We start from the raw sequence: 115,343 nt of genomic DNA, 5'->3' as shown, positions 1-115,343 counted from the left end.
GACGCCTGGGTCGCCGCTCCATGGCCCACCATCGACGCCACCACCAGCAGCGCACCGCCCCCGAGGAGCACCGCGGCCCCGGCAGCCGCGGCCCGGGCCGCGACACCGGGGCGCCCGTCCGCGCCGAGGACCAGCGGGCGCACTCCCGCCGGCAGCGGGCCCAGCAGTCGCCGCAGCGGCCGGCCCGGACGGCCGTACGCCGACCACACGCCCGCCCCCGCCGCCACGACGGCGACCAGCGGGACGCACACTCCCGTCCACACCCACGACGGCCGCAGCACACCGCCCGCGGCGTACAGGGCGGCGGGCACGGCGACGGCGAGGTAGCCGACGACGACACCCGTCCACGCGATGCGAGGGGAGACCAGGGGCGGGCTCTCGACCGCCTCGGTGTCCTCCTCGAAGTCGTCGTCCTCCTCTCCTACCCCGCCGTCCGTGGCGTCCCGGGCCGCCCGGTGCAGCAGCCACACCGGCAGCGCGAGGAGCAACAGGGGCGGCAGGCCGAGCGGGGCGGGGACGCCGGAGAGCGTGTCGGTGCGGACCAGTTCGGCGCCGTGCGCCAGCAGCCACAGCGCCGCCGCCACGTGCATGGCGCCACCGGGGCCGCTGTCCGGGTAGGGCGAGCTGATCCACAGCAGCATCACGAGCACGGCGAACGACGCCAGTCCGAGGCCCGCCGCGAGCGCGCCCCCCAGGAGGCCGCCGACCAGCCCGGGCGAACGGTCGCGCATCCGGGTGAGCAGGGGCGCCGGTGAACGTCGGCGAGCGGTCATCTCGATCACGACCGCCATGCTCCCAACGACACGCGCTTTACCGGCGTAACAGGCGAACCTTCGCTGTGTCGCTAAAAATACGTTTATGTTCTTTTCCGGACGGAGGCGTGCCCTGTGACGCAGAGCCCTGCCATCCCGCTCCCGCCGCCCAAGGAGCGCCGACGCCTGCGCGAGGCCGCCGCGTTGACGCGGGCTCAGCTGGCCGCCCGGGTGGGCGTCACCAGCGAGACGGTGCGCGGGTGGGAGACCGGCCGCTCCACACCGCGCGGCCGCAAGGGGGAGAAGTACGCGAAGCTGCTCGAATCACTCACATCGCGCGAATCGCCCGACTCACTCGACTCGCTCGGCGACGAGGCGGGAACGACGCCTGATCGGAACAGCGCCGCCGACTCCGACGACCCGGAACCGGCACCCGGGGCGGTCCTCACGCGCAGAGCCGCGCGCGCCCGGCGCAAGACCGCCACCCCCGACCGGAAACGACCCGCCGCGAAGGACCGGGGCCACGGCCCCGTGACCGTCCCCGACCGAAGCCGCACCCCCGTCCCGCACGGGCACCGCGTCATCCTCACCGAACGCCCGCGGACGACGCCCCCGCGCCGGCCGGACGACGCCATCGCCGCCCTGACCCCCGATCAGGCCTTCGACGCGCTCTACGCCTTCTGCGCCCCCGCCCTCGTCCGGCAGACCTATCTGCTGACCGGCCGCCGTGAACTGGCCCGGGAATCGGTGGAGCGGGCCTTCCAGATCGCCTGGCAGCGCTGGCCCGAGGTGGCCCGGGACCGCGACCCGGCGGGCTGGGTGCGCGCGATGGCGTACGAGTGCGCGCTCTCCCCGTGGCACCGGTTCCGGCCGCGCTACCGGCACCCCGAGCCGCCGCCGCCCGACGCGTTCGACCGCGCGCTGCTGGATTCCCTGCTGAAGCTCCCGCCGTCCTACCGCCGCACCCTGGTGCTCTACGACGGGGTCGGGCTCGGCCTGCCCGAGACGGCGGCGGAGACGGAGGCGAGCACCCGCGCGGCCGTGAACCGGCTGGCGCACGCGCGTGAGGCGGTCGCCGAGCGGCTGCCGGAGCTGGCGGACCCGGAGACACTGCACTGGCGGCTGGTCGAACTGGCCTCCGTCGAACGGCTTCGGGCCGCCAAACCGTCGGTCGTGCGGAAGAGCGGGGAACGCCGGGCCCGCTTCTGGACCCGGGCCGCCATCGCCTTCACGGTCGCCCTGATCGGCACGACGGCCCTCACCGTGCGCACGGCCCCGACGCACTACGAGCCGCCGGTGCCCGAGGGGGAGACGATCCAGGGCGTACCGCCGCGGATGGCGCCCGGGCCGCTGTCGGAGTCGGAGCGGGAGCTGCGGGCGAAGCTGCGCAAGGAGGAGCAGCGAGGGCCGGACCGACTGCTGCCCCAGCCGTGGTGACGCCGACCTCCGGCCTCCGGCCTCCGGGAGAGGGCCGTGGAAACGGGCGGTGGAAACGGGCGGTGGAAACGGGCGGTGGGCCCGCCCCCCGTGCAGGGAGCGGGCCCACCTGTGAGCCGTGCGGCGATGCTCAGCCGGCGAGGATGGCGCGGGCCAGCTTGGCCGTCTCGGTCGGCGTCTTGCCGACCTTGACGCCGGCGGCCTCCAAGGCCTCCTTCTTCGCGGCGGCGGTGCCGGAGGAGCCGGAGACGATGGCGCCGGCGTGGCCCATGGTCTTGCCCTCGGGCGCGGTGAAGCCCGCGACGTAGCCGACGACCGGCTTCTTCACGTTCTCCTTGATGAAGGCCGCGGCCCGCTCCTCGGCGTCGCCGCCGATCTCACCGATCATGACGATCAGGTCGGTGTCGGGGTCGGCCTCGAACGCGGCGAGGGCGTCGATGTGGGTCGTCCCGATGACCGGGTCGCCACCGATGCCGACGGCGGAGGAGAAGCCGATGTCCCGCAGCTCGTACATCATCTGGTACGTCAGCGTGCCGGACTTCGACACCAGGCCGATGCGGCCCGGCTTGGTGATGTCGCCCGGGATGATGCCGGCGTTGGACTGGCCCGGCGTGATGAGGCCGGGGCAGTTCGGGCCGATGATGCGGGTCTTGTTGCCCTTGGACACGGCGTACGCGTAGAACGCGGCCGAGTCGTGGACCGCGATGCCCTCGGTGATGACGACCGCGAGCGGGATCTCGGCGTCGATGGCCTCGACGACGGCGGCCTTGGCGAAGGCCGGCGGGACGAAGAGGACGGACACGTTGGCGCCCGTCTTCTCGATCGCCTCGGCGACCGTGCCGAACACCGGGATGTCGTTGCCGTCGATGTCGACGGACGTGCCCGCCTTGCGGGGGTTCACGCCACCGACGATGTTCGTGCCGTCGGCCAGCATGAGCTTGGTGTGCTTCATGCCCGTGGCACCGGTCATGCCCTGGACGATGACCTTGCTGTCCTTGTTGAGGAAGATAGCCATGGCTGTTTAGTCCCTCGTCCCTTACTTCGCAGCCGCGAGCTCGGCGGCCTTGTCGGCCGCTCCGTCCATGGTGTCCACGCGCTGAACCAGCGGGTGGTTGGCGTCGGAGAGGATCTTGCGCCCGAGCTCCGCGTTGTTGCCGTCCAGACGGACGACCAGGGGCTTGGTGACGTCCTCGCCCTTGTCCTTGAGCAGCTGCAGCGCCTGGACGATGCCGTTGGCGACCTCGTCACAGGCGGTGATGCCACCGAAGACGTTGACGAAGACGGACTTGACGTCCGGGTCGCCGAGGATGATCTCCAGGCCGTTCGCCATGACGGCGGCGGAGGCGCCACCACCGATGTCGAGGAAGTTGGCCGGCTTCACGCCGCCGTGCGCCTCACCGGCGTACGCGACGACGTCCAGGGTGCTCATGACGAGGCCCGCGCCGTTGCCGATGATGCCGACCTCGCCGTCGAGCTTGACGTAGTTGAGGTTCTTCTCCTTGGCGGCGGCCTCGAGCGGGTTGGCCGCGGCCTTGTCCTGGAGGGCCTCGTGCTCCGGCTGACGGAACTCGGCGTTCTCGTCCAGGGAGACCTTGCCGTCCAGGGCGATGACCTCACCGGAGGCGACCTTGGCCAGCGGGTTGACCTCGACCAGGAGGGCGTCCTCCTTGATGAAGGTGTCCCACAGCTTGACCAGGACGTTCACGACCTTGTCGGCGACCTCGGCCGGGAACTTGGCGGCCGCGACGATCTCGCGGGCCTTGGCCTCGGTGACACCCTCGTTGGCGTCGATCGGCGTCTTGGCAACGGCCTCCGGACGGGTGGCCGCCACCTCCTCGATCTCCACGCCGCCCTCGACGGACGCGATGGAGAGGAAGGTGCGGTTGGCACGGTCCAGGAGGAAGGAGACGTAGTACTCCTCCAGGATCTCCGGGGCCGTCTCGGCGATCATCACCTTGTGGACCGTGTGGCCCTTGATGTCCATGCCGAGGATGTTGGTCGCGTGCTCGACCGCCTCGTCGGGGGTGGCGGCGAGCTTGACGCCGCCGGCCTTGCCACGGCCGCCGACCTTCACCTGGGCCTTGACGACGGACTTGCCACCGAGGCGCTCGGTGGCTGCGCGGGCCGCCTCAGGCGTGTCGATGACTTCACCGGCCAGCACCGGTACATCGTGCTTGGCGAAGAGGTCCCTCGCCTGGTACTCGAACAGGTCCACGCGCTTCCGTCCCTATCAGTGATCTCGCGGTTCGTTGTCTGCGTGGGCGTGCCGCGAGGGCAACGTGACGTCCGCTGTCTGTCACAAGGGAGGCGCACACGGTGTCCGAGCGCGCGGCATGTCCGTCTCGCAGGTTATCGCTGCTTGCGGGGGGCCTCTAAATCGAGGGTCACACCTGAGCGGTGATACCTGTCACATGATGCCGCGCTCTCTGGCACGGCGTGCCGGATGTGAGGAGCGGGTGAGGGGCCTCACCGGGATGGGGCTGACCCGGTGAGGCCCGCCGGACACCCCGGAGGGAGCACGAAGGCCCTGTTCAGGGCCTGGCTCTCCGGGGCGCCTGGTCGGGCGGCCCCCACCCCAATGGGGGCCGCCCGACCCATCCACGAGGTTTACGGCCTCGGACCACCGACGGCTTTCGGCCGTCCGGGCGTGACGCCTCGTGAAGCACTGGGAGCGGGAGGGGTGCCGCGGGGCACCCCGGGCGGGGCCGGTCGCGCGAGGAACTCCCGGAGGCTTGTGGCGGGGAGCCCTCGACGGCCGTCCGTGCTAGCCGGGGAAGAGGGCGATGTCCCGATGACCGGACCGGGTACCGGCCCCGGAAGTGCGGGCCCCCGCACCGGACACGAGCGTGAGCGGCGCCCAGGGGCTCGGGGTGACGGCGTGGACCTCGCCGTGCCGCGACGAGCCGCTGTCGGCCAGGGACCGGTTGCCGAGCACGCCGTCGGGACGACCGCCGGGCGAGTGACCGGCGGCCGGGGTACGTCCCGCCTGCGGCGACGATCCGTGGCGGCCGGGGTGGCCGGTGTGGCTCGGACGGCTGGGGCGGCCGAGGCGATCTGCGCGGCTCAGGGTGTGGGCGGATCTGAGGTGGGAGGCGTGGACGCCGTGGGCCCTCGGGTGTGCGGGGGTCGGTCTCCCGGCCTGTCGCGAGGGGGCGGCTTCGTCCGCGGACACCACCGTTCCCGAGGCCGGCGCCGATATCCTGCCCGGCTGGCGGTCGGCCGTGGCGGGGGTGGGGAAGACGGGGGGAGCGAGCGGGGGGGGGAAGGCGGGGGGAGCGAGCGGGGTAGGTAGAGCGGGGGAAGCGGGTGCTCCCGGGAGCTCGACGTCGGGGTCGCCGGGGGGGGGGGGCAGGTCGGGCAGGTCCGAGAGGTCCGGCAGGTCGTGCAGGTCCGGCAGCACGGGTGACTCGGGCAGCCCGGGCAAGGTGGGCAGCGCCGGTGCGTGCGGTAGCTGCGGGGAGGAGGGAAGCACCGGTGCGTCCGGCACTCCCGGCCAGGACGGAAGCGCCCGTGCGCCCGACACCCCCAGCGAGGACGGCAGCACAGGTGCGCCCGACACCCCCAGCGAGGACGGCAGCGCCCGTGCGCCCGACACCTCCGGCCAGGACGGCAACCTAGGTGCGCCCGACACCCCCGGCGAGGACGGCAGCACCGGTGCGCCCGACACCCCCAGCGAGGACGGCAGCACAGGTGCGCCCGACACCCCCGGCGAGTCGGCTGCGGCCGGAAGGTCTGAAACCGCCAGGAGGTCCGAAACGGCCGGGAGATCCGGCACAACCCTGTCCGGCACCCCCCTGTGCGACGTCGGCCCGGGCAGCTCCGGACGCTCCACCTGCGACGCCCGCTCCGGCGACTGCCTCCGCGGGGACGACGATGACGGCGACAGCGACCCCCCCACCTGCGCGTCTACCGGCCCCCGGCGCTCAGATCCCCCCGCCTCACCCGCCGCCCGAACGAACCTCTGGCCGCTGACGACCTCACCGGCCCGGCCCTCCGGCCGCGCCCGCTCCCCCACACCGTCCACACCGGTCTCCGCATGGGCCTGCTCCCCCCACAGCAGTCCGACGACCAGCAACCCACCCACCAGCAGCGCCACTTGAAGCGCACGCCGCCCGGCCGCCGTGCGCAGCGTGCGCAACGCGGCTCCGGGCAGGGCGGCTGAACAGCTCAAGAGGGGAAGCTTCCTCCCGTGCGACGGAAGCGGTACCGCCCGGCCGGCACTCCGCACGGCCGAGCAGGCGCCGATCCTCGCACGGGAGTGCGGAGGTTGCGCAAGCCCTTGCTAATCGATGGGCCGTCATGTCCCTTTTGCTGCCACAAGCCGGACGACGACCCATCGACAAATCGCCATCTGCCCCCTCACGCAGGGCAGATCACGCCGGGCAGATCACGCAGCACCCGTCACGCCGCATCGGGTATCGGCAACGGCCGCTTCTCGATCGCCGCCGCCATCACCTCCGGGAACAGATCGGGCGTGCAGGCGAACGCCGGCGCCCCCAACGCCGCGAGCGCGGCCGCGTGCTCCCGGTCGTACGCCGGTGCCCCTTCGTCCGAGAGCGCCAGCAGTGTCACGAACTGCACGCCCGACGCCTTCATCGCGGACACCCGCTTGAGCATCTCGTTGCGGATGCCGCCCTCGTAGAGGTCGCTGATCAGCACGACCACCGTCTCCGCGGGCCGGGTGATCTGCGACTGGCAGTACGCGAGCGCCCGGTTGATGTCCGTGCCACCACCGAGCTGCGTGCCGAACAGCACGTCGACCGGGTCGTCCAGCTGGTCCGTGAGATCGACGACCGCCGTGTCGAAGACGACGAGTCGCGTGGAGATCGTCCGCATCGAGGCGAGCACCGCCCCGAACACCGATGCGTACACAACCGATGCCGCCATGGATCCCGACTGGTCGATACAGAGGATGACCTCCTTCTTGGTGGACTGGGCAGCCCGCCCGAACCCGATGAGCCGCTCCGGCACGATCGTTCGGTACTCGGGCAGGTAGTGCTTGAGGTTGGCCGCGATGGTGCGGTTCCAGTCGATGTCGTGGTGGCGGGGCCGGTTGATCCGGGCGCTGCGGTCGAGGGCGCCGGTGAGGGTGGCCCGGGTGCGGGTGGCGAGCCGCTTCTCCAGGTCCTCGACGACCTTGCGCACGACGGCCCGGGCCGTCTCCTTCGTCGTCTCCGGCATCGCCTTGTTGAGCGACAGCAGCGTGCCGACGAGGTGCACGTCGGCCTCGACCGCCTCCAGCATCTCCGGTTCCAGCAGCAGCGTGGCGAGACCGAGCCGGTCGATGGCGTCGCGCTGCATGACCTGCACGACGGAGGAGGGGAAGTACGTCCGGATGTCCCCCAGCCAGCGCGCCACGGACGGTGCCGATGCCCCGAGCCCCGCCGCACGCTCCCGGCCCCCCTGTGACCTGCCGTCCTTCCTGCCGTAGAGCGCGGTGAGCGCTCCGTCCATCGCCGCGTCCTGCCCCGACAGCGCGCAGCCGGTGCCGTCCGCCGCGTCGCCCCCGAGGACGAGCCGCCAGCGCCGCAGCCGCTCCTGCGCCGGGTCCGTCGTCCCGGACGTCATGCCCGCCCTCCCCTACGAGGCCGTTCCCACAGCGGGATCACCGGCACGGTCGTCGATGGCCGCCTTTCCGCCCGGGGCCCGCCCGTCACGGTGGCTCCCGTTTCCGGTGCCGTCGTCCGCTCCCTCAGTGCCTCGGTCGTCATCCCGTCACCCCCGCCAGGTTGTCGTCGGTGTTCTCGTCCATGTCGTCCAGCCCGAGCAGCAGCCGCACGACCGGCAGCACCGCGTCGGCACGCTCGATGTCGAAGTCGGCCGCGAAGCCGGGCGTCGCGGTACCGGCGGCTGTCGCGCCGCACCCGGTTCCCGCTCCGCGCCGGACCAGTTCGCCGAGGGTCCGGCGCACTCCGGGCTCGTACGCCGAGAACGTCCGCCGCAGCAGGGGCAGTACGTCCGTGAAGGCCTCGGCCGGAACCCCGGTCAGCCACGCGTCGACCAGTCCGAGCAGCCGCTCGTCGTGCACCAGGAGCATTCCGCCCCCGGAACCGCCTCCGACGAAGCCCTCGACCCACGCGGCCGCGTCCGCCGGCGGTGTGCCCGGTGACAGGACGAGTCCCATCAGCAGTGCCGCCTCGTCCTGGGCCAGTTGCCCGTCGTCGAGCAGCAGCCGGACGGCCCGCCCCCGGACGACCCCCGGCACGGTGTCCCGCCCGGACAGCACCCGCAGCACGGACTGCCAACGGCCTCTCAGCCGGCCGTGCCCCGCCGCGGGGGCGTCGCCCAGCAGGGCCACGGCCCCGTGCACCGCGTCCACGTGGCCCCGCATCTCCTCGGCGGCGTCCGCGTCGAGGGCGGCGCAGGCCGGGGGGAGACCGACGAAGACCCGCTCGGCCAGGCCCGCGGCGACCTCCGCCAGAGCTCCGGTGTCCGTGCCGCGCACGTCTCCGTAGCGCAGGGAGCGGACCAGGGCCGGGAGCGCCTGGGCGAGATGGCCGACGTCCGTGTCGAGGGCCGCGCGGTCGGCGAGGACCCGCATCACCGTGGGGAGCGCGTCGGGCAGTTCGGCCAGCAGGCAGCGCTCGGCGAGCCCGGTGACGCCGGCGAGGCCTTCCGCGCCGACGGCGTCCGCTTCGGCCTTGGCGGTCGCGGCGGACAGGACGGTCGTCCCCCACACGCCGGCCTCGGCGACGCGCACGGACAGTTCGGGCTCCCAGCGCAGCCGCCATGTCTCCCGGAACGTGCCGGTGCTGCCCCGCGATGCGGCCGGTTCGCCCCACGCGATGCCGAGCAGTCGCAGCCGGTGCAGCAGCCTGCTGCGGGCGGCGTCGTTCTCCTTGCGCAGGTCGAGCTCCAGCTCCCGCTCCAGCGCCTCCGGCTTCAGCCGCAGCCGGCGTTGCAGCCGGGTGAGGTCCCGCTGCAACGGCACGGCCGGTGCCGACGGCGGCACTTCCCCCAGCACGTCCCCCACGACCAGTCGGTCCCGGATGAGTGCCAGCGGTACGTCCGAACCCTCGCACATCACCGCCCGCACGGCGTCGGTCGTCTCGCTCAGGCCGGGCAGCGGACGGCCGCGCATCGCGGCGAGCGTCTCGGCCAGCCGCACCGCCTCGATGACGTGCGCGGAGGAGACGATCCGGTCCTCGGCGCGCAGCAGCCCCGCCACCTTGGTCAGCCACCGCTCCACCGGCCGGTCCGGGGCGCCGAACAGGTGTCCGTACCAGCCCGGTGAGTCGATGCCGGCTCCGTACCCGCTGGTCCGGGCGAGCCGGCGGTGGGTCCACGGCACCCAGGTCATGTCCGTCTTGACCTTGGGCAGCCCCTTCAACAGCGCCTTGTCGGCGGCGACGGTGGTCTTCTGCCGCAGTGCGGGCACGTGCCAGGCCCCGCAGACCACCGCCACGCCGTGCTCGAACTCCCGCTGTGCGGCGCGCACCTGAAGCCGCATGTACGCCTCCCGCACCAGGTCCCGGTCGTGGCCCCCGCTGCCGTAGGTCTCCCGCAGCGCACCCATGGCCTCCTCCAGCGCGGTGAACGGCGCGAGCGCGTCGCCCTCCCCCGCGCCCCGGTGCTCCACGACGTCCTCCCACCACCGCTCCGGGTCGTCGTAGCCGGCGGCGTCGGCGAGCACGCCGAGCGGATCGATCCGGAGCTCGGCGGAGCCGGGACCGGTGTCCCCGTCCGGCGCCGTCCCGGCGGGCGGCGGACGTTCGCCCTCTGTTCCCGCTTCGTCCTCCTGTCTCCCCCAGGCCAGCGTGTGCGTGGCCGGCAGGTCGATGAAGCGGGCCGGGACGTGGTGCTCCAGGGCCCAGCGGAGGGCGATCCACTCCGGGGAGAACCCGGCCAGCGGCCAGAACGCCGAGCGGCCGGGCTCGTCCACGGCGTGGGCGAGCAGGGCGACCGGCGGCCGCATCTCCTCGTCGGCGGCGATCGGGATCAGGGCGTCGGCCTCGGGCGGCCCCTCGATCAGCACAACCCGCGGCCGGACCTCCTCCAGCGCCGCCCGCACCGCCCGCGCCGACCCCGGTCCGTGATGCCGCACCCCGAGCAGCACCGGCCCCGCCCCGGCCGCCCGGCCCGCCGTCTGTTCCACACCGGTCACTTCATCCCCCTCCCGTCCCGCACGTCCCCGCCCGATCCCGCGGGCGGCCGCCGTCCCGTCACCCGGGGCCACCGCCCCGCGTCGCTCACACGCTCACCTCGCGGCAGGCCCGGTAGAAGTCCTTCCAGCCGTCACGCTCGCGGACCACCGTCTCCAGGTACTCCTGCCAGATGACCCGGTCCGCCGCCGGGTCGCGGACCACCGCGCCGAGGATGCCCGCGGCTACGTCGCCCGGCCGCAGCACGCCGTCGCCGAAGTGGGCCGCCAGGGCGAGCCCGTTGGTGACGACGGAGATCGCCTCGGCCGTGGACAGCGTGCCGCTGGGCGACTTGAGCTTGGTCCGACCGTCGGCGGTGACCCCGTCGCGCAGCTCGCGGAAGACCGTGACGACCCGGCGGATCTCGTCGAGCCCGTCGGGGGCGGCCGGCAGGTCGAGGGAGCGGCCGATCTGGTCGACGCGCCGCGCGACGATGTCGACCTCGGCCTCGGGGCTCTCCGGCAGCGGCAGCACGACCGTGTTGAAGCGGCGGCGCAGGGCGCTGGACAGGTCGTTGACGCCGCGGTCGCGGTCGTTGGCCGTGGCGATCAGGTTGAATCCGCGGACCGCCTGCACCTCCTGGCCCAGTTCCGGTATCGGCAGCGTCTTCTCCGACAGGATCGTGATCAGCGTGTCCTGCACGTCGGCCGGGATACGCGTCAGTTCCTCGATGCGGGCCGTCATGCCGTCGGCCATGGCCCGCATGACGGGGCTGGGCACGAGGGCGTCGCGGCTCGGGCCGTGGGCGAGCAGCTGCGCGTAGTTCCAGCCGTAGCGGATGGCCTCCTCCGGGGTGCCGGCGGTGCCCTGCACCAGCAGCGTGGAGTCGCCGCTGACGGCTGCGGCCAGGTGCTCGGACACCCAGGTCTTCGCCGTGCCCGGGACGCCGAGCAGGAGCAGGGCGCGGTCGGTGGCGAGCGTGGTGACCGCGACCTCGACGAGGCGGCGCGGGCCGACGTACTTGGGACTGATCACCGTGCCGTCCGGCAGGGTGCCGCCGAGCAGGTACGTCGCGACGGCCCAGGGCGACAGCTTCCAGCGGGCCGGGCGCGGCCGGTCGTCCTGGGCGGCCAGCGCGGCGAGTTCATGGGCGAAGGCGTCCTCGGCGTGCGGTCGCAACGCCTGGGTCGGTGTCGTCTCCCCCGCTTCGACGGACGTCGGCTCCACGGACACGGTCATGGCAAAGTCCCCCTCCAGCTCGGCCGGTTCGGATCTGTCGCCAACGTTGCACCACACCACTGACAATGCGTTCCGACCTGCGGAAACGCCCTGCCCAAGCCGCTGGCGGACCCGATTGTCAGTGGTGGGATCTACCTTCGGTGGCATGACTCAGCAGGGGGTGCGCTGGACCGCGGACCAGGTGCTGGCACTGGCGCCTGACGCCGCATCACGCAAAGCGGGAAGCAAACTCGGCGCGGCGGGGCCGTGGTCCGAGGCGGGGAGTTCCGACGAGGGGACGGTGTGGGGGCTGTGCAAGGGCAGCGGGAGCAAGCCGTATCAAACGGTCGTGGACATCGCGGACGCCGCGGGTCCCGCGTACTCGTGCAGTTGTCCGAGCCGCAAGTTTCCGTGCAAGCACGCGCTGGGGCTGCTGCTGCTCTGGGCCGCCGACGACGCGGCGGTGCCGCCGGGGCAGGCCCCGGAATGGGCCGCGCAGTGGACCGCGGGGCGGCGCGAGCGCGCGGAGGCGAAGAAGGCCGGTGCCGGTTCCGGTGCCCCGTACGGGTCCGCTGATCCCGAGGCGGCGCGACGGCGCGCGGAGCGCCGGGCCGAGCGGGTCTCGGCGGGCGCGGTGGAGCTGGAGCAGCGCCTGGTCGACCTGCTGCGCGGCGGTCTGGCGACCGCGGAGCAGTCGGGGTACGGCCTCTGGGAGGAGACGGCGGCCCGGATGGTCGACGCCCAGGCGCAGGGACTGGCGGGACGGGTGCGGGAGTTGGGGGCGATTCCGTCGACCGGTCCGGGTTGGCCGGTGCGGCTGCTGGAGGAGTGCGCGCTGCTGCATCTCCTGGGGCGGGGCTGGCTGCGCCGCGAGCGGCTCCCGGCCGGCCTCGCCGCCACGGTCCGCTCCCGTATGGGCCTCCCGGCCTCCGCGGACGGCCCGCCGCTGCGCGACCGCTGGCTGGTCCTCGCCCAGTACGACACGACGGACCCGCGCCTGACGACCCGCCGGATCTGGCTGCACGGCGCCGACTCGCACCGCACCGTGCTGCTCCTCTCCTACGGCGCGGCCGGCCGCGCCCCCGATCTGGCGCTGCCGGTGGGCCTGAGTCTGGAGGCCGAGGTGTCCGCGTACCCGGGCGCCGGGCAACCGCGGGTGGCCCTGTGCGAGCAGTTCACTCCACCCGCACCCACGGTGACACGTCCGCCGGGGACGACCACGGCCCGGGCGGCGGCCCGCTACGGCGACGCCCTGCGCGAGGACCCGTGGCTGGAGTCCGTCCCGGTGACGCTGGACCGGGTCGTTCCCACGCCGGACGGCGACTCCTGGCAACTGACGGACGCCGACGAGGACGCGGCGTTGCCGCTCACTCCCGCCGCGCGCTCCCGGCCGGGCCTGTGGCGGCTCGTCGCCCTGTCGGGCGGGGCTCCGGTCAGAGTCTTCGGCGAGTGCGGCCACCAGGGCTTCACGCCGCTGACGGCCTGGCCCGAGGGCCCGGGCGACGCGGTCGTGCTGTGCTGAACCGGCGGCAGCGGCCCCGCCCACGGCACGTCGGCCGGCCCCACCCTTCCCATGGGTCCACTGGGTCCACGCATTTTTCAGGCATCACGGGACAACCGGTAAGGGCGAGCCTTCAACTACCGGGCGCCCCGCGGAAAGGAACCTCATGACCAGGACCTCCGCTCCTGTGGACGCGCCCGGCGCGGACGTCTGGGAGGGGCTCGTCACCACCGCGCTGCTGGGCACCGACCGGCGCACCCCGCCGGGCACCGCGCCGGGCCCGGAAGCACCCCTGGCCCTGCTGGACGCGGCGGCCGTGGAGACCGTACGACGACGGGCCGGTCTGCGCCCGGCGCCCGCGGCCGAGCGTCTTCAGGCAGCTCCGGAGGATGCTCGTCCGGAGCTGCCGCCGGCGGCCGCCCGCAGGCTCGCCATGCTGCTGGCCGACCGCCCCGGCCCGTCCGGCGGCGGCCGGCGGGGGGCCGCGCCGGATCTGACGGAGCTGCTGCCGCAGTGGCTCGCGGTGGCGAACGCCCGTGGTTTCGCACCGCCTCCGCAGGTGCTTCCGGCGTTGCTGGACGCGGCCCGGGGGCGTACCGACCTGCGTCCGGCGGCGCTGGAGTTCGCGGGGCCGCGAGCCCTGTGGCTGGCCCGGCTGAACCCCGACTGGCGGTTCGCGCTGCGCGCGGCCCCGGGTGGCGGAGCGGCCCTGCCGCACCTCCAGGACGAAGGCGGCGTCCGGCAGTTGTGGCAGGAGGGCCTGTTCGCCGAACGTGTCGCCCTGCTGTCCGCGCTGCGTTCTCGCACCCCGGCCGCAGCACGCGACCTGCTCGCGACGACGTGGGGGACGGAACGGGCCGAGGACCGGCTGATGTTCCTCGACTCGCTGCGCGAGGGCCTCGGCCCGGACGACGAGCCGTTCCTGGAACAGGCCCTGGCCGATCGCAGCCGCAATGTCCGGGCGACGGCCGCGGAACTGCTGTCGGCCCTGCCCGGTTCGGCCCTCGCCGCGCGGATGGCGGCCAGGGCGGAGGCGTGCGTCGCCATCGACCACATGCGCTCCGCCCCGCCGCGAGGGACCGGGGCCCGGGACGACATACCCGGGGGGACCCCGCGGACCGCTCCGACGATCGCCGTCGAGGCGCCGCACGAGTGCGATCCGGGCATGGAACGCGACGGCGTCGTGGCGAAGGCCCCCGCGGGGCGCGGCGAACGGTCCTGGTGGCTCGGTCAGCTGGTGGAGGCGGCACCGCTCGGCACGTGGTCGCGGCGGCTCGGTGGGCGCCCGCCCTGGGAGATCGTGGCGCTGCCGGTGGCGGACGGCTGGCAGGGCGAGCTGCACGCGGCGTGGTGCCGGGCGGCGGTGCGCCAGCGGGACGCCGCGTGGTCACGCGCGCTGCTCGGCGATCCGTCGGCACCGGAGGCGGGTGGTCCGGGCGCGGTGTCCCTGTCCGAACGCGCCAAGCTGCTCGGCACGCTGGGCGCCGCCGAACGGGCCGAGTGGGTGGCCGGCTTCATCGCCGCGCACGGCCTGTCCGAGGCCTTCCAACTGCTCGGGGTGTGCGCGGTGCCGTGGGCGGCGCCGCTGGGGCGGGCCGTGGTGGACGCGCTGAACATCGCTCGGGACGCAGGGAGCTATCCATGGAGTTTCAGCGGGGTCATGGGCCTGGCGGAGCGCTGCCTCGACCCGTCCGAGGCCTCCCGGCTCGACGCGCTGCTGGCCGTACCCGACGAACCGGAGAACGCGTCGCCGGGAGCCGGGGGCTACTGGGCGGAGTCCTTCCAGCGCCTGGTGACGACCCTGCGTCTGCGTGCGGCGATGGCCGAGGAGCTGGGAGCGGCCTGACCCGGGCCCGCGCCTGCGGGGACGGACGCCCTGCGGCGAGCGGCGGCCGACGGATGTGCCGACGACCGGGGCGGCCACCGGAGGCAGTCGCGAGCGGCGGCGTGGCGAAGCAGCCCCGCCGCACCGGGGGCGCACCGGCTCCGGCCGGGCCAATGCACCCGGGGCGGTCCGCCGGAGGGCTACGCCTCCGCGGGCTGGCGGGCGTTCGTCCGGACCCAGTCCACGATCGAGGCCGTGGTCGCGCCCGGCGTGAAGATCTCCGCGACGCCCTTCTCCTTCAGCAGGGGGATGTCCGCCTCGGGGATGATCCCGCCGCCGAAGACGAGGATGTCCTCCGCATCGCGCTCCTTCAGCAGGTCGATCACGGCCGCGAAGAGCGTGTTGTGCGCTCCGGAGAGGATGGACAGGCCGATCGCGTCGGCGTCCTCCTGGAGCGCCGTGTCGACGATCTGCTCGGGGGTCTGGTGAAGCCCGGTGTAGATGACTTCCATACCGGCGTCGCGCAGGGCACGCGCGATCACCTTGGCCCCGCGATCGTGGCCGTCGAGCCCCGGCTTGGCCACCACCACGCGGATCGGACCGGCTGCCACACCCATCACTGCCTCCATGAAGCGACTACATCCATCCGTACCGACAAGTACCGCACACATCGGGCAAGCCGTACACGCCGCACCGCACGGACACCCCGCCCCGAACCCTCCGGGCAAGTGAACGAACGTTATCTCCAGCATCCCGCAACCGGCAGTTTCGCGGTGGATACCGAGGGGGAAATCACACGATGGGACAAGCGCAAGGGGAGCCGCACCGAGGCAGCCGTACGACCGCACCGTCCGCCACGGACCGCGGCAGCACGGCACTTCGGCGAAAGAACGCAGGGCAAGCACCGCACGCAAGCACGCAGGGCAGACACGGCGCACCAGCGGGGAGCCTCGTCACCCCACCGATCGGGGACCTCCGTCGCACCACCGGCGTCACACACGCCACACGCCGTGCTCTGTCCCCGCAGCTCACGCGGCTCACGCCGCTCTCGCGGTCATGGCCGGCCGTCTTCGCAGCTGCTTTCCACGAGGGCACCCGGGGGGCGGAGGCGTCCTCCCGCGTGCCGACAGGAGGTCGGCCATGAAGGTCACCAGGGCGGCTCTGCCCTTTCTTCCGTTCTGCGAGCGCCTGCTGCCGGGCAGACTGGCGGGACTCTCCCTGGCTCTCCTGAAGGCCACCGCTCTGGAGATCGCGATCCTGGCCGGGCATCTCCTCCTCTATCCGTCCGGCATCACCCAGGAGCGCCGCGCCTCCGTCCCGGCACTTCCGGTGGACGGCGCCGCCCAACTGCCCACGGAGGCCAAGCCGCCGGTCCTGCTGCTGCACGGATTCATCGACAACCGCTCGGTCTTCGTCCTGCTGCGCCGCAGCCTCGCCCAGCACGGCAGGCAGCAGATCGAGTCGCTCAACTACTCGCCGCTGACCTGTGACATACGGGCCGCCGCCGAACTGCTCGGCCGGCACATCGAGGAGATCTGCGAGCGCACGGGGGCCGACCGGGTCGACGTCGTCGGGCACAGCCTCGGCGGACTGATAGCGCGCTATTACGTGCAGCGGCTCGGCGGCGACACGCGCGTACGGACCCTGGTCACGCTCGGCACGCCGCACTCGGGAACCCGAGTGGCGCCCTTCGCCGACGCGCACCCCATCGTGCGCCAGATGCGCCCCGGCTCACCGGTGCTCGAGGAGCTCGCTCTGCCCGCCCCTGACTGCCGTACGCACTTCGTCAGCTTCTGGAGCGACCTGGACCACGTGATGGACCCGCTGGAGACGGCCTGCATCGACCATCCGGATCTGACGGCGCAGAACGTGCGCGTGACCGGCATCGGCCATCTCGCTCTGCCCGTGCACCCCGCCGTCGCCAACGGCATACGACAGGTTCTGGACACGGCACACGCGGGTGAACCGGCCGCCGAACACAGCGGCGGTCTGACGGTCGCCTGAGAATCGTCATACAGCGATCACTCAGCGCCGAAGCACCGATCAACCTCGAACAAACTTCGAACACAGGGCCAAACCCGTGCCCGTCGTCCGCCAAAACACGGCCGAATGCCCGTTTCCTGCGGGCGCGAAACCTGCCGAAGATTGTCGTGCCCGCGTACCGCCGGGTACAGTCGCCGCACTGCTCTGGCAGCCCCTGTTGTCGAGGCGAAAGAGAAGTTGGTGAACGACCGTCACCCGTCGGGGACCATGACCCCGGCTCCGGCTTCCGACGCCGCCTCCGCGTCCTATGCGTCGTACGGCACCCAGGAAGCCCAGTACGGCGACTTCACCACGTACGGCGACTACGCCGCCACCGGATTTGACCCCGCCGGCACCAACGGCGCCGGTTTCGACGCCACCGGGCACGCCACCGCGAGCTTCGCGACCGACCCCCTCTTCGGCGACATGCCGGGCAGCGGCCAGGACACGGGCAGCTACGACACCGGCCACTGGCCCACCGGTACGCACGAGAACGTGCACTACGACGCCTACGCGGCCCAGCACCACGCCGCCTACGACACCGGTGTCTACGACACGTCCGCCTGGACGTCCGAGCAGCAGCCGATGTCGGCGATCCCGTCCCAGGCCCCCTCCCCCGACGCCACCGGGCAGTGGGAGTCCGGCGCCTGGCTCCAGCCGGACCAGTCCGGCAACCCGGCCGACCTCACCCAGCAGTGGGAGTGGGGCACCCAGACTTTCGACACGGGCGCCTACGACGCCACGCAGTGGAACTCCGACGGCACCGCCGCACCGGACCCGGACGCGTACGAGCACCCCGCCGAAACCTTCGACCAGCACGAGACTGCGACGTTCGAGCAGGTCGCCTACGACGAATCCGCCGAAGCCGGCTTCCATGACGCCGCCGTGGACGGCGATGAACCGGCCGCCACCGGTGAACTGCCCGTCGTCACCCCGCTCCTGGACGGCCAGGAGGACGTCGCCCCCGCCCCGAAGGGGCGTGCGGCCTCGCGCGCCGCTTCCCGTTCCCGCCGCCGCACACCGCCCAAGCGCTCGGCGCTCATGACCATCGCGGTGCCCTCGGCCTGCGTGATGGGTGTCGCCGGGATCGCCGCCGCCTCCGTCGGCACCTTCGCCGACGACAGTGCCGCGGAGGCGCAGACGACCGCGGCGGACGCGCAGCCGGTCAAGCCGGCCGCCGCCAACAACAAGCTGGACACCCAGCTGCAGAGCCTCTCCGCCGGCGCCGACGACTTCGCCGACCGGGCCAGCCGTACGCAGGAGCGCATCGACCTCAAGGCCCAGCAGGCGGCCGAGAAGAAGCGCGCGGCGGAGGAAGCGGCCCGCAAGGAGCGGCTGCGCCCCAAGTTCGCCCTGCCGGTCGCGCGGCACGGACTCAGCGCCTACTACGGCCAGTCCGGCATCAACTGGATGTCCCTGCACACCGGCATCGACTTCCCCGTCTCGTACGGCACGACCGTGATGGCCGCGACGGACGGCACCGTGCGCACCCAGTGGAACAGCGCGTACGGCAACATGATGATCGTGACCGCCAAGGACGGTACGGAGACGTGGTACTGCCACCTCTCCACCTACACGGTCCCCTCGGGTACGACCGTGAAGGCGGGCGATCCGATCGCCCGCTCGGGCAACTCCGGCAACTCCACCGGGCCTCACCTGCACTTCGAGGTGCGCCCGGCCGGCGGTTCGGCGATCGACCCGCTCCCGTGGCTGCGCAGCCACGGCATCGACCCGGCGTAACGTCTCGCCTGCCCCGCCGGTCCGGCCGACGGGGCTCACCTCACGGGGCTACAGCTTCTCCACCGGCGCGTACCGCAGCAGCAGCCGCTTCGGTTTGGTGTCCCCGAAGTCGATCGTGGCCTCGGCGTTGCCGCCCGTGCCCTTGACCGCGACGACGGTCCCGAGCCCGAACTGGTCGTGCGTGACACGGTCACCGACCGCCAGGGACACCACGGGCTTCTCCGAGGTGCGCCGGGTGGCGAAACCGGAGGCGCCCGACGCCGAAGAGCGCGAGCGGGACGAGGACAGCGAGGCCGCCACCGCCGAGACCGGCCCGGAGGACGCGGGCGCGGTCGCACCCGTCCGCTTCCACTCCACGTGGGCCGGCGGGATCTCCTCCAGGAACCGGGAGGGCGGGTTGTACGACGGCTGGCCCCAGGCGCTGCGCAGGGTGGACCGCGTCAGGTACAGCCGCTCCCGCGCGCGGGTGATGCCGACATAGGCCAGGCGCCGCTCCTCCTCCAGCTCCTTGGTCTGCCCGAGGGCGCGCATGTGCGGGAAGACGCCGTCCTCCATACCGGTCAGGAAGACGACCGGGAACTCCAGGCCCTTGGCGGTGTGCAGGGTCATCAGGGTGATGACGCCGTCGCCGTCCTCCTCGTCGGGGATCTGGTCGGAGTCGGCGACCAGCGCGACCTGCTCCAGGAAGTCCGACAGGGTGGTCTGCTCGTCCTCGCCGCGCTCCTGCTCGAACTCCATGGCGACGGCGGCCAGTTCCTGGAGGTTCTCGATCCGGGTCTCGTCCTGCGGGTCGGTGGAGGCCTGCAGCTCGGCGAGGTATCCGGTGCGCTCCAGCACGGCTTCCAGTACCGTGGCCGGCCCGGCGCCGGACTCCACGACGGTGCGGAGGTCCTCCATCAGCGTGTTGAACCGCTTGACGGCGTTGGTGGAGCGCGCGGCCATGCCGTACGCCTCGTCGACGCGCTTGAGCGCCTGCGGGAAGCTGATCTTCTCCCGCTGGGACAGGGCGTCGATCATCGCCTCGGCCCGGTCGCCGATGCCCCGCTTGGGCACGTTGAGGATCCGGCGCAGCGGCACCGAGTCCTCCGGGTTGGCGAGCACGCGCAGGTAGGCCAGGACGTCCCGGACCTCCTTGCGCTCGTAGAAGCGGACGCCGCCGACAACCTTGTAGGGCAGGCCGACCCGGATGAAGACCTCTTCGAAGACACGGGACTGGGCGTTGGTGCGGTAGAAGACGGCGACGTCGCCGGCCTTGGCCTCACCCGCGTCCGTGAGGCGGTCTATCTCGTCGGCGACGAACTGCGCCTCGTCGTGCTCGGTGTCGGCGACGTAGCCGGTGATCCGGGCGCCGGAGCCGGCGTTGGTCCACAGGTTCTTGGGGCGGCGGGACTCGTTGCGCTCGATGACCGCGTTGGCGGCGCTGAGGATCGTCTGCGTGGAGCGGTAGTTCTGCTCCAACAGGATCGTCATGGCGTCCGGGTAGTCCTCCTCGAACTGGAGGATGTTGCGGATCGTAGCGCCGCGGAAGGCGTAGATCGACTGGTCGGCATCGCCCACGACGCACAGCTCGGCGGGCGGGACCTCGGCCTCGGGCGGTACGTCGACGGGGTGCTCGCAGGTGCCGACGAGCTCCCGGACCAGGGCGTACTGGGCGTGGTTGGTGTCCTGGTACTCGTCGACCAGCACGTGCCGGAAGCGGCGGCGGTAGTGCTCGGCGACGTCCGGGAAGGCGCGCAGGAGATTGACCGTCGTCATGATCAGGTCGTCGAAGTCGAGGGCGTTCGCCTCGCGCAGCCGCGACTGGTACATGGCGTAGGCCTGGGCGAGGGTCTTCTCGAAGCCGTCGGTGGCCTGGGCGGCGAAGTCCTCCTCGTCGATCAGCTCGTTCTTCAGGTTGCTGATCTTGGCGCTGAAGGACTTCGGCGGGAAGCGCTTGGGGTCGAGGTCCAGGTCGCGGCAGACCAGGGCCATCAGGCGCTTGGAGTCGGCGGCGTCGTAGATCGAGAAGCTCGACGTGAAGCCGAGCTTCTTGCTCTCGCGGCGGAGGATGCGCACGCACGCGCTGTGGAACGTCATGACCCACATGGCGTTCGCGCGCGGGCCGACGAGCTGCTCGACGCGCTCCTTCATCTCGCCGGCGGCCTTGTTGGTGAAGGTGATCGCGAGGATCTGGCCCGGATGCACGCCGCGCTCGGCGAGCAGGTGGGCGATGCGGTGCGTGAGCACGCGGGTCTTGCCGGAGCCCGCTCCGGCCACGATGAGCAGCGGGGAGCCGGAGTGGACCACGGCGGCGCGCTGGTTGTCGTTCAGCCCCTCCAGGAGCGCGGCGGTGTCCACGACCGGGCGGGGCGCGCCGTCCCGGTAGTAGGCGTCCCGGTCCGGGGGCGCGTCGAACTTCCCGCCGAACAGATCGTCCGGAATCGGCTCCGGTACGTGATCGTCCTCGGGCGGCGGCGGGGGCTCGTCCGCGGGGCCCCGCTGGGCCTGGAGGTTCGCCAGGAAGCTGTCGTCAAAGAGGCTGCTCATCGCTCTCCGAGTCTAGGGCGCCCCACTGACAGCCCGCCGCCGCCCTGAGAACATCGCCGGGCGCCCGGGCCCCGCCGACCGGCCGGCGGCGCATTGTCGCCCTCCATTACCGCATGATCACGGCCTGCTACACCCCCCGCAATCATGGATGAAACGTAACCAAACTCCCCCGATCCTTCACTCTCGGCGACGTTCATGACCGAGGTCACGAAAATGTATCGGGCATATCACCCATCAACCTTCACAGGGGCCACACGAGTTGGCTACCGTGCGACCAGGCCGCATGACCCCCACCGGCGAACGTCGCCGGGCCGCGCGGCCTCCGCCGAGTCCGGTGTGCCGCAGCGGCAGCCGGAGCCGGGGACCCAACCGTGAACCTGGGGTGAATCGGCCCGACTCCCTGTGCGGAGAAGGCCGTAGGGCAAACCTTCCGAACCACCCGCCCGAACCCGACAGCTAACCCGGTAGGCGGAACATGGAAGGAGTCGCCTCCCTTGGCGTCGCACCGCAAGTCGCGTCCTACGGGTACGCGCGTGGCAGGCATACGGACCCCCGCCCTCGCAACGGCGGCCCTGACCTCCGTGACCCTGCTGTCCCAGTCGGCCAACGCCGCCCCCGAGGCCGACGACAAGCCCAGCCTCGAAGAAGTCGAGAAGAAGGTCGACGATCTCTACCGCCAGGCGGGGTCGGCGACCGAGAAGTACAACGCGGCCAAGGAGAAGACGGCGAAGCAGCGCAAGCGCGCCGATGCCCTCATCGACGACGTCGCGCAGCGCACCCAGAAGCTCAACGAGGCGCGCGAGGAGCTGGGGTCCTTCGCCTCCGCCCAGTACCGCACCGGTGCCGCCGCCCCGGACACGGCGACGTTCCTGCTCGCGGACACCCCGCAGGACTACTTCGACCAGACCCAGCTGATGGACCGGATGACGGGACGCCAGAAGGTCGCGGTCGACGACTACATCGCGCAGCAGTCCGAGACGATGAAGAAGCGCCAGGAGGCCACCGAGAGCCTGGAGACGCTCACCGAGTCGCAGGGCGATCTGAAGACCGCCAAGGCGACCGTCCAGCGCAAGCTCGCCGACGCGCGCGAGCTGATGTCGAAGCTGACCGCCGAGGAAAAGGCCCGGCTCGCGGCGATCGAGAAGGAGAAGCGGGAGGAGGCCGCCCGCAAGGCCGACGAGCTGGCCCGGCAGCAGGCCGCGCAGCGGCAGGCGCAGGAGGAGGCCGCTCGGCAGCAGGACAGCGGATCCCCGTCGTCGGGTTCGGCGGCCTCCGGCTCGTCCTCCCCGACGGTCCCGGCCGACTCCTCGTACGCCACCAAGGCCGACAAGGCGCTCGCCTTCGCCCGCGCGCAGATCGGCAAGCCGTACGTGTGGGGCGCCGTAGGCCCCGGCTCCTACGACTGCTCCGGCCTCACCCAGGCCGCCTGGAAGGCCGCGGGCGTCACCCTGCCGCGCACCACCTACGACCAGGTGAACGCCGGCACGACGGTCCCGCTCTCCCAGGCCCAGCCCGGTGACCTGGTCTTCTTCTACGACGACCTCACCCACGTCGGGATCTACATCGGCAACGGCATGATGATCCACGCCCCGAAGCCCGGCACGTACGTGCGCGAGGAGTCGATCTACTACGACGGCGAGTCGGCCATCCACAGCGTGGTACGGCCGGCCTGAAAGGTCTGTAGGGCCGCTTTAGATCTGTCGGATTCTCAGCGATCTGTCGTCAACCTGTCGTCTGCGACAGATCGCTGAGAATCGCTCCGTAGAGTGATTCTCGGCCACTCACAGCATTCTTGCCCTCCCCTGGCGCATGGGACGGCGCGGTCCACGGGCAGCTTCGGCCGGGATCACCTTCTGTGTCCCTTCGGTTACGTATATCGGGGGTGGCAGTGTCGTACGTCTCGGGTCGAGAGCCAACGACTGAGGCCAGAGCTGTAAAGGTCCGCTACCGCCAGGCGGACGGGGTCTTCGCGGAGACCTCGTGGGATCTGCTGGTGAGTGCAGAGGTAGCGGCCGGGCTGCCAGTGCGGGAGTTCCGCTGGTACAAGGGGCGTCGGCACTACTCGGGCTGGTACCACGCGGTCACGGGCGATCGTCTGGTGGCCTACGAGAGCCGTTTGGAGCTCGCCCGGATCTTGCTGGCGGATTTTGCCCGGGATGTGGTCGGGATTGCCGCTCAGCCGTTCCAGGTGTGGGGGGACGACGGAGTCCGCACCCGTCGGCACGTGCCGGATCTGCTGTTGACGCATGCGGACGGGCTGGTCACGGTGGTGGACGTGAAGGCTCCGTACCGTGTGGACGTACCGGAGGTAGTGGCCCAGTTCGACTGGATGCGGAAGCTGTGTTTGCTGCGGGGCTGGGCCTTCGAAGTGTGGACTGGTGCCAGCCCTGCCCTCGTGGAGAATGTCCGGTTCCTGGCCGGCTACCGGCGACCTGAGCGTGTGGCAGTGCATCTGTCTGTGGAGGTGCTGGAAGCCGCCCGAGTGCAGGCGGATGTCGGCGGGATCGAGAGAGCCTTAGCGGCCCGGCATCCTGCGGATCTCGTCCGTCCGGCGCTTTTGCATCTGGTGTGGTCGGGTGCCCTGTCGGCGGATCTTTCGCGTCCGTTGAGTGCGCAGACGCCGGTTCGCCTCGCGAGTGGGGAGGCTTTGGAGGGATGAGGAGTTCCGCCGTTGCGGTGTTTCCCGGCTCTCGGCTGGTCTTCTGCGGCGATGTCGTCGAAGTGGTCGAGTTCGATCACCTGGGTGTGACGATCCGCAGCACGCGGACCGGCGAGTTCTCCACCGTCTCGGTGGGACGTCTGGCGGCAGGCGCGAAGCCGGTGGGCACCGGGCTACTGCCCAAAGCGGATGACAGTGCCGGCCTCGTGCTGGCGTCGTTGTCGCGGCAGCAGCAGGAGCAGGTCAGCGAGCGGGCCGGGCACATCCGTGAGGTTCTGACCGGCTACCGTTCCGGCTTTGCTGAAGGCGCCCGGCCCGGTGAACCGCGCGAAGAGTTCTCCGAGGCATGGTCGTTGACGCAGCGGATCGGAGCCAAGGCCGTCGAGCTGAAGGTGTCGGCGCGGACGGTGGAACGGTGGGCCGCTGCCTATCAGGCGGGCGGCGAGGCCGCGTTGGTCGACACCCGCTTGCTCAAGAGGCGAGGCTCTCGCGTCGATCCGCGTTGGGACGAGGCTGTCAGCGTCGTGCTCGCGGAGTACGTCACAGCGTCGACGCCGACACGGTCGGCGGTGCTGAAGCGGGTCGAGGCTTGGTTGGAGGAGTCGTACGGCACGGGAGTGGTGCCGTTGCCTTCGACGGCAACGGCTTATCGGCGGCTTGAGGAGTTGAGCAAAGGCACGAACGCCCTGTCGGGCAGCGCGAAGACGAGGCGCTCGATCGCTGACCGCCCCAAGGGGGTCTATGGGCGGCTGCGGGCCACCAGACCCGGTGAGTACGTAGTGCTGGACACGCAGGATCTGGACGTCTTCGCGATGGAAACGGTGACCTGCCGCTGGGTGAGGGCTCAACTGACCGTTGCTCAGGACTTGTTCAGCCGCTGCATTGTCGGTCTGCGTGTGACAGCGGTGTCCACGAAAGCGGTGGATGTCGCAGGGGTGCTGTTCGAGGCGATCGCTCCGCCGGAGGACGACAGCGGTGGCCAGGCTGCCGGGCCCTATCACGGAGTGCCTGAGCATGTGGTGTTCAGCGAGGAGGCTCTGGTTCCTGGCCGGGGGCTCTGTCCGCCGGAGACGTTGGTCATCGACCATGGCCGGGCCTTCATGTCGGCCCACGTGATCAGTGTCTGCACCAGACTGGGGATGTCGATCCAGCCGGCCCAGCCGAAGAAGCCCACCGACAAGCCGACCGTCGAGCGCTTCTTCCGTACTCTGCGCGAGGGACTGATCCAGCACCTTCCCGCCTACAAGGGCCCGGACCTGCACAGCCGTGGGGAGAAGGTGGAGGACCAAGCGTTCTTCTACATCCACGAGCTGGAGGACGTGATCCGCGAGTGGATCACTGGGGTCTATCACTGTTCCCAGCACGATGGGCTGGTCATCCCACAGTGGCCGGGGGTGAAGCTGTCGCCTCTGGAGATGCTGCAGGCGGGTCTGGCGCGGGCGGGACGGCTGCGCATTCTGCCGTCGCCCGACCTCGTCTTCGACTTCCTGCAGGTCAAGCCGCGCACGATCCAGCACTACGGCGTCGAGGTCGACGGGCTGCGTTACAACGGCCCGGCCCTGGACGGCTACCGCAACGAGAAGAGCCCGTACGGCGGGCTGCTCGCCGACCGCTGGCCGATCCGTGTCCACCCCGATGACGTGCGGTTCGTCTACTTCCAGGATCCGGCCGACGACTCCTGGCACCGGCTGGAATGGGAACACGCCCCCGCGCTGAATACGGCGTTCTCCGCTGAGGCGGCGGCTCACGCCCGGCGCCTGTCGCTCCGGAGCGGGCGGCATCTCGACGCCTCCGAGGCTCTGGCCGAGCTCCTCGCCCGCTGGGACCAGGGCATGGTCACCGACCGGCGCGAACGCCGCATGGCCCTGCGGTTGTCCGCCGAACGCGCCGCGGTCCCGCTGCCCCGGCTACCAGAGGAAGAGCCCCACACACCGGTGAGCACGGCCCGCCTGCACCTGGTTCCCGATCCGTCCGTCACCAGCGACCTGGATGAGGAGGACGAGATCTTCGAGGCCCCGGACGGGGACGACTTCTACGCGGACGCCTTCGAGGTACTGGAATGAGCGCACCGGGACTGTTCAGCCTGTCCCGCAAGGAGGGCTGGAACCAGTACGTCAACACTCCGCCGCGGCAGCGTCCCGAGATGCTCACCCGAGCGCAGCTGAACGCGCTCGGTGAGGACGCCCGGGAGGACTACAACGACCGGCGTCACGACTGGCACGCGAACTTCGGCATCATCCAGACCCCTCAGCTGGCCTCCCTCCACGAGGAACTGGACCAGATCGTGGCCAGCAACCGGCAGGACGGCGACCGCATCCGCTCGGCGGCAGTCATCGACGCCCTGCCCGGCCTGGGCAAGACCACCATCGCCAACCTCTACGGCCGCACCTACGACCGCCAGCAGCGCCGCCGACTCGGAGCGGTCACGGCCGAGGGCAACGAGCGCGTCCCGGTCTTCCGGGTCGGGCTGACCTCGAACACCACCCTGCGCACGCTGAACCGGATGATCTGCGAGTTCTACGGGCATCCCGCCACCGACCGGGGCAGCGCCGCGGCCCTGGCCAGCCATGCTCTGGACTGCGTGCTCAGCTGCGACACCCGTCTGGGGATCATCGACGACATCCACTTCATCGACCTCGACCGCAAGGAAGGGCTCGCGGTGAGCAACCATCTGAAGTGGCTCGCCAACGAGCTTCCCGTCACCTTCGTCTATGTCGGCGTCGGACTCGCCGAACGCCGCTTCTTCGCCGACGGGCTGACCGGGAAGAACACGGTCCTCGCACAGACCGCACGGCGCTGGACGCGGCTCGGCGTGGACCCGTTCCACCTCACCTCCGACCAGGGGCGCCAGCACTGGCGGAGCCTGCTCAAGGCATCCGAGCGCCAACTCGTGCTGGCCGAGCACCGCCCCGGCATGCTCATCGACCTGGCCGACTACCTCTTCGAACGCACCAGCGGCCACATTGGCTCGTACTTCACTCTGCTGATGCGCGGTTGCTACCGAGCCATCCGTGGCAAGACCGAGGCCCTGAACCGCGACCTGCTCGACCAAGTACGTCTCGACGAAGCCTCCGAACAGGCCCGCAAGCAACTCGCGGCCGCTCTCGCCCACGGCACCCTGTCCTCCAAGTCCAAGGCGGCATCGTGATCCCCGGCAGTGGTCGCGTCCTGCCGCTGCGGGTCCCCGTCGCCCCCGGCGAGGGGATCGACAGCTGGCTCGAAGCACTCGCCCGCCGCAACGGGCTCTCCCTTCGGGCACTGCTGACCGACTTTGGCCTGCCGACCCCTTCCCTGACCTCCACGCTCTTCACGAGCGTCACGTCCTCCCAGCTTCGTGAGCTGGAACGCCGCTGCCAGCTGCCCGATCACCACCTGGACCAGACCCTGCCGAATCCTGTCCTGCCGCTGCGGACACGGCAGGCCCGCGGCTCGCGCTACTGCTCGGACTGTCTGGCCGAGCGCGAGGGGCGATGGAAACTCGTCTGGTGGCTGCCCTGCGTGTTCGCCTGCACCACCCACCGCACGCTGCTGCACGACACGTGTCCCGGCTGCGGCTGCCGACCACGCCGACTGCTCCCGGGCCGCACCCGCTCCCATCCGGCCGGGATCTGCACCACCCGCCGTGGTGACAACCCGCCCTGCGGCACGGATCTCCGCATCACGCCAGCGAACCGACTCCCCGACACCAGCCCATTGTTGTCCGCTCAGCGCTGGATCGACGAACTCCTTGCCGATCCCGACATCTCGGCGGCAGCCGCGAGCCTGAGCGATCTGGTCCACCTGTCGCGCTGGTTCCTGCACGCCTTGCCTGAGCACGAGATCCGCCATCTGGGAACCGTCGCCGCGACGGCATGGGTCGAGCGCCCCACCAAGGCCCCGCCCGACCGGCTGGCACCGGTGAACGCCCCGCTCACCGCAGTGATCACGCACCATGCCCGACCGCTGCTGGGCCCTTGCCACGACACCGCCATCCACCGCATCCAGCAGCTCCGCACACATCAGGGGGCAGCGACAGCTCTCCACCCCGCCGACATGACCATGGAGAACTGGAAGAAGCTCTCACCCCGCATGCGTGGCAGGTTCGTCCACGCCGCTGATGCCCACCTCAGCCAGCTGGACCGCGTCCGCCTGCACTCAGGCAGTCCTGCGGCCCGCATCCCCGTCCCCGGTGATGCGCCGCACACCTCCCGCTCCCAGCGCATCCCACAACTGCTCTGGCCCCACTGGACCTTGCGGTTCCTTCCGCCCCAAGGACTCCGAGTCGACCTGTTCCGCGGCACCGCCGCCGCCCTGCTCTTCCTGCCCGGCGCCAGCAGCAGGGATAAGAAGGCCCTCCTCAAGCCGCTGCACGGCCACCTGGCCAACTACGTCGCCCACACCCTGCAAGTGATCAGCCAAAGCGGCTACGAACAGGTCTTTCCCGCCCTCTGCCGTATCGCCGACTACCTCGACGAACACGGCAGTGAGATCAATTACCAACGGCGGCGCACCCTCATCCCTGCCGACACGATCAGCGAGGCCGCGTGGCAGGAACTGTGTTTCCGCACCAACACACACCCCGGCGAAACGAGTACGCCCGCCGCCCCTGGCCGTCTACTGCCGGCCAGGAGATATCTCTTCCAGCTGCTGACCGGAGCCGACCTCACCGACGCCCAGCACGCCCTGGCCTGGAAGAGCCCAAGCGACCGCACCCGCTACGTCAACTTCAACCTCTCGCTCTCGCTCCCGCAGAGACAAGCCCTGCTCCAACACGCCGAGGAACTGCTTGAAGATCTCGGCATCGACGAACCTGTGGCCTGGGAGCCACCCGAAGCGTGCTGCCAGGGACTGGCCCTTCCCGGCCCCCGACTGGACGACATCGATCTCGACACCCTCAAACGCCTCGTGATCACCGAAGGACGCAAGCCCTCCGACGCCGCCCGTCTGATGAAGACCACCGTCACGCACGTCCGACTCGCTCTCGAACACATCGACCAGGGCGAACGGGAATGGGCCCGCACCACCCCCACCTCGGCCTGGAAACTACGAGAGCGCGCCCGCACAGTACTCACAGCCTCGTTCCTGGACCGCGAGTACACCAAGAGCGGCAAGACACTCACCCGCATCGCCCGGGAAACCGGCATCTCCCGCCAGATCGTCGTCGAGCAGGCGAAGGCGACGGGCCTCACCATCTACTACTCGCAACGCCCCGTCCCCATGGACGAGTCCTGGCTGCGCGAGCAGTACCTGACCCACAAACGCTCCACAGCCGACATCGCCGCCCAACTCGGCACCGAAGACGAAACAGTCCGCCGCCGGTTTCTGCAACTCGGCATTCCGCTGCGCCCGCCGGGCGTTCACAGCCGCACCATCATGACCGCCAAGGTCGACAAGAGCGTCCCACGCAACATCCGCGCAGCCGTCGAAGGCACGCTGCACGGCTGGCTTCGCCTTCACCGCTTCCAGATCGCCATGGCCCTGCCGAACCTCGAAACCACAGCCGACTACCTCGGCACCCACCGAGGTGCCCTGGTCCACCAATTCCAGCGCCTGGAAAGCGATCTCGGGCATGCGCTGTTCCATCGCGCCGCCTTCGGGAAACCGCATCGTCCGACCAGGCACGGCAGTGCCCTCCTGCGCTCCCTTGCCACCGATGACATCCAGGCGATGATGCACTCCGCACTCGGCCCCGACCAGATCACGCGCATGCCGGACGCGGCCACGCTGGCCAGAGCCGCTATCCGTCTCACCACCCGGCAAAGCCCCGGACCGCTCAGGCCTTTCGGCGACGACATCACCGCCAAGCGAATCCGAATCACCGGCCCCACCCTCATACTCCTGCGCGACCTGCTCGACCACCAGAACGAACAGTTCTACGGCGCGCAGATTCATGCGAGAACCGGCATCGACAACGGCACCCTCTATCCCCAGCTCAAGAGGATGGAACGAGCGGGCTGGCTCACCAGCCGCCCCGAAGCCGAAGACTCCTGGCTCGCGCGAGCCCCGGTCGGCTGCGGTCCCGGTCGCCGACGCACCTACTACGCGCTCACACCCAATGGGCTCCGCGCAGCCGCCCACGAAGTCCAGCACCACAAACCACGCCGCCGGCCAGCCCGATGAGTCTTTGGGTTCCGCAGACAAGAACGGGCAACGTTTATCGACCGCATCTGTCCTTGGACAATGAGCTACCGCCATCTTGAAGTGGCAGGCCAGGAGCCTGCTGGGACGCCGTGGTCGGGGCTGGCTTGACCTTGACGCTGGGTCAACCCTCCATCCTTCCGGCAGGAGCTTCCTCACAGCCGACTGGAAAGCTCCTCGAAGGAGGCAGATGACCATGGTGACCCAATCGATCGCCGGTCAGGCAATTCGCGTGCGGGGTCTGGAGAAGTCGTACGGGAAGCTCGAAGTGCTGCGCGGCGTGGACTTCGACGTGGCACGGGGCAACATCTTCGCCCTGCTCGGCTCCAACGGGGCGGGCAAAACCACGACCGTGAGGATCCTCGCCACGCTCCTGAAGGCCGACGCGGGGACAGCCACCGTCCATGACTGCGACGTCGCCACGCAACCGGCGAAGGTGCGGGAGTCCATCAGCCTCACCGGGCAGTTCGCGGCCGTCGACGAGATCCTCAGCGGTTGGGAGAACCTCGTACTCGTCGCCAGGCTGCGCCACCTCAAGGACCCGGGCGCGATCGCGGATGACCTGCTGAGGCGTTTCTCGCTGACCGACGCCGGCTCGCGAAAGGTGTCCACGTATTCGGGTGGGATGCGCCGCCGGCTGGACATCGCGATGAGCCTCATCGGAAATCCGTCCGTGATCTTCCTGGACGAGCCGACGGCCGGACTCGACCCCGAGGCGCGCATCGAGGTGTGGCATGCCGTCAAGGAGCTCGCCGGCCATGGAACGACGGTGCTGCTCACCACGCAGTACCTGGACGAGGCCGAGCAGCTCGCCGACCGGATCGCGATCCTCCACCAGGGGCGAATCATCGTGAACGGCACCCTCGCCGAACTCAAGCAGCTCTTCCCGCCCGCCAAGGTCGAGTACGTCGAGAAGCAGCCGACTCTGGAGGAGATCTTCCTCTCGGTCATCGGCGGCAGCGACAAGAGCGACGTCACTGGCACGACAACTGGGGGACAAGGATGACCACGTACTTCTTCAGCGACACTGCCGCGCTCACGGGGCGGACCTTGCGCCATGTCACACGCAGCATGGACACCATCATCACGACCGTCATCACGCCGGTCGCCATGATGCTGATGTTCGTCTACGTGTTCGGCGGCGCCATTGATACCGGGTCGGTTTCGTACGTGAACTACATGCTGCCCGGCATCCTGCTCATGACCATCGCATCGGGCATCTCCTACACGGCATACCGGCTGTTCACCGATGTGAAGAGCGGGATCTTCGAGCGATTCCAGTCCATGCCGATCGCGCGGTCAGGTGTGCTGTGGGCCCATGTCGTCACCTCTCTGGTCGCCAACCTGATCGCGCTCGTGCTCGTCGTGGGCGTCGCTCTACTCATGGGCTTCCGCTCAGGGGCAGGAGTGTCGGCATGGCTCGCGGTCGCCGGCATCTTGCTCTTGTTCACTCTGGCGCTGACCTGGCTCGCCGTGATCCCCGGGCTCTCCGCGTCGTCGGTCGAGGGAGCGGGCGCGTTCGCCTACCCGCTCATCTTCCTGCCGTTCGTCAGCTCGGCGTTCGTGCCCACAAAGACGATGCCCGGCCCGGTGCGCTGGTTCGCCGAGAACCAGCCGGTGACGTCGATCGTCAACACGATCCGCAGCCTGTTCGCCCAGCGGCCGGTCGGCGACGACATCTGGACCGCGCTCGCGTGGTGTGTGGGCATCCTCGCCGTGGCGTACGTCTTCGCGATGGCCGCCTATCGCCGGAAGATCGCCTGAGGCAGGCTGAGGCCCATGCTCACCATCAGCCAGCTTGCGGCGTACGCCGGGGTGACGGTGCGGGCGGTACGCCATTACCACAAGGTTGGGCTGCTGCCCGAGCCCGAGCGCGACCGGTCCGGGTACCGGACCTACGATGCCGCCGCGGTCGTGCGACTGATCCGGATCCGCACCCTGGCTGATGCAGGCGTGCCGCTGGCCAGAGTGCAGGAACTACTCGACGCCGACCCGGACGAGTTCGCCGGCGGTGTCCAGGAGATCGACAAGGATCTGCGCGCCGAGATCCGGCGGCTGCAGGACACCCGGAGCCGACTCGCCCGGCTCGCCGCCGGAGAACACCTGGCGCTTCCGCAGAGCGTCGTGGGCTACCTCGACCGGCTGCGCGGCCTCGGCGTCGGGGAGCGGTACATCGAGCTGGAGCGGGACGCCTGGATCATGATCGCCGCGCAGGTGCCGGACCTGATCGACTCCGTGATCGCCAAGAAACACGAGGAGCTGGACGACCCCGACATGGTGAGGCTCTACAGCTTCTTCACCGGGGAGCCCGACTGGCAGGTCGGCGATCCACGGATCGTCGAGGTCGCCGACATCCTGGAGCGCCTGATGATTCGCGCCGTGGAGGCCGGCGAGGTGGGTGCCGACGGCTTCGACGATCAGTTCGTCGCCCTGATGGACTCAACCATGCTTGAGTCCGCACCGGGCGCCGAACTGGTGTTGGCGATTCTGAAGGAGCGTGGCTGGAGTGGCTGGACCCGCATCGAGCGAGTGCCTGCTGACAGACTCAACACTGCCAGGGACCGGACACGCTAGTTGTTCTGTCCCGGGAGGTTGTGGACGGTGACAGGGCTCACGGCTGATCGATCTTGAAATGGGTGAGGGCCTTCTGGCCTGGTGTGGATTGCGACATCTGCACCAGCAACAGAAAGGCCCTCGTGCCCCACCGTAACGCACCCCTGACCGAGACCGGCCGCCTACGTCTGGCCCGCTGCGTGGTCGAGGACGGCTGGCCCCTACGCCGGGCCGCCGAACGCTTCCAGGTCTCACCGACCACCGCCCAGCGCTGGGCCGACCGCTACCGGCAGTTCGGCGAAGCCGGGATGTGCGACCGGTCCTCCCGCCCGCGCACCAGCCCGCGCCGGACCCCGACCCGCACCGAGCGCCGGATCATCAAGGTCCGCGTCCTGCGCCGCTGGGGACCGGCCCGTATCGCACACCTGCTGCGGCTGGTGCCCTCGACCGTGCACCGCGTCCTGGCCCGGTTCGGCCTGGCCCGCCTCACCCACCTGGACCGGGCCACCGGCCGTGTCATACGCCGCTACGAACGCGACCGGCCCGGCGAACTCGTGCACGTCGACATCAAGAAGCTCGGCAACATCCCCGACGGCGGCGGACACAAGGTCCTGGGCCGACAAGCAGGCAGCAAGAACCGCAAGAACGCCGGTTACAGCTACCTGCACACCGCTGTCGACGACCATTCCCGCCTGGCCTACAGCGAGATCCATCCGGACGAGAAGAAGGAGACCGCCACCGGCTTCTGGACCCGGGCCCAGGCGTACTTCACCCAGGCCGGGATCACCGTCGAGCGCGTCCTGACCGACAACGGCTCCTGCTACCGCTCACGCGACTGGCGTGACCTGCTGGCGGCAGCCGGGATCGCCCACAAGCGAACCCGGCCCTACCGGCCGCAGACCAACGGCAAAGGTCGAACGCTTCAACCGCACCCTGCTCGACGAATGGGCCTACGCCCGCCCCTACCAATCAGAGCAGGAACGACGTGACACCTTCCCCGACTGGCTGCACACCTACAATCACCACCGCGGACACACCGCGCTGAAGGGCCAACCACCCGCCAGCCGCGTCCCCAACCTCACAGGGCAATACAGCTAGTGAGAAGACCACGCGGACAAATCAATGAGAAGCGATGACGAACGCCCAGCCCACGAGAACCCGACCGGACAAGAGTGTTGAGAACCTACAGCTTGTGTAGGCCCGCATTTGAGTTGACCTTTTCTCATCGTTCTGTCCGTGGCTTGTCCGATTGGACAGGGCGATGAGAAGCCCACTCTCGCGGGTGGTGGCAGCCGTCTCTATAGCACACCACGCCGACTGGCCTGACGATCAGTCTGAAATGGCAGCACGGTTCCAGTCAGTCAGGGCAGGATCGGAGACCATGCGGGGTTGGGGGCGCGCGGGGTGGACCGCGGCAGTGATCATCAGTGTTGTCCTGTGTGTGGGCGGGTTTTGGTGGACCGTGCTTGCCCTGAGGCGACAGGGGGACCTGACCCATACCGACACGGCAGGGGTGCTGTCCTTCCTGCCCGGCTTGGTCGGAGCCGTGTTCGGAGGCTGGGGGTTTGCAGCCGCCATGCGGGCGCTACGTGCTCAGCGCGCCGCCGAGGCGGCCGCCGTGGATTTGGACCGGGTCGCTGAGCAACTGGCGGTGGCGGTCAAGGTCCAGTGGGAGGCCGAGGAGGCTGTGCGCCGGGTCAATGACCCCGGCCCACTGCCCGTCGCCTGGCGAGCCGCCGAGGCCGATGTGGCCGAGCCGTGGCCGACGCTGGTGGGCTTGGCGCGCGCCTGGCCGGGCGGGCCTCCCGGCACCCCCTCTCTGTGGCCCGCCGATGCTGCCGGACTGGCCGGGCGGGACGGGCAGATCGGGGAGGTGTTCTATGACTGGGTGCCCACTCGCCGCCTGGTGATCCTGGGCGAGCCGGGCGCCGGTAAGAGTGTTGTACTCATCCGCCTGCTGCGGCACATCATCGAGACCCGCACCCCCAGCGAACCCGTGCCTGTGCTGTTCTCCCTCTCCTCCTGGAATCCTCAAAAGCAGACGTTGAAGGCCTGGCTCGCCGACCAGCTACGCCGCGCCTACCCCGCCCTGTGCGCCACCGCCACCCGCGGTGACGGATCCGATGACCTGACTCAGGCGTTGCTGGACGCTGGCCGTATCCTGCCGCTCCTCGACGGCCTCGACGAGCTCTCCCAGGTCTGGCACTCCACCGCAATCGATGCCCTCAACCGGGCCCTTCCCGCGAAACAGCCCCTAGTCGTGGCCTGCCGCGCTGACTCCTACCGGGAGGCCCTGACCTACCCGGGAGGCATGGTCCGTCTCAACGGCGCCGCCGCCATCGAACTCCTTCCCCTCGAACGGGACGTCGCGGCCGCCTATCTGCAACGGGATGCTGGCGGCCCGCACATTCCGGCAGCCGAGCGGTGGGATGCCGTGATCGCGCTTTTGGGCACCGATTCCCCGGTCGGGCAGGCGCTGAGCACCCCGCTGGGTCTGTTCCTGGCCCGCACCATCTATAACCCCCGCCCCCAGCCCAGCACCGTCACTGCACCGTCGGCCCCGCATCCGGACGAACTGTGCAACATGGCATTCCCCGACCGCGCCGCGGTGAACACACACCTGTTCCAGGCATTCATCCCCGCCGCCTATACCCCCCACCAGGAGCACCCATCTCGCTGGACCGTCAAGCAGGCCCGCGACACCTTCGTCCTCCTCGCCCAAATCCTGCGAGACAGCCCAAACATCGACTGGTGGATCCTCCCCGGCGCCATCCCCCAGTACATCCACCGGCTCGTGTTCGCAATCGCCTTCGGGATCGCCTTCGGGACCGCGGGTGGGCTCGCGCTCGGGCCGGCGTTCGGGATTGCGTTCGGGCCCGCGGCCGCGCTCGCATGCTGGTCCGGCGACTCGTTCAGTGACGACGTCAGCGAGGAAGTGAACGCGATGTTCCTGTGGGGCGACTCCTCGCTCAGCCCTGGGGAGGTTTTAGCGTTGGTGCCCGGGGTCGGGATCGTAGGCGGGCTCTTGTACGGGGTCGTTGCCGGGATCGCAGGCGGCGTCTCGCTTGGGATCGCGAGCGCGGTCGCATACGTCCTCGTCTACGGCCTCGCGTTCGGGTTGAACGGGCGGACGGAACGGGCGCGCTTCGCCATAGCGCGTACGTACCTGGCTGTGCGTCGCGGCACGCCGTGGAACCTGATGGCATTCCTGCAGGACGCGCACGCAAAGCGCGGCGTGCTGCGGCAGGTCGGGGAGGCGTACCAGTTCCGGCATATCGAGCTGCAGCGCCATCTCGCCCAGCAACAGATCTGAACCCACCCCCAACGCTTGAACTGTCGTGGACACTCCGCCATCGCAGCGGTTCCGGCGGAGAACCGGACACGCTGATGAGAAAAACCACACGGACAGATCAATGAGATACCGCGACGAACGCCCAGCTCACAAGCGTCCGGGCGGACAAAAAGGTTGAGAACCTACAAAGGTCTCCGCAGGGCCGCTTCGGGTCAGTCGGATTCTCAGCGATCTGTCGTCAGTCCGTCGTCTGCGACAGATCGCTGGGAAACGCTCCGTGGGGTGGCAGCGCCGGTTGCGGCCGTCCGTGAGTGCTGACGGATTCGATGCACACCCTGATATCTTCCTGGCGCACTTCAGCGGCATTGAATTCGCGGCATTGAAATGCCGGCCGACGCCCTACGCGATACGACGCGGCCCGCCACGAGTGGAGGTCAGTTGCATCCGGACATCGTGTAAGTGTTGTCGACGACGACACTGCTCCCGGACTTCATGTAGGAGTACGCCTCGCCGCAGCCGCCGCGCTTCTGGTAAACGGGCCCGGCGTAGGTGCTGTACGTGCCGAAGTCCTCGGCGTGCGGTGTGTCGGTGAAGTTGTCCTTCAGCCGGATGCCCATGGAGCGCGCGGAGCCGGTGTCGTTGAAGAGGACACCGCAGATGTACTTGTCGTACAGCTTGTTGGAGCCGCTGTACTTGCCGTTCCACCACAGGTAGAGGCTGGCGTTGCTGCCGTAGCGCGCAGCGCCGGCGGAGATGGTGTAACCGGAGCCGCAAACGTTGGCGGCAGCCGCGGTGACGGTGGTGTTGGCTTGCAGAAGCGCCTTGCCGTCGGCGCCTTCGATCACCTTGAGGCCCTTGCTGCCTCTGAGTTCGATGATCTTCGGTTCCTTCGTGTCTAAGTCGGCGGCGGCGTCAGCGCTCGTAGCGGTGACGGCGGTCAGGGCCAGGGCTGCTGCGACGACGGTGCTACGCCTGACGGAACGCGTGAACATGGAGCTCCTTTGTCATATCCTCGATTTGGAAACGGGTGAGACTGTATCCCCATATGGTGTCCCGCAATGGTTTATTGAGCTGGTTTTGAGCTTCGCGAATACGGAATACCGTCTTCCTTTTTCTCGCGTCGTAGGCCATCGGATTCCTTGCGTCTTGGATCGAGGCACGCGCGTGTGCAGTCTCGTCACGCCTTTCGAGGGGCACGCGCGCGTGCCCCTCTCGTAACGGGTGCGACGCTCTCTAGCATCGGCACCATGTCCGGTCCCTCCCTATTTGCCACCTGGTGGTCGGCGTACGCGCTGGCGACCGGCATCGTGTCGGTCGGTCTCGACTCGGCGGGGTACGAGGTCCTTTCCCACCTCGCCCTCGCCCTGGCCTGCGCGGCCTGGCTGGTGGCGGCCGCGGGCCTCGCCCAACGGGCACGCGGCGGGTGGCGGGCGCAGACGCCGGCCGCGCTCACGGCCGTGGCGGCGACCGCCGTCCTCGGCACCGGCTTCTCCGCGGCCGGCCTGCAGCCTCTCGCCGAGGCGCTGCTGGCGCTCGCGATGCTGCTCTGGGCAGTGCTGCTCACCGCGGAGGCCGGGGGGCGGCGCGGCACGGTGTTCCTGCGCTGCGTGGCCACCCAGGGGCTCGCCGTGCTCGGCGCCACGCTCGCAGCGGCCGATGCGTCGGCCTGGCTCGCCCACGCGGCCCTGGTGCTGTTCTGGCTGGGCCTCGCGCTCTACGGCTTCGCCCTGTTCCGCTTCCAGCCCCGGCAGGTGGAGGAGGGGGGCGGGGACCACTGGCTCGCGGCGGGCGCTCTCGCCGTCTCCGCACTGGCCGGGGCGAGACTCCTCAGCGCCGACAGCGCGCGCCTGTATCTGTGGAACGAGGAGAACACCGATGCCCTGCGCACGACGGCCGTCACGCTGCTCGTGCTCGCGCTGATCGCCTGCGTCGCCCTGCTTCTCGCCGAGCTCTTCTGGCCCCGCCACCACTACGACGTGCGGCGCTGGGCGACCGTGTTCGCCGCGGCGGTGACGGCCGCCGCCACTCTGGCGGTCGCCGCCGCCCTGGACGTCCCCTGGCTCGACGCCGCCGGAGAGGTGCTGCTGTGGGCCGCGGTGGCCGCGTGGCTCGGGTGCACCGCCTGGGCGGTCACCTCGGCCCGGGCCGGCACCCGGCGCTCCCGGGTCAGGTCCAGAGCACGGCGATGAAGATGTTCGCCGTCGTCAGCAGACCGACCAGACCGAAGAGGCCCTTGTCCACCTTCTCGTCGTCCCGCTTCACATAGACCAGGCCGAGGATCACGATCAGCAGGGCCAGCTTCACGCCGATCTTGATGTTGTTCACGGACTGGTCGTCGGCCTGGTTGAGGCCGACCAGGATCACACCGGTGACCAGCATCGTGAGCGCGCCGTGCAGCATCGCGGGGGTGTAGCGGGCGATACCCTCGCCCATCGCCTTCATCTGGGTGAGGAAACCGCCCAGGAGCGAGGCGATGCCGATGATGTGGAGGCCGACGAAGAGGTGGATGAGTACGTCCATGAGGCCGGAGCCTAATCAGGGCCCCGAGACCGTCCGACACCGGCCCAGTGATGCATATATGCGCCCCATAGCACCCGATCACGGTCACTCACTCATGATTCGGCACATCGGTCATCACGCTGAGTGAAGTCGACGGCGTCGAGATGGGACCACGGTCGCATACGGTCACCGCCGGTCCTCTCAAGACACTTCCGCACACCTGCCACCGCCCCGTCACGGTGACGTTTAGCGTCCTCCACCAGGTGCCCGGCTCCCCACCGCCGCCCGGGCCAGGGGCGGCAGTCGGACACCACCGCCGAAAAGTCCGGCGGCGATCCGCTCCCCCTGTGCGGGCCGTCGCCGGACGCGCAGGCCGCCCGTCCGCTCCCCCGGCGGCCGCACGCACCCGTCGGCGGTCGAGGAAAGGACGTGGCCTCCAGGTGGCAGCGCACCGCAAGCCCCGACAGCGCTCGATGGGTGGCGGCAAGGCCCGTACGGCCGTGACGATCGCCCTCGCGGGCGCGGCGACGGCGACGGGTCTCGACGGAACCGGACACGCCGAACCACAGCTCACCCCCGGCCAGGTCAAGGCCAAGGTGGACAAGCTGTACCAGGAGGCGGAGGTCGCCACCGAGAAGTACAACGGCGCGAAGGAGAAGGCCGAAGCGGCCGGGCAGCGGCTGAAAAGCCTCCAGGACCAAGCGGCTCGCAAGGAGGAACGGCTCAACTCCGCCCGCGATGCGCTGGGTTCGGTCGCCGCCGCGCAGTACCGCGCCGGCGGCCTCGACCCCGCGGTACAGCTCGCCCTCTCCGACGATCCCGACCGGTACCTGGAGAACGCCGAGTTCGTCGAGCGGGCCGGCAGTCGGCAGAACGCCGCCGTCGCCGGTGTACGCAAGCAGCTCCGGGAGATCGAGCAGCTGCGCGGGGCCGCCCACATCGAGCTGACGTCCCTGAAGTCACGCCGGGCGGAGTTGAAGCAGCACAAGAAGACGATCACCGGCAAGCTCGGCTCGGCACGGCAGCTGCTGTCCCGGCTCGGCCCGCAGGAACGTTCCCTGCCCGGCGCGTCGCAGGACCGCGCCTCGCGCTCGACGGGCGCACGGGACACCCTCGCGGCCCCCGGCTCCGCCTTGTCCCAGGCGACCGACTCCCGCGCGGCCGCCGCCGTCTCCTACGCCTACCAGAAGCTCGGCAGCCCCTACGTCTGGGGCGCCACCGGCCCGAACGCCTTCGACTGCTCGGGCCTCGTCCAGGCCGCGTACCGCGCCGCCGGCGTCTCCCTGCCCCGCACGACGTACTCCCAGATCGCCGCGGGCCGCCGCGTCTCCCGCTCCGAACTGCTCCCGGGTGACCTCGTCTTCTTCTACGCCGGCATCAGCCATGTCGGCATCTACGTGGGCAACGGCCGCATGATCCACGCCCCGAACCCCTCGGCGCCGGTACGCGTCGCCCCGCTCGACGAGATGCCGTACGCGGGAGCGACGCGGGTGGTGTGAGCGCCGCCGGTCAGACGAGCCGGCGAGCCGTCGCCCAGCGCGTCAGCTCGTGCCGGTTGGAGAGCTGGAGCTTGCGCAGGACCGCCGAGACGTGCGACTCGACGGTCTTCACGGAGATGTACAACTGCTTGGCGATCTCCTTGTACGCGTAGCCCCGGGCGATGAGCCGCAGCACCTCGCGTTCGCGCTGGGTCAGGCGGTCCAGGTCCTCGTCGACCGGCGGTGCGTCCGTGGAGGCGAAGGCGTCCAGGACGAACCCGGCCAGCCGGGGCGAGAAGACGGCGTCGCCCTCCTGGACACGGAAGATGGAGTTCACGAGGTCCGTGCCGGTGATCGTCTTGGTGACGTACCCGCGGGCGCCGCCGCGGATCACGCCGATCACGTCCTCCGCCGCGTCCGACACGGACAGCGCCAGGAAACGGACCGGCTGCTCGGTGTCGCCCATCAACGGGGCACAGCGGCGCAGCACTTCGACGCCGCCACCGCCCGGCAGGTGCACGTCGAGGAGGACCACCTCGGGCCGGGTCGCGGTGATCACCGTGACCGCTTGGTCGACGTCCGCGGCCTCGCCGACGACCTCGACACCGGTCTGCTCGGTCTGCCCGATCTCGGCCTGGACCCCCGTACGGAACATACGGTGGTCGTCCACGAGGACCACGCGCACACGGCGCCCCGGTCCGCCGGCCGCCTCCGCCGGTCCCGCCGTACCGTTCGCCTCGGTCGGGTCGCTCATGACGTCTTCTCCGCCCTCTCCATTTCCAGCTCGACCTCCGTGCCGCCGTCCGGCACCGCGCGCAGCCGCGCCGTACCGCCGTTGCGCTCCATGCGGCCGATGATCGATTCCCTGACACCCATCCGGTCGGCGGGTATCGAGTCGAGGTCGAAGCCGGGGCCGCGGTCCCGGACGGACACGAAGACCGTCTTCCCCTCGACCTCGGCGAAGACCTGCACGGCGCCGCCCTCGCCACCGTACTTGGCGGCGTTCACCATTGCTTCCCGCGCGGCCTGCATCTGTGCGGCGATCCTCTCGTCGAGCGGGCAGTCGCCGACGACCACGACCTCGATGGGCACGCCGTGCTTGTCCTCCACCTCGGCCGCGTTGCGCCGCACGGCGTCGGCGAGGGTGGTGGGTTCGTCGGCCTCGTCCTTGCCGGTGCCTTCGGGTTTGTAGAGCCAGGTGCGCAGGTCGCGCTCCTGGGCACGGGCCAGGCGGCGGACCTCGTTCGCGTTCTCCGCGTTGCGCTGGATGAGCGTGAGGGTGTGCAGCACCGAGTCGTGCACATGGGCGGCGACCTCCGCGCGCTCCTGGGCACGGATGCGCATCAAACGCTCCTCGGAGAGGTCCTGCGTCATGCGCACCAGATACGGCCCGGCGAGGAGCGTTATGCCGACGAGGACCGCGAGGGCCGCCTGGAGGACGGAGCCGAGGTGGGCCGCGGAACCCTGGAGGACGAAGATGCCGGAGACGCCGGCCGTCACCAGCAGCACGCCGCCCACCGAGCGCAGCAGCGTGACCGTGCGCCGACGGCGGCCGACCTCGACCCAGCGGGCCCGGCGGGCGTTGTCCGCCTGCCGCCAGACCAGGGCGACGCCCGCGCCGACGAGCACCGTCGGCCAGAGGTACGCCCTTACTCCCCCGCTGAGGTTCACGTTGCCCACGAAGACCATGGCCACCACGACCATGAGGAGCAGGGCCACGATCTGGCCCTTGTCGGGCCTGCGCGCGACGCGTCTGCGGCGGCCGTCGGGCGAGGTCTCCGCGGCCGGCGGCGACGGCGGCTTCTGTGCCTCGACACCGCCGACGCCGAGCGGGACGAAGAACCAGAACGCGGCGTACAGCAGCGCACCGAGGCCGTCGGCCATGAACAGGCCGACGAAGACGAGCCGTACCCAGATCACGGGCAGCCCGAGGTGCCCGGCGAGGCCCCGCGCCGCGCCCCCGAGCCAGCGTCCGTCACTGCTGCGGTAGAGCTTGCGCGGCGGCCGCGGTTCGGCGAGTGGCGCTGCTGCGGCTTCCGACATGCCATTGATGGTCACATGTGCGGGAGGCCGGAGCATCAGGGTCGGCCCCTGAGGCTCCCCTGATCTCCGTGGGCCGCTCCTCGAACGCTTCCCGAGCCGCCTCTCAGGGCCGATATCAGGGTCCGGCCAGGGTCGTTCCGACTCCCGCCGGGGCGTCGCGCCCGTCACCATGGACCCATGACCGATCACGAGCACGCCGCGACGGGTCCGGGACCCGGCCCCGGCCCGCGCCCCGCCCCGGGCGCCGGGCCGCAGGGTGCCGCGCCCGCCGCGGGTCCCGCGCCCGGGCGCGCGGACGCGGGAGAGCAGGGAGGAGCCCCCGGCTCGGCCGCCCCCGCCGAAGACGGTGTCCCACCGGGGCCGCCCCACGCGTTCCGCCGCGACCGCCGCCACAAGACCCTGGCCGGCGTCTGCGCGGGGCTCGGACGGCAGTGCGACATGGACCCGGTGATCTTCCGCATCACCCTCGCGGTGCTCTCCGCCACCGGCGGCATCGGCCTGCTCTTCTACGGCTTCGCCTGGCTCCTCGTCCCGTACGACGACGAGGAGAAGAACGAGGTCCGCAAACTGCTCACCGGCCGGGTCGACGGTCAGGCCCTGGCGGCCGTGCTGTTCGCGCTGGTCGGCTGTGGGGTGTTCCTGACGATGCTGAACAACGGCGGGGTGCTGACCTTCGCCGTCGTCCTCTCCCTCCTCCTCGCGGGCGCCGGCTACTGGTCGCGCCACCGCGGCGCCCCCAGCCCCGATCCCCTGGCCGCGCAGGCCGTCGCCGACGCCCCGCCGGAACCCCAGGCGCCGCCGGTGTTCCTCACCACCCCTTCCTGGTGGCGCGACCCGATCGTGAAGGACGGCACCCACATCGGCGGCACGGGCTACCTGTGGGGCCCCCGCGACCCCCACGACCTGGACATCGCCGCGGCCCTCAACATCAGCCTCGGTACGCGGCCGGGTGCCCGCGAGGACATCCCCGCCCCGCGCCCCCGGCCGCCCCAGCCGCGCGGGCCGCGCTCGATCGGCGGCTCCGTCTTCCTGCTGGCCCTGCTCGCGGGCGCCCTGGGCACGAGCCGCACATGGGACGGCCACCCGCTCGGCACCAGCCTGCAGACGGGCCTCGCCTGTGCGCTCGCCGTCCTGGGCCTGGGCATAGCCGTCAGCGCCTTCCTGGGCCGGACCGGCGCCGGCTCGGTCTTCCTGGCGATCATCACGGCCGGCCTGCTCGCCGGCGCGGCGGCCCTGCCCAAGGACATCGACACCCACTGGGCGCGCACCACCTGGCAGCCCGCCGCGGTCGCGGACGTACGTACGCGGTACGACCTGGGCACCGGCGTCGGCACCTTGGATCTGAGCAAGCTGGACGTGTCCGGGAAGCAGACGGTCACGACAGGGGCGGAGGTCGGCATGGGAAGGATCAAGGTGCTCGTGCCCGAGGACGTGACCGTGCGGCTGAACGTCGAGGTGGGCATAGGAGACCTCCAGCTGCCGGGCGACGACCCGAAGGACGTGGACGTGCAGCCGGACCAGCACAAGGAGATCACCCTCTCTCCCGCCGAAGGCGTCGAGAAGTCCGGCACCATCGACCTGGACCTCCGGGTCGGCATGGGCCAGGCGGAGGTGACCCGTGCTGCGTCATGAACTCCAGCCCGGAAAGCTGATCGCCGGCCTCGTCCTCGTGCTGGCGGGCGTCCTCTACGCCGGTGACGCGGCCGGCGCCTGGGATATCCCGTGGTTCGTGGTGATCCCCCTCGTCACGGGCGGGCTGTGCCTCGCCGGCGCCGTGGCGTTCCTGACCGGCCGCGTACGGCGCCGCCGCCAGAGGGGCCGTACGGGCGCGGAACCGGCGTGACGGTGACCGGCCCGCTACTGATACCCGCCGCTCCGCTGCCGTCGCCGTGACCGTAGCGCGGCGTCGAGGGACAGCAGGGGCGCGCCCGCGAGGATCAGAGGGGTCCAGGCCATGAGGTAGGCGAGGTCGTTGCCGTAGTAGTACGGGTCGGAGGCCCAGCTCACGGTCAGCCACAGGCTGAGGGAGATCAGCGCGCCGCCGAGTGCGGCCAGACGGGCGAGGAGGCCGAGCAGCGTTCCGATGCCGACGGCGAGTTCACCGAAGGCCATGGCGTAGCCGAAACCGACCGGGCTCTTCAGGGAGAGGTCGACCAGGGCGGGAATGGCGGAGGAGTCGCGTACGGCACGCATCATGTCGCCGATCGAGCCGGCACCGGCGTCCTTCATGAAGGCGCTGTCGGTGAGTTTGTCCAGGCCGGCGTAGATGAAGGTGACGCCGAGGAAGATGCGCAGGGGCAGCAGGGCATAGCGGGTGGCGTTGTCCCGCAGGCCTCCCCCCGTGCCGAAATGGGGGGAGTGCGTGTCCGTTCGCATACCGTGAGTCATCGCTGTTAGCCGCCTCTCGCCGGTGCCGCCCCTCAACAGACGATACGTACGACAAACGGACCGCGCTCAATCCTGAGTCACCGGCTTGTTTCGTCGTACCGGGTGGCGGCGGGGGCCCCGAGGGCCCGTCGCTCACTCCGTCACGTCGACCGCGTACCGGTTCGTCTCCACCCCGGCCGCCGTGACGACCTGCACCTCGACCCTCCCCGGTTCGACATCCGCCGGCACCGGCACGGTCAGCAGGTCGTCCGTGGGGTTGCGGAACCCTCCGGGAACCGGGATCAACGGCACGTGGACGTGCACCGCGCCGACGCGCACGACCATCCGGGACAGCCGGTCGGCCCCCTGCGCCCCCGGCGGCACGAATCCCGCACCACGGATCTCGATGTCGTCCCCGGTGCGGATGGGCCCGTCCAGGTCGCCCGCCTCCCGGGCCCGGACCACGGAGAGGATGACCGGCCGGCCGCCCTCCGCGTACTTCCCGGCGAGATAGGTCGCCGCCGACACGAGCACCACCACCGCCAGCCCCCACGGCAGATCCGGCAGCTGCTCCGGCCGCCTGGCCAGCCGTACCGCCGCGAAGACCAGGGCGACCCCGCTGATCAGTACGTACTGGATGTCGGCGAAGGTGCCCCGGCCGGCGTCGTCGGTCAGCAGGTCGGCGGCCCGGGGCCGGTCGGCACGCACCTTCTGCAGCCGTTGCCCCAGCACCCGCAGCCCGACCACCCGCCGCACGAGCACGGCGATCCCGCACAGCACGGCGAGCACGGTCACGATCCCGGCGCCCCGGGCGAGGTCCAGCCCGGAGATCAGCGCGTCCCGCTCCCGGTGCCGGGAGGCGGCGGCCAGCCGCCCCGCGAGGACGAGCACCGAGTAGGCCACGAACAGCACCCACGCCGCGGCGACCGTACGGGAGGTGGACAGCCGGTTGTCCTCACCGATCACGGGCGCCAGCACCCCGCCCTTCGCCCGGTGGAACCACGAGGCGGCGGTCAGCGACGAGGCCAGCACCAGGGCCGCGGCCAGCCCGGCCGTACGCGCCGCCGTCCAGCCCGCACCGACCGCCGTGAGGGCCTGTCCGAGCAGCAACAGCACCACGGCGGCCCACACGACACCCGCCGTACGCCGCCACAGGCCCGTCAGCCAGGCCTGCCCCTCGGCCCGCCCCCGCTCGGCGACGTGTTCGGCGGACTGCGCCAGTTCCTCGGAGACCCACTGGCGGGAGGCCGACGCGGAGTGGGCCACCGCGGCCGGCAGCCCCTGCCCGGCAGCGAACTCGTCACGCCGGCGCAGGAACGCGGCGACGGCCCGCCGGTGCCCCTCGCGCGCACCGTGCGGACAGTCCCCGCAGGCGCATCCGCCCCCGTGAGCGCCTCCGGGTCCGCCCGGCTGACCACCTGGGTAACTCCCGGCGTATCCCTCGGCATAAGCCCCCGCACGCGCGTACCCGCCCGCGTCCGGGCCGCCCTGTCCTGCCTCCCGCACCGCCACGCCCGACGCCCGCCTTCCCGCGACCCAACCACCGCCGGCCTTCCGGACCCCGGAAACACCGCTGTACAACTCCCGTGCGACGACAGCGAATTGTGCCCTACACCACCCGGCTCCCGTTGGCCCGGACTGGTCAACACGGGTGAAGTTCGGCGTGCCGTGTTGACCCGGCTGGGAGAATTCCCCTATGGCCGAGATCATCCAGCGTGACGGGACCTGGGCCTTCGACGGCGACACACTCCGGATCACGCCCGGCCTGCACCGCTCCGTGCCGCTTCTCCGGCGGACGTACGGGGAGATCTCCGTGCCGCTCACAGCGGTCTCCGGCGTCGCCCTGGAAACCGTTCGCGGGCACGGGCGGCTGCGGTTGCGGCTGCGCGAGGGCGTCGACCCCCTGCTCCAGGCGACCGGCGGGCGACTGCCCGACGCGGCCGACCCCTACCGGCTGACGGTGGCCGCCGACCGGACGGGGGCAGCCGAGTACGTCGCCGAGGAGATCCGCCGCGCGCTGCTCCTCGACCGGGTCCCGAAGGGGCCGGCGGAGGCCTACCTGCTGCCCGGCCCGCCGGTTCCGGTCTCGGTACGCACCTCGGACGGGACGGTCTCCTTCGACGGCACGCGGATACGGATCGACTGGGCCGACACTCCGAACGGGTCAAACGCGCCACCGGCCCGCGGATCATCACCATGGGCGACCTCGTGCGGGTCGAGTGGTTGCCGAACACCCGCCACGAGGACGGTTCGCTGCGCTTCGTGACCCGCGAGACGGTGCTCTCGAAACTTCCGCCGGACAAGGACCCGTACGCCCTGGAGCTGTGGGGCAGCGCCCGCCGCGACCTGCTCACCGCGCTCGTCGCGGCGGCCGTCACCGCCCGGCTGCCGCACCCGTCCACGCGCACCGCCACCGCCACCGCCACCGAGAACGGCGCATTCCCCGCCCGCGCCCCCGTGCCACCGCAGGCCGCCGACCACCACGACGTCCTCCTGCGCCGACTGCGCGAGCTGGGCCGGCTCCACCGCGACGGCGTCCTCACGGACGAGGAGTTCGCGAGGACCAAGGCGGTGGTGCTGCGCGGCTTCTGACCCGGCGCGGCAGACCGGCGTCAGCCCAGCAGACCCGGCTCGCTCCGGCTGACGTCCTCCCACATGGGCTGGTAGTTGATCCACGCCACCAGGTCGCCGCCCAGCTGCTCGCGTGTCGCCACCGCCATCCGGTGATCGATGCGGACCGGTCGCCCGGCCGCCTGGGCCGTCAGCTGCACCTGGCAGGAGCGCTCCATCGACACGAACCACCAGGCCGCCGCGTCCACCGAGTCGCCGACGGTCAGCAGCCCGTGGTTGCGCAGCACGAGCGCCTTGCGGGAGCCGAGCACAGCGGCGATGCGCCGCCCCTCCTCGGCGTCGACGGAGACGCCGGTGTAGGTGTCGTAGAGGGCGTGATCCTCGTAGAAGGCACAGCTCTCCTGGGTGATGGGCTCCAGCAGCTCGCCGAGGGCCGCGAGCGCACGGCCGTGCACGGAGTGGCAGTGGGCGACGGCGACCACGTCCGGCCGGGCCGCGTGGACCTGGGCGTGCACGGTGAAGGCCGCCTGGTTGACGTGGTAGCCGCCCTCGACGACCTGGCCGTCCTGGTTGGCGAGCACGAGGTCGCTCACGGTGACGTGCCGGAAGGGCATCCCGAACGGGTTGACCCAGAAGCAGTCGGTGAATTCCGGGTCGCGGGCGGTGATGTGCCCGGAGACGCCGTCCTCGAAGCCGAGCCGGCCGAAGATCCTCAGGGCGCCGGCGAGCCGTTCCTTGCGGTGCCGGCGCTCGTCCTCGACCGACTCGTGCATCGGCGGCATGGCGAACCGCAGCCGGTCGGTGGGCAGCGGCAGGGGCGGCGTGGGCCCGTGCATAGGTCCTCCAGCACTGGTTCTGCGTACGGGCGGAAGTTACCGTCCGTGAGGCCGGGAAGAACAGGAGCGATTCGTGAAGATGCCACGAGCGCCCCTGTGAGCACCCTGTGCCCGTCCGTGTGCCCCCGGGCTCCCCAACCCCACGAATAGCCGACAGAAGATGTCGGGTTTCGGCGCGACACTCTTCCCATGACAGCGAACTGGGCGGCTTTCGCCACCGCCGAACCGGATCTGGCCGGCACCGTCGAGAAGCGCTTCGGCGCCTACACCCACCACATCCTCGCCACCCTCCGTAAGGACGGTTCGCCCCGCACCAGCGGCCTGGAGGTGCGGTTCCTGAACGGCGAACTGTGGCTCGGCCTGATGCAGGGCTCGCTCAAAGCCCTCGACCTGCGCCGCAACCCGCGCTTCGCGCTCCAGGCGAACCCCGGGGAGGGCACGGGCATGGGCGGCGGCGACGTCCGGATCAGTGGCCGGGCGATCGAGGTCGACGACGTGGAGACCAAGGCCGGGTACGTCGAAGAGGTGGAGCCGCCGGAGCCGTTCCACCTCTTCCGCACCGAGCTGACGGAGGTCGTACGGACCTCCATCGAGGACGACGCGTATCTCGTCGTCCAGGTCTGGACGCCCGGCGCGCCCCTGCGCACGATCAAGCGCACATAAGCAGGGAGGTCACTCCCACTCGATCGTCCCCGGGGGCTTCGAGGTCACGTCGAGGACGACGCGGTTGACGTCCTTGACCTCGTTGGTGATCCGGGTCGAAATCTTCGCCAGGACCTCGTACGGCAGGCGCGACCAGTCGGCCGTCATGGCGTCCTCGGACGAGACGGGGCGCAGCACGATGGGGTGGCCGTAGGTGCGGCCGTCGCCCTGGACGCCGACGCTGCGGACGTCGGCGAGCAGGACCACCGGGCACTGCCAGATGTCGCGGTCGAGGCCGGCCGCCGTCAGCTCCTCGCGGGCGATGGCGTCGGCCTCGCGCAGCAGGTCCAGGCGCTCCTTGGTGACCTCGCCGACGATGCGGATGCCGAGACCCGGGCCGGGGAACGGCTGGCGCTGGACGATCTCCTCCGGCAGGCCGAGCTCCTGGCCGACCATGCGGACCTCGTCCTTGAAGAGCTTGCGCAGCGGCTCGATCAGCTGGAACTCGAGGTCCTCGGGCAGGCCGCCCACGTTGTGGTGGGACTTGATGTTGGCGGTGCCGGTGCCGCCGCCGGACTCGACGACGTCCGGGTAGAGGGTGCCCTGGACGAGGAACTCCACGGCCGGGCCCTCGTCGGCGATGATCTCGGCCTGGGCCTGCTCGAAGACCCGGATGAACTCGCGGCCGATAATCTTCCGCTTCTCCTCGGGGTCGGAGACCCCGGCCAGCGCCTTGAGGAACCGCTCTTCGGCGTCCACGACCTTCAGCTGCACGCCGGTCGCGGCCACGAAGTCCTTCTCGACCTGCTCGGTCTCGCCCTTGCGCATCAGGCCGTGGTCGACGTACACGCAGGTCAGCTGGGAGCCGATGGCCTTCTGGACGAGGGCCGCGGCGACCGCGGAGTCCACGCCGCCGGACAGACCGCAGATGGCGCGCTTGTCCCCGACCTGCTCGCGGATGGCGGCGACCTGCTCCTCGATGACGTTGCCCGTCGTCCAGGACGGGGTCAGGCCCGCGCCCCGGTAGAGGAAGTGCTCCAGCACCTGCTGCCCGTGCGTGGAGTGCATCACCTCGGGGTGGTACTGGACGCCGTAGAGCTTCTTCTCGTCGTTCTCGAAGGCGGCGACCGGCACGACGTCCGTGGAGGCCGTGACGGAGAAGCCCTCGGGGGCGGCGGAGCAGGCGTCGCCGTGCGACATCCAGACGGGCTGCTCGGCGGGGGTGCCCTCGAAGAGGGTGGAGGACACCTTGGAGACGTGCAGATCGGTGCGGCCGTACTCGCGGGCGCCGGTGTTGTCGACGGTGCCGCCGAGGGTGCTCGCCATCAGCTGGAAGCCGTAGCACATACCGAAGACGGGGACGCCGGCCTCGAAGATCTCGCGGTCCAGGCTGGGCGCGCCCTCCGCGTAGACCGACGAGGGGCCGCCGGAGAGGATGATCGCCGCGGGGTTCTTGGCGAGCATCTCCCGGACCGGCATGGTGCTCGGCACGATCTCGCTGTAGACCCGCGCCTCGCGGACACGACGGGCGATGAGCTGGGCGTACTGCGCGCCGAAGTCGACGACCAGGACGGTGTCGGCGGCGTTGGCAGCGGGAGTCGCTGATGACACGGGGTGCCTTCCGGCGGTGGGGCGGGGGTCTTGTGCCACCCGATTCTACCGGGGGGCCGCCGGGCTCCTTCCGCGTGCCGGGAGGGAGCCCTGTCTCAGGATGCGAACCGGCTTGGACGGCCCTCGGAGGGGGTGCATACTTGCCCCCATGTTCAAGCACCAGACGTTCGTCTTTACCTATGGCATCCGGCCCGCCGGACGCCATGGTCGTGCTGCTTGAGCAACTGACAAGCGACTTCCCAGGCGCCCCGGGCCGAAAAGGCCCGGGGCGTCTGCGTTCGTCCGGGCCGTGCCGCCCCGGGGCAGCCCCTGACGACGAGGAGCCCCCTATGACCGCCATCGACGTGACCGGCGCCCGCACTCCCGAGGCCGCCGACGTGATCACCGGCGCGCGCGAGCGGATCGACGCTCTCGACGACCGGATCATCGGCCTGATCCAGGAACGGGTGGCGGTCTCGGCCGTCATCCAGGAGGCGCGGATCGCCTCCGGCGGCCGGCGCGTGAACCTGTCCCGCGAGATGGATGTGCTCGACCACTACAGGGAGGCGCTGGGCAAGCCGGGCACCGCGCTCGCGATGACCCTGCTGGAGCTGTGCCGCGGCAAAATCTGAAGCCCCGGGCCCGGGTTCCTGTTCCCGGGACAGACGTACGCACCCCTCTCACCCGTACGGCGCGTGACCGCCCCCGTACCGCCTCGTTGGTCCCGGTGTCCGTGCCAGCCAGGCGCGGGCCCGAAAGAACCACGCGTGGCTCACTGGGGCGATGAGACGCACGGATCGTGCCGTGCGTCGTGGGACCTCGCTCCAGGGAAGTGACCGGACGGCAGGGGACAGCAGCCCGGTCACCCAGAGACCGGCCGGCCCCGGGGACGCCCGGGGCCGGCCGGCGGACCTTGCATAAATGCACAAGTCTGGGTCAAACGGTTGCGGGCGCCGCGTTCATCCAGCACGATGCCTACACGGTCCAAGTCCCCCCGCGGACCCCCGCATTGCCCCACTGCCAGAGGTACAGACCAGCGGCGCACCCCCCCCCGGCGCCGCTTCCAGGCACCGGCGCTGCCCTGACGTCGGTGCTGACGAGAAGAAGGGCCCCGCGGCTCCACCCCGCGGGGCCCTTCGCTCTGCTCAGATGCGGGTCACCGTCCCGCAATCACCGTCGTTGCCCTGCTCGATGGGCTTGCTCCGGTCGTACGGGTCCGTCGCCGGGCCGCTCGGGTCCGGGCCCGCGGACCTGCTCGACGAGAACTCCGGGTGCAGGTAGCCGTCGTTGACGAAGCAGGAGGAGTTGCCTATCTCCTGGTCGTAGTTCATGAGGATCAGGCGGCCGGGGGTGACCTGGTAGCGGCGGGGGTCGGCGAGTTCGACGTCGAGGACCCGGCGCACGACGGTGCGGGTGACCTCGGTGGGGCCGTCCGCCCGGACGACGGGGTAGACGAAGGTGTAGTCGGCGCGCACAGCCACACCCCCCTGCGTGCCCTTCTTGAACGTCATGCGCCCCCGGGCCTTGATCACATCGCCGGCCGGCCGCACCTCGTCGGGGTCGAAGCGGCTGAACAGCGTCACCGGGTCGTGCTTCTCGCTCGGGGAGCGCAGGCCGGTGTCGAGATCGTCGAGGAGCTCGGGCTGCTTGGGGTCGAGCACGGAGAGCGCGGCCGTGGGGCGGGCCCCGCGTACGGTCTTCGGGTCGAGGTTGGCGCCCACCAGCAGCCTCTTCGTCAGTTTCAGCGCCTCTTCCACCCGGCCCTCGGAGACCGCGCCGACGGCCTTCGCCTCGGGCAGGACGATGCCGGCCTCGCCGTCGGCCCAGCGCTCGGCGGGGGACCCGGCGAACGGCCGGTCCAGGGTGGGGGTTTCGGGGTCCGAAGCTCCGGGCGCGGCGGTGGGCGCCGTCGACTCGGCGGGCAGCGGTGAGGCCTCGGCCGCATGGGACTCCCCGGTGCCGAAGGGGTCACCAGGCAGAAGCGACGGCTTCAGCGCAACCAGCACCACGGCGGCGGTGGCCGTCACACCCAGGACCGCCCACAGCTTGCGCCGCCGGGCGGCCCGCCCGTTCAGCTCCTGCCAGGCGGGACCGGTACGCCACCCCGGCGGCAACTCACCCCGCGCGTCCTGCTCACGCAACCGCTCGGCGACCATGCGGGCCCGGGCGGACGGCTCCTTGGGAGCGGAGGAACGGATGTCCCGCTCGGTGTCGCGGGTGAACTGCTCCCAGACGTCGTCGGGGATCTCCGAGGCCGACGGCTGATCGTCGGACGGCTTTTCAGACACGAAGCCAAGATCTAAGCGCGCGGAAAGCACCTTCACAAGCCTTTACCAGAGAGTCATTGGTGTGACTCAGCCCACATAAGAATTCTGTGAGTGCCAGCACAACCATTCACAGGCTTCACGGATCAAACCTGCCGAACCAAGGGCCACTCCCGCGCCCCACACGCGGAGGCCTCCCCCAACGTTCGTGCCGCATCCCGCGGTACGCCGGACTTTCCGAGGTCTTCATGAAGCTTCGCCGCGCCATGGCAGCAGCGGCCGCTACGGCGGTCATAGCCCCGGTGGCACTGCTCGCGGCACCGGCCGCGTACGCGACCGACGAGACGACGCCCACGCCGAGCGCGTCGGTGAGCGAGTCCGCTCCCGAGACGTCCAGCTCGCCGTCTGCGACCGAGTCCACCCCCGCCGAGACGACGCCGACTCCGAGCGCGTCGGTGAGCGAGTCCGCTCCCGAGACGTCCAGCTCGCCGAGCGCGTCCGCGAGCGAGTCCTCCCCGGCGCCGAGCGCGTCCGAGCCCGAGGAGTCGGAGTCCCCGGACCCCGAGCCCTCCGTGTGTGAGGACACCAAGGTCGACGTCAGCATCACCGGCCTGGCCGGCAAGATCGCGGCGGGCAGCGGCTGGCACAAGTTCTCGCTCAACGTGGCCAACAACTCCGACTCCACGCTGAACGACCTCGACTTCTTCGCCGGGGCCTCCCCCGACAAGAACGGCGAGGAGCTGTTCTCCAGCAAGCAGGTCCAGCTCCAGGCCTGGGACCCCCAGGACAAGATCTGGGTCGACCTCAACGAGGGCGGCTACGCGGTCGGTTACGTCGGCTACACCGACGAGCTGAAGCCCGACTACGAGGTCAACATCCCGCTGCGCCTCAACGTCAGCAAGTCCGCCCCGGTCGGCTCCGGCTTCTCGCTCGGCGCGACGATCTACGGTGACAACGACGCCGAGTGCGTCGGCTTCGGCGACGTCTCGTACAAGTTCCAGATCGTCTCGGCCGGTACGGACACCGGTGGCACCAAGCCGCAGGAAGGCGGCAAGGCGCCCGTCACCGACGAGAAGCCGAGCGGCAACACGCCGGAGGTCACCGGCAGCCTCGCCGAGACCGGCTCCAGCTCCGCCCTGCCGATGATCGGCCTGGTCGGCGGTGCCGCGGTCGTCGCCGGTGCCGGCGCGATCTTCGTCGTCCGTCGCCGTAAGGCCGGCGTGCAGGCGTAAGCCATAGCGGCCGACGGGCCGCAGCACCAAGCAGAAGAGGGACCTGCGCTCGGAGGGGGGCGCAGGTCCCTCTTCTGTTGTGCCGGGTCGCTCAGTTCTTCGGCGGTACGGCCGGCATGCCGAGGAACGGCAGCCGCAGCGCGCCGAACGCCTCCGCCGGAACCGCCGGGGACTTCGGCTCGACCGGCTGGAGCCGCTCGTAGGCCGTGCCCTGCTGGGGGCGGGGGTCGGGCTCGCCCTTGTTGGGCCAGTACGACATCGCCCGCTCGGCCTGGGCGGTGATGGTGAGGGACGGGTTGACGCCCAGGTTGGCGGAGACCGCGGCGCCATCGACGACGGAGATGCCGGGGTGGCCGTAGAGGCGGTGGTACGGGTCGATCACGCCGGACTCTCGGGAGTCGCCGATGGGGCAGCCGCCGAGAAAGTGGGCCGTGAGCGGGGTGCCCATCAGTTCGCCGACGTTGGAGCCCGCGAAGCCGTTGATCTCGGCGGCGAGCGCCGACGCGCTCTCCGTCGCGGCCTTGATCTGCTTGGGGTTGGGGGCGCCGTGGCCCTGGCGGGCGGTGAGCAGGCCGCGGCCGACACCCGACGGTTTCACGTAGGTCGTCAGGGAGTTGTCCAGCGACTGCATCACCAGGCCGATGATGGTCCGCTCCGACCAGCGGCGGTTCGACAGGGAGCGCAGCACCAGCAGCGGGTGCTTCGCGGCGTTGGCGAGGAAGCCCAGGACCCGCGAGGCGCCCGAGTTCGTCCCGGCGTAGGGGACCTGGAGGATGGACAGGCCGCCCATCGAGTTGGAGCCCTTGCCGTAGCGGACCGGCTCGATGTGGGTGTTCGCGTCCGGGTGGATGGAGGACGTGATGGCCACGCCCCGCGTGAAGTCGGCCTTGGGCGCGCCGTGCGCCTTGCGGTAGCGCCGGTCGTCGGTCTGGGCGCCTACCAGGGCCTCGGAGTTGGTGCGGGTCAGCTCCCCCAGCTTGTCGGAGAGGTGCGGCAGCTGGCCGCCCGCCTTCATGCGGTGCAGCAGGGTCTGCGTGCCGTAGGTGCCTGCCGCGAGGACGACCCGGCGGGCCGTGAAGGTGCGGCCCTTCTTCTTGCCGCGGTCGTCGGTGGGCAGGGTGGCGACGGCGTAGCCGCCGCGCGAGTCGTCGGTGAGCGACACGACCGTCGTCATGGGGTGGACGACCGCCCCGGCCTTCTCGGCGAGGTGCAGGTAGTTCTCGTTGAGGGTGTTCTTCGCGCCATGACGGCAGCCGGTCATGCACTCGCCGCACTCCGCGCAGGCCCTGCGGGACGGGCCCGCGCCGCCGAAGTACGGGTCGGGCACCTCCTGGCCGGGCTTGGCCTGCACCGTGCCGTCGGCGTCCTCGCCGTCGCCGAAGAAGACGCCGACCGGAGCCATGTGGAAGGAGTCGCCGCAGCCCATCCGCTCCGCGGCGGCCTTCAGATGGACGTCCGAGGGCGTCATGGTCGGGTTGAGCCGTACGCCCAGCATGCGGCGGGCCTGGTCGTAGTACGGCTTCAGCTCCTCCTGCCAGTTGGTGATGTCACGCCACTGGGGGTCCTCGAAGAACGGCTTCGGCGGGACGTAGAGGGTGTTGGCGTAGTTGAGGGAGCCGCCGCCGACGCCCGCCCCGGCCAGGACCATGACGTTGCCCAGGAGGTGGATGCGCTGGATGCCGTACATGCCGAGCTTCGGGGCCCAGAGGTAGTTCTTGAGGTCCCAGGAGTTCTTGGGGAGGGTCTCGCGGGTGAAGCGCCGGCCGGCCTCCAGGACGCCTACGCGGTAGCCCTTCTCGGTGAGGCGCAGGGCGGTCACCGAGCCGCCGAATCCGGAACCCACGACGATGACGTCGTAGTCGTAAGCGTCCTGAGGCACGTGCCGTCTCCCCTTCGAGTGTGCAGTGCGGGTGGTCTACCGGAACCTGAACGCCTTCATCAGGCGGAGGCTGCGGCTCATGAACTGGGCGTACTTCTCGTCGTCCATGCCCAGCGAGGGGGCCATGGGGAGCACCCGCTGGTGGGCGACCGTCTGGGCCTCGGTGTACTTGAGGATGCCCTCGGAGCCGTGGCGGCGGCCGAGGCCCGAGTCCTTCATGCCGCCCATCGGGGACTGGACGCTGCCGTAGGCGGGGGCGTAGCCCTCGTTGATGTTGACCGTGCCGGTGCGCAGGCGGGCGGCGACCTCCTGGCCGCGGCGGCCGTTCTTCGTCCAGACCGAGGAGTTGAGGCCGTACGCCGTGGCGTTGGCGCGCTCGATGACCTCGTCCTCGTCGGTGAAGCGGTAGACCGACACGACCGGGCCGAAGGTCTCCTCACCGCAGACGGACATGTCCGTGGCGACCCCGTCGAGGATCGTGGGCTCGAAGAAGTAGGGGCCGATGTCCGGGCGCGCGACACCGCCCGCGACGACCTTCGCGCCCTTGGCGACGGCTTCCTCGACGTGGCGCGTGACCGTTTCCAGCTGGCGTTCACCGACCAGGGAGCCCATGTCGGCGCCGTACGCCAGGGAGGTGCCCAGGCGTATGGCCTTCGTCCGGGCGGCGAAGCGCTCCAGGAAGGCGTCCGCGATCGACTCGTGGACGAAGAGCCGCTCGATGGAGATGCAGAGCTGGCCGGCGGAGGAGAAGCAGGCGCGGACCGCTCCGGCCGCGGCCTTCTCGATGTCGGCGTCCTCCAGCACCAGCATGGCGTTCTTGCCGCCGAGTTCGAGGGAGACGCCGACGAGCCGCGCGGCGGCACCCTGGGCGACCTCGCGGCCGGTGCGGGTGGAGCCGGTGAAGGAGACGTAGTCGGCGTGCCGGACGACCTCGGGGCCGACGACGGGGCCGTCGCCGAGGACGACCTGGAAGACGTCGGCGGGCAGCCCGGCCTCGATGAGCAGGTCACGGGCCCACAGGGCGGTCAGGCAGGTCTCGGTGTCCGGCTTCATGACGACGGCGTTGCCGGCGACGAAGGCCGGGAGCGCGTCGCCGACCGACAGCTCCAGGGGGTAGTTCCAGGGGGCGATCTGGCCCACGACACCGCGCGGGTGGCGCAGTTCGGTGACCTTCGTGAGGGTCGGCATGGCGCCGGCGTGCCGCTTGGGCCGCAGGTAGGCGGGCGCCTTGCGGCCGTAGTGCCGGGCGGCGACCGCGACGGCCTGGACCTCCTCGTGGGCGTGCAGCCGGGCCTTGCCGGTCTCCAGCTGGATGAGGTCGAGCACCTCGGCCTGGCGCTCCAGCACCAGGTCGTGGAAGCGCAACAGGACGGCGGCGCGCTGCCGTACGGGGGTCTGGGCCCACACGGCCTGGGCGGCGCGGGCCCGTTCGAAGGCCTCCGCCACGTCCTCGGGCGTCGACTCCGGGAGGTCCGCCAGCTTCTCGCCGGTGAACGGCGTGTGGTTGGCGGTCCGGCCGGAACCGGCCACACCCTTGGCGAGCTGGGCGACCAGCTCCGGCGTGACCACGTCCGCGGCGGTGCGGGCGCCCTCCGGGGCGGGGGCGAGGGGGTTCGTGCCGGTCTGTGCCGTGCCGGTCTCTGCCGTCTTCTCGGCGGCCTGCGCGTCCGTCATGAGGCGCAGGGTATGCCGGGACGGAGCCTTTGGGTACCCGTCGGTAATACGGCTTCACCGAGTGCACACACGCCGCCAGTGACTGCTGGCAACAAACGCGCTGATCAGGACGTGGTGGGTGACCGGCGCGTGTGATTCAGCCTTTTACGATCCCGAGCCGGTCCCGGGCCCCCTCGAACACCGAGGTGCCCTCTTCCTCCTCGGGCGTGCCCTTGGGCATGTCGACGCGCAGTTCGTACATGCGGTCGTCATCGGTGCGGATGACCAGCCGCATGAGCCGCCGAGGGGTCTCGCCCCGGCGGTACGCGGTGTCGGCGAGGCTGGCTTCGTGGCCCTGGACGCTGGTGCGGGTGTACCGGGTCTCTCCCCCGGTTTCCTCCGTCTTGACGGCCTGGTCCGCCGGGGAGGCCGGAGCCCTGTCCCAGAAGAGGAGACGGACCCGGATGGTGCCGGTCGGCCCGTCGCCGTAGAGCACCGTGCGGGGCTGGTCGGCCGCACTGCCGGTCCGGTCGAGCGGGCGGTAGTGGCGCGGCAGATGGAGAACGGCCGCCATGTCCGGCTCGGGGTGCGGGCTCCAGACGTCGGTCGCGTCGGCGGCCTGCCCGGCGCTCTCCGCGCTGCTGGTCTCGGCGAGCTGCGTGACGGCGCCTATGCCGCCGGCGAGCAGCGCGGAGAGCAGGGCGAGGGGGCCGGGGCGGAGGAGGCTCTGGCGTTTGGGGGGTAGGGGGTGCTGCTGCGTGTCATGGATGGGTGGGGCGGCGGAGGCGGGGGCAGGGGCGGGCTGGACGGCAGGCACGGCGAGCCCGGTTGTGGACACGGCGGCGGGCACCGGGCCGGGCCGGGCTGCGGTCCGGTCGTCCGGCTTCCGTGGATGCTCGGCCGTCCGCGCTGCGGCCTCGGCCGGCGCGGGCCCCGCCACCGCCTCCAGTTCCTTCGCGACCTCCTCGGCGTCCGGCCGCTGATCGGGGTCCGGCACCAGCAGCCGTGCGATCAGCGGCCCGAGGGATCCGGCCCGAGTCGGCTCGGGCGGCTCGGCGGCGAGGAGCGCGGCGAGCGTGGCCTCCGGCGTGCTTCGGAGGAACGGGGATGTGCCTTCGACGGCCGTGTACAACAGGGCACCCAGGGACCACAGGTCGGAGGCGGGCCCGGCGATGCGGCCGGACATCCGCTCGGGGGCGACGAACTCCGGCGGGCCGGCGGCGGTCTCCCCGCTCGCGGTGAGCAGGTTCTCGCCCTGCACATGGGCGATGCCGAAGTCCGTGACGACGACGCGCCGGTGCGGGCCGAGCAGTACATGGGCGGGCTTCACGTCCCGGTGCACGATGCCGACCGCGTGCGCGGCACGCAGGGCACCGAGCACGGCGAGTCCGATCCGGGCGGCTTCGGGCACGTCGACCGGTCCGCGCCGGAGTATGTCGCGGAGGGACTCGCCGGGCACCAGCTCCATGACGATCCACGGCAGTCCGTCGAGCGCCTCGGCCGCGTCGAGTTCGTCGGGGCCCACGGGACCCGGGTGTTCGTCGCGCTGCTCCGCCTCGACGACCACGTCGTGGATGGTGACGGCGGAGGGATGGTCGACGCGGGCTGCGGCCCGTGCCTCGCGGTGGAGCCGGTGGGCCGCCCGCCGGTGCCTCCCGCCCTGCGGGTCGCCCGGCAACCGCGGTTGCCTGACGGCGACTTCACGCTGCGTGAGTTCGTCGAGGGCCCGCCAGACGGTGCCCGTGCCGCCGGAGCCGATGCGCTCGACCAGCCGGTAGCGCCCGCCGATCAGCCGGCCCTGGGCGTCGTCCGTCCCGCCCCCGTCGTTGCTCATGCCCCATCAGTACCCCGCGGGGTGCGTCCTTGTCGACGCGGGTCGTTTCCGGTTGAGTTGCAGGGGCGTAATCAGGTCTTGTCGATGTCCAGATTCGCGATCGCCGTGCTCGCCACCTCGCGTCCGCGGGAAGTGAAGTCGCTCTTGCGCGGGTAGCTGACGGTGAGTTTGTACATGTCGCCGCCGGGGGTCCGGTAGTAGAAGATCTGGCACTCCCGGGGGCGTGGGTTCTCGCTGTCGTCGGTCGTGAAGGGGACGGTGTTCCGGGCGGCCTTCCTGTCCCGGTACGTGGTCGTCCCGGGCTCCGTCTTCTTCGGTCCCTCGTCCATGTCCAGCTCGTAACTGCCGCTCTCCTTGAACCGGGTGTCGTCGTCGTACATCTCGGCGGCCGCGGAGCCCGCGATGTTGCCGCCGGTGTCCTCGGCCTTCTTCTCCAGGCTCAGGCGGATCCAGACGCTGCCGCTCCAGTCGCTGTACGTGACCCAGTGGTCCTGGTCGGACTTCCGGTCGGGCACGGTCCGCTGGTACTCGGCGGGGACGGCGAGCGAGGCGGCGAGGTCCTTCTCCTGCTTGATCTCCCAGCCCTCGGGCAGCGGGCCGGCGAACGGCTCCGCGATCACCAGGTACGCCGTCACCGCCGCCGCGACGACCGCGGCGCCCAGTCCCATCCAGGCCTTCCGGCCGAACCGGACGCCGGGGCCGCCGGCGCCCCGGTCCGTGGCCCGCATGGCCTGTGTGGGCCGGGCGACGGGCGGGTTCGCGGCCGCCTCCAGCAGGGCCCGCACCTGCGCGGCGTTCGGGCGGCGGGCCGGGTCCTTGTCCAGCAGTCCGTTGATGGCCTCGGCGAGCGGGCCCGGGGCGGAGGCCGGGGGCGCGGGCGTGGCGTTGAGTACGGACTGGAGCGTGGCCGGGGTGTTGCTGCGGCGGAACGGCGAAACGCCCTCCGTCGCCGCGTAGAGCACCACACCGAGGGACCACAGGTCGCTGGCCGGGCCCGGGCGCTGCCCCAGTACGCGCTCGGGCGCGATGTATTCGGGCGAGCCGACGAAACCGCCCGTGTCGGTCAGGTTGGTCTCGCCCTCGATCTGGGCGATCCCGAAGTCCGTGAGGACGACCCGGTCGTAGCGGCCGAGCAGCACGTTGTCCGGTTTCACGTCACGGTGCAGGATGCCCGCCGCGTGCGCGGCCTCCAGCGCGCCGAGCACCTCCAGGCCGATCCGGGCGGCCTCGCGCGCGGACAGGGTGCCCTCCTGGAGCGCGTCGCCCAGCGAGCGGCCCCGCACCAGCTCCATCACGATCCAGGGCTGGTCCTCCACGACCGCGACGTCGTGCACGTCGACCACCGCCGGGTGGTCGAGCCGGGCCGCCGCCCGGGCTTCGCGGCGCATTCGCTCGAAGGCGTTGGAGCGTTCGCGTTCGGGAAGATGTTCTGGGACGCGGGGTTCCTTGACGGCGACCTCCCGGTCCACCGTCTCGTCCTTGGCCCGCCACACCGTGCCCATGCCGCCATGCCCGAGCTTGGCCAGCAGCCGGTAGCGCCCGGCGATGAGCCGCCCGGCACCGGGGTCCCCGGGCGCCTGGGCCGACTGGGCCGACTGGAACGGCACGACCTGGGTGGGTGACGCGGCCGGCGTCGCATAGGGATTGCCCGGCACCGGCGCCTGCCGGTTCGGCGGTTGCAGTACAAAACTCGTCGGCTCGTCGGCCCCGGATCGGGCTCCCCCGTTGCTGCTCATGGGTTCATCCATATCGCGCCAACCGCCCGCGGATCCACAAAGGACGCGAGCCGGTCACAGACCCGTGACTTCACAAGGGAGTTGTTATCCCCATTCATGCCAATTCGGGGGCTCTGGCGGTCACGGGGTGGGCGCGGGCGTGTTCGGAGGTACCGGCCGGGTCGTCGGCGCCTTCGGTGTCGTCGCACTCGGTGTCGCCGTCCTGGGTGTCGTCGCACTCGGTGTCGCCGTCGCGGAACTCGTCGGCGTGGGGCCGCCGTCCCCGGTGCCCTCCTCCCTCAGCAGCGCCGCCGCGGACACCCCCGCCCCCGCCATCGCGGCGACCAGCAGCGCCGCGATGAGAACGCGCCGCGTGGGCTGGCGCAGGAAGGGCTCCTCCGGCCGATCCGGACCGGGCAGGACAGCCGGCGGCCCGGATGGTTGCCCTCCGACGGAATCCTGCGGCGGTCGGCGCGGTACGCCCCCGGTCGTCGGCGACGAATCGGACCCGGCCGGCGGCACCGGCGGTGTGTAGCCCGTGTCGCGGAAGACCTGGAGCATCCGCTCGGCCCGGTCCGCGTCCAGCCGCCGGTCCGGATCGCGTTCCAGCAGGCCGCGTACGACGGGCAGGAGCGGCCCGGCCTGCGCGGGCGGCTGGATGTCGCCCACGACGACGGCGTGCAGAATTCCGCCCAGCGAGTCGCGGTGGAACGGCGACTCCCCGCTGAGGGCGGCGCACAGCAGCGCGCCCAGCGACCACAGGTCGGACTCGGGCCCGGTCCGCACCCCGGACATCCGCTCGGGCGCGGTGTACTCGGGCGAGCCGACGAAGGCCCCGTTCTCGGTGAGCGTGGGGGCACCCGCGACCTGTGCGATGCCGAAGTCGGTGAGGACGACCCGGTCGGTGCCGGTCTCCAGCAGCACGTTGTCCGGCTTGAGGTCACGGTGCAGTACCCCGGCCGCGTGCGCCGCGCCCAGCGCGCCGAGCAGGGCGATTCCGATGCGGGCCGCTTCGGCGGCGTCGACCGGGCCCCGCTGGGCGAGCCGGTCGGCGAGCGAACCGCCCTCGATCAACTCCATGACGATGTACGGGCGTTCGCCGTCCTCGACGACATCGTGGACGACGATGATGTGCGGGTGGCTCAGCTGTGCGACGGCCCGGGCCTCACGCAGCGTGCGGTCCCGCTGCCGGCGCGCCTGCGCCGCGGAGAGCGTCTCGTCGAGGGGGAGTTCCTTGACGGCCACGCTCCGGCCGAGCAGCTGGTCGGTCGCCCGCCAGACCACGCCCATGCCGCCGCGACCGAGTTTCTCCTCGAGCCGGTAACGGCCCGCGACGACACGCCTGTTGTGCCCCTCGGTCCCCATGCGGCCATCATGCCCCAACGGACGGAACCACTCCGGGACGGTGAGGTGCGGGTGGCCGAAACAGACAGCCCCACCTCAGAAGTGCCCCTGCTTCAGGAGGTCTTCTCCTGCCAGCCCTGGAGCAGCGAGGTGAACTGCTTGCGCGCCGTCGCCCAGTCCGCGGCCGGGACCGACATGTAGAGCGCGTACTCGGTGCCGTCGCGGGCGACGTACGTCTCCTCGACGGCCCGGCGCGGGCCGGGGAACTTGATGTCCTTGGGCTGGGCCGTCCAGGTGTACTCCCACCGGGCGCCCTCCCGGTCACGGTAGACGTTGCGCTCCAGCGTGACCCGCTTGTAGTCGACCAGTCGCTGAAGCTGCTGTTCCAGGTCGAGCTGGTGCGCGTAGGGGTCGGCGAAGTCCGGTGACGTGTCGATGGCGATGCGGACGAAGTGCCTGCCGCCGTCCGGCGAGTAGTCGATCTGCTTGAGCTCGCCCTGCGGGCCGAAGGGCTTGCGCTTCCAGCCCTTGGGCAGGTAGAGGCTGAACCCCGCGGGGTCGTCGTAGCGGGTCCAGCTGGCCGGAACCGAACTGCCGGGCCGTTCCGTGGAATTCTGTGCATCGGTACCGGCGCTCCGGGACGGCCGGCTCCCGTTCCACTGCTGGAGCACCACGGCCGTGCCTCCGCCGATGATGGCCGCGAGCGCGACGACCAGGGCGAGGGTGCGCAGCCGGCGGCGCCTGCCCGAACCGGCCGGCTGCGGGCCGGTCGCCGTCGGGCCGAAGACGGTCCGGCCGACGGGGCCGCCCCCGGAACCGGTCGGGCCGGTCGGGCCGTAGGGCGCAGTACCGGCCGTGGAACTCCCGGTGGCCGGGTTCCCGGCCAGGGGCGGGAGCGGTGTCCCCGTGTGCGAACCCGAACCGGTGCTGAAGCCGGTGCCCCCGGTGCCCGTGTGTCCGGGGCCGCCCTGACCAGTGCCGACCTGGCCGGTGCCGACCTGGCCGGTGCCGACCTGGCCGGTCCCCGTGGTGGCCGTCCCCGTGCCCGTGCCGCTGTGGGCGTCCCGGTACGCCGTCGTCCCTCCGTAGGGCGACGGCCCCCCGTACTGCGTCGGCACATACGCCTGCGCCCCCTTTGGCCGCCGTCCCTCCGCGGCCTCGGCGAGCATCTGCTCGGCCTCGGACGCGTCGGGCCGGGTGCCCGGGTCCTTGCGCAGCAGGGCGATGATGACGGGCGCGAGCGGGCCGGCGTGCCGGAGCTCGGCGGCCTCCTCCTCGACCACGGCCTGCATCGTGGTCAGGGGTGTGGTGCGGCGGAACGGCGACCGGCCCTCCACCGCCGTGTAGAGCGTGGCGCCGAGCGCCCACAGGTCGGAGGACGGCCCGGGGTCGTGGCCGCGCACCCGCTCGGGCGCCAGGTAGTCGACCGAGCCGACGACCTCTCCGGTGCGCGTGATGGTCGTGTCGCCCTCGATCTGCGCGATGCCGAAATCCGTGAGCAGCACGCGTCCGTCCCGGGCGAGGAGGACGTTGCCCGGCTTGATGTCGCGGTGCAGGACCCCGGCGGTGTGCGCGGCGCGCAGGGCCCGCAGCACCCAGAGGCCGATGCGGGCGGCCTCACGCGGCTCGACGCGCCCCTCCTCCTTGACCGCGTCGGCCAGGGAGCGGCCCTCGACCAGCTCCATCACGATCCACGGGCGGCCGTCGTGCTCCAGTACGTCGTGCACCGTGACGACCGCGGAGTGGTTGATCCGTGCGGCGGCCCTGGCCTCCGCCCGGGTGCGTGCCAGCAGGATCGCCTGCTCGCTCTCGGAAACGTAGAGGGCGGCCGTCAGTTCCTTGATGGCGACCGACCGGTGCAGCACCTCGTCATGTGCGCGCCAGACCCGGCCCATGCCGCCACTGCCGATGGATTCGGCCAGCCGGTAGCGGCCCGCGACGAGCAGGCCCTGCATCTGATTCACGTTGCCCCGCAATGGTCTTGACAGGGTCAGCGTAAGGACCCGCCCTCGCCCTGGGAACAAGCGGGGTACCACGGTGACCGCACTGTGACGGTTGTCGACTGCCGGGACGGGAGGGAACCAGAGGGTGAACGTGGCGTACAGGCGGCGCGCCGCTCGCTCACCCCGTCGTCCTGCGGGTGGTCACCCCGTCACCTTGTACGTGGCAGCCGCCTGCTCGTACAGCCGCGTCACCTCGTCCCGTTCGGACTCCGGGCCGCGCACCTGGACCACGTGGTAGCGCCCGTCGACCAGCATCGCGAGGTTGCGGACGTACAGTTCGCCCCCGTTCCCGCCGGCCCAGGTGAACTGGCCCTCGGCCATGGTCCGTCCGCCCACCTCGATCGTCTTCAGCCCGGTGGAGGTGGCCCAGCTGGAGTCGCGGTACGGCTGCAGCTCGCGCTCCCTCTCCCGCTGGTAGGCCATCGGGTCGTCGCCGTACTCCGACGCGCTGTCCCGGCCCGCCACGACGATGAGTTCGAAGTCGCCCTTGGAGTAGACGACCTGTCCTGTGCCGCTCCGTGGGGTGCGGTCCCAGCCCTTGGCGACGGCGACCTGGAAGCCCGCAGAGTCCTTGCGCAGGGTGAAGCCGTCGGCGACGTCCGGGCCGGTGGTCTGCGTCTCGGTGGTACCGGCCGACGACTTGGGGCTCTTCTCCGGCTCGGGAGACGTCTGGTCGGGCCGGGGCTCGCCGCTGGCGTCCGGCTCGGGCGCCCGGCTGACCTCACCGGCGGCACCGGTGCGGTCCGCGCCGCCCGCGCCCTCGGCTCCCGACTTGGGCATGAAGAGCATGGCGTAGGCGATCGCCGCGGCCATCGCGAGCAGGACCAGCACGAGCAGGGTGCGGCCGAGGCGGTGCGGCGAACCGGACTCCTTCCGGGCCCGTTTGTGCCGCCCGTGATGTGCGGGCAGCCCGGCCTTCCGCCTGCGTACGAGCTCGCCCCGGCGCCGTACGACGGGCAGCCGGCGGGCGTCGACGGGCGGCGCCGGGACGACGTGCACCCCGGCCTCCGGCTCGGGCGCCGAGCGCACCAGCGAGCGCAGCCAGCCGCGTACTTCCTCGAAGTCGAGGCGCTCGGTGGGGTCCTGCCGCAGCAGCGACTCCACGACCGGCCGCAGCGGCCCGCACTCCTCGGCGTACGCGGGCGGTTCCGCGCACACCATCTGCACCAGCTCGGCCGTGGACTCCTCCGGGTAGGGCGCGTGCCCCTGCACGGCCCTGAAGAGCAGGGCGCCGAGCGCCCACAGGTCGGTCGCGGGGCCGATCGGTGCGGCCAGCTGCCAGTTCTCGTGCACGGGGCCGGCCTGCTCCGGCGCCCAGCGTTCCGTGACGGGCCCGACCACGGCCATCCTCGCCTGTCGCGCCCGCTCGGCGGCCAGCGCCGTGGCCGGACCACGCCGGGGGGCCGGTGAGTCGGCGACCAGGTCGTCCCAGCGGGTGGACTCGCCGTGGGCCGCGGGGTCCGGGGCCGGGGGGAGCGCCGCCTGCTCCCGGCTCTGCGTCACCGGCGCGCCGCCGGTGGTGCCTCGGGGCGTGGCGCCGTGCCATGCCGTGGTCCGTGGGTTTCCGCCCACGCCGTAGGGGTCTGCGATCCGCCCGGGCGCTACGGCCCCGGGGGCGGTGCCCTGCCCGGGGATGTACGGGGACTGCGCCGACCCGTTGCCGTAGGGCGCGGTCCCGTCGTCCGGTGCTGGACGGGCTCCGGGCAGGGCCGCCCGCCCGCCCTGCTGCGCCTCCTGAACCCGTGCGGCAGCCCGGGTACCGGCCCGGTAGGCCGCGATCGCCCCGGCACGCGCCGCCCGGGGATCCCCGCTCTCCTCCACCGGTCCGCGCGCCGGTACGACCGGTCCGCCACCCGTGGTCTCGCCCCCTGCCGAGGGCAGTCCCCTGGCCTCCCGGGCCTCTATGGCGGCGCGCCGCGCGGCCTCGGGGTCACCCGCGCCACCGATGCCACCGGCCGGCCCGGGACCGCCCGCGCCGTTGACCGGCCCTGGGCCGCCCTCGTGTCCCGGCCGCTGCCCGGACTCCTCGAAGGGCGGTTCCGGAACCGGGTCGTACCCGCACAAGGCCTCTTCCGCCGCGCCCACCGCCAGCCCGGTCAGCATCACCCGGCCGTCGTCGCAGACGAGCACCGTCCGCGCGGTGATGTTCCGGTGCACCCAGCCGTGCGCGTGCAGCACCCGCAGGGCCATCAGGACGTCCGAGGCCACCTCGGCCGCCCGGTAGGGCGTCAGCGGCTTCTCGGCGAGCAGCGCCGCCAGCGGGCGCGCGGCCACCAGCTCGCTGACGATCCACAGCGAGCCGCCCTCGGCGAACACGTCGAAGACTTGGTCGAGCCGGGGGTGGTCGGGAATGGCCGCCGCGGCCTGCGCGGCCTCGACCGCGCGCCGCACCACCGGATCCGTGGGCCGTCGGGTGCCCGCGCGGGCGCCGGAACGCCGCGCACCACCGTCACGCGCCGTGAAACCGTCGGGCAGCCCCTCCGCGTCGAGGACCTCCGCCTCGACCACCTCGGGCAACGGCACCTGACGGACCAGGACTTCCTGTCCGCTGTAGGTGTCGAAGGCCCGGGTCTCGGTGAGTTCGTACTCGTCGGACGGCGGCAGCGGCAGGCGGTAGCGGTCGGCGAGTACCCGGCCCGCGTAGTCGTCCACGTTGCCTCCCCCGGCAGCCCGTTCGGTCACATCCGTTCGCCCCACGGTCCGTTTCGGCTGCGCACGGTCCGCAAACATTTACGATACGTGCCGCAGGCAACCCGCAATGCGGGGATGCCAGATCTCACTCCCCAAACCCGGGGCGCCTCATGCTCAGGACTTGGGTTCGAAGGTCTTCGTCAGCGTCCGCCAGGTCTCCTTGCGCGACGCGTCGCCCCAGCCGGCCGCCTTCGCCGTGTACATCAGCGCGTACCCCTGCCGGTCGTCGACCACGAAACCCCGGTCGATCGTCCGGTACTTGGTGCCGCCGTCCGTGTAGGTGAACTCCCAGTCGGCCGTGTTCCAGCCGCGGTAGTCCACCTTCTCTATGCGGATCTTGCTGTACTGCGCGCGCACCATGAAGCGTTCCTGGTTCTTCCAGTCCGCCACCGGGTCGCCCTTGGGCGTGGACGTCCAGGCGATGAGCAGCTTCTGCCCGTCGGGCCCGGTGAAGCGGTCGCCCGCCACGCCCGTGGACCGGTACTTCCACCCCTTCGGCAGGCCGATCGAGTACCCCTGGTCGCCCTGGTGAGTCGACTGCGCCGCGGTGCCCTTCCCATCGCCGGTGCCGCCCTCGCCCGAGGAACCGTTCGCCCCGCCGCTCGGCGTGCTGTCCGAGGCGGGCCCGGACGGGGCGGGCTGGGTCTCCCCGCTGTCCGTGCGAGTGCCGTCGGCGTCGTCGCCTTTGGTGTCACCGCTGCTCGACGCCGTCGCGACGGCCTTCCCACCGCCCTCGCCGGAGGCACCCTGCGCGTCCTTGCCGTCACCGCTGAGCACGATCGCGAGCACGGTGCCGATCACGGCCAGCACCACGACCAGCGCGATGATCATCAGGGTCCGCCGCGGCACCACGTCGGTGAGCGGCGCCCGGGGCACGGGCCGCGGCGGCAGGTCCGGCGGCGGCACGACGGGCCACCCCGAACTCCGTCCCCCGGACGCCGTCTTCGCCTCCGGCCCACTCCGCGCACCGGCAACGGCACCGGCCGCCGAGCCCGACTGCGTCCCGGCCCCATCCGCGGCCCCGCCCCGGCCCGCACCGCTGTCCGATTCCAGGGAGGCCGTGCCTGCCGCCGGGGAAGAACCCTTGGCGGCCCCGGACTCGCCCCCTGCTGTGCCACTGGCGGCCGATCCCGCGGCAGCCGTCCCCCCGGTGGCCCTGCGCACGGAACGCAGCGCCCCGCGCAACCGCTCCCCGGGCTCCTCGCCCCGCTTGCTCCCGGAGCCGGGCGAAGCGCCCTTGCCCGAGGACCGGTCCGGCTGCGCCGGCAGCGGCACGACCTTCGTCGCGTCCAACGGTTCCCGCTCGGCCGTCTCGGGCGCGCGCAGAATCGAGTTCAGCATCGCCCGGGCGCCCGCGTCGTCCAGCCGCTGTGCGGGGTCCTTCGTGAGCAGCCCGTGGATGACGTCCGTCAGCGGACCCGCGTTCTTCGGCTCCTCCAGCGGCTCGGTCATCACGGCCGTGAGGGTCGCTATGGCCGACCCCTTGTCGTACGGCGGCGCGCCCTCCACCGCCGCGTACAGCAGCCCGCCGAGCGACCACAGGTCGGCCGCCGGGCCCGGCTTGTGCCCGCGCGCCCGCTCCGGGGAGATGTAGGAGGGCGCGCCGACGAGCATGCCGGTCGAGGTGATGGACGGGTCGCCCTCGACCTGGGCGATGCCGAAGTCGGTGAGCACGACCCGGCCGTCCTCGGCGATCAGCACGTTCGACGGCTTCACGTCGCGGTGCAGGATGCCCTCGCGGTGGGCGGACCGCAGCACGTCGAGGACGGCGAGCCCGACCTCGGCGGCGCGCTTCGGTTCGAGGAGGCCGTCCTCCCGGATGACCTCGGCGAGCGACTTGCCCTCGACGAGCTCCATCACGATCCAGGGCCGGTCGTCCTCCTGGACGACGTCGAAGACCGTCACGGCGCTGTTGTTGCGGATCCGCGCGATCGCCTTGGCCTCGCGCAGCGTCCGCGTGATCAGCCGCCGCTTCTCCTCCTCGTCGATGTTCGACGGGAACCGCAGCTCCTTGACGGCGACCGTCCGCCCGAGGGTCTCGTCCTGGGCCCGCCACACCGTGCCCATGCCTCCCCGGCCGAGTACGTTGCCCAGCCGGTAACGCCCCGCGAGGAGACGCTCCCTGTTGTCCTGACGAGTGTCCTGACGAGATGTGCCCGCCCGCTCCGCCTCCGACATGCGTCCCCTCATACAACCCGCCCTGACAGAGCCTCCATTGTCTCTCACCCGACAAGTGCCCGGCGCCCAGGGGCCCCCTGGCGGGCACCCGCGGGCCCACCTCCCGGCAACCCGGGTGCGGCCCGCCCCGCGCGGCCTTGCAAGATGGGCCCTGATCAGGGAGGAGCCCGCATGCCGCCGTTTCGGACATTGCTGGCACTGCCGGTGGCCGCCGCCCTGTTCGGTCTGCCGCCGGCGGACTCCTCCGCCCTCTCGATGCCGCCCACCGACGCGGTCCTACCGCTGCTGGTGACCCAGGGCGGGGCCCCGGCCGCGGCCCTGCTGGCCCGGGAGGGCACCACGACCCGCTATGCCGGCACCGGGCCGGGAATCGCCCGGCCGGACCACTTCCGCGCCGGAAGCATCACGAAGACGTTCATCGCGACGGTCGTGCTGCAACTGGCCGCCGAGCACCGGCTGTCGCTGTCCGACACGGTGGAGCAGCACCTGCCGGGTCTGGTACGAGGAGCAGGCAACGACGGCCGCGCGCTGACCCTGCACTCCCTGCTCACCCACACCAGCGGACTGCACGACTTCACCACCGACACCCACGGAACCGCGCCCGTCACACCCCGTCAGGCACTGAACATCGCTCTCACCCACCCCCCGGCCGAACGCGGCCGCTTCGCCTACTCGAACACCAACTACGTCCTGCTGGGCATGGTCATCCAGCAGGTCACCGGCCACTCGTACGCCGCCGAAGCCGAGCGCCGCATCATCACCCCCCTGCGCCTGACGGGCACCTCCTTCCCCGGATCCCGCTCCTCGCTGCCCTCTCCGCACGGCCGCGCCTACGCCGCCGACGGAACCGACGTCACCGAACTCGACCCGCGGGTGGCCGGAGCCGCGGGCGAGTTGGTGACCACACTCGCCGACCTGGACCGCTTCTACGCGGCCTTGCTCGGCGGCCGGCTGCTGCCCCCGCACTGGCTGCGCGAGATGCTCGACACCCGTGCCGCACACGGCGCGTACGGCATGGGGCTGTTTCCCGAGAAACTGCCGTGCGGCACGACGGTGTGGGGGCACAACGGGCACATATCCGGCAGCTACGTGCGCACCGCAGCCACCGTCGACGGCCGGCGTGTCCTCACCTTCCGCGTGAACACGGACGCGATCGCAGATCCCGGTCTCGAACCGGCCTTGCTCACTGCCGAGTTCTGCCCCCGCACCTCGTAGAACGACCCGGTTCCGAACGGAGATCCCGACTCCCGACACTCGTTCGGGTGATGTCCGGAACGGCCTGACAGGACAACGACCCAGCAGGACCGCGGCCCGGCAGGACCGCGGCCCGGCAGGACCGCGGCCCGGCAGAATCACAACGGCACGATGTCCGGCGCCCCCAGCCGCGCCGCGTCCGCCGTCAGGTCGTCGGGCTGCCGCTGCGACTCCCGCTCGGCCTCCACCCGCTTCTGGTAGTGCTCGACCTCGCGCTCGATCTGGCCCTTGTCCCAGCCCAGCACGGGCGCCATCAGCTCGGCGGCGTCGCGTGCGCTGCGGGCGCCCCGGTCGAAGGTCTCGATCGAGACGCGCGTCCGCCGCGTCAGCACGTCGTCCAGGTGCCGCGCCCCCTCGTGGGAGGCCGCGTACACGATCTCGGCGCGCAGATAGTCATCGGCCGCGGCCAGGGGCTCGCCCAGCGACGGGTCCTCCGCGATGAGCGCGAGAAGCTCCTCGGTCAGCGTCCCGTAGCGGTTCAGCAGGTGCTCGACCCGCACCACGTGGAGTCCGGTCCGGGCGGCGATCCGCGCCCGCGCGTTCCACAGCGCCCGGTAGCCCTCGGCACCCAGCAGCGGCACGTCCTCGGTGACGCACTCGGCGACACGCATGTCGAGCCCGTGCACCGCCGCGTCCACCGCGTCCTTGGCCATGACCCGGTACGTCGTGTACTTGCCGCCCGCCACCACCACCAGCCCGGGCACCGGATGCGCCACGGTGTGCTCGCGCGACAGCTTGCTGGTGGCGTCCGACTCGCCGGCGAGCAGCGGCCGCAGGCCCGCGTACACGCCCTGGACGTCGTCCCTCGTGAGCGGCACCGAGAGCACCGAGTTCACGTGCTCCAGCAGGTAGTCGATGTCCGCACTGGACGCGGCGGGGTGGGCCTTGTCGAGGTCCCAGTCGGTGTCCGTGGTGCCGACGATCCAGTGCCGGCCCCAGGGGATGACGAACAGCACCGACTTCTCCGTGCGCAGGATCAGGCCGGTCGTGGAGTGGATCCGGTCGCGCGGCACGACCAGGTGGATGCCCTTGGACGCCCGGACGTGGAACTGACCGCGCTCCCCGACCATCGCCTGGGTGTCGTCCGTCCACACACCGGTCGCGTTGACCACCTGCTTGGCGCGGATCTCGTACTCGCCGCCCGCGTCGACGTCCTGCACCCGCGCGCCGACGACCCGCTCGCCCTCCCGGAGGAAGCCCGTCACCCGCGCGCGGTTGGCGGCGTTCGCGCCGTACGCCACCGCTGTGCGGACCAGGTTCGTCACGTACCGGGCGTCGTCCATCTGGGCGTCGTAGTACTGCAACGCCCCGACCAGGGCGTCCTTCTTCAAGCACGGGGCCACGCGCAGGGCGTGAGAGCGCGTCAGGTGGCGGTGCATCGGCAGGCCCCGGCCGTGCCCGCGCGCCATGGACATGGCGTCGTACATGGCGACGCCCGACCCGGCGTACAGCCGCTCCCAGCCCTTGTGCTGCAACGGGTACAGGAACGGCACGGGTTTCACCAGATGCGGGGCGAGCCGCTCCAGCAGCAGGCCGCGTTCCTTCAGGGCCTCGCGGACGAGGGCGAAGTCGAGCATCTCCAGATAGCGCAGGCCGCCGTGGATGAGTTTGCTGGACCGGCTGGAAGTGCCGGACGCCCAGTCACGCGCCTCGACGAGACCGGTGGACAAACCCCGGGTCACGGCGTCGAGCGCGGTGCCCGCGCCGACCACACCCGCACCCACGACCAGCACATCCAGCTCGCGCTCGGCCATGGATGCGAGTGACTCGGCGCGCTGCGCCGGTCCGAGTGTGGCTGTCCTCACGCTTGCCTCCCGCTGATCGGTCGCGCTGACCGCACCCGTCGAGTGCGGCCCCGTCCGTATCCCCCTGCCCAGATTCTGACCGGGTTGCCCGACTTCAGCCACCACGGGCCCGCAGCCTGTGGGCAACGCTCACGGAACACTCACCGAAACTCGGCCAGGCAATGCCGCATATCGGTCATATTTACTCCTAGTCTGACATTGCGCTCGCCCGTCTTGTCCACAGGGCTTGCACACCTGTCCCACTTCGGCTATCGGGAAGGACGGCCGCCATGCCCGCAGATCTCGCCGTCATCGGACTCGGCACGTACGGCCTGCCCCTGGCCCAGGCCGCCGTCGCCGCCGGCATCCCCACCATCGGCTACCGGACCGGACCCGAGGCGGGCTCCCTCAGCCCCGCCGAACTGCGCCGGATGCTCTCGGGGGGCTTCCGGCCGACCACCGACCCGGCCGAGCTCGGCCGGGTGCGCACGGCGGTCATCTGCGCGCCGATCCCACGAGGAGCGGACGGCGGGCTCGACCTGAGCCAGCTGGAAGCAGCCGCCCGTACCCTCGCCGCCCATCTGCGCCCCCACACCACGGTGATCCTGGAGTCACCCGTGTACCCGGGGACGACAGAGGAATTCCTGCGTCCGCTTCTCGAAGAGGGCTCCGGCCTGCGCGCCGGCCGTGACTTCCACCTCGCGTACTCCCCCAGCCGCGTCGACCCCGGCAACCGCGACGTCACGCCCGCCACCACCCCCAAGGTCATCGGCGGCCTCACCCCGGCCTGCACCGAGTCGGCCGCCGCGTTCCACTCACGGCTGACCGACAAGGTGGTACGCGCGCGTGGACCCCGCGAAGCGGAGACCGTGCAGCTGCTGGAGACCAACTACCGGCACGTGAACATCGCCCTCGTCAACGAGATGGCCGTCCTCTGCAACGACCTGGGCGTCGACCTCTGGGACGTCATCCGCTGCGCGGAGACCAAGCCCTTCGGCTTCCAGGCCTTCCGCCCGGGCCCCGGAGTGGGCGGCCACTCCGTCCCCCAGGACATGACCACCGGCGGCGGCCGCGGCCTGCGCATGGTGGAACTGGCCCAGGAGGTCAACAACCGCATGCCGGGCTACGTCGTCCAGCGCGCCGCCACACTTCTCAACGAACACGGCAAGTCGGCCCGGGGCGCCCGCGTGCTCCTGCTCGGCGTCACCTACAAGCCCGACCTCGCCGACCTCCAGGGCACCCCGGCCCGCGAGATCGCCCTGCGCCTGCGGGAACTGGGTGCGGCGGTCAGCTACCACGACCCGTACGTCCCGTCCTGGAGCGTCCACGACCATCCGGTCCCGCGCGCGGACTCCCTCTACGAGGCAGCCGCCGACGCGGACCTGACCATCCTGCTCCAGCAGCACCGCACGTACGACCTCCAGGGCCTGTCGGTGAAGGCCCAGCTCCTGCTCGACACACGGGGCGCGGCGCCCACGGGGGCGGCGCATCGGTTGTGAAGGGGGACGCGCGGGATACGCGGGCCCTGGGGACTGGTGGCACGCGGTACGCCGCGCGGGTACCTTACGGACACAGGCGGAGCCCACCGCAGCGGTCACTGCGGCAGGCTCCTGGATGGATCACGGAGTGTCCGCCCTACTTCTTCTGAGGGCGGCCGCTCACCATCCGAGAAACAAGGTGGAGCCCACCGCAGCGGTCACTGCGGCAGGCTCCTGGATGGATCACGGAGTGTCCGCCCCTAGTTCTCTTGGGGGCGGCCGCTCACCATCCGAAAATCCGCAAGATCCACCTCCTCCGGCACTGCACCGTCCGAAGACGGAGTCGGTCCCAGCGGGTGGGCTTGCGGTGACGTTCCATGGGCGCCCCCTTCCACGACGCCGCCCATTGACCCGGTAGACGGCACGTCGGATTTCGGGCCGGGCCCCCAGGGCCGGGGTCCGAACCGTGTCTTTGGAAGGGGGCTCCCGGAAGAACCTGGGCGCCGATCAAGGACACTAGCGTCTCGAAACCGCCCCCCAAGGGGTCGAACGGCCCGAAGGCACCCGTGCGCCCCCGACGGCAACACGCGCCCCGCCAGAGCCACTTGGGCACACAAAAAGGGCCCGGCCACTCCCCCGAGTGACCAGGCCCTACTCAGTGTCCGAAAGGACTACCGCCGGTGCTGCGAGTCCGCCACCGTCACCTCGACGCGCTGGAACTCCTTCAGCTCGCTGTAGCCGGTCATGGACATGGCGCGGCGCAGGGCGCCGAAGAGGTTCATCGAGCCGTCGGGGGTGTGGGACGGGCCCGTGAGGATCTCCTCCAGCGTGCCGACCGTGCCGAGGGCGACCTTCTTGCCGCGCGGCAGCTCCTCGTTCACGGCCTCCATGCCCCAGTGGTGGCCCTTGCCCGGGCCGTCGGTCGCACGGGCCAGCGGGGAGCCCATCATCACCGAGTCCGCGCCGCAGGCGATCGCCTTGGGCAGGTCGCCGGACCAGCCGACACCGCCGTCCGCGATCACGTGCACGTACCGGCCGCCCGACTCGTCCATGTAGTCACGGCGCGCGGCGGCCACGTCGGCGACCGCCGTCGCCATGGGGACCTGGATACCGAGCACGTTGCGCGTGGTGTGGGCGGCGCCGCCGCCGAAGCCGACGAGCACACCGGCCGCGCCGGTGCGCATCAGGTGCAGGGCCGCCGTGTACGTGGCGCAGCCGCCGACGATCACCGGAACGTCCAGCTCGTAGATGAACTGCTTGAGGTTGAGCGGCTCGTGCGCGCCGGAGACGTGCTCCGCCGAGACCGTCGTACCGCGGATGACGAAGATGTCCACGCCCGCGTCCACGACGGCCTTGGAGAACTGGGCGGTGCGCTGCGGGGAGAGCGCGGCGGCGGTGACGACGCCGGAGTCGCGCACCTCCTTGAGGCGCTGCCCGATCAGCTCCTCCTTGATGGGAGCCGCGTAGATCTCCTGCAGACGGCGGGTCGCGGTCTCCGCGTCGAGACCGGTGATCTCGTCGAGCAGCGGCTGCGGGTCCTCGTAGCGCGTCCACAGGCCTTCGAGATTCAGCACGCCGAGGCCGCCGAGCTCGCCGATGCGGATCGCGGTGGCCGGGGAGACGACCGAGTCCATGGGGGCGGCCAGGAAGGGCAGCTCGAAGCGGTAGGCGTCGATCTGCCAGGCGATCGAGACCTCCTTCGGGTCCCGCGTACGGCGGCTGGGGACGACGGCGATGTCGTCGAAGGCGTACGCCCGGCGGCCGCGCTTGCCGCGCCCGATCTCGATCTCAGTCACGTCTGTGGCCTTTCCCTGATGCGTTGCAGCGTCTTCCAGTATCGCCGACGGGCACGGCGAGGGCGGCCCCGGATGCTCCGGAGCCGCCCTGGGAGGCCGGCCGCTACTTGCTGCGGCTGTAGTTCGGCGCCTCGACGGTCATCTGGATGTCGTGCGGGTGGCTCTCCTTGAGGCCGGCCGACGTGATGCGGACGAAGCGGCCCTTGGTCTCCATCTCCTCGATGGAGGCGGCGCCCACGTAGCCCATCGTCTGGCGCAGACCGCCGACGAGCTGGTGCAGGACGTTGGCCAGCGGGCCGCGGTAGGGCACCTGGCCCTCGATGCCCTCGGGCACGAGCTTGTCGTCGGAGCCGACCTCGGCCTGGAAGTAGCGGTCCTTGGAGTACGACTTGGCCTGGCCTCGCGACTGCATCGCACCGAGCGAGCCCATGCCGCGGTACGACTTGAACTGCTTGCCGTTGATGAACTGCAGCTCGCCCGGGGACTCCTCACAGCCGGCGAGGAGGCTGCCCAGCATCACGGTGTCCGCGCCGGCGGCCAGGGCCTTGCCGATGTCGCCGGAGTACTGCAGGCCGCCGTCGCCGATCAGCGGGATGCCCGCCGGCCGGGCCGCGAGGGACGCCTCGTAGATGGCCGTGACCTGCGGGACACCGATACCGGCGACCACGCGGGTGGTGCAGATCGAGCCGGGGCCCACGCCCACCTTGATGCCGTCGACACCGGCGTCGATCAGCGCCTGGGCGCCGTCACGCGTGGCGACGTTGCCGCCGATCACGTCGACGCCGACGCTCGACTTGATCTTCGCCATCCAGCTGAGGGCGTTGCTGTTGTGGCCGTGCGAGGTGTCGACGACCAGGAAGTCCACACCGGCACCGGCGAGCGCCTGGGCGCGCTCCAGCGCCTCGGGGCTGGCGCCCACGGCCGCACCGACGAGCAGCCGGCCCTCGGAGTCCTTGGCCGCGTGGGGGTACTGCTCGGCCTTGACGAAGTCCTTGACCGTGATGAGGCCCTTGAGGACACCCGCGTCGTCGACCAGCGGAAGTTTCTCGATCTTGTGCCGGCGCAGCAGCTCCATGGCGTCGGCGCCGGAGATGCCGACCTTGCCGGTGACCAGGGGCATCGGCGTCATGACCTCGCGCACCTGACGCGTGCGGTCGGTCTCGAAGGCCATGTCGCGGTTGGTGACGATGCCGAGCAGCTTCTTGTTGCCGTCGGTGACCGGGACGCCGCTGATGCGGAACTTGGCGCACAGGGCGTCGGCCTCGGCCAGCGTCGCGTCGGGGTGCACCGTGATCGGGTCGGTGACCATGCCGGACTCGGAACGCTTCACCAGGTCGACCTGGTTGACCTGGTCCTCGATGGAGAGGTTGCGGTGCAGCACGCCGACGCCGCCCTGGCGAGCCATCGCGATCGCCATGCGGGACTCGGTCACCTTGTCCATCGCCGCGGAGAGCAGCGGGATGTTGACCCGGACGTTGCGGGAGATGCGGGACGAGGTGTCGACCGCGTTGGGGAGCACTTCGGATGCACCCGGCAGCAGCAGCACGTCGTCGTAGGTCAGCCCGAGTGTCGCGAATTTACCGGGCACTCCGTCGACGTTGGCAGTCATGACACCTTCCCCAAATGGCCTTGATCGGTGCGGATGTCCATGCTAACGGGAAGCGGGGCTGTCTCATTCCACGGTTCCGCCTGGCTCCGGGCTTCGTATGTTCGTACGGAAGCGGTGCACCGCCTGTTCAACTGAGGGGTTCTTCAAGCGGGGCTACTGCTCGGCCAGCGCCCGCAGCCGGCTCAGCGCCCTGTGCTGCGCCACCCGGACCGCCCCGGGTGACATTCCCAACATCTGGCCGGTCTCCTCGGCCGTCAGCCCCACCGCGATCCGCAGCAGCAGCAGCTCCCGCTGGTTCTCGGGGAGGTTGGCCAGGAGTTTCTTGGCCCATTCCGCGTCGCTGCTGAGCAGGGCGCGCTCCTCCGGGCCGAGGGAGTCGTCCGGGCGCTCGGGCATCTCGTCGGAGGGGACGGCCGTCGAGCCGGGGTGACGCATCGCCGCGCGCTGGAGGTCGGCGACCTTGTGCGCGGCGATGGCGAAGACGAACGCCTCGAAGGGGCGGCCGGTGTCCCGGTAGCGGGGCAGTGCGAGCAGCACCGCCACGCAGACCTCCTGCGCGAGGTCCTCCACGAAGTGCCGCGCGTCACCCGGGAGACGGGACAGACGGGTGCGGCAGTAGCGCAGGGCCAGGGGGTGGACATGGGCGAGCAGGTCGTGCGTCGCCTGCTCGTCCCCGTCGACGGCGCGGTGGACGAGCGCACCGATCGCGCCCTGGGCAGGGGCCGCCTCGTCGTCGCGCATCGGTCCATGGTGCCTTGCGGCCGCGGACTCCGCGGCACCGCTCCCGTTGTTGTGCACCGAAGCGTTATGAGCAGGTGCGCCGGCACTCATCCCCTGCGCCCTCCCCTTCCGCTCGACCGACTCGTCCCCGAGGAACTCCACACCCTCAAGGATGCGGCATCCGCGGCGAAACAAGCAGCGGGCGTCCGGTGAACCCCCGGTCCACCCGCGCCCACCTGGCTTTCCGTGCCCTCACCAGGACCGCTTGGGCCTGCCGTTCGAATCATTCCGGGGAGGTGGGTCCTCGCCTGCGCCCTCCCGGGCTCTCGACCTCGCCCGGGCCGGGGCAGATCCCTGACGGCGCTGTCGCCCGCCGCCGGCTTCGGTCCACGCGGGTGCGGCTCACGCGGGGGCATCAGGGTGCCCCCGCCCTCCGGTCCCGGCCGGAGGCCGCGCGTCGAAACCGGCCCGGTCCGAAGGTCGGGCGTGATCCGAACGACAGGCCCTAGCGCACCAGACCCCACCGGAAACCGAGCGCCACGGCGTGGGCCCGGTCCGAGGCGCCGAGCTTCTTGAACAGGCGCCGGGCATGCGTCTTGACCGTGTCCTCGGAGAGGAACAGCTCGCGGCCGATCTCGGCGTTCGAGCGGCCGTGGCTCATGCCTTCGAGGACCTGGATCTCACGCGCCGTGAGCGTGGGTGCCGCGCCCATCTCGGCCGAGCGCAGCCGGCGCGGGGCGAGCCGCCAGGTCGGGTCGGCCAGGGCCTGGGTCACCGTCGCGCGCAGTTCCGCGCGGGAGGCGTCCTTGTGCAGATAGCCGCGGGCACCGGCGGCGACCGCGAGGGCCACGCCGTCCAGGTCCTCGGCGACGGTGAGCATGATGATGCGCGCACCGGGGTCGGCGGACAGCAGCCGCCGGACCGTCTCGACGCCGCCCAGTCCGGGCATGCGTACGTCCATCAGAATCAGGTCCGAGCGGTCGGCCCCCCAGCGGCGAAGGACTTCCTCGCCGTTGGCCGCCGTCGTCACGCGCTCTACGCCGGGCACGGTCGCCACCGCACGACGGAGCGCCTCTCGGGCAAGCGGGGAGTCGTCGCAGACGAGGACGGATGTCATGACCGCCCTCCGCAGCTGATGCACGTCACCTTGAGCCTCCAGGCTGGTACGAAATCGTCACCTGTGCGGTCGACCGCCTCGGACACCCGTCCGAGCGCTTGTTCCTTCAACCGCCTCGCACTCTCAACGACGGTCACTCGAAAGAGTTACGGGGCCGGCTGCCGTCTTCGGCACTCTACGTGAGGGGGCGGACACGGTGCAGATATGCACAGCACACCCTCGAACTTTCATCACAACCTATGCCCCATTCAGACCCATTTCTTCCGCTTTGCCAGTGTCTGGAGCTAGATTCGCAATGAGTCATATTTTCATCTCCTTAGATCGTAGTTGTACGGTCGTAGGCACCGGATCCGCCCAGAACGGCTACAAGGGGTCACGTAATGGCAGATTTCTCCCGCCTTCCCGGACCGAACGCGGACCTGTGGGACTGGCAGCTGCTGGCTGCCTGTCGCGGCGTGGACAGCTCGCTCTTCTTCCATCCGGAGGGTGAGCGCGGTGCGGCGAGGAGCGCTCGTGAGAACTCGGCCAAAGAGGTCTGCATGAGGTGCCCGGTACGCGCCGAGTGCGCCGCCCACGCCCTGGCGGTGCGTGAGCCGTACGGCGTGTGGGGCGGGCTGACCGAGGACGAGCGCGAAGAGCTGATGGGGCGGGCGCGCAACCGGCTGGTGTCGGCGTCGACATCGGGCGGGCACACCGCCTCGAACAACTGAAGGAACGTTTCTGCGAACGGGCACGCGCACGCGTGCCGTTGGTTTTTGGGACGCAGGGGCCGCGTCAGCGGCGAGCGGCCCGGGCCAGCTGGTCGAGCGTCGCCGCCACGGCCGGGACCTGTGCGAGGTCGGGCAGGGTGAGCGCGACGATCTCCCGGCGCACCGCCGGTTCGAGGCGAACGGTGCGCACACCCCGGGGCCGTACCGACTCGACGGCCAGCTGGGGCAGCACGGCCACGCCCAGACCGGCGCCGACGAGGCCGACGACGGCCGGGTAGTCGTCGGTCGCGAAGTCGATGCGCGGGGTGAAGCCGGCCGCCGCGCACACCTCGACCAGTTGTCCGCGGCAGCGCGGGCAGCCCGCGATCCACGGCTCCTCGGTGAGCTCGCCGATGGCGACGGACTCCGCGCCCGCGAGCCGGTGCCGCTCCGGCACGAGTGCGACGAGCCGGTCCGACAGCAGCGGCCGTACGACGAGGTCGTCCCACTCCTCGGCGCCCGCCGCCCCCTCGTAGCGGAACGCGAGCGCCACGTCGCAGTCGCCCTCGCGCAGCAGTCCGACGGAGGCGGGCGGCTCGGCCTCCTCCAGGGAGACGCGGGTGCCCGGGTGCGCCTCGCGCAGCGCGGCGAGGGCCGTGGGGACGAGGGTGGAGCTGCCGCTGGGGAAGGAGACGAGCCGGACCCGGCCCGCGCGCAGCCCGGCGATGGCGGCGACCTCCTCCTCGGCGGCCGTGAGCCCGGCGAGGATGCCGGCGGCGTGCCGTACCAGCGCCTCGCCGGCCTGCGTCAGGCGCATCTCCCGTCCGGTGCGGATCAGCAGAGGCGTGCCGACGGAGGTTTCCAGGGCCTTCATCTGCTGGCTGACGGCGGGCTGGGTGCAGCCCAGCTCACGGCCGGCGGCGGAGAAGGAGCCGGTGGTCGCGACGGCGCGCAGGACGCGGAGATGACGGGCTTCGATCACCCTTCGAGGATAAGTCACCCTTTGATGCCGCTGTCGATAATGCGTCGACGCTTTGGGGGCCGGTCGCCTACCGTGCGGGCATGAGGCTTCTGTCAGTGAATCTGGGCCGCGCCGAGGCCGTGCCGTACACCGACAACGCGGAGGGCGTGACCGGGATCGACAAACGGCCTGCCGACGGGCCGGTGCGGGTGTCGGCGCCCGGGCCCAAGGGCGTCGGCGGGAGCGGGCTGGCCGGGGACGCGGTGTGCAAGCGGGAGCACCACGGCGGCGACGACCAGGCGGTGTACGCCATGGCCCGTGAGGACCTGGACGAGTGGGAGCGCGAGCTGGGCCGGACGCTGGCCGACGGCGCGTTCGGCGAGAACCTCACGACCCGCGGCCTGGACGTGTCCGGTGCGCTGATCGGCGAGCGCTGGCGGGTCGGGCCCGAGGTGGTGCTGGAGGTCACCTCCGGGCGGATCCCGTGCCGTACGTTCCAGGGCCACATGGGCGAGAAGGGCTGGGTCAAGCGGTTCACGCAGCGGGGTGCGCCGGGGGCGTATCTGCGGGTGATCGTGCCCGGGGAGGTCCGCGCGGGCGATGCGGTCGAGATCGTGCACCGGCCGGGCCACGACGTGACGGTGGCCCTGCAGTTCCGGGCGGTGACGACCGAGCGGACGCTGCTGCCGCGGCTGCGGGCCGCGGGCGAGGCCCTGCACCCGGAGGTGCTGAGGATGGCGCGGGAGTACGAGGAGAAGTACGGGGCCTGATGGCCGCTCACCACGCCTGTCTCCACGGACCCTTCACCACGGACGGCCCCACGGGGAAGCGGATGCACTCGGTCCAGGTCACTAACCTTCTGCCATGACAACGGCTCTGATTACGGGATCGACGGCAGGCATCGGGGCCGCGTTCGCGCGGCGACTGGCGGCGGACGGGCACAACCTGGTGCTGGTGGCCCGCGACACAAAGCGGCTTCGGGAGCAGGCGACCGAGCTGCACGACCGGCACGGCATCGAGGCGGAGGTGCTGACGGCCGACCTGGCCGAGGACAAGGGGATCGAGGCGGTGGCCGGGCGCCTCGGCGACCGCAAGAACCCCGTCGACCTGCTGATCAACAACGCCGGGTTCGGCAACAAGGGCCGCTATCTCGACGTCTCCATGTCCGACGAGCTGCGGATGCTCAAGGTGCACTGCGAGGCCGTGCTGCGGCTGACGTCGGCGGCGACCGAGGCCATGCGTGAGCGCGGCCGGGGCGGCGTGGTCAACGTCGCGTCGGTGGCCGCCTTCGTGCCCCGCGGCACCTACGGCGCGTCCAAGGCCTGGGTCGTGCAGTTCACGCAGGGTGCGGCACGCGACCTGGCCGGCAGCGGCGTACGGCTGATGGCGCTCTGCCCGGGCTTCGTGCGCACCGAGTTCCACGACCGGGCGGGGATGGGCACCGACAACATCCCGGGCTGGATGTGGCTCGACGCGGACAAGCTGGTGGCGGCGGCGCTGCACGATCTGGCGCGTGGCAAGACGCTGTCCGTTCCGGACCCGCGCTACAAGGCGCTGATGGGGGCGGCGAAGCTGGTGCCGCGGGGGGTGCTCGGGGCCGTCTCCTCCAAGACGGGCCGGAAGTACGGGCCGCAGTAGGCGCGCGTCGGCCGGCTCCTCTTCTTCCGCCGTGAGCCGGGAGGCACCCGGGCATTCCCCTTGGGACAATGAAGCTGTTCAGCCGGACCCAGGGGGGCCGGAGGCGAGGCCATGACCTTCGTACAGCTCATCGAATGCAGGACCAGCCGGCTCGACGAGATGAACCGGCTGATGGACCGGTGGGTCGAGCAGACCAAAGGCAAGCGGACCGCGTCGCACAGTGTGGTGGCGAAGGACCGGGCCGACGCGTCGCACATCGTGGAGATCGTGGAGTTCCCGTCGTACGAGGAGGCGATGCGCAACTCCGGGCTGCCGGAGACCGACCGGATCTTCCAGGACATGGTGGCGCTCTGCGAGGAGACGCCGACCTTCACCGACCTGGACGTGGTGCGGGACGAGCAGCTGTACGCGGCCACCGCGCGCAGGTTCTTCGAGCTCGCGCCGGGTCAGGGGGCCGCGCCGCCGTTCAACGACGTGTTCATCGAGGACTACCACGACCACGATCCCGCCAATGTGCAGGACGTCATCGGGCTGGACGCGGTCCGGCGCGAGGTGGAGGTGTGGCGGGGCGGGTTCGACTTCTCGTTCACCATCGAAGACCAGATGGCGCAGGGCGACCGGGTGTGCACCCGGTGGACCTTCCACGGGCGTCACACGGGCGAGTTCCTCGGGATTGCGCCGACCGGGCAGGAGGTCACCATGACGGGGACGACCGTGCACCGCTGCACACCGGACGGGAAGATCGCCGAGGGCTGGTGGCAGTACGACCGGCTGGGGCTGATGCAGCAGCTCGGGGTGCTCGACCCGCTGGAGCTGTGACCGGCAGGCCTACGGCAGAGGCCCCCGTTCCGCCTGGGCGGAACGGGGGCCTCTGCTACGAGGTCGGTGCCTCAGTGGGAGTGGCCGTGGCCGTGGCCCGCGGCGGCCGGCTCCTCCTCTTCCTTCTTCTCGACGACCAGGGTCTCGGTCGTGAGGAGGAGGGAGGCGATGGAGGCGGCGTTCTCCAGGGCGGAGCGGGTGACCTTGACCGGGTCGATGACGCCGGCCTTGACCAGGTCGCCGTACTCGCCGGTGGCGGCGTTGAAGCCCTGGCCCTTGTCGAGCTCGGCGACCTTGGAGGTGATGACGTAGCCCTCCAGGCCGGCGTTCTCGGCGATCCAGCGCAGCGGCTCGACGGCGGCCTTGCGGACGACCGCGACACCCGTGGCCTCGTCGCCGGTCTTGCCGAGGTTGCCCTCCAGGACCTTGACGGCGTGGACCAGCGCGGAGCCACCACCGGAGACGATGCCCTCCTCGACCGCGGCGCGGGTCGCGGAGATGGCGTCCTCCAGACGGTGCTTGCGCTCCTTGAGCTCGACCTCGGTGGCGGCACCCACGCGGATGACGCACACGCCGCCGGCCAGCTTCGCGAGGCGCTCCTGGAGCTTCTCGCGGTCCCAGTCGGAGTCGGTGGACTCGATCTCGGCCTTGATCTGGGCGACGCGGCCCTGCACGTCGTCCTTGTTGCCGGCGCCGTCGACGACCGTGGTGTCGTCCTTGGTGACGGTGACGCGGCGGGCGGAGCCGAGCACGTCCAGGCCGACCTGGTCGAGCTTGAGGCCGACCTCCTCGGAGACGACCGTGGCGCCGGTGAGGATCGCCAGGTCCTGCAGCATCGCCTTGCGGCGGTCGCCGAAGCCGGGGGCCTTCACGGCGACGGCGTTGAAGGTGCCGCGGATCTTGTTCACGACGAGGGTGGAGAGGGCCTCGCCCTCGACGTCCTCGGCGATGATCAGCAGCGGCTTGGAGGCGTTGGACTGGATGACCTTCTCCAGCAGCGGCAGGAGGTCCGCGATGGCGGAGATCTTGCCCTGCGTGATGAGGATGTACGGGTCGTCCAGGACGGCTTCCATGCGCTCCTGGTCCGTCACGAAGTACGGCGACAGGTAGCCCTTGTCGAAGGCCATGCCCTCGGTGAAGTCCAGCTCCAGACCGAAGGTGTTGGACTCCTCGACGGTGATGACACCGTCCTTGCCGACCTTGTCCATCGCCTCGGCGATGAGCTCGCCGACCTGGGAGTCCTGGGCGGACAGACCGGCGACGGCGGCGATGTCGGACTTCTCGTCGATCGGACGGGCGGTCGCGAGGAGCTCCTCGGAGACCGCGGCGACGGCGGCGTCGATGCCCTTCTTCAGGGCGGCCGGGGAGGCACCGGCGGCGACGTTCTTCAGGCCCTCGCGCACGAGCGCCTGGGCGAGCACGGTCGCGGTGGTCGTACCGTCACCCGCGATGTCGTTGGTCTTGGTCGCCACCTCCTTGACCAGCTGGGCACCGAGGTTCTCGTACGGGTCCTCGACCTCGACCTCACGGGCGATGGTCACACCGTCGTTGGTGATGGTGGGAGCGCCGAACTTCTTGTCGATGACGACGTTGCGGCCCTTGGGGCCGATCGTCACCTTGACCGTGTCGGCAAGCTTGTTGACGCCGCGCTCGAGGGCGCGACGGGCGTCCTCGTCGAACTTCAGGATCTTCGCCATGGGAGCGTGAGCCCTCTTCCGGAATCTGGGGTGAACGGCACTGCGCCCCGGGCGCCCGGCTCATTGACGATCGCGGGGGCCAGGGGCGCAGTTCAAAGCAAGGTGCTTGGGGTGAATTACTTCTCGACGATCGCGAGCACGTCGCGGGCCGAGAGGACGAGGTACTCCTCGCCGTTGTACTTCACCTCGGTGCCGCCGTACTTGCTGTAGAGCACGACGTCGCCGACGGAGACGTCGAGCGGAAGACGGTTGCCGTCCTCGAACCGGCCCGGGCCCACGGCCAGGACGACGCCCTCCTGGGGCTTCTCCTTGGCGGTGTCCGGGATGACCAGGCCAGAGGCGGTGGTCTGCTCGGCGTCGAGCGGCTGGACCACGATGCGGTCCTCGAGCGGCTTGATGGCAACCTTGGAGCTGGTGGTCGTCACGATCCGACCTCCCCCTTCGGAGATCACGGGGTTGACTGTCTGAGGTGGCGACCAGGTGGATCCGTCGTCGCGGGTGCCGGACCTGCCCGTCGCTGTGTTGGCACTCTCCTAGGGGGAGTGCCAGAGCCGAGACTATGACTGCGATTAGCACTCGGTCAAGCGGACTGCTAATTGCCCGCGGCGCGTCGGCCGGGCGTTCTCTCCAGGTGGTCCTCCAGCCGCCCCACCCGCAGCCCCCGTTCCCCGATCTCCCGCAGCAGGCGCTCGGTCCGTTCCGTGAGGGTCAGGGACCCGGTCTCGCCGGACGGCACCGAGACGATGTCTCCGGCGCGCAGGGCGGGCTCGCCCCGGGTGTAGGTCAGTTCGCCGCCGGCGCCCAGGGACGCGCGCCACAGGACGACCGCCGTGATGCCGCAGTCGGCGGCGGCGCGCAGGGTCGTCGTGTCGTAAGTGCCGTAGGGCGGGCGGAAGAGGCGGGGGCTGATGCCGAAGCGGGAGCGGAGCTTGTGCTGCTGGCCGCAGATCTCGGCGCGCTGCCCGGCGTAGGGCAGGCCGCGCAGGGCGGGGTGGTCCAGGGTGTGGTTCTGGATGGAGGCGCCGACCGCGCGCAGCCGGGCGAAGTGGCCGTAGCCGGGTCCCACGACGCTGTCGGTCAGGAACATGGTGACCGGGAGCCGCCGTTCGCGGACGAGGCCGACGAAGCGGGGGTCGCGTTCGGCGCCGTCGTCGTAGGTGAGGAAGACGACCGGGTCGCGGGTGGGGACGTGGTCCACGACAGGGGGCAGGCTGCTGCTGTCACCCGCCGCGCGTGCCGGGTCCTGCGCGCGGCCGTCGACGGGGCCCGGCCGCTCCCCCGCTGCCCCGGCGCAGCCGGCCAGCAGGGCCGCGCACAGTACGGCGGCGGCCGGCCGCCTCACAGGTAGTCCTCCAGCCGCCCCACCGCGTACCCCTGAGCCGTGACCTTGTCCAGGAAGCGGCGGATCATGTCGGCCATCGTGCCCTTCCACTGGTCAGGGCCCCGGAAGTGCGTGAGGACGATGTCCCCCGGGCGCAGCTTGCGGTCCCCTTCGCGGTACTCCCAGTGGTCGGCGAAGACCTCCTGGTTCCACAGGGGCACGTACGCGATGCCGCAGGCCTTGGCGGCGCGCAGGGTCGCCCGGTCGTAGCTGCCGAAGGGCGGACGGAAGAGGTCGGGACGTGTGCCGAACCGCTTCTCCAGGTAGCGCTGCATGCCGCAGATCTCGCGCTTCTGCGCCCGGTACGACAGGCCCCGCAGATTGGGGTGGTGGAGGGTGTGGTTGTTCAGGACCACGCCCCTGGACTGCATCTTGCGGAAGTAGCGGGTGTCGTCCTTGACCAGGTAGCCGCTGAGGAAGGCGGTGTACGGGACGCCCAGGTCGCTCATCATCCGCAGGAACGCCCGGTCCTTCTCGGCGCCGTCGTCGATGGTGAGGAAGACGACCTTGTCCCGGGTGGGCACCGTGGTGAAGACGGGTGGGAGGTTCGACCTGTGGTGGCCGTTCACCTCGAAGCCCTTGCGGGTCCTGATCCTCGGCTTCTCCGCCGGGGGCGGCGGGGCGGCGAGGGGGACCCTGCGCAGGTCCCAGCGGTGCGCGGCGGCGACCCGGGCGGCGTGCGCGGCGCGCAGCTTGCCGGCGTACGAGTCGAGCGCGCGGGCCGGGGGTGCGTCGAGGGGCTGCTGGCCGCCGGCCGGGGTGACCTGGTCGCCGCCTCCTTCCTGTGCGCACCCGGAGGCGATGGCGGCGAGCACGAGCACGGCGAGGCCGATCCGTACGCGTGCGGGCGCACGCCCCCCTGCCCGACTTTTGTCATTTTGTACGACTGCTCGCATGGTGCCGGATCCTCGCAGCCCCTCCCGCCGATCCCGGTCCGACACCGCGGCCGGTACCCCGGCATCCACCGACTGGCCCACACGTCTTTCGCCCGCCGCCGTGGCCGACAATGATCCGGTGAACGACCTCGCCCCCCTCCTCACCCCCGAAGGCCGCGCCCTCCTCGACGAGGTGCGGGACACCGACCCGGCGCAGGAGCTGGCCGTCGCGACCCGGCTGCGCCGCGAGCACCCCGCCGAGCTGGTGTCGGCGGCGCTCGGGCAGGCGCGGCTGCGGCAGCGGGCGGTGGTGAAGTTCGGGGCCGAGGACGCCGGCCGGATGTTCTTCACGCCGAACGGGGTCGAGCAGTCGACCCGGGCGAGCGTGGCGGCCTACCGGGCCCGGCGCATGGCGGACCTGGGCATCACCTCGGTCGCCGACCTGTGCTGCGGTATCGGCGGGGACGCGATCGCGCTGGCCCGCGCCGGGATCCGGGTGCTGGCCGTGGACCGGGACCCGCAGACCGCCGCTGCGGCCCGGGCCAACGCCGACGCGCTGGGCCTGTCCGGCCTCGTCGACGTCCGCGAGGCGGACGTCACGGACGTGGACACGGCCGGTTTCGACGCCGTGTTCGTCGACCCCGCCCGGCGCGGCGGCCGCGGCCGGATCTTCGACCCCGAGGCCTACTCACCGCCCCTGTCCTGGGCGGTGTCCGCCGCCCGCCGCGCCCCTCGGGCCGCCGCGCTGAAGATCGCCCCCGGCATCCCGCACGAGGCGGTCCCCGAGGACGCCGAGGCCGAGTGGATCTCCGACGGCGGGGACGTCAAGGAGGCGGTGCTGTGGTTCGGCACCGAACCCGGGGCGGTCCGGGCGACCCTCCTGCCGGGCCCCCGCACCCTGCTCTCCCGCGGCCTGCCCGACCCCGCGGTCCGCCCGCCCGGCCGCTACCTCTACGAGCCCGACGGCGCCGTCATCCGAGCCCACCTGGTCGCGGAGGTGGCCGACCGGGTCGACGGCGGGCTGCTCGACGCGACCATCGCGTACGTCACGGCCGACGCCCTGCACCCGACCCCGTACGCCACGGCCTACGAGATCACCGACCATCTGCCCTTCAACGTCAAGAAGCTGAAGGCGCTGCTGCGGGAGCGGCGGGTCGGCACGCTGACCGTGAAGAAGCGGGGCTCGGCGGTCGAGCCGGAGGAGCTGCGCAGGAAGGTCAAGCCACAGGGCCCGCACGCGGCCACGGTGTTCCTGACCCGGGTCGCGGGGGCACCGGCGATGCTCATCGGGCGCCCGGCCTGACCGTCACGGCTGTTCCGCCGCCCGGCGCAGCAGAAGCTCCCGCTCCCGTTCGTTCCGGGTCAGGGACGCCGCCCGCTCGAACTCGGCCCGGGCCTCCGGCGCACGGCCGAGGCGGGCGAGCAGGTCGCCGCGGACGCTGGGCAGCAGGTGGTAGTCCCGCAGGGCGGGGTCGCCGGCCAGGGCGTCGACTAGGGCGAGGGCCTCGGCCGGGCCCTTGGCCATCGAGACGGCCACCGCCCGGTTCAGCTCCACGACCGGGGACGGGGAGCGGGCGGCCAGGAGGCCGTAGAGGGTGGCGATGCGGGACCAGTCGGTCTCCTCGTAGCTGTACGCGTGCGCATGGCAGGCGGCGATGGCCGCCTGGAGGAGGTACGGGCCCGGGGCACCGCCGGAGGTGGCCTCGGCCCGGCCCAGTGCGGCGAAGCCGCGGGCGATGAGCATGCGGTTCCAGCGGGAGCGGTTCTGGTCCCTCAGCAGGACCGGCTCGCCGGAGGGGCCGGTGCGGGCCGCCGTACGGGACGCCTGGAGCTCCAGGAGCGCGGTGAGGCCGTGCACTTCGGGTTCCTTCGGCATGAGGGCCGTGAGCACCCGGGCCAGGCGCAGGGCGTCCTCGCACAGGGACGGGCGGAGCCAGTCGTCTCCGGCCGTGGCGGCGTAGCCCTCGTTGAAGATCAGGTAGATGACGTCGAGGACCGAGCCGAGGCGGGCCTCGCGGTCGGGGCCGTACGGCATCTCGAAGGCGACGTTCTTCGTCGCCAGGGTGCGTTTGGCGCGGACGATGCGCTGCGCCACCGTCGGCTCCGGGACGAGGAAGGCGCGGGCGATCTCGGCCGTGGTGAGGCCGCCGAGCAGGCGCAGGGTCAGGGCGGTACGTGCCTCGGTGGACAGGACCGGGTGGCAGGCGGTGAAGACCAGGCGGAGCAGGTCGTCGTCGATGTCGTCGGGGTCGGCGGGCTCCTCCGGCGGGGCCGCCGCTTCGGGCAGGGTCCGGCCGATCTCCGCCAGCTTGCGGGCGTAGTTCTCCCGGCGCCGGACCAGGTCGACGGCGCGGTGGCGGGCGGTGGTCATCAGCCAGGCGCCCGGATTGTCGGGCACCCCGTCCCGCGGCCACTGCTCCAGCGCCGCGACCAGCGCGTCCTGCGCGAGTTCCTCCGCGATCCCGACGTCCCGGACGACTCGGGTGACCCCGGCGATGATCCGGGGCGACTCCATACGGAAGACGGTCTCGATGGCCCCGGCGGTACGGTCGGGCCGGGATGGGGTGGGCTGCGAGGCCGGGGTGGGCTGCGAGGTCACAGCCCACCATCAGACACCCGTCGGGCCGCCCGGCCAAGCGGGTCCGGTCAGTCCTCGGTGATCTGCCGGACCTCCGCGGTGATCGTCCAGTAGTCCTCGTGCAGGGAGAGGAACCGCTTGGCCCATTCGATGGCCTCGGCCTTGTCCTTGCACTGGCTGATCGAGTAGCCGCCGATGACCTCCTTGGACTCGGTGAACGGCCCGTCGGTGACGGAGAGCTGCCCGCCCTCCCAGGTCACCCGGCTGCCGTCCGAGGTCGGCGTGAGCCCGGCCGTGTCGAGCATGACCCCGGCCTTGGTGATCTCCTCCAGCAGCTTGCCCATCCGCTCCATGAGCTCGGGGCTCGGGCCCTCGGCGGGGGCGTTCTTCTCGTCGATGCGGATCAGGGTGAGAAAGCGCGGCACGGTGACTCCTCGAGGTCTTCGAAAAGCGGGGCTCTTCCCCGCTCTCACCCCTGCGTCGATCGGGGGAACGACGGATCGACATGCTCGCCGGAATTTCTCGAAGATTTTTTCCCTGGACGCGTTCCCGCAGGTCAGCGCAGCGACTCCCACAGCTTCCCCGCCTCCGGCTCCTCCGCCACCACCCGGTTGGGATCCGACGGCGCCCGCACCACCGGCATCATCACCGTCCGCACCCCGCTCGCCGAGAGGCCCTGCAGGCTCTGTCCGAGCCGGGTCAGTTCGGCGAGGGAGTCCAGGCCGGTGTCCGTGGTGAGGCCTGCCGTCACCGCGTCCGCGACGCGGTACAGCCTGGCCGGGTCGGTGAGCAGGTCCTGGGCGGCGATCTGCTCCAGCAGGGCCTTCACCAGCTTCTGCTGGAGGCCTATGCGGCCCAGGTCGCTGCCGTCGCCTATGCCGTGCCGGGTGCGGGCGAGACCGAGGGCCTGGGTGCCGTCCAGGTGGTGGGTGCCCGCCTTCAGCCGCAGATGACTGTCCTCGTCGGCGATGTCCTCGTCCGTGGTGACGGTGACCCCGCCCAGCGCGTCGACCAGCTCGGCGAAGCCGGAGAAGTCGATTTCGAGGTAGTGGTCCATGCGGACGTTCGTCATCTCCTCGACCGTCTTGACCGCGCAGACCGGACCGCCCACCTCGTACGCGCTGTTGAACATGGAGTGGTGGGCGACCGCCGTCGACCCGCCGGACGGGCGCGGGCAGGACGGGCGGGTGACGAGGGTGTCGCGCGGGATGCTCACCACCGTCGCGCTGGTCCGCCCGGCGTCGAGATGGACGACCATCGCCGTGTCCGAGCGGGCACCGGAGCTGTCGCCGCCGCCGAGCCTGCGGTTCTCCTTGCCGCTGCGCGAGTCCGAGCCGAGGACCAGGATGTTGAGGGCCTCGCTCGGCAGGGCCGGGGCCGAGGACGCCGGTGTGGTGACCGGTTTCGGCGGCCGGTCGTCGCCCAGCGCGTTGTCGATGTCGACGCCGGTGATGTTGTCGCTGAGATGCCAGTAGGCCCAGCCCGCCGCTCCGGCGCCCAGCACCAGCGTCCCCGCCAGGGCGAGGCCGGCGGTCTTCAGCGCTCTCGACCGCCGGCCGGTTTCCTTGCCCTCGGCCCCGTGATGTTCCGTCACGGCAGGAACATAAGTCCGAATTATTACGGGCAGGGAGCTCAGGGAGCCTTTTCTTCGGAAATTCTCAGATTTCAGGTCCCGGGCTCACCCCAGCGCCACCACCGGCACCGGATTGCTCCCGCTCCACGAACCGTTGAACCCGAACGTCACCGAACCGCCGTCCGGCACGGAGCCGTTGTACGGGGCGTTGGCGCAACTGACCGCCGCACCCGACTGCGTGCAGTTCGCGTTCCAGGCCTGCGTGATCCGCTGCCCGGCGCCGAACGTCCAGTTCACCTTCCACGACGACAGCGAGGCGCCCGAGCAGGCGATCCGCACCTGGCCCGTGTAGCCGCTGCTCCACTGGCTGGTGACGCTGTAGACGGCCGTGCAGGCGCCCGTCGGCGGCGGGGTCGTCGTCCCGCCGAGCGCCTCCGCGATGGCGTGGTACGCCGGTTTCGGCTGGTAGTTCTCGTCGTACGGGGTCGCCGCGCCCTGGCCGGGGAAGGTGTCCGGGATCCAGGAGTCGGAGTCGGTGAAGCCCCAGACGGTGACGCCGGTGCAGCGCGCGACCGCGACACAGGCGTTCAAGACGGCCCTGTAGTCGGCGGCCTGCTGAGTCAGCTTCGCCTGCGTCGCCGGGAGTTGCATCCGGATGTCCAGCTCCGTGATGGCCACGTCGACGCCCAGGTCGGCGAAGCGCTGGATGTTCTGCCGGAGCGTCGAGGGCACCTGGCCCACGATGAGATGGGCCTGGAGCCCGACCCCGTCGATCGGAACCCCGCGCTCCTTCAGGGACTTGACCAGGTCGTACAGGGCGGTGCTCTTCGCGTTGACGCCCTCCACGTTGTAGTCGTTGATGTACAGCTTCGCGCCCGGGTCGGCGGCCCGGGCCCAGGTGAGGGCCTGCGCGATGTAGTCCTGGCCGAGGGTGGTGCGGAAGAGGGTCGGGCGGTAGGTGCCGTCCTCGTCAAAGGGTTCGTTGACGACGTCCCAGGCAGCCACGCGGCCCTTGTAGCGGCCGACTTCGGTCGCGATGTGATCCTGGACGACCGTGCTGAGCCGGTCCTTCGTCCAGCTGCCGTTCGTCAGCCAGCCCGGATTCTGCTGGTGCCAGAGCAGGGTGTGCCCGCGCACCTGCTGGCCGTGAGTCTCGGCGAAGTCCACGATCCGGTCGGCCTCGGCCCAGTTGTAGGTGCCGCGGCTCGGCTCGACCGAGCCCCACTTCATGGCGTTGCCCGGGGTGAGCCAGTTGAACTCGCGCGCGGCGATCTCGCCGTAGGTGCCGGTGAGCTTGGAGCCGGTGACCGCCGTACCCATGACCTTGCCCTTGGCTTCGGCGAGGCCGCGCAGGGGGGTGTCGGCGGCGTGCGAGACGGGTGCCGCGACCAGCAGGGAGCCGGCGGTGACGACTCCGGCCAGCAGGGATGTCAGTAAGCCCGATCTCAGGGATCTCATTGCGGGTGCCTCCGAAAGTTTCGGTGGTGCAACCGATTGGCTTCGGTGCAGTGTGGAGGCGTCCGGAACACCCGTCAATACAGCACCTGCTCTTCCGCCGGCCCCGTCGTGCTGCTGCGCACCACCAGGCTCGTCGCCAGCTCCACCCGGGTCGCCGCCTCGGCCCCCTCGTCCCGCCCGAGGGCGAGGACCAGCTTGGCCGCCGCCTCGGCCATCTCGGTCAGCGGCTGCCGTACGGTCGTCAGCGGCGGCCCGACCCAGGGCGCCACCGGCAGGTCGTCGAAGCCGACCACGCTCAGGTCCTCGGGGATGCGCAGCCCCAGCTCGCGCGCGGCCTCGTACAGCCCGAGCGCCTGGAGGTCGTTCCCGGCGAAGACGGCGGTCGGCCGGTCCGGGCGGCGCAGCAGTTCCAGGCCCCGTCGGTAGCCGGTCTCGTGGTGGAAGTCGCCGGTCGCGATCAGGGCGGGATCCACCGGCAGCCCGGCCGTCTCCAGCGCGGCCCGGTAGCCGTCGATCCGGGCCCGGCTGCACATCATCTGCGAGGGCCCGCTGATCGCACCGATCCTGCGGTGGCCCAGCTCGACCAGATGCCGGGTGGCGGCCAGACCGCCCTGCCAGTTGGTCGCGCCGATCGACGGCACGTCGGCGCCGGGATCGCCGGCCGGGTCCATCACCACGAACGGGATGGAGCGGCTGGTGAGCAGCGCCCGCTGCGACTCGTCCAGCCCGGACAGGACCAGGATCACACCGTGCGGCCGGCGCGCGGCGACCTGGTCGGCCCAGGTCCGCCCGGGGGTGAGCCGCCCCGCGCTCTCGGACAGCACGACACTGAGGCCGGCGTCCCGGGCCACGTTCTCCACACCCCGGATGACCTCCATCGCCCAGGCGCTCTCCAGCTCGTGGAAGACCAGGTCGAGCAGGGGCGAACGGGTCGCCTCGGCACGGCGGCGCCGGTAGCCATGGGCGCGCAGCAGGTCCTCGACGCGGGACCGGGTGGCCGGGGCGACGTCGGCCCGGCCGTTGAGGACCTTCGAAACAGTCGGGGCCGAGACGCCCGCCTCACGGGCGATCTCGGCGAGCGTCGCCGTCTGCGCGCTGCGCCTCTGCGTCCGGGTCTGCGTCCGGCTTTCAGCCGGCTCCGGGGATGTCATGGCGGCGATCGTAACCCTGTCGGCCCCCTTGACGAAGTTCTCGCACCGCCATAGGTTCCCGGAACATTCGAAGTTCATAACGAAACATTCGTTGGAACGTTCGTGAGAGGGCACGTCCGTCCACCCGACAGGAGCTTCATGACCACCGCGCCCTGGCGTGATCCCGCGCTGCCCGCCGCCGCCCGCGTCGACGACCTGCTCTCCCGGATGACCCTGGAGGAGAAGACGGCCCAGTTGTACGGCGTGTGGGTGGGCGCCGCGACGGACGGCGGCGGAGTCGCTCCGCACCAGCACGACATGACCGTCGAGTACGACTGGGAGGAGCTGATCACCCACGGGCTGGGCCAGCTCACCCGCTCCTTCGGCACCGCTCCCGTGGACCCGGCGCTCGGCGCGCAGGCCTTGGCGCGCGCCCAGCGCCGGATTGCCGGGGCCGGCCGTTTCGGCATCCCGGCGATCGCGCACGAGGAGTGCCTGGCCGGCTTCACCGCCTGGCGGGCCACGGCCTACCCGGTCCCGCTGGCCTGGGGCGCGGCCTGGGATCCGCCGCTGGTCGAGGAGATGGCCCGCCGCATCGGCGACGACCTGCGCTCGGTCGGCGTGCACCAGGGGCTCGCGCCCGTGCTGGACGTCGTGCGCGATCCACGCTGGGGCCGGGTGGAGGAGACGATCGGCGAGGACCCGTACCTGGTCGGCACGGTCGGTGCGGCCTATGTGCGGGGCCTGGAGTCGGCCGGGGTCGTCGCCACGCTCAAGCACTTCGCCGGGTACGCCTCCTCGGCCGGCGCCCGCAACCTCGCCCCGGTGCGGGCCGGGGTGCGCGAGTACGCCGACGTCACCCTGCCGCCCTTCGAGATGGCCCTGCGCGAGGGCGGGGCCCGCTCGGTGATGGCCGCCTACACCGAGACGGACGGTGTCCCGGCCTCCGCGGACCCGGGACTGCTGACCCGTCTCCTGCGCGAGGAGTGGGGCTTCACCGGCACGGTCGTCGCCGACTACTTCGGCATCGCGTTCCTCCAGAGCCTCCATCGCGTTGCCGGGACCCCGGCCGAGGCGGCCCACGCGGCCCTCACCGCCGGCATCGACGTCGAACTGCCCACCGTCAAGTGCTACGGCCGGCCGCTGCTGGAGGCGGTCCGCTCGGGCGCGGTCCCCGAGGAGCTCGTGGACCGCGCGGCCCGTCACGTCCTGCTCCAGAAGTGCGAACTGGGCCTGCTGGACGAGGACTGGACCCCCGAGCCGGCCACGGCGATCGAGCTCGACTCGACGGGCAACCGCATCCTGGCCCGCCGCCTGGCCGAGGAGTCGGTGGTACTGCTCGACAACCCCGACGGACTGCTCCCGCTGGCCCCCGGCACCCGGATCGCGGTGGTCGGTCCCCGGGCGGCCGACGCCCTGGCCATGCTGGGCTGCTACTCCTTCCCGTCCCACGTCCTCACCCACCACCCCGAGGTGCCGGCCGGCATCGAGATCCCGACCGTCCTGGACGCCCTGCGCACCGAACTCCCCGACGCCAAGGTGACGTTCGCGCAGGGCTGCGACGTGACGGACCCGGACACCGGGGGCTTCGAGGAGGCCATCGCCCGCACCGCCGAGGCGGACGTGTGCGTGGCGGTCCTCGGCGACCGGGCGGGCCTGTTCGGCCGCGGCACCTCGGGCGAGGGCTGCGACGCGACGGACCTCGGCCTGCCGGGCGCCCAGGGCGAACTGCTGGACGCGCTGGCCGCCACCGGCGTCCCCGTGGTGCTGGTGCTGCTGACCGGCCGCCCCTACGCCCTGGGCCGCTGGCACGGCCGGCTCGGCGCGGTCGTCCAGGCGTTCTTCCCGGGCGAGGAGGGTGGCCCGGCGGTCGCGGGCGTCCTCTCGGGCCGCGTGAACCCCTCGGGCCGCCTGCCCGTCAGCGTCCCGCAGGTCCCCGGCGGGCAGCCCTGGACCTACCTCCAGCCGCCCCTGGGCCTGGCGGGCGAGGTCAGCAACCTCGACCCGACCCCGCTGTACGCCTTCGGCCACGGCCGCTCCTACACGGCGTTCGCCTGGGAGGACTGCTCCGCGACCGAACCGGCCGAGCTCGGCACGGACGGCTCCCACGACGTGTCGGTGACCGTCCGGAACACGGGCGAGCGGGCGGGCGCGGAGGTCGTGCAGTTGTACCTGCACGACCCGGTGGCCTCGGTGACCCGCCCCGACGTACGGCTGATCGGCTACCAGCGGGTGGAACTGGCCCCGGGCGAGGCGGTTCGGGTGACGTTCCGCTTCCACGCGGACCTGTCGTCCTTCACGGACCGCTCGGGCCGCAGGGTGGTCGAACCGGGCGCCCTGGAACTGCGGTTGGCGGCGTCCAGCACGGACGTACGCCACACGGCGCACCTGACGCTCACGGGCCCGGTCCGCGAGACCGGAGCGGACCGGCGGCTGCGCTGCGAGACGGAGGTGTCCCCGGCCCTCGGGTGAGGGGGCCGGTCAGTCGACCGCCACCGACTCGAAGCGCCAGCGATGCACCGCTCTGGTGATCAATTCCCCGTCGGGCTCGGGCAGTTCGGGCAGCTCGGCGTCGAGGGGGGCGTCCCACCAGGTGAGGACGAGGACCCGGTCCTGGGGAGCGCGCAGGGTCTCCCGGCGCAGCGGCGCGTGGGGCAGCTCCTGGGCGCGGGCCCAGGCGAGCAGGTCCTCGCCGCGCCCGGGCACGGCCCGGGCCTCCCACATCAGCGCGACCGTCACGAGTAGAGGTTCTCCTTGCTGACCTCGTGCACATGGTCGTGGTCGCCCGGGACGTGCGGCTCCGTCACCGGCAGCGAGGAGTCGGCCGACAGGTCCCAGCTTGACGCCGCCCGGTTCCGGGCGACCATCTCGGCGCCGAGGGCGGCGACCATCGCGCCGTTGTCCGTGCACAGCTTGGGCCGCGGCACCCGCAGCCGGATCCCCGCGGCCTCGCAGCGCTCCTGGGCGAGGACCCGCAGCCGGGAGTTGGCGGCCACGCCGCCGCCGATCATCAGGTGGTCGACGCCCTCGTCCTTGCAGGCCCGGACGGCCTTGCGGGTCAGTACGTCCACGACCGCCTCCTGGAAGGACGCCGCCACGTCCCGCACCGGCACCTCCTCCCCCGCCGCCCGCTTGGCCTCGATCCAGCGCGCCACGGCGGTCTTCAGCCCCGAGAAGGAGAAGTCGTAGACCGGGTCACGCGGGCCGGTCAGGCCCCGGGGGAAGGCGATCGCGTTCGGGTCGCCCTCCTTGGCGTACCGGTCGATGACCGGGCCGCCGGGGAAGCCGAGGTTCAGCACGCGGGCGATCTTGTCGAAGGCCTCGCCGGCCGCGTCGTCGATGGTCGCGCCCATCGGCCGGACGTCGGAGGTGATGTCCGAGGACAGCAGCAGCGAGGAGTGGCCGCCGGAGACCAGCAGGGCCATGGTCGGCTCGGGCAGCGCGCCGTGCTCCAGCTGGTCCACGCAGATGTGCGAGGCGAGGTGGTTGACGCCGTAGAGGGGCTTGCCGAGGGCGTAGGCGTAGGCCTTCGCCGCGGAGACGCCGACCAGCAGGGCGCCCGCGAGACCGGGACCGGCGGTGACGGCGATGCCGTCGAGGTCGCGGGCGGTGACGCCCGCCTCCTTCAGCGCGCGGTCGATGGTGGGGACCATCGCCTCAAGGTGGGCGCGGCTCGCGACCTCCGGGACGACCCCGCCGAAGCGGGCGTGCTCGTCGACGCTGGAGGCGACGGCGTCGGCCAGCAGGGTGGTGCCCCGCACGATGCCGACGCCGGTCTCGTCGCAGGAGGTCTCGATTCCCAGTACGAGGGGTTCGTCAGCCATTGATCTCGGTTCCTTGTACGGAGTTCTCGGGGGCGGTCAGGCGCATCACCAGGGCGTCCACGTTCCCGGGCTGGTAGTAGCCGCGCCGGAAACCGATGGGCTCGAAGCCGAAGCGCTCGTACAGCTTCTGTGCGCGGACGTTGTCGACCCGGCACTCCAGCAGCACCTCGGCGCACTCGAAGGTGGTGGCGGCCCGCAGCAGTTCTGCCAGCAGCCGTCCGCCGAGGCCGGTGCCCCACAGTTCGCGGGACACGGCGATGGTCTGGACGTCGGCCTGCTCACCGGTGGAGACCAGACCGGCGTAGCCGACGATCCGGGAGCCGGCCTCGGCGACGACGTACCGCCGGTTGGCCTCGGGCCCCCGCGCGTGGGCCAGCTCGGACCAGAACATGCCCCGGGACCAGGCGTCCTCGGGGAAAAGGTCCCGCTCCAGCTCCAGCACGGCGTCGATGTCCCACCAGCGCATCTCGCGCAGCGCGCACGTCTCGGGTTCGGTCACTTGGGGGTGACCACCTTGTAGTTCTTGGGGACCTGGGCGTCGGGGCGGCGCAGGTACAGCGGCCGGGGCGGGGGGAGTTCCTCGCCGGCCGCCAGCTTCTTGGCCGCCAGCCGGGCGAGGGCGGCGGCGGACACGTGCTCCGGCTCGTGCGCCTTGGGGAAGGTGTCCGGGTACAGCAGCGCACCGGCGCCGACCGCGGGCAGTCCCCTGACCTGCTCGGCGATGTCGGCGGGCCGGTCCACGGCGGGGTCGGTGACCCGGGTGCGGGAGTCGGCGTAGCGGGCCCAGTACACCTCCTTGCGGCGGGCGTCGGTCGCCACGACGAACGGGCCCTCCAGGTCGGCGGCGCAGGCGAGGCCGTCCAGCGTGCACACGCCGTGCACGGGGACGCCGAGCGCGAGCCCGAAGGTGTCCGCGGTCATCAGGCCGACGCGCAGCCCGGTGTACGGTCCGGGACCGATCCCGGCGACGATCCCGGTGACGGCGTCGAGCCGCACACCGGCCTCGGCGAGCACCCGGTCGATCGCCGGCAGTAGCAGTTCCCCGTGGCGCCGCGCGTCCACCTGGCTCGACGAGGCGATGACATCGCGTCCGTCGTGCAGCGCGACGGTGACAGCGGGCGTGGCGGTATCCAGAGCGAGCAAGAGCACGCAAACAGCCTACGGCTCTCCGGGCCCCGGCACGGCCGCGCCTGTCGGGTCGTCACGTGCTGCTACCGTCACCTACCGTCACGACAGGGATGCACGACGTGAGGTGAACGCGGGTGGCAGCTAGCAGCTCGGGAATCGTGGCCGGGCTCACCGCCGCGGCTCTCGCGACGGTCGGCTACCTCGCCCACCAGGCGGCCGAGACCCTCCCGGCCGGTCTGGGCAGGGCGGCGCGGGCGGGCGCCGCACCGGCGGCCGGTACGTCGAAGGCACCCCAGGTCAAGAGGGACCCCACCGCACTGCCCCCCGCATCCGGAAAGGGCGCCCGGGTCGTCTACTCGCTGCGCGGCGACCGGGTGTGGCTGGTCGCCGGGGACGAGGCGGTCAGCCGCACGTTCGAGGTCGAGCCGAGCGCGGTGGACCCGGCCCCGGGCAGCTACTCGGTGACGTCCCGCTCGAACGCGGTCACCGGTTCCGACGGCGTCCCGGTCGAGCACGTGGTGCGCTTCGCCAGTGTGGACGGCGTGGTCATCGGCTTCAGCGCGGCCGTGAACGAGTCGGCCACCCCGGCCCCCGCCCCCGACCCGAAGGTCCGCACGGGCGGCATCCGTGAATCCCGCGTGGACGGGGACGCGATGTGGACGTTCGCGACGATCGGCCGCAGGGTCGTGGTCGTCCGCTAGGCCGCTTCGCGGTGTGCGGAGGCCCGCTCGGAGAGCTCCGGCTCGGGAGGGCGCGGCGGTGCGGAGATCAGCGCCGCTGCCTGACCCGCCGCCAGCAGGTCGCGCATGGACACCCCGGCGACCGCGAACCACTGCGGCTGCCCCTTGCTCTCTGTAGCCGACATGGACGCCTCCCGAAGGGCCGGGGCCGACGAAGTTAGGTACACCTAACTACGGACTGGATACCATGTGACCACGCACGGGACACCGAACGCAACATCTTGCCGACGTCTTGTCGGAACGTTCATCAAAAGACCGCACACCGGGCCCGGGACGGCGAGAACTCAGGCGGCGAGAACTCAGGCGGCGAGCACGCTCAGGTCAGCCTCGGCCCAGCGTTTCCCCACACCGGTGAGCGTCATCTGCCGGACCTCGTCGGTCGTGTCGCCCACCGCCCGGTGGATGACGACCTGGAGCCGGTCCTCCGTCAGCTCCTCGACCTTGCCCTCGCCCCACTCCACGACGACCACGGAGTCGGGCAGCGAGACGTCGAGGTCGAGGTCCTCCATCTCGTCGAGACCGCCGGAGAGCCGGTAGGCGTCGACGTGGACCAGTGGCGGCCCCTCGCCCAGCGAGGGGTGTACCCGGGCGATCACGAACGTCGGCGAGGTGACGGCCCCGCGCACGCCGAGCCCCTCGCCCAGCCCACGCGTCAGCGTCGTCTTGCCCGCGCCGAGCTCTCCGCTGAGCATCACCAGGTCACCGGCGCGCAGCAGTTTCGCGAGCCGGCGGCCCAGCTCCCGCATCTGCTCGGGGGACGTGACGACGATCTGGACGGATCCGGGCTCAGCCGGGCTGTGCGGTGCTGGTGCTTCCATAGCCCTTCACGGTAGCCCCTGCGGGCACGGCACCCGTGCGGGTGAGCAGGTCGGCGAGGCGGTCGGTGACCACTTCCGGGTGTTCCAGCATCACCAGGTGCCCGGCGTCCGGCACCAGCACCAGCTCGGCGTCGGGGAGCAGATCGGCGATGGCCTCGCTGTGCTCACTGGGAGTGACCAAATCCTGCACGCCGGCCAGGACGAGCACCGGCAGGTCCGCGAAGTGGACGAGCGCCTCGGTCTTGTCGTGGTCGTTGAACGCCGGGTAGTACTCGGCGACCACGTCGATCGGCGTGCTCTCGATCATCCGCTCGGCGAACCGGGCGACGGCCGGGTCGACGTCCCGGGACGCGAACGAGTACCGCTTGATGATCCCGGCGAACAGGTCGGCCGTCGCCCGGCGCCCCTTCTCCACCAGCTCGGCCCGCTGCCCCAGCACCTTCAGCACCCCGGGCAGCACCCGCCGCACCGCGTTGACCCCGGCGACGGGCAGGCCGTAGTTGACCTCGCCGAGCCGCCCCGACGACGTCCCCACGAAGGCGACCCCGACGACCCGCTCCCGGATCAGCTCGGGGTACTGGTCGGCCAGCGCCATCACCGTCATGCCGCCCATGGAGTGCCCGACGAGCACGAGCGGCCCCTCGGGGGCGGCCGCGTCCATGACGGCCTTCAGGTCCCGGCCCAGCTGCTCGATCGTGACCGGCTCGTCGTCCCGTCCCTGGGCCACGCCCCGCCCGGACCGGCCGTGGCTGCGCTGGTCCCAGTGCACGGTCCGTACGACGCCCCGCAGGGCAGCCCGCTGGAAGTGCCAGGAGTCCTGGCTGAGGCAGTAGCCGTGGCTGAAGACGACGGTGACGGGAGCGGGTGACTTGCGGCCGAAGAGCCGTCGGCGGCGCGGGCCGATGGCGGCGGGAGCGGCCTCCTCGTCGAGGTCGTCGACTTCGTAGTACAGCTCCGTGCCGTCGTCGGCGAACGCCTTGCCGGGCATGCCGCGCAGCGAGCCGTACGGCCCCGCGGAGTCCAGGGCGAGCCGCGCCTTCTGCCGCATGCCGCGGCCGACCGTCATCCGCTCCAGGGCGACACCGGCGGCCGCGCCCGCGGCCACCACGCCTATCGCCACGCCGGCGATGCCGGTCGCCCGGCGCCAGCCCCCCGCGGCCCCCGCGGCGGAGACCGCGACGGCCGCGGAGGCGACGTCCGCGACGACCTCCGCACTGCTCTCGCTCACGTACGCTCCTCTTCGCCGGGTGCTGGTCGGGTGGCTCACCCGGTCGAGTGAACCGGTGGGCCGGATGGTGCTGCTGTTGCAAGGGTGCCTGGTGTTCCTCGCGTGACGGGTTCCCCGTGCGAGTTACCCGTCCCGTTCCTCATTCACATAGACGCGAGGAACCCGCGTTCCGATCCGGGTCACGATCTCGTAGGCGATGGTTCCGGCCGCCTGGGCCCAGTCCTCCGCCGTGGGCTCTCCGCGGTCCCCGGGCCCGAACAGGACCGCCTCGGCCCCGGCCGCGGGCTCGTCGCCGCCCAGATCCACCACGAACTGGTCCATGGCGACCCGCCCGGCGATCGTGCGCCACTTGCCCTCGACCAGGACCGGCCCGGCCGAGGAGGCGTGCCGCGGGATGCCGTCGGCGTAGCCCAGCGGCACCAGGCCGAGGGTGGTCGCGCCGGGTGTCACGTACCGGTGGCCGTAGCTGACGCCGTGCCCACCCGGCACGTGTTTGACCAGGGCCAGCGAGCCGGACAGCGTCATCACCGGGCGCAGCCCGAAGTCGGCTGGGGTGCCCAGCTCGGGGCTGGGCGAGATGCCGTAGGTGGCGATGCCGGTGCGGACCAGGTCGAAGTGGCTCTCGGGGAGCGTGAGGGTGGCCGGCGAGTTGGCGATGTGCCGGACCTCGGGCCGTACGCCCTGTCCCTCGGCGTACGCGACCATCTCCCGGAACACGCCGAGCTGGTCGGCGATGGAGGGATGCCCGGGCTCGTCGGCGCAGGCGAAGTGCGACCACAGTCCCGTGACGCGCAGGAGCCCCTCGGCTTCGGCCCGCAGCGCCTCGCGGACCAGTCCGGCCCAGTCCGCCCCGGGCTGGCAGCCGCCCCGCCCGAGGCCGGTGTCGGCCTTGAGCTGCACGCGGGCGGGCCGGTCGGCTCCCCTGGCCGCCCCGACGGCCTCCGCCAGGGCCCACATCCCGCTGACGGACACGTCCAGGTCGGCCTCGATCGCCTCGCGCCAGGGCCCGCCGGGCGTCCACAGCCAGCACATGATGCGGCCCGGCAGCCCGGCGGCCCGCAGGGCCAGGGCCTCCTCGGGCGTGGCCGTGCCCAGCCAGCTCGCCCCCGCGGCGACGGCCGCGCGGGCGCACGGCACAGCCCCGTGGCCGTACGCCTCGGACTTGACCACGGCCATCACGGCCGCGCCCGGCGCATGGGCGCGCAGGGCCCGCACATTGGCCCGCAGGGCGGCCAGGTCGATCTCCGCACGGGCCCGCAGGGGCGCGGTCGGGGCTGTTCTCTCGCTCATCGCGCCCAGTGTCTCAGAGGGCTCCGGCAGCAGGTCCGCTACGTCCCGGGCCGCCGCCCCCACACGAACACCCGGTCGCCCTTCTTCAGCACGCCCCACAGCCGCCGCGCGTCACCCACGGTGAGATTGGGCCGCCCATCGAGCCGACGGCGGTGTAGAGGGAGCCGTAGACGCCGTGGAAGGCCTGCCCGCCGCTGAAGAACTGCGAGTACGGCATGGGCGTGTTGTACAGCGTCGACCAGTGGTTCTTGTGCCGCCAGTAGACCTTGTGCCACCCGGCCCGGGTCCGGTAGCCGGCCCGCCCGCTGCGGATGGGCACCGTCCCGAACACGACCTGCCGGCCCTTCTGCACCCACATCAGCCGGCGGCTGAGATCCACACATGCCACGGGATGGGACCGCACCGGGCAGTTCCCGGCGGCGTTCGGGTTCCGGCGGGCCGACAGGTACTGCATCCGCGACCAGGTGACCGGCCCGGCGAACCCCATGGCCGGCTTGATCCCCTGCTGCACCTGGAACGCCCGGATGGCCCGGCAGTCACCCGCCGACTGCACCCCGTCGACCCGCAGCCCGAGCCACCGCTCGACCTGCCGCTGGTACGGCCCCGCCTTCGTGGTACAGCTCACCTGCGCGACCGCCTCACCCAACGGCACGTACTCGACCAGCGCGTACGTCCCCGCCACCGCGCTCCGCGGCTCGACGGCCTCCTCCTCGGCGGACGGCGTGTACACCACGGGCGGCAGGGCCTGATCGGGCGTGTCGAACGACCAGGGCTGCGCGGGCCCCGGCGCGACCCCGGGCACCAGCCCGGCAGACGGCCCGGGGCCGGCGGCACGGGAGCGGCCCCGGCGGCACCGACGGGCAGCACGGCGACAACGGCGAGCAGCAGGGCGAGGGCACGCCCGGCGGTACGTCTGCGGGTCATGCGCCCAGCCAAACCCGGGCCGCGACCCGGGCCGGGGTCACCGCGCGGCGGAAGTCACCCGGACGCACGAGCCGCACCCACCAGCCCGTCAAGGCACAGCGCCCCCACCAACTCGCCCCCGAAAATCAGCCCTCAGCCCTCACCTGCACCCTCAGCTCTCAGCCCTCACCTGCACCCTTCACCTCTCGCCCCCACCCCTCACCCCTCACCCCAGAACATTCCGCCAAGCCTCCGGAACCGCGTCGGCCACGTCATGCGCTCCCACCGGCGCCCCCTCCGCCGCCAACCGCCCGGCCAGCCCATGCAGATACGCCCCGACACTCCCCGCGTCCACCGCCGACAACCCCGCCGCCAGCAACGACCCGCCCAGCCCGGACAGCACGTCCCCGCTCCCGGCCGTGGCCAGCCACCCCGTCCCCGTCGGATTCACCCGCACCGCCCCGCCCCCCGAGTCGGCCACCAGCGTCGTGGACCCCTTCAGCAGGACGGTCGCCCCGTACCGCCGCGCCAGCTCCCGCGCCGCCGCCAGCCGACCGCCCTCGACCACCCCCCGCTCCACTCCCAGCAGCGCCGCCGCCTCCCCCGCATGGGGCGTCATCAGCGTCGGCGCCCGCCGCCCCCGCACGACCTCCGCGTCCGCCAGCCGCAGCCCGTCCGCGTCGATCAGCACCGGCACGTCCGCCGCCAGCACCTCCGCGACCGTCACCGCGTCGTCCCCGGCCCCCGGCCCGACGACCCAGGCCTGCACCCGGCCGGCCTGCTTCGGCCCCTGGTCCGACACGAGCGTCTCGGGAAACCGCGCGATGACGGCGTCCCCGGCCGGTCCGACGTACCGCACGGCCCCGGCCCCACCCCGCAGCGCACCCGACACGGCCAGCACAGCGGCCCCCGGGTACCGCGCCGACCCGGCGGCGATCCCGACCACGCCGCGCCGGTACTTGTCGCTCTCCGCCCGGGGCACCGGCAGCAGCCGGGCCACGTCCTCGTGCTGCAACGCCTCCAGCTCCGGCTCGGCCGGCAGTTCCAGCCCGATGTCGACCAGCCGTACCGACCCCGCGTACTGCCGGGCGGGATCGATCAGGAGTCCCGGCTTGTGCGTCCCGAACGTCACGGTCAGATCGGCCTGCACGGCGGCCCCGTGCACCTCCCCGGTGTCGGCGTCGACACCGCTCGGCAGATCGACCGCGACGACGGCCCCCCACGACCGCCCGGCGGCAGCGGCCAACGGCACGGCGTCCGGCCGCAGTCCGCCCTTCCCGCCGATGCCGACGATCCCGTCGAGGACGAGGTCCGCGCCCTCCACGAGCGCCTCGCCCGCACCGGCCCCGGCGACCCGCCCCCCGGCCCGCCGCAACGCCGCGAGCCCCGCCGCGTGCGTCCGCTCCGGCGCGAGCAGCACCGCCGTGACCCCGGCCCCCCGACGGGCCAGCCGGGCCCCGGCGTACAGGGCGTCACCTCCGTTGTCGCCGCTGCCGACGAGCAGCACAACCCTGCTGCCGTACACCCGCCCCAGCAGATCGGCGCAGGCCGCGGCGAGCCCGGCGGCGGCGCGTTGCATCAGCGCCCCCTCCGGCAGCCGCGCCATCAGCTCCCGTTCGGCGGTCCGGACCGTCTCCACGTTGTACGCAGTACGCATGCGGTCGAGTTTCCCGTACGACCGCCGGGCCACTCCCCCTCACACGCCCCTCCCCGCCCGGCCGGCCCGCTGCGAACCGTGTCGCATCCATTGACGCTCTGCTGCCCCTTTGCCAGACTCCCGGCCGCGCAGAAAGCGCTTGCACGCACCCCCACGTTCGACGAAACCGAGGCCCCCATGGGACGCAGAGCCGCATTACTGGCCGCCGCCGGTGCCACCGCCCTCCTCACCGCCGCCGGCACCCTGACCGCCCCCGCCATGGCCGCCCCCACGCGCGCACTGGCCTGCGGGGACGGCTCCTACCAGGCCGAGGCCGTGCAGAGCGGCGGCAACTGGACCGCCCGGCGCGGCGGCAGCACGGTCTACACCGGCACCGACATGCGCGCGGCCGTCCAGGCGGCCGTCAACAGCCTCACCGCCGGGCGCACCGCGAAGGAACGGGTCGTGGTGCGCGGCTCGGGCTCGATCCCGGCGGGCTCCCGCATCTCCCTGCCGAGCTTCACCGTCCTCGACGTCTGCGGCACGATCAACGTCACCGGCAGCGGCTCGGGCGACCAGGCGCCGGTCTACTCGCGCGGCACCCGCGACGTCGAGGTCCAGAACCTCAAGCTCACCGGCACCCCGCTGTACGGCATCTTCCTGCGCAACGTCCAGAACGTGGTGCTCGGCCAGATCGACATGCGCCTCTCCCGCGGCCTGGGCGTCCGCATCGACAACCGCGGCGACACCAGCCAGTGGACCCGCAACGTCCGCATCGACAACGTCTACGTCTCCGGCGCGTCCAGCCACGCGGTCGAGACCTACGGCGTCGACGGCATCACCATCGGCACGGTGACCGCCCGCAACGTCGGCGAGTCGGGCCTGCTGCTCAATCAGACCATCAACGCCAGGGTCACCAAGGTGGACGCGGAGAACGCCGGCACGGGCACCGGCTACGCCGCCTTCCGCATGGCCAACCGCAACGGCCGGATCGGCAGCGGCTACCCCACCAACATCCGCGTCGGCGAGGTCGTCGCCCGGGGTGGTGGACGCGGCGTGTTCTGCGTCTCGGAGAGCGGCGGGGCCGTCATCGACAAGGTGACGCTCTCCAATACCGGCAACAACTCGGTCCTGATCGAGAACTGCTACAACGTCAGCCTCGCGGCGCAGAGCGGCACGATCACGGGCGGCGGCGAACTGCGCCTGGCGGCCCGCTCGGAGTTCGCCAACAACAAGGACATCACCATCCAGAACCTGACGGTCACCAACTCGGCCATCAGGGAGAGCCCGTGCGGCGAGAACACGACGTTCCGCAACATCACGCGGGTGAACACCGGCCAGTCGATCTGCTGATCCTGCTCCCCGAAGCCCTCGCCACCCCACTCGGCGGGGGCTTCGGGGCCCTCCCCCGGGCCGCCGCCCCTCCCGAGGCGTATGATCGAGCCGTGTTTTGAACTCGTTCAAAAAGGGGGATCGACGAGACATGACCAGCTCGGCAGCACCCGGAGAAAAGGACAGCCCCGCCACCGCCCTGGGCCCCACGGCCCTGGTCCTCGGCGTCTTCTCGGCCCTGGGCACCTGGGCGTTGCTGTTCCCGTGGACGGTACTGGCCGGAGCGCTGGCGGTGACCTTCGGAGCCATGGGCCTCCACTACGCCCGCAGGGGAACGGGCCGGGTGTGGTCGGCGGCAGCCGGCATGACCCTGGGCGCGACGGGCTTCATCGGCACGATCACGCTGCTCTGGGGCCTGGCCTAGGAATTGCGGACACCCTCCGGGAGGCCTCGGGGAGGTGGCCTCACGCCTCGGCGATGACCACGGCCGAGGCGACGCCCGCGTCGTGACTCAGCGACACGTGCCAGGTCCGCACGCCGAGTTCGGCGGCCCGCGCGGCGACCGTCCCGGTCACCCGCAGCCGGGGCTGCCCGCTGTCCTCGACACACACCTCGGCGTCGGTCCAGAGCAGCCCGGGCGGAGCGCCGAGCGCCTTGGCCAGGGCCTCCTTGGCCGCGAACCGCGCGGCGAGCGAGGCGACCCCCCGCCGCTCCCCGCTGGGCAGCAGCAACTCCCGCTCCACGAACAGCCGTCCGGCCAGCGCGGGCGTACGCTCCAGTGAAGCCGCGAACCGCTCGATCTCGGCAACGTCGATGCCGACCCCGATGATGCTCATGGGCAGCACCCTACGGTGACGGGCGGGATCCGGCGGGAACGGCGTCCGATGCGCCGCCCAGGACACCCCATGATCCTCAACTTCACCTGGCCGCTACAGAGTTCGCGCCGACCGCGATGAGCAAACGGCATCGCACGCAAACGGCAGGACACCATGAAGTACAAGTCGCTGGGGACCGCGGCCGCCGCAATGGCCCTCTCCGCCTCGGCCCTCACCGGCACCGTCGCCACCGCCGGCACCGCCGCCGCGGCGACGAAGCCGGACTGCAGCAGCGCGCTGACCAACGTGAAGCCCAAGGAGACCGTCAACCTCCGCAGCCGGCCCAAGACGAGCTCCACGGCGCTCGGCACCTGGGGCAAGGGCAAGGCGGGCGGTGTCTGCTTCGACGACCGCAAGCCCGCCACGGGCGGCCGCTACACGGCCTGCGGCAAGACGAGCGACAAGTGGTACTTCGGCGGCCCCGACAGCACCAGCAAGGAAGGCTGGGTCCCGGCGACCTGCCTGCCCATCCGAGCCGAGCACCTGACGGCCTGTCCGGCCGGCGAGGGGCGAACGGAAGACAGCCGTTCGCCCCTTCTCACTCCACCGTCACCGACTTGGCCAGGTTCCGCGGCTGGTCCACCTCGTTCCCCCGGGCCGTCGCCAGCTCGCACGCGAACACCTGCAGCGGCACCGTCGCGACGAGCGGCTGCAACAGGGTCGGCGTGGCGGGAATCCGGACCAGATGGTCCGCGTACGGCACAACCGCCTCGTCGCCCTCCTCCGCGATCACGATGGTCCGGGCACCCCGCGCCCGGATCTCCTGGATGTTGGACACGATCTTGTCGTGCAGCACCGAGCGCCCACGCGGCGACGGCACCACCACGACCACCGGCAGGTCCTCCTCGATCAGGGCGATCGGCCCGTGCTTCAGCTCCCCGGCCGCGAACCCCTCCGCGTGCATGTAGGCGAGCTCCTTGAGCTTCAGCGCGCCTTCGAGCGCCACCGGATACCCCACGTGCCGCCCGAGGAACAGCACCGTCTTCTTCGAGGCCAGCGTGCGTGCCAGCTCCCGCACCGGCTCCATCGTGCCCAGCACCCGCTCCACCGCACCGGCGATCGAGGACAGGTCGCGGATCACCGCCCTGATCTCGTCACCCCACTTCGTGCCCCGCACCTGGCCCAGGTACAGCGCGACCAGGTAGCACGCCACGAGCTGCGTGAGGAACGCCTTGGTCGAGGCGACGGCCACCTCCGGCCCGGCGTGCGTGTACAGCACCGCGTCCGACTCGCGCGGGATCGTCGAACCGTTGGTGTTGCAGATCGCCAGCACCTTGGAGCCCTGCTCGCGGGCGTGCCGCAGCGCCATCAGCGTGTCCATGGTCTCGCCGGACTGGGAGATGGCGATGACGAGCGTCTGCGCGTCCAGGATCGGGTCCCGGTAGCGGAACTCGCTCGCCAGCTCCACCTCACAGGGCAGCCGCGTCCAGTGTTCGATGGCGTACTTGGCGATCATCCCGGCGTGGAAGGCCGTGCCGCACGCGACGATGACGACCTTGTCGATCTCCCGCAGCACCCCCGGAGGGATCCGCACCTCGTCCAGGGTCAGCGAACCGGACCCGTCGATCCGGCCCAGCAGGGTGTCGGCGACCGCCTTGGGCTGCTCGGCGATCTCCTTGAGCATGAAGTAGTCGTAGCCGCCCTTCTCGGCGGCCGACGCGTCCCAGTCGACGTGGTACGAGCGGACGTCGGCGGGGCGGCCGTCGAAGCCGGTCACCGTCACGCCGTCCCGGCGCAGCTCCACCACCTGGTCCTGGCCGAGCTCGATCGCCGACCGCGTGTGGGCGATGAAGGCGGCGACGTCCGAGGCGAGGAAGGCCTCGCCCTCACCGGCGCCGACCACCAGCGGTGAGTTCCGCCGGGCGCCCACCACCACGTCCGGCTCGTCGGCGTGCACCGCGACCAGCGTGAAAGCGCCCTCCAGCCGCCGGCACACCAGGCGCATGGCCTCGGCGAGATCCGCGCAGGAGGAGAACTCCTCGGCGAGCAGATGCGCGACGACCTCGGTGTCCGTCTCGGACGCCAGCTCGTGGCCGCGCTCCGCCAGTTCGGCCCGCAGCTCGGCGAAGTTCTCGATGATGCCGTTGTGCACCACCGCGACCCGTCCCGCGTTGTCGATGTGCGGGTGGGCGTTGGTGTCGGTCGGCCCGCCGTGCGTGGCCCAACGGGTGTGCCCGATGCCCGTGGTGCCGGCCGGCAGCGGCCTGCCGTCCAGTTCCTTCTCCAGATTGAGGAGCTTGCCGGCCTTCTTCGCCGCCGCCAGCCCGCCGTCGGCCAGGACGGCGACACCCGCCGAGTCGTACCCCCGGTACTCCAGCCGCTTCAGCCCGGCCATCACCACATCGAGCGCCGACTGCGGCCCCACGTATCCCACGATTCCGCACATGAGGCGCAGCCTACGGGCCGACACCCCCGGGAAACCCCTTCAGCCTGCCCGGAATCGGAAATAATGCAGCCTTCCGTGGCCCCTGCGACGGCGCCTCAGACCTTCGCCCGGTAGGCACGCATGGCCAGCGGGTAGAACACCAGGGCGATGCCCGCCGCCCACACCAACGACCACAGCACCGGCTCCGCCACCGCCCCGCCCAGCAGCAGCCCCCGGAACGCATCCGACAGGTGGGTCACCGGATTGACGTCGCTCCACGCCTGGAGCCAGCCGGGCATCGTGTCGACGACGACGAACGCGCTGCTGGTGAAGGTGATCGGGAAGATGAGCGTGAAGGCGAACGCCTGGACCTTCTCGGCGTCGCCGGCCAGCATCCCGATCAGCACCGCGCTCCAGGAGACGGCCGCGGCGAACACCACCACCAGCAGCGCGCCGAGCAGGAAGCCGCCGAAACCGCCGGTGATGCGGAAGCCGAGCGCCAGGCCGAGGCCGATCATCAGCAGCAGCGCCCACAGGTGCTTCGCGAGGTCCGCGGTGATCCGGCCGATGAGCGGGGCGGAGCGGGCGATGGGCAGGCTGCGCAGCCGGTCGAAGACGCCCTTGGTGAGGTCGGTGTTGAGTGCCATCGCCGTGTACATCGTCATGAACAGGGTGTTCTGCACGATGATCCCGGGCAGCGCGTACTTCAGGTACGCGTCGGGCGACCCGGCCATCTGCCCGCCCAGCACGTAGGTGAACAGGAACACGAACATGATCGGCGTGATGCTGTAGTCGACCAGTTCGAGCGGGTTGTGCTTGACGGCGACCAGGCTGCGCCAGGCCATCGTGAAGGTCTGCCGCAGCCCGGCGAGGGGCGGCACCCGGCCCGACGCGGTGACCGGTGCGGTGAGAGTGGTGGCGGTCATGACCGGCTCACCGCCTTCTCCAGTTCCTCGTCCTCCCGGACGGCCGCACCGCCGTCCTCCTCGGCCTCGCCCGGCTCGGCGCGGTGGCCGGTCAGGGAGAGGAAGACCTCGTCGAGCGAGGAGCGGCGCAGGGCCAGCTCCCCGACCGCGATGCCCTCCCGGTCCAGCGCGCGCACGACGGCCGGCATCAGCTCGGGGTCCTTCACCGGCGCGGTGACCGTCTCGCCCTCGATCCGGGCCTCAGGCCCCGCGGCCCCGGCCACCAGCGCGTGCGCCCGCGCGAGGTCCTGCCCGGCGATCGGCCTGAGCTCCAGCACCTGGCCGCCGACCTGCGCCTTCAACTGGTCCGGCGTGCCCTCGGCGATCACGCGGCCCTTGTCGATCACCACGATGTCGTCGGCGAGGACATCGGCCTCGTTCAGATACTGCGTGGTCAGCAGGGCGGTCGCGCCGTCCGCGACGAGGCCGCGCAGCGTGTCCCACAACTCACCACGGCTGTGTGGATCAAGGCCCGTGGTCGGCTCGTCGAGGAAGAGGATGCTGGGATGGCCGACGAGGCTGGCCGCGAGGTCCAGGCGCCTGCGCATGCCGCCCGAGAAGGTCTTCGCGGCCCGCCCGGCCGCGTGCGTCAGCTGGAACCGCTCCAGCAGTTCACCGGCCCGCGCCTTCGCCTCCCGCCTCGGCAGGCCCAGCAGCCGGCCGATGAGCAGCAGGTTCTCCGTGCCGGTCAGGTTCTCGTCGACCGCCGCGTACTGCCCGGTCAGCCCGACGAGGGAGCGTACGACCCCGGCCTCCCGGACCACGTCGTGGCCGGCCACCCGGGCCCTGCCCCGGTCCGGACGCAGCAGTGTCGCGAAGATCCGCACCGCGGTCGTCTTCCCCGCACCGTTGGGGCCCAGCAGCCCGAGCACCGTGCCCTTGCGGGCCGCCAGGTCGACGCCGGCCAGCGCCTCGGTGTCCTTGAACCGCTTGACCAGGCCTTCCGCCTCTATCGCATACGTCATGGGTACCCCCAGGCGTTCGTGGACCCCGGACCGAGCCCACCTCTCCCACAACTGTGACGCACACCATTGACATTCCTCCCGCATCGCCCTTTCTCAGGAGGAAGCGGGGCGAACACCTCGCGTGACGGATCCCACCTCACCATCCGTTCGTACGCCCGTAACAATGGACTGTGATCTCTCCGGTCTCCTCGATGCCCCGGAGCGCCCACCGGCCCCGCCCGGAGGCGACTCCCTACGTCGACCTCACCCGAACCGAGTGGAGCGCGCTGCGTGACAAGACGCCGCTGCCGCTGACGGCCGAGGAGGTCGAGAAGCTGCGCGGTCTCGGCGACGTGATCGACCTCGACGAGGTGCGGGACATCTACCTCCCGCTGTCCCGCCTCCTCAATCTCTACGTCGGTGCCACCGACGGCCTCAGAGGCGCGCTGAACACGTTCCTGGGCGAACAGGGCTCCCAGTCGGGCACCCCGTTCGTCATAGGCGTGGCCGGGTCGGTCGCCGTCGGCAAGTCGACGGTCGCGCGCCTCCTCCAGGCCCTGCTCTCGCGCTGGCCCGAGCACCCGCGCGTCGAGCTGGTCACCACCGACGGCTTCCTCCTGCCCACCCAGGAGCTCCAGTCCCGCGGCCTGATGTCCCGCAAGGGCTTCCCGGAGTCGTACGACCGCCGCGCCCTCACCCGCTTCGTCGCCGACATCAAAGCCGGCAAGGACGAGGTCACGGCCCCCGTCTACTCCCACCTCATCTACGACATCGTCCCCGACAAGCGGCTCACGGTCCGCCGCCCCGACATCCTGATCGTCGAGGGCCTGAACGTCCTCCAGCCGGCCCTGCCCGGCAAGGACGGCCGCACCCGCGTCGGTCTCGCCGACTACTTCGACTTCAGCGTGTACGTCGACGCCCGCGTCGAGGACATCGAGACCTGGTACCTCAACCGCTTCCGCAAGCTGCGCGCGACCGCCTTCCAGAACCCCTCCTCGTACTTCCGCAAGTACACGCAGGTCTCGGAGGAGGAGGCCCTCGACTACGCCCGGACGATGTGGCGCACCATCAACCGGCCCAACCTGGTGGAGAACATCGCCCCGACCCGCGGCCGTGCCACCCTCGTCCTGCGCAAGGGCCCGGACCACACGGTGCAGCGGCTCAGCCTGCGCAAACTGTGACGACCGGGGAAAGGCGGGTCAGATGGGCGCCATGCTCCACCTGCGCGTGATCACACCGTCCGACCGGACCGACGAAGTGGTCCTGCTGATCGAGAAGACGGTCGGCACCACCCACCTCGTCGTGCTGCCGGGCGCCGCCCGCGACCCCGCCGGGGACGTGGTGATGTGCGACGTCGCGCGTGAGGCGGGCGACGAACTGCTCGCCGCTCTGCGGGGACTGGGCATCGACACCACCGGCTCCATCGCCGTCGAGTCCATAGACCTGTCCCTGTCCGAGCGGGCCGACCGGGCCGAGGCCGACGCGCCCGGCGAGGGAGCGGACGCGGTCCTCTGGGAGCAGCTGACCGACGCGACGCACGAGGAGTCCACCCTCTCCGTCACCTACCTGGCCTTCATCACGCTCGCCACGATGATCGCGGCCTGTGGCGTGGTCCTGGACAACGCGATCCTGATCGTCGGCGCCATGGCCGTGGGCCCGGAGTTCGGCCCGCTCGCCGGCCTCAGCACCGCGATCGTCCGGCGCCGCCCCCGGCTCGCCCTGCGCTCACTGATCGCCCTGCTGGTGGGCTTCGCGGCGGCGATGGCCGTGACGGTCGCCTTCAGCCTCTTCATGGACGCCGTCGACCTGTTCAGCGAGCAGCAGCTCAAGGCCGACCGCCCGAACACGGGCTTCATCTACGCCCCGGACTGGTTCTCCTTCGTCGTGGCCGTCCTGGCCGGCATCGCCGGCACGCTCTCCCTGACCTCGGCCAAGTCGGGCGCCCTGGTCGGCGTGGCCATCTCGGTCACCACGATCCCGGCCGCCGCGAACGCGGCCGTCGCCCTGAGCTACGGCGACACGAAGCAGACCTGGGGCTCGACGGAACAGCTCCTGCTGAACCTCTTGGGCATCATCGTCGCGGGCACGCTGACGCTGCTGGCACAGAAGTGGCTCTGGTCCAGGCAGCCCAAGAACGCGCCCTGAGGGCGACCTTCCTCAGGGGCGCGGGGAACTGCGCGAACAGCCACGACGAAAGCCGCACTCAGTCCCCGGCGGAACCCCTCACCCCCTACTGGGTCATCAGCCGAGCGCGGACTTCACCGCATCGGCCAGCCGCCCCGCCACAGACCGAGCCTGCTCGATATCCGCCGCCTCGACCATCACCCGGACCAACGGCTCCGTCCCGGAGGGCCGCAGCAGCACCCGCCCGGTCTGCCCCAGCTCCCGCTCCGCGTCCGCAACGGCCGCCGACAGCTCCGCGGACGTCCCCACCCGCGTCCTGTCGACATCCGGCACGTTGATCAGCACCTGCGGCAGCCGCTCCATGACACCGGCGAGATCCGCCAGCGTCCGCCCGCTCTGAGCCACCCGAGCGGCCAGCAGCAGCCCGGTCAGCGTCCCGTCGCCGGTCGTCGCGTGGTCGAGGATGATCACGTGCCCGGACTGCTCGCCCCCGAGGGCGAACCCGTGCTCCTTCATCTCCTCCAGCACGTACCGGTCACCGACGGCGGTCTGCACCAGCCGGATCCCCTCGCGCTCCATGGCGAGCTTGAAGCCGAGGTTCGACATCACGGTGGCGACGACCGTCTCGGACCGCAGCACGGAGCGCTCCCGCATCGCCAGCGCGAGCACGGCGAGGATCTGGTCCCCGTCCACCTCCGCGCCGGTGTGGTCGACGGCGAGGCACCGGTCGGCGTCACCGTCGTGCGCGATGCCGAGATCGGCCCCGTGCTCGACGACGGCGGCCTTGATCTTGTCCAGGTGCGTCGAACCGCACCCGTCGTTGATGTTGAGCCCGTCCGGCTCGGCCCCGATCGTGACGACCTCGGCACCGGCCCGCTGGAACACCTCGGGCGAGACCCGGGCGGCGGCGCCGTGCGCCTCGTCGAGGACGACCTTCAGCCCGTCGAGCCGGTTCGGCAGGACGCTCAGCAGATGCGCGACGTACCGCTCGGAGCCCTCCTCGTACGCGCGCACGCGGCCCACCCCGCCCCCGGTCGGCCGGTCCCACGGGGCGCCGGTGCGGTGCTCCTCGTAGACGGACTCGATCCGGTCCTCCAGCTCGTCGGCGAGCTTGTGCCCACCGCGGGCGAAGAACTTGATGCCGTTGTCGGGCATGGCGTTGTGGCTCGCGGAGAGCATCACACCGAGGTCGGCCCCCAGCTCCCCGGTCAGGAACGCCACGGCGGGCGTCGGCAGCACGCCCACCCGCAGGACGTCCACGCCGGCGCTGGCGAGGCCCGCGACCACGGCGGCTTCCAGGAACTCCCCGGACGCACGGGGGTCACGCCCGACCACGGCGGTCGGCCGGTGTCCTTCGAACGTGCCCGCCTCGGCCAGTACGTGTGCCGCGGCCACGGAGAGGCCCAGGGCCATCTCCGCCGTCAGATCCGCGTTGGCGACACCGCGCACGCCGTCCGTGCCGAAGAGTCGTCCCACAGTGGTGTCCTCCGAAATTGCTGAAGAGAATGCGGCTCACATCCCCGAGTGCCCCCTGAGACTGTCCGGGGGCTGTAGGGGTTGTGTAAACGAAACCGCCCCGGCAGCACAACCGTGCCGCCGGGGCGATCGTTGCGAAGCCAGTCGCAAGGACGGGCGACGCGATTAGCGCTTGCTGTACTGCGGAGCCTTGCGGGCCTTCTTCAGACCGGCCTTCTTGCGCTCGACCGCACGGTCGTCGCGCTTGAGGAAGCCGGCCTTCTTCAGCGGGCCGCGGTTGTTGTCGACGTCCGCCTCGTTCAGCGCACGGGCGACACCCAGACGGAGCGCACCGGCCTGACCGGAGACACCGCCACCGGAGATGCGGGCGACGACGTCGTAGCGGTCGTCGAGCTCGAGCACCTTGAAGGGCTCGTTGACTTCCTGCTGGTGCACCTTGTTAGGGAAGTAGTCCTCAAGGGTGCGACCGTTGATCTTCCACTTGCCGGTGCCCGGGACGATCCGGACGCGGGCGATGGCGTTCTTGCGACGGCCCAGGCCGGCGGCCGGCTGGGGCTCGCCGAAGCGGGACGCCATGGACTCCGAGGTGTACTCGC

General features: G+C 71.5%; 90 protein-coding genes, 2 pseudogenes and 1 riboswitch (2 of these 93 cut by a window edge). Of the genes and pseudogenes, 36 read left to right on the top strand and 56 right to left on the bottom strand.

All coding sequences use genetic code 11. The features are described from left to right. Positions 1–791: the 5' end (the start) of a cell division protein PerM gene (locus A4E84_RS24880; RefSeq protein WP_062928674.1), read on the bottom strand. The gene continues 1,039 nt to the left of window position 1, outside the view; the window shows 791 of its 1,830 coding nt (coding positions 1–791); it begins with the start codon at positions 789–791; its stop codon lies beyond the left edge, outside the window. Between the two features lie 96 nt (positions 792–887). On the opposite strand from A4E84_RS24880, the gene A4E84_RS24875 reads away from it, so the two are divergent. Then, positions 888–2,189 (top strand): helix-turn-helix domain-containing protein, encoded by a 1,302-nt coding sequence (locus A4E84_RS24875; protein WP_062928673.1) that lies wholly within the window; start codon positions 888–890, stop codon positions 2,187–2,189. 130 nt (positions 2,190–2,319) lie between these two features. On the opposite strand, the gene sucD is transcribed toward A4E84_RS24875, so the two are convergent. From sucD to A4E84_RS24850, 5 genes are all read right to left on the bottom strand, one after another. After that, positions 2,320–3,204, bottom strand: coding sequence for a succinate--CoA ligase subunit alpha (gene sucD, locus A4E84_RS24870; protein ID WP_062928672.1), 885 nt, complete (start codon positions 3,202–3,204; stop codon positions 2,320–2,322). 21 nt (positions 3,205–3,225) lie between these two features. Beyond that, the gene (sucC, locus tag A4E84_RS24865; RefSeq protein WP_062928671.1) at positions 3,226–4,404 is read right to left on the bottom strand and encodes an ADP-forming succinate--CoA ligase subunit beta; all 1,179 of its coding nucleotides are present in this window, start codon (positions 4,402–4,404) and stop codon (positions 3,226–3,228) included. A gap of 2,186 nt (positions 4,405–6,590) precedes the next feature. After that, positions 6,591–7,757, bottom strand: coding sequence for a VWA domain-containing protein (locus A4E84_RS24860; RefSeq protein WP_062928670.1), 1,167 nt, complete (start codon positions 7,755–7,757; stop codon positions 6,591–6,593). A 139-nt stretch (positions 7,758–7,896) separates the two neighbouring features. Then, the gene (locus tag A4E84_RS24855; RefSeq protein WP_062928669.1) at positions 7,897–10,293 is read right to left on the bottom strand and encodes a DUF5682 family protein; all 2,397 of its coding nucleotides are present in this window, start codon (positions 10,291–10,293) and stop codon (positions 7,897–7,899) included. A gap of 85 nt (positions 10,294–10,378) precedes the next feature. Beyond that, positions 10,379–11,509, bottom strand: a complete 1,131-nt coding sequence (locus A4E84_RS24850) for an ATP-binding protein (protein ID WP_062928668.1) — start codon at positions 11,507–11,509, stop codon at positions 10,379–10,381. 145 nt (positions 11,510–11,654) lie between these two features. On the opposite strand from A4E84_RS24850, the gene A4E84_RS24845 reads away from it, so the two are divergent. Continuing rightward, entirely contained in the window at positions 11,655–13,010 is a 1,356-nt protein-coding gene (locus A4E84_RS24845) for an SWIM zinc finger family protein (protein ID WP_062928667.1), read from the top strand. Positions 13,011–13,155: 145 nt separating this feature from the next. Next, on the top strand, positions 13,156–14,835 hold the full coding sequence (locus A4E84_RS24840; protein ID WP_062928666.1) for a DUF5691 domain-containing protein: 1,680 nt from the start codon (positions 13,156–13,158) through the stop codon (positions 14,833–14,835). A gap of 179 nt (positions 14,836–15,014) precedes the next feature. Here A4E84_RS24840 and A4E84_RS24835 read toward each other — a convergent pair whose 3' ends face one another. Next, the gene (locus A4E84_RS24835; protein ID WP_062928665.1) at positions 15,015–15,431 is read right to left on the bottom strand and encodes a cobalamin B12-binding domain-containing protein; all 417 of its coding nucleotides are present in this window, start codon (positions 15,429–15,431) and stop codon (positions 15,015–15,017) included. Positions 15,432–15,954: 523 nt separating this feature from the next. On the opposite strand from A4E84_RS24835, the gene A4E84_RS24830 reads away from it, so the two are divergent. After that, complete coding sequence (locus A4E84_RS24830; RefSeq protein WP_062928664.1) at positions 15,955–16,818, top strand: esterase/lipase family protein; 864 nt, start codon at positions 15,955–15,957, stop codon at positions 16,816–16,818. A 219-nt stretch (positions 16,819–17,037) separates the two neighbouring features. Then, positions 17,038–18,576, top strand: a complete 1,539-nt coding sequence (locus A4E84_RS24825; RefSeq protein ID WP_237304994.1) for a M23 family metallopeptidase — start codon at positions 17,038–17,040, stop codon at positions 18,574–18,576. A gap of 48 nt (positions 18,577–18,624) precedes the next feature. Here A4E84_RS24825 and pcrA read toward each other — a convergent pair whose 3' ends face one another. Then, the gene (gene pcrA, locus A4E84_RS24820; RefSeq protein WP_062928662.1) at positions 18,625–21,102 is read right to left on the bottom strand and encodes a DNA helicase PcrA; all 2,478 of its coding nucleotides are present in this window, start codon (positions 21,100–21,102) and stop codon (positions 18,625–18,627) included. Between the two features lie 313 nt (positions 21,103–21,415). Next, a riboswitch (cyclic di-AMP (ydaO/yuaA leader) is annotated at positions 21,416–21,588 on the top strand. 8 nt (positions 21,589–21,596) lie between these two features. On the opposite strand from pcrA, the gene A4E84_RS24815 reads away from it, so the two are divergent. From A4E84_RS24815 to A4E84_RS24770, 10 genes and pseudogenes are all read left to right on the top strand, one after another. Further along, positions 21,597–22,775 (top strand): C40 family peptidase, encoded by a 1,179-nt coding sequence (locus A4E84_RS24815; RefSeq protein WP_062928661.1) that lies wholly within the window; start codon positions 21,597–21,599, stop codon positions 22,773–22,775. A gap of 320 nt (positions 22,776–23,095) precedes the next feature. After that, positions 23,096–23,761 carry a TnsA-like heteromeric transposase endonuclease subunit gene (locus A4E84_RS24810; protein WP_213084210.1) on the top strand — a complete coding sequence of 222 codons (666 nt, stop codon included), beginning with the start codon at positions 23,096–23,098 and terminating at the stop codon, positions 23,759–23,761. After that, positions 23,758–25,824, top strand: a complete 2,067-nt coding sequence (locus tag A4E84_RS24805) for a Mu transposase C-terminal domain-containing protein (RefSeq protein ID WP_062928659.1) — start codon at positions 23,758–23,760, stop codon at positions 25,822–25,824. Before A4E84_RS24810 ends, A4E84_RS24805 begins: the two co-directional genes overlap by 4 nt. Then, positions 25,821–26,909, top strand: a complete 1,089-nt coding sequence (locus A4E84_RS24800) for an AAA family ATPase (RefSeq protein WP_062928658.1) — start codon at positions 25,821–25,823, stop codon at positions 26,907–26,909. Before A4E84_RS24805 ends, A4E84_RS24800 begins: the two co-directional genes overlap by 4 nt. Beyond that, positions 26,906–29,860 carry a TniQ family protein gene (locus A4E84_RS24795; RefSeq protein WP_062928657.1) on the top strand — a complete coding sequence of 985 codons (2,955 nt, stop codon included), beginning with the start codon at positions 26,906–26,908 and terminating at the stop codon, positions 29,858–29,860. Before A4E84_RS24800 ends, A4E84_RS24795 begins: the two co-directional genes overlap by 4 nt. A gap of 214 nt (positions 29,861–30,074) precedes the next feature. After that, positions 30,075–30,884: an ABC transporter ATP-binding protein gene (locus A4E84_RS24790; RefSeq protein WP_062931596.1), complete on the top strand. Its 810-nt coding sequence runs from the start codon at positions 30,075–30,077 to the stop codon at positions 30,882–30,884. Continuing rightward, entirely contained in the window at positions 30,881–31,642 is a 762-nt protein-coding gene (locus A4E84_RS24785) for an ABC transporter permease (protein WP_062928656.1), read from the top strand. Before A4E84_RS24790 ends, A4E84_RS24785 begins: the two co-directional genes overlap by 4 nt. 15 nt (positions 31,643–31,657) lie before the next feature. Then, positions 31,658–32,452 (top strand): MerR family transcriptional regulator, encoded by a 795-nt coding sequence (locus A4E84_RS24780; RefSeq protein ID WP_062928655.1) that lies wholly within the window; start codon positions 31,658–31,660, stop codon positions 32,450–32,452. A 122-nt stretch (positions 32,453–32,574) separates the two neighbouring features. Further along, positions 32,575–33,529 (top strand): annotated as a pseudogene (locus tag A4E84_RS24775) (IS481 family transposase). Positions 33,530–33,848: 319 nt separating this feature from the next. Continuing rightward, a complete protein-coding gene (locus tag A4E84_RS24770; RefSeq protein ID WP_159029617.1) occupies positions 33,849–35,744 on the top strand; it encodes an NACHT domain-containing protein in 1,896 nt (631 codons plus the stop codon). A gap of 413 nt (positions 35,745–36,157) precedes the next feature. Here A4E84_RS24770 and A4E84_RS24765 read toward each other — a convergent pair whose 3' ends face one another. Beyond that, complete coding sequence (locus A4E84_RS24765; protein WP_237304993.1) at positions 36,158–36,715, bottom strand: hypothetical protein; 558 nt, start codon at positions 36,713–36,715, stop codon at positions 36,158–36,160. A gap of 255 nt (positions 36,716–36,970) precedes the next feature. Between A4E84_RS24765 and A4E84_RS24760 the strand changes: the two genes are divergently transcribed. After that, complete coding sequence (locus A4E84_RS24760; RefSeq protein ID WP_062928653.1) at positions 36,971–37,912, top strand: SLAC1 family transporter; 942 nt, start codon at positions 36,971–36,973, stop codon at positions 37,910–37,912. Here A4E84_RS24760 and A4E84_RS24755 read toward each other — a convergent pair. After that, complete coding sequence (locus tag A4E84_RS24755) at positions 37,890–38,243, bottom strand: hypothetical protein (RefSeq protein WP_062928652.1); 354 nt, start codon at positions 38,241–38,243, stop codon at positions 37,890–37,892. The genes A4E84_RS24760 and A4E84_RS24755 overlap by 23 nt on opposite strands. 419 nt (positions 38,244–38,662) lie before the next feature. Between A4E84_RS24755 and A4E84_RS24750 the strand changes: the two genes are divergently transcribed. Beyond that, the gene (locus tag A4E84_RS24750) at positions 38,663–39,721 is read left to right on the top strand and encodes a C40 family peptidase (protein WP_062928651.1); all 1,059 of its coding nucleotides are present in this window, start codon (positions 38,663–38,665) and stop codon (positions 39,719–39,721) included. 10 nt (positions 39,722–39,731) lie between these two features. On the opposite strand, the gene A4E84_RS24745 is transcribed toward A4E84_RS24750, so the two are convergent. Further along, positions 39,732–40,454, bottom strand: coding sequence for a LuxR C-terminal-related transcriptional regulator (locus tag A4E84_RS24745; protein WP_062928650.1), 723 nt, complete (start codon positions 40,452–40,454; stop codon positions 39,732–39,734). Further along, on the bottom strand, positions 40,451–41,743 hold the full coding sequence (locus A4E84_RS24740) for an ATP-binding protein (protein WP_062928649.1): 1,293 nt from the start codon (positions 41,741–41,743) through the stop codon (positions 40,451–40,453). The genes A4E84_RS24745 and A4E84_RS24740 overlap by 4 nt, the downstream gene beginning before the upstream one ends. A 177-nt stretch (positions 41,744–41,920) precedes the next feature. Here A4E84_RS24740 and A4E84_RS24735 point away from each other — a divergent pair, with 177 nt between their 5' ends. Together A4E84_RS24735 and A4E84_RS24730 are read left to right on the top strand one after the other, a co-directional pair. Then, positions 41,921–43,375, top strand: a complete 1,455-nt coding sequence (locus A4E84_RS24735) for a PspC domain-containing protein (protein WP_062928648.1) — start codon at positions 41,921–41,923, stop codon at positions 43,373–43,375. After that, the gene (locus A4E84_RS24730; protein ID WP_062928647.1) at positions 43,362–43,586 is read left to right on the top strand and encodes a hypothetical protein; all 225 of its coding nucleotides are present in this window, start codon (positions 43,362–43,364) and stop codon (positions 43,584–43,586) included. Before A4E84_RS24735 ends, A4E84_RS24730 begins: the two co-directional genes overlap by 14 nt. A 14-nt stretch (positions 43,587–43,600) precedes the next feature. Here A4E84_RS24730 and A4E84_RS24725 read toward each other — a convergent pair whose 3' ends face one another. Next, positions 43,601–44,131 (bottom strand): DoxX family membrane protein, encoded by a 531-nt coding sequence (locus A4E84_RS24725; protein ID WP_062928646.1) that lies wholly within the window; start codon positions 44,129–44,131, stop codon positions 43,601–43,603. A 132-nt stretch (positions 44,132–44,263) separates the two neighbouring features. Then, the gene (locus A4E84_RS24720) at positions 44,264–45,622 is read right to left on the bottom strand and encodes a hypothetical protein (RefSeq protein WP_079129396.1); all 1,359 of its coding nucleotides are present in this window, start codon (positions 45,620–45,622) and stop codon (positions 44,264–44,266) included. 184 nt (positions 45,623–45,806) lie between these two features. Between A4E84_RS24720 and A4E84_RS24715 the strand changes: the two are divergent. Beyond that, positions 45,807–46,702, top strand: a pseudogene (locus A4E84_RS24715) (DUF4429 domain-containing protein). 20 nt (positions 46,703–46,722) lie between these two features. On the opposite strand, the gene A4E84_RS24710 reads toward A4E84_RS24715, so the two are convergent. Then, a complete protein-coding gene (locus A4E84_RS24710) occupies positions 46,723–47,517 on the bottom strand; it encodes a class II aldolase/adducin family protein (RefSeq protein WP_062928645.1) in 795 nt (264 codons plus the stop codon). Between the two features lie 189 nt (positions 47,518–47,706). On the opposite strand from A4E84_RS24710, the gene A4E84_RS24705 reads away from it, so the two are divergent. Beyond that, the gene (locus A4E84_RS24705) at positions 47,707–48,180 is read left to right on the top strand and encodes a pyridoxamine 5'-phosphate oxidase family protein (protein ID WP_062928644.1); all 474 of its coding nucleotides are present in this window, start codon (positions 47,707–47,709) and stop codon (positions 48,178–48,180) included. A gap of 9 nt (positions 48,181–48,189) precedes the next feature. Here A4E84_RS24705 and guaA read toward each other — a convergent pair whose 3' ends face one another. Then, complete coding sequence (guaA, locus tag A4E84_RS24700) at positions 48,190–49,770, bottom strand: glutamine-hydrolyzing GMP synthase (protein ID WP_062928643.1); 1,581 nt, start codon at positions 49,768–49,770, stop codon at positions 48,190–48,192. Between guaA and A4E84_RS24695 the strand changes: the two genes are divergently transcribed. Continuing rightward, a complete protein-coding gene (locus A4E84_RS24695) occupies positions 49,764–50,381 on the top strand; it encodes a chorismate mutase (protein ID WP_335340835.1) in 618 nt (205 codons plus the stop codon). The genes guaA and A4E84_RS24695 overlap by 7 nt on opposite strands. A gap of 513 nt (positions 50,382–50,894) precedes the next feature. On the opposite strand, the gene A4E84_RS24690 is transcribed toward A4E84_RS24695, so the two are convergent. Further along, positions 50,895–52,037 (bottom strand): hypothetical protein, encoded by a 1,143-nt coding sequence (locus A4E84_RS24690; RefSeq protein ID WP_062928641.1) that lies wholly within the window; start codon positions 52,035–52,037, stop codon positions 50,895–50,897. A gap of 224 nt (positions 52,038–52,261) precedes the next feature. Between A4E84_RS24690 and A4E84_RS24685 the strand changes: the two genes are divergently transcribed. Beyond that, entirely contained in the window at positions 52,262–53,245 is a 984-nt protein-coding gene (locus A4E84_RS24685; protein ID WP_062928640.1) for an LAETG motif-containing sortase-dependent surface protein, read from the top strand. 91 nt (positions 53,246–53,336) lie between these two features. Here A4E84_RS24685 and A4E84_RS24680 read toward each other — a convergent pair whose 3' ends face one another. From A4E84_RS24680 to A4E84_RS24645, 8 genes are all read right to left on the bottom strand, one after another. Further along, on the bottom strand, positions 53,337–55,124 hold the full coding sequence (locus tag A4E84_RS24680; protein WP_062928639.1) for a GMC family oxidoreductase N-terminal domain-containing protein: 1,788 nt from the start codon (positions 55,122–55,124) through the stop codon (positions 53,337–53,339). A 36-nt stretch (positions 55,125–55,160) separates the two neighbouring features. After that, positions 55,161–56,798, bottom strand: a complete 1,638-nt coding sequence (locus A4E84_RS24675) for a succinic semialdehyde dehydrogenase (RefSeq protein ID WP_062928638.1) — start codon at positions 56,796–56,798, stop codon at positions 55,161–55,163. 136 nt (positions 56,799–56,934) lie between these two features. Continuing rightward, entirely contained in the window at positions 56,935–58,611 is a 1,677-nt protein-coding gene (locus A4E84_RS24670; protein ID WP_062928637.1) for a serine/threonine-protein kinase, read from the bottom strand. A 71-nt stretch (positions 58,612–58,682) separates the two neighbouring features. Beyond that, positions 58,683–60,347 (bottom strand): serine/threonine-protein kinase, encoded by a 1,665-nt coding sequence (locus A4E84_RS24665; protein WP_062928636.1) that lies wholly within the window; start codon positions 60,345–60,347, stop codon positions 58,683–58,685. 120 nt (positions 60,348–60,467) lie between these two features. After that, positions 60,468–61,691, bottom strand: a complete 1,224-nt coding sequence (locus tag A4E84_RS24660; protein WP_062928635.1) for a serine/threonine-protein kinase — start codon at positions 61,689–61,691, stop codon at positions 60,468–60,470. Positions 61,692–61,783: 92 nt separating this feature from the next. Then, positions 61,784–63,625, bottom strand: coding sequence for a serine/threonine-protein kinase (locus A4E84_RS24655; protein ID WP_062928634.1), 1,842 nt, complete (start codon positions 63,623–63,625; stop codon positions 61,784–61,786). 189 nt (positions 63,626–63,814) lie between these two features. After that, positions 63,815–66,325 carry a protein kinase gene (locus A4E84_RS24650; RefSeq protein ID WP_062928633.1) on the bottom strand — a complete coding sequence of 837 codons (2,511 nt, stop codon included), beginning with the start codon at positions 66,323–66,325 and terminating at the stop codon, positions 63,815–63,817. Positions 66,326–66,478: 153 nt separating this feature from the next. Continuing rightward, the gene (locus A4E84_RS24645) at positions 66,479–68,542 is read right to left on the bottom strand and encodes a serine/threonine-protein kinase (RefSeq protein ID WP_062928632.1); all 2,064 of its coding nucleotides are present in this window, start codon (positions 68,540–68,542) and stop codon (positions 66,479–66,481) included. A 171-nt stretch (positions 68,543–68,713) separates the two neighbouring features. Between A4E84_RS24645 and A4E84_RS24640 the strand changes: the two genes are divergently transcribed. Further along, a complete protein-coding gene (locus A4E84_RS24640) occupies positions 68,714–69,757 on the top strand; it encodes a serine hydrolase domain-containing protein (RefSeq protein WP_062928631.1) in 1,044 nt (347 codons plus the stop codon). A gap of 137 nt (positions 69,758–69,894) precedes the next feature. Here the strand turns inward: A4E84_RS24640 and A4E84_RS24635 are convergent, their stop codons facing one another. Next, complete coding sequence (locus A4E84_RS24635) at positions 69,895–71,601, bottom strand: glycerol-3-phosphate dehydrogenase/oxidase (RefSeq protein ID WP_079129100.1); 1,707 nt, start codon at positions 71,599–71,601, stop codon at positions 69,895–69,897. A 269-nt stretch (positions 71,602–71,870) separates the two neighbouring features. Here A4E84_RS24635 and A4E84_RS24630 point away from each other — a divergent pair, with 269 nt between their 5' ends. Continuing rightward, positions 71,871–73,079 carry a nucleotide sugar dehydrogenase gene (locus A4E84_RS24630; RefSeq protein ID WP_062928629.1) on the top strand — a complete coding sequence of 403 codons (1,209 nt, stop codon included), beginning with the start codon at positions 71,871–71,873 and terminating at the stop codon, positions 73,077–73,079. 650 nt (positions 73,080–73,729) lie between these two features. On the opposite strand, the gene A4E84_RS24625 is transcribed toward A4E84_RS24630, so the two are convergent. From A4E84_RS24625 to A4E84_RS24610, 4 genes are all read right to left on the bottom strand, one after another. Next, the gene (locus A4E84_RS24625; protein WP_062928628.1) at positions 73,730–74,854 is read right to left on the bottom strand and encodes a GuaB3 family IMP dehydrogenase-related protein; all 1,125 of its coding nucleotides are present in this window, start codon (positions 74,852–74,854) and stop codon (positions 73,730–73,732) included. A 103-nt stretch (positions 74,855–74,957) separates the two neighbouring features. Next, a complete protein-coding gene (guaB, locus tag A4E84_RS24620; protein ID WP_062928627.1) occupies positions 74,958–76,463 on the bottom strand; it encodes an IMP dehydrogenase in 1,506 nt (501 codons plus the stop codon). A 153-nt stretch (positions 76,464–76,616) separates the two neighbouring features. Beyond that, positions 76,617–77,204, bottom strand: coding sequence for a sigma-70 family RNA polymerase sigma factor (locus tag A4E84_RS24615; protein ID WP_030854669.1), 588 nt, complete (start codon positions 77,202–77,204; stop codon positions 76,617–76,619). A 484-nt stretch (positions 77,205–77,688) separates the two neighbouring features. After that, on the bottom strand, positions 77,689–78,300 hold the full coding sequence (locus tag A4E84_RS24610) for a response regulator transcription factor (protein WP_003948568.1): 612 nt from the start codon (positions 78,298–78,300) through the stop codon (positions 77,689–77,691). 380 nt (positions 78,301–78,680) lie between these two features. Between A4E84_RS24610 and A4E84_RS24605 the strand changes: the two genes are divergently transcribed. Beyond that, complete coding sequence (locus tag A4E84_RS24605; protein ID WP_062928626.1) at positions 78,681–79,010, top strand: WhiB family transcriptional regulator; 330 nt, start codon at positions 78,681–78,683, stop codon at positions 79,008–79,010. Positions 79,011–79,074: 64 nt separating this feature from the next. Here A4E84_RS24605 and A4E84_RS24600 read toward each other — a convergent pair whose 3' ends face one another. After that, complete coding sequence (locus tag A4E84_RS24600; RefSeq protein ID WP_033311558.1) at positions 79,075–79,971, bottom strand: LysR family transcriptional regulator; 897 nt, start codon at positions 79,969–79,971, stop codon at positions 79,075–79,077. A gap of 80 nt (positions 79,972–80,051) precedes the next feature. Between A4E84_RS24600 and A4E84_RS24595 the strand changes: the two genes are divergently transcribed. The 3 genes from A4E84_RS24595 (at position 80,052) to A4E84_RS24585 (ending at position 82,407) form a co-directional block, all read left to right on the top strand. Continuing rightward, complete coding sequence (locus A4E84_RS24595; protein WP_062928625.1) at positions 80,052–80,720, top strand: MOSC domain-containing protein; 669 nt, start codon at positions 80,052–80,054, stop codon at positions 80,718–80,720. 94 nt (positions 80,721–80,814) lie between these two features. Continuing rightward, positions 80,815–81,588 carry an SDR family NAD(P)-dependent oxidoreductase gene (locus A4E84_RS24590; protein ID WP_062928624.1) on the top strand — a complete coding sequence of 258 codons (774 nt, stop codon included), beginning with the start codon at positions 80,815–80,817 and terminating at the stop codon, positions 81,586–81,588. Between the two features lie 111 nt (positions 81,589–81,699). Next, positions 81,700–82,407: an ester cyclase gene (locus A4E84_RS24585; protein ID WP_062928623.1), complete on the top strand. Its 708-nt coding sequence runs from the start codon at positions 81,700–81,702 to the stop codon at positions 82,405–82,407. Between the two features lie 71 nt (positions 82,408–82,478). On the opposite strand, the gene groL is transcribed toward A4E84_RS24585, so the two are convergent. The 4 genes from groL to A4E84_RS24565 form a co-directional block, all read right to left on the bottom strand. Next, positions 82,479–84,104 (bottom strand): chaperonin GroEL, encoded by a 1,626-nt coding sequence (groL, locus tag A4E84_RS24580; protein WP_062928622.1) that lies wholly within the window; start codon positions 84,102–84,104, stop codon positions 82,479–82,481. 116 nt (positions 84,105–84,220) lie between these two features. Next, positions 84,221–84,529, bottom strand: coding sequence for a co-chaperone GroES (gene groES, locus A4E84_RS24575; RefSeq protein WP_003974211.1), 309 nt, complete (start codon positions 84,527–84,529; stop codon positions 84,221–84,223). A gap of 167 nt (positions 84,530–84,696) precedes the next feature. After that, positions 84,697–85,446, bottom strand: a complete 750-nt coding sequence (locus A4E84_RS24570; RefSeq protein ID WP_062928621.1) for a polysaccharide deacetylase family protein — start codon at positions 85,444–85,446, stop codon at positions 84,697–84,699. Further along, positions 85,443–86,381 carry a polysaccharide deacetylase family protein gene (locus A4E84_RS24565; RefSeq protein ID WP_167455417.1) on the bottom strand — a complete coding sequence of 313 codons (939 nt, stop codon included), beginning with the start codon at positions 86,379–86,381 and terminating at the stop codon, positions 85,443–85,445. Before A4E84_RS24565 ends, A4E84_RS24570 begins: the two co-directional genes overlap by 4 nt. A gap of 118 nt (positions 86,382–86,499) precedes the next feature. Between A4E84_RS24565 and A4E84_RS24560 the strand changes: the two genes are divergently transcribed. Beyond that, a complete protein-coding gene (locus tag A4E84_RS24560) occupies positions 86,500–87,663 on the top strand; it encodes a THUMP-like domain-containing protein (protein WP_062928619.1) in 1,164 nt (387 codons plus the stop codon). 3 nt (positions 87,664–87,666) lie between these two features. On the opposite strand, the gene A4E84_RS24555 is transcribed toward A4E84_RS24560, so the two are convergent. From A4E84_RS24555 to A4E84_RS24535, 5 genes are all read right to left on the bottom strand, one after another. After that, positions 87,667–88,959 carry an RNA polymerase sigma factor gene (locus tag A4E84_RS24555; protein ID WP_062928618.1) on the bottom strand — a complete coding sequence of 431 codons (1,293 nt, stop codon included), beginning with the start codon at positions 88,957–88,959 and terminating at the stop codon, positions 87,667–87,669. A 47-nt stretch (positions 88,960–89,006) separates the two neighbouring features. Then, positions 89,007–89,363, bottom strand: a complete 357-nt coding sequence (locus A4E84_RS24550; RefSeq protein WP_062928617.1) for a YciI family protein — start codon at positions 89,361–89,363, stop codon at positions 89,007–89,009. 131 nt (positions 89,364–89,494) lie between these two features. Continuing rightward, entirely contained in the window at positions 89,495–90,532 is a 1,038-nt protein-coding gene (locus A4E84_RS24545; protein ID WP_062928616.1) for an LCP family protein, read from the bottom strand. Between the two features lie 84 nt (positions 90,533–90,616). Further along, entirely contained in the window at positions 90,617–91,969 is a 1,353-nt protein-coding gene (locus A4E84_RS24540; protein ID WP_062928615.1) for an endo-1,4-beta-xylanase, read from the bottom strand. 74 nt (positions 91,970–92,043) lie between these two features. Further along, positions 92,044–93,120: a LacI family DNA-binding transcriptional regulator gene (locus A4E84_RS24535; protein ID WP_062931593.1), complete on the bottom strand. Its 1,077-nt coding sequence runs from the start codon at positions 93,118–93,120 to the stop codon at positions 92,044–92,046. A gap of 138 nt (positions 93,121–93,258) precedes the next feature. On the opposite strand from A4E84_RS24535, the gene A4E84_RS24530 reads away from it, so the two are divergent. Then, positions 93,259–95,571, top strand: coding sequence for a beta-xylosidase/alpha-l-arabinosidase (locus A4E84_RS24530; RefSeq protein WP_062928614.1), 2,313 nt, complete (start codon positions 93,259–93,261; stop codon positions 95,569–95,571). Positions 95,572–95,580: 9 nt separating this feature from the next. Here the strand turns inward: A4E84_RS24530 and A4E84_RS24525 are convergent, their stop codons facing one another. The 4 genes from A4E84_RS24525 to tsaB are packed head-to-tail and all read right to left on the bottom strand — an operon-like array spanning position 95,581 to position 98,072. Further along, entirely contained in the window at positions 95,581–95,838 is a 258-nt protein-coding gene (locus A4E84_RS24525) for a hypothetical protein (RefSeq protein WP_062928613.1), read from the bottom strand. Further along, on the bottom strand, positions 95,835–96,923 hold the full coding sequence (gene tsaD, locus A4E84_RS24520; RefSeq protein ID WP_062928612.1) for a tRNA (adenosine(37)-N6)-threonylcarbamoyltransferase complex transferase subunit TsaD: 1,089 nt from the start codon (positions 96,921–96,923) through the stop codon (positions 95,835–95,837). Before tsaD ends, A4E84_RS24525 begins: the two co-directional genes overlap by 4 nt. Further along, complete coding sequence (gene rimI, locus A4E84_RS24515; RefSeq protein ID WP_062931592.1) at positions 96,916–97,389, bottom strand: ribosomal protein S18-alanine N-acetyltransferase; 474 nt, start codon at positions 97,387–97,389, stop codon at positions 96,916–96,918. The genes tsaD and rimI overlap by 8 nt, the downstream gene beginning before the upstream one ends. Positions 97,390–97,418: 29 nt before the next feature. Continuing rightward, positions 97,419–98,072 carry a tRNA (adenosine(37)-N6)-threonylcarbamoyltransferase complex dimerization subunit type 1 TsaB gene (gene tsaB, locus A4E84_RS24510; RefSeq protein ID WP_062928611.1) on the bottom strand — a complete coding sequence of 218 codons (654 nt, stop codon included), beginning with the start codon at positions 98,070–98,072 and terminating at the stop codon, positions 97,419–97,421. A 113-nt stretch (positions 98,073–98,185) separates the two neighbouring features. On the opposite strand from tsaB, the gene A4E84_RS24505 reads away from it, so the two are divergent. Then, positions 98,186–98,752, top strand: coding sequence for a hypothetical protein (locus A4E84_RS24505; RefSeq protein ID WP_062928610.1), 567 nt, complete (start codon positions 98,186–98,188; stop codon positions 98,750–98,752). On the opposite strand, the gene A4E84_RS43505 is transcribed toward A4E84_RS24505, so the two are convergent. The 6 genes from A4E84_RS43505 to A4E84_RS24480 form a co-directional block, all read right to left on the bottom strand. Continuing rightward, positions 98,749–98,916, bottom strand: a complete 168-nt coding sequence (locus tag A4E84_RS43505) for a hypothetical protein (protein WP_167455416.1) — start codon at positions 98,914–98,916, stop codon at positions 98,749–98,751. The two genes, A4E84_RS24505 and A4E84_RS43505, sit on opposite strands and share 4 nt — an antisense overlap. Before the next feature lie 174 nt (positions 98,917–99,090). After that, positions 99,091–99,609: a tRNA (adenosine(37)-N6)-threonylcarbamoyltransferase complex ATPase subunit type 1 TsaE gene (tsaE, locus tag A4E84_RS24500; protein ID WP_062928609.1), complete on the bottom strand. Its 519-nt coding sequence runs from the start codon at positions 99,607–99,609 to the stop codon at positions 99,091–99,093. After that, entirely contained in the window at positions 99,578–100,837 is a 1,260-nt protein-coding gene (locus A4E84_RS24495) for an alpha/beta fold hydrolase (RefSeq protein WP_062928608.1), read from the bottom strand. Before A4E84_RS24495 ends, tsaE begins: the two co-directional genes overlap by 32 nt. Positions 100,838–100,960: 123 nt before the next feature. Continuing rightward, positions 100,961–102,127, bottom strand: coding sequence for an alanine racemase (alr, locus tag A4E84_RS24490; protein ID WP_062931591.1), 1,167 nt, complete (start codon positions 102,125–102,127; stop codon positions 100,961–100,963). 85 nt (positions 102,128–102,212) lie between these two features. Beyond that, on the bottom strand, positions 102,213–102,929 hold the full coding sequence (locus tag A4E84_RS24485; protein ID WP_335340834.1) for a L,D-transpeptidase family protein: 717 nt from the start codon (positions 102,927–102,929) through the stop codon (positions 102,213–102,215). A gap of 327 nt (positions 102,930–103,256) precedes the next feature. Beyond that, positions 103,257–104,687 carry a bifunctional ADP-dependent NAD(P)H-hydrate dehydratase/NAD(P)H-hydrate epimerase gene (locus tag A4E84_RS24480; protein ID WP_062931590.1) on the bottom strand — a complete coding sequence of 477 codons (1,431 nt, stop codon included), beginning with the start codon at positions 104,685–104,687 and terminating at the stop codon, positions 103,257–103,259. 177 nt (positions 104,688–104,864) lie between these two features. Here A4E84_RS24480 and A4E84_RS24475 point away from each other — a divergent pair, with 177 nt between their 5' ends. Together A4E84_RS24475 and A4E84_RS24470 are read left to right on the top strand one after the other, a co-directional pair. Beyond that, the gene (locus A4E84_RS24475; RefSeq protein ID WP_062928607.1) at positions 104,865–106,019 is read left to right on the top strand and encodes a hypothetical protein; all 1,155 of its coding nucleotides are present in this window, start codon (positions 104,865–104,867) and stop codon (positions 106,017–106,019) included. A gap of 130 nt (positions 106,020–106,149) precedes the next feature. Continuing rightward, positions 106,150–106,422 (top strand): hypothetical protein, encoded by a 273-nt coding sequence (locus A4E84_RS24470; RefSeq protein WP_062928606.1) that lies wholly within the window; start codon positions 106,150–106,152, stop codon positions 106,420–106,422. A 40-nt stretch (positions 106,423–106,462) separates the two neighbouring features. Here A4E84_RS24470 and A4E84_RS24465 read toward each other — a convergent pair whose 3' ends face one another. The 4 genes from A4E84_RS24465 to A4E84_RS24445 all read right to left on the bottom strand — a co-directional run bounded on the left by A4E84_RS24465 (position 106,463) and on the right by A4E84_RS24445 (position 111,168). Then, positions 106,463–106,834 (bottom strand): holo-ACP synthase, encoded by a 372-nt coding sequence (locus A4E84_RS24465; RefSeq protein WP_062928605.1) that lies wholly within the window; start codon positions 106,832–106,834, stop codon positions 106,463–106,465. Positions 106,835–107,411: 577 nt separating this feature from the next. After that, complete coding sequence (gene glmS, locus A4E84_RS24455) at positions 107,412–109,259, bottom strand: glutamine--fructose-6-phosphate transaminase (isomerizing) (protein WP_062928603.1); 1,848 nt, start codon at positions 109,257–109,259, stop codon at positions 107,412–107,414. 95 nt (positions 109,260–109,354) lie between these two features. After that, entirely contained in the window at positions 109,355–110,164 is an 810-nt protein-coding gene (locus tag A4E84_RS24450; RefSeq protein WP_062928602.1) for an ABC transporter permease, read from the bottom strand. After that, the gene (locus tag A4E84_RS24445; protein WP_062928601.1) at positions 110,161–111,168 is read right to left on the bottom strand and encodes an ATP-binding cassette domain-containing protein; all 1,008 of its coding nucleotides are present in this window, start codon (positions 111,166–111,168) and stop codon (positions 110,161–110,163) included. The genes A4E84_RS24450 and A4E84_RS24445 overlap by 4 nt, the downstream gene beginning before the upstream one ends. A 191-nt stretch (positions 111,169–111,359) precedes the next feature. Here A4E84_RS24445 and coaA point away from each other — a divergent pair, with 191 nt between their 5' ends. Next, a complete protein-coding gene (gene coaA / locus A4E84_RS24440) occupies positions 111,360–112,328 on the top strand; it encodes a type I pantothenate kinase (protein ID WP_062928600.1) in 969 nt (322 codons plus the stop codon). Positions 112,329–112,359: 31 nt separating this feature from the next. After that, positions 112,360–113,292 carry a DUF389 domain-containing protein gene (locus A4E84_RS24435; protein ID WP_062931589.1) on the top strand — a complete coding sequence of 311 codons (933 nt, stop codon included), beginning with the start codon at positions 112,360–112,362 and terminating at the stop codon, positions 113,290–113,292. Between the two features lie 96 nt (positions 113,293–113,388). On the opposite strand, the gene glmM is transcribed toward A4E84_RS24435, so the two are convergent. Continuing rightward, positions 113,389–114,747, bottom strand: a complete 1,359-nt coding sequence (gene glmM / locus A4E84_RS24430; protein ID WP_062928599.1) for a phosphoglucosamine mutase — start codon at positions 114,745–114,747, stop codon at positions 113,389–113,391. A gap of 165 nt (positions 114,748–114,912) precedes the next feature. Then, positions 114,913–115,343, bottom strand: the 3' portion of a protein-coding gene (gene rpsI / locus A4E84_RS24425) for a 30S ribosomal protein S9 (RefSeq protein WP_062928598.1). 82 nt of this gene lie beyond the right edge of the window; 431 of the gene's 513 nt are visible here — the last part of the coding sequence; its start codon lies off the right edge, out of view; the stop codon is at positions 114,913–114,915.

The organism is Streptomyces qaidamensis (genome assembly GCF_001611795.1).
Classification (GTDB): domain Bacteria; phylum Actinomycetota; class Actinomycetes; order Streptomycetales; family Streptomycetaceae; genus Streptomyces; species Streptomyces qaidamensis.
The sequence above is the reverse complement of the archived record's forward strand: the minus strand, read 5'-3'. Positions and strand labels throughout refer to the sequence as shown.

Coding starts and splice junctions, on each gene's coding strand:
- A4E84_RS24475 (WP_062928607.1), top strand. CDS start 104,865: ATGGGACGCAGAGCCGCATTACTGGCCGCCGCCGGTGCCACCGCCCTC.
- A4E84_RS24785 (WP_062928656.1), top strand. CDS start 30,881: ATGACCACGTACTTCTTCAGCGACACTGCCGCGCTCACGGGGCGGACC.
- A4E84_RS24450 (WP_062928602.1), bottom strand. CDS start 110,164: ATGACCGCCACCACTCTCACCGCACCGGTCACCGCGTCGGGCCGGGTG.
- A4E84_RS43505 (WP_167455416.1), bottom strand. CDS start 98,916: ATGTCGGCTACAGAGAGCAAGGGGCAGCCGCAGTGGTTCGCGGTCGCC.
- A4E84_RS24655 (WP_062928634.1), bottom strand. CDS start 63,625: ATGCAGGGCCTGCTCGTCGCGGGCCGCTACCGGCTGGCCGAATCCATC.
- groL (WP_062928622.1), bottom strand. CDS start 84,104: ATGGCGAAGATCCTGAAGTTCGACGAGGACGCCCGTCGCGCCCTCGAG.
- A4E84_RS24445 (WP_062928601.1), bottom strand. CDS start 111,168: ATGACGTATGCGATAGAGGCGGAAGGCCTGGTCAAGCGGTTCAAGGAC.
- A4E84_RS24745 (WP_062928650.1), bottom strand. CDS start 40,454: ATGAGCGACCCGACCGAGGCGAACGGTACGGCGGGACCGGCGGAGGCG.
- A4E84_RS24640 (WP_062928631.1), top strand. CDS start 68,714: ATGCCGCCGTTTCGGACATTGCTGGCACTGCCGGTGGCCGCCGCCCTG.
- A4E84_RS24675 (WP_062928638.1), bottom strand. CDS start 56,798: ATGACGGACGCGCAGGCCGCCGAGAAGACGGCAGAGACCGGCACGGCA.
- A4E84_RS24845 (WP_062928667.1), top strand. CDS start 11,655: ATGACTCAGCAGGGGGTGCGCTGGACCGCGGACCAGGTGCTGGCACTG.
- A4E84_RS24465 (WP_062928605.1), bottom strand. CDS start 106,834: ATGAGCATCATCGGGGTCGGCATCGACGTTGCCGAGATCGAGCGGTTC.
- A4E84_RS24585 (WP_062928623.1), top strand. CDS start 81,700: ATGACCTTCGTACAGCTCATCGAATGCAGGACCAGCCGGCTCGACGAG.
- A4E84_RS24435 (WP_062931589.1), top strand. CDS start 112,360: ATGCTCCACCTGCGCGTGATCACACCGTCCGACCGGACCGACGAAGTG.
- coaA (WP_062928600.1), top strand. CDS start 111,360: ATGCCCCGGAGCGCCCACCGGCCCCGCCCGGAGGCGACTCCCTACGTC.
- A4E84_RS24760 (WP_062928653.1), top strand. CDS start 36,971: ATGTCCGGTCCCTCCCTATTTGCCACCTGGTGGTCGGCGTACGCGCTG.
- A4E84_RS24685 (WP_062928640.1), top strand. CDS start 52,262: ATGAAGCTTCGCCGCGCCATGGCAGCAGCGGCCGCTACGGCGGTCATA.
- guaB (WP_062928627.1), bottom strand. CDS start 76,463: ATGACTGCCAACGTCGACGGAGTGCCCGGTAAATTCGCGACACTCGGG.
- A4E84_RS24565 (WP_167455417.1), bottom strand. CDS start 86,381: ATGCGAGCAGTCGTACAAAATGACAAAAGTCGGGCAGGGGGGCGTGCG.
- A4E84_RS24710 (WP_062928645.1), bottom strand. CDS start 47,517: ATGCACGGGCCCACGCCGCCCCTGCCGCTGCCCACCGACCGGCTGCGG.
- A4E84_RS24540 (WP_062928615.1), bottom strand. CDS start 91,969: ATGAGATCCCTGAGATCGGGCTTACTGACATCCCTGCTGGCCGGAGTC.
- tsaE (WP_062928609.1), bottom strand. CDS start 99,609: ATGGAAGCACCAGCACCGCACAGCCCGGCTGAGCCCGGATCCGTCCAG.
- pcrA (WP_062928662.1), bottom strand. CDS start 21,102: ATGAGCAGCCTCTTTGACGACAGCTTCCTGGCGAACCTCCAGGCCCAG.
- A4E84_RS24480 (WP_062931590.1), bottom strand. CDS start 104,687: ATGCGTACTGCGTACAACGTGGAGACGGTCCGGACCGCCGAACGGGAG.
- A4E84_RS24595 (WP_062928625.1), top strand. CDS start 80,052: ATGAGGCTTCTGTCAGTGAATCTGGGCCGCGCCGAGGCCGTGCCGTAC.
- A4E84_RS24800 (WP_062928658.1), top strand. CDS start 25,821: ATGAGCGCACCGGGACTGTTCAGCCTGTCCCGCAAGGAGGGCTGGAAC.
- A4E84_RS24615 (WP_030854669.1), bottom strand. CDS start 77,204: ATGCGCGACGACGAGGCGGCCCCTGCCCAGGGCGCGATCGGTGCGCTC.
- glmS (WP_062928603.1), bottom strand. CDS start 109,259: ATGTGCGGAATCGTGGGATACGTGGGGCCGCAGTCGGCGCTCGATGTG.
- A4E84_RS24840 (WP_062928666.1), top strand. CDS start 13,156: ATGACCAGGACCTCCGCTCCTGTGGACGCGCCCGGCGCGGACGTCTGG.
- A4E84_RS24695 (WP_335340835.1), top strand. CDS start 49,764: ATGACACGGGGTGCCTTCCGGCGGTGGGGCGGGGGTCTTGTGCCACCC.
- A4E84_RS24755 (WP_062928652.1), bottom strand. CDS start 38,243: ATGGACGTACTCATCCACCTCTTCGTCGGCCTCCACATCATCGGCATC.
- A4E84_RS24610 (WP_003948568.1), bottom strand. CDS start 78,300: ATGACATCCGTCCTCGTCTGCGACGACTCCCCGCTTGCCCGAGAGGCG.
- A4E84_RS24735 (WP_062928648.1), top strand. CDS start 41,921: ATGACCGATCACGAGCACGCCGCGACGGGTCCGGGACCCGGCCCCGGC.
- A4E84_RS24830 (WP_062928664.1), top strand. CDS start 15,955: ATGAAGGTCACCAGGGCGGCTCTGCCCTTTCTTCCGTTCTGCGAGCGC.
- A4E84_RS24850 (WP_062928668.1), bottom strand. CDS start 11,509: ATGACCGTGTCCGTGGAGCCGACGTCCGTCGAAGCGGGGGAGACGACA.
- A4E84_RS24605 (WP_062928626.1), top strand. CDS start 78,681: ATGGCAGATTTCTCCCGCCTTCCCGGACCGAACGCGGACCTGTGGGAC.
- A4E84_RS24660 (WP_062928635.1), bottom strand. CDS start 61,691: ATGGGGACCGAGGGGCACAACAGGCGTGTCGTCGCGGGCCGTTACCGG.
- A4E84_RS24645 (WP_062928632.1), bottom strand. CDS start 68,542: ATGTCGGAGGCGGAGCGGGCGGGCACATCTCGTCAGGACACTCGTCAG.
- A4E84_RS24740 (WP_062928649.1), bottom strand. CDS start 41,743: ATGTCGGAAGCCGCAGCAGCGCCACTCGCCGAACCGCGGCCGCCGCGC.
- A4E84_RS24630 (WP_062928629.1), top strand. CDS start 71,871: ATGCCCGCAGATCTCGCCGTCATCGGACTCGGCACGTACGGCCTGCCC.
- A4E84_RS24705 (WP_062928644.1), top strand. CDS start 47,707: ATGACAGCGAACTGGGCGGCTTTCGCCACCGCCGAACCGGATCTGGCC.
- A4E84_RS24780 (WP_062928655.1), top strand. CDS start 31,658: ATGCTCACCATCAGCCAGCTTGCGGCGTACGCCGGGGTGACGGTGCGG.
- sucD (WP_062928672.1), bottom strand. CDS start 3,204: ATGGCTATCTTCCTCAACAAGGACAGCAAGGTCATCGTCCAGGGCATG.
- A4E84_RS24665 (WP_062928636.1), bottom strand. CDS start 60,347: ATGAGCAGCAACGGGGGAGCCCGATCCGGGGCCGACGAGCCGACGAGT.
- A4E84_RS24470 (WP_062928606.1), top strand. CDS start 106,150: ATGACCAGCTCGGCAGCACCCGGAGAAAAGGACAGCCCCGCCACCGCC.
- A4E84_RS24530 (WP_062928614.1), top strand. CDS start 93,259: ATGACCACCGCGCCCTGGCGTGATCCCGCGCTGCCCGCCGCCGCCCGC.
- A4E84_RS24805 (WP_062928659.1), top strand. CDS start 23,758: ATGAGGAGTTCCGCCGTTGCGGTGTTTCCCGGCTCTCGGCTGGTCTTC.
- A4E84_RS24790 (WP_062931596.1), top strand. CDS start 30,075: ATGGTGACCCAATCGATCGCCGGTCAGGCAATTCGCGTGCGGGGTCTG.
- alr (WP_062931591.1), bottom strand. CDS start 102,127: ATGAGCGAGAGAACAGCCCCGACCGCGCCCCTGCGGGCCCGTGCGGAG.
- A4E84_RS24860 (WP_062928670.1), bottom strand. CDS start 7,757: ATGACGTCCGGGACGACGGACCCGGCGCAGGAGCGGCTGCGGCGCTGG.
- A4E84_RS24670 (WP_062928637.1), bottom strand. CDS start 58,611: ATGAGCAACGACGGGGGCGGGACGGACGACGCCCAGGGCCGGCTGATC.
- A4E84_RS24535 (WP_062931593.1), bottom strand. CDS start 93,120: ATGACATCCCCGGAGCCGGCTGAAAGCCGGACGCAGACCCGGACGCAG.
- A4E84_RS24590 (WP_062928624.1), top strand. CDS start 80,815: ATGACAACGGCTCTGATTACGGGATCGACGGCAGGCATCGGGGCCGCG.
- A4E84_RS24765 (WP_237304993.1), bottom strand. CDS start 36,715: ATGTTCACGCGTTCCGTCAGGCGTAGCACCGTCGTCGCAGCAGCCCTG.
- A4E84_RS24835 (WP_062928665.1), bottom strand. CDS start 15,431: ATGGGTGTGGCAGCCGGTCCGATCCGCGTGGTGGTGGCCAAGCCGGGG.
- tsaD (WP_062928612.1), bottom strand. CDS start 96,923: ATGGCTGACGAACCCCTCGTACTGGGAATCGAGACCTCCTGCGACGAG.
- rimI (WP_062931592.1), bottom strand. CDS start 97,389: ATGCGCTGGTGGGACATCGACGCCGTGCTGGAGCTGGAGCGGGACCTT.
- A4E84_RS24725 (WP_062928646.1), bottom strand. CDS start 44,131: ATGACTCACGGTATGCGAACGGACACGCACTCCCCCCATTTCGGCACG.